Raw genomic sequence first — 115,343 nt, 5'->3', positions numbered from 1 at the left:
GCCTGACGCGAGGAAGGCGGACGGAGGGTGATGATGGAAGTGCGTCAGCGAGCCGTGCCAGCAACCAATGGATATTTTTCCGGGTGAACGATGCGATCCAGGTCCAAGTCCACATCGAGATCCGGCCAGTAGAGATGATCGCCGTGCGACAGTTCAACGTTGAACAACTGATCCAGCGTGGCCTTGCGAAACCACGGGAAGTCGTCGTGCCCGAGAAAATACTCGCGGTCAGCCACCATCAGCCAGAAGCCGTGCGGCGAGACGTTCAGCACTTCAACGCCCGAAGTGGCGCTGCCAATGTTCGCGGATTTCATTTTCCCGTTCCTCAACAATTTTCTGCAACTCGTTCAGTTCGGTCGAGCCAAGGCCCTTGTTCAAGGCCAGCTCAATCGCCGGCTCCAACCAGAACTTGGCCTCGCCGTCCGGCGAAATTACATGCACGTGCAGACGCGGCTCCTCGCGTGAGAAGAAATAAAACCGGTAATTACGATACCGGAAAATTGTCGGACTCACCTTGGCAGGCTAACAGCCCTGTGTTGGTCATTCAAACACGGAAATCGGCCGCACCTTGGGGCCATTCTCCAGCCTCTATTCTCAATCCTCGTCTTTAACCAAGATGGTCACCCTTTCCGAAGTCTCCAAATCCTACGGCGAGAAGATGCTCTACACCGGGGCGACGCTCACGCTGACGCGCGGCGACCGCGTGGGGCTCGTCGGGCCGAACGGCGCAGGCAAAACCACGTTGTTTAATCTCATCCTTGGGCGCGAGGAAGCCGACGAGGGCAAGGTCATCGTCGAGCGCAACACGCGCATCGGCTATTTGCCGCAGGAAAGCGCGCCCGTCGGCGACGAGGCCGTGATTGAACTCGCCACCGCCGTCTCCGAGGAATACGTCCGCCTGCGCAAGCAGGTCATCGCCATCGAAGCTGGTCACCACGACCACGTGGATTGGAACGACGACGTGCACAGCCGCTTCAACGACCTTGGCGGCTTCCAGCTCGAAGCCAAGGCCAAGCAGATCCTCAAGGGCCTCGGCTTTCGCGACAAGGATTTCGACCGGCCCGCGCGCCAGCTCAGCGGCGGCTGGGTGATGCGCGCGCACCTCGCCCGCCTGCTCGTCTGGGAGCCCGACGTGCTCATGCTCGACGAGCCCACGAACCATCTCGACCTCGAGACCGTCCTCTGGTTTCAGGAATACCTTTACCATTATCCCGGTGCGATCCTCGTCATCTCGCATGATCGCGAGTTCCTGAACTTCCTCGTGGACAGTATTGTCGAGCTGCGCATGAGCCGCCTGTTCCGTTACCGCGGCAACTACGATTCGTTCCTCGAACAACGCGAAGCCAACGAAGCGCAACTGCTTGCCGCCTACAAGAACCAGCAGCGTGAGATCGCGCGATTGCAGGAGTTTGCCGACCGCTTCCGCGCCAAGAACAGCAAGGCCTCACAGGCGCAGGCCAAGTTGAAGCAGATTGAGCGCATGGACAAAATCGAGGCGCCGACCGGCCCCGAGGCGACCGTGGATTTCAGCTTCCCGCAGCCCGAGCGCAGCGGGCAGAAGGTTGCAGTAATGAAGGGCATTCACCACGCCTACGGTGAGAACGTGATTTATCGCGGCGTGGATTTCCAGGCGGAACGCGGCCAGCGCATCGTGTTCGTCGGGCCGAACGGCGCGGGCAAGAGCACGTTGCTGAAGCTCATCGCCGGCGTGCTGCCCGTGCAACAGGGCGAACGCGATCCGGGCTACAACGTGAAGGTGGGTTACTTCTCACAATATCGTGGCGATACGCTGCGCGGCGATCTGACCGTGCTCGAAGAGGCGCTCGATACGCCGCAACGTGTCACCGAGACGTTCGTCCGCAGCGTGCTCGGCTGCTTCCTGTTCCGCGGCGATGATGTCTTCAAGAAGGTCAGCGTGTTGAGCGGTGGCGAAAAAAGCCGCCTCGCGCTCGTGAAGCTGCTGCTCGATCCACCGAACCTACTGCTCCTTGACGAGCCGACCACGCATCTCGATCTGTCGAGCGTGGACGCCTTGCTCGGTGCGCTGGAGGAATATACCGGCACGATCATCTTCATCAGCCACGATGTGTATTTCATCAAGCAGCTCGCGAATCACGTCGTCCATGTGAACGCCGGCACGCTGACTCATTACGGCGGTGGTTACCAATACTACCTCGACAAGACGGCGGCCACGGACGCCCGCGTTGCACTGACCGCTGGAGCATCGCCTTCGCGGACGACCAGCAGTGCTCGTGAAGTTCGGCCCGCCTCCGAACCCGCGCTGGATCGCAAAGCCCAAAAGCGTCTCGAAGCCGAGCAACGCAACGCCCGTTCCCGCGAGCGCAAAGCCCAGCAACAGATTGTTCACCACTTGGAGAAGCAGATTCAGGAGCTGGAGAAACGTCAGGCTGAAATCACCGCCGAGTTGGAAAAGCCCGAGACCTACGAGAAAGGCGGTTCCGCCACGCAGCTCAATCGCGAGATGAGCCATAATGAGGAAGAGTTGCTACGCCTCAATTCCGAATGGGAAGCCGCCGCCAGCAAATTGACTGAGCTGGAAGCGTGATTGGTCAGGCTGTCCGGCTGCGGTTTCGGGCGGGTCTTCCGTGCGCATTAGGCTTTGCCGAACGGCTGCGCATCCTTTAAAAGTGGACGGGCCGGCAATCGTCAGCGGCATTTGGGGCAAAATGAAATTCCTTGGTTCACGAGGCAAAGCGCTGTTCGTCAAACCGCGGGTCCGCGGGTGGGCGCTGTCCCTGCTGCTGCTGTTAGGTGTGGGCGCCGACACGCCCGCGGGCGCGCAGGGGATCGGGCTTTCGGTTGGCGTTTCTGCCATTTCGGCCACGGTCAATGATGCGGTGACCTTCACCATCAATGTGACCAATCTGACCGGGGTGATCCTGCAAAACGTTTACGTGACCAATGCGTTTGCCGGCAGCGCGGCGGTTCAATTTGTGAACGCCACCAACAACTGGAGCGGCGGCACGATTTTCACCAACGCGACCAGCGTGCTGTTTGGGATCAACCAGTTTGGCAATGGCGCGGCGACGCGAATGAGCGTGACCATGCGGCCCACCACGGGCGGCGTCTTTACCAACGCGGTTACTTTCAGCACGACCACTTTGACCAACTCCGTCGCGACCAACGTCGTCGTGGCCGTGGCTTATCCCGCGGCGGATCTGGCGTTGACCCTGGCACCACCCGCAGCGCCGATCGTTGTGAATGACTGGGTGACGTATGGACTGACGGTGACCAATCTGGGGACCAACACCGTCGCGAATGTGCTGGTGACGAACACCGGCTTTGCGGCGATGCGTCTGCTCAGTCTCTCGCCCGCAAACCAGGCTTACACGCTGACCAATGGCGCGCTGGTCTTCAACGCCGGCACGCTGGCCGGCCATGCGGGCCGCAGCTTTCAAGTCGCGGTGCAGCCCACCAACGCCGGGCTGCTGGCGTTGTCGGCCACGGTTTCGGCCACGAATATTTCGGAGGTCAACCTCACCAACAACACCGCCAGCACCAATCTCAGCGTGGTGGCCTTTGACGCGACGCCGCTGATCGCCACCAACGCGTCGGCTATGACTTACGATCCGCAAACCGGGTTGATGGAACAACACGTGCAGTTGGTGAATGTAGGAACCAACTCCGTGGCGGCGGCACGCGTGATTGTGGCCGGCCTGACCAACCAGCTTTACAACGCGGTCGGAACCAACGACGGCAACCCGTATGTGGTTTATGCGGCGTCGCTGGACGCGGGGCAATCGGTGGGCTTGGTCCTCGAATACTTTGTTCCGACCCGGCTGCCCATCAACGTGCCCGATTCTGCTTACACCGCGGTGGGTGTCCCGGCGGTGGACTGGTCGGCTCCGTCCGTGGTGGCCCCTGATATTACGGTGATCAGCAATCTGGGGCCGGCGGGAATCCTGATTGAATTCGCGGCGCTCACCAACCGCAGCTATACGATTTACTACAGCGCCGACAGCACGTTCACGAATGCCCAGGCGGCCCAGCCATCCGTCGTGGCACCGGCCAACCGTGTGCAGTGGATTGACGACGGGCCGCCAAAGACGGTCAGCCATCCGACCAATGTCATGTCGCGTTTCTATCGCGTGCGGCTGAACCCTTGACGCCTCATGAAAGCACGAACCTCCTCCTTCCGTTCCACGCCGGGCGTGATGCCGCGCGCGGTTGTGATCGGTCTTTTGGGGCTGGTGGCGCTGGTGGATTCGACGCAGGCGCAGTTCAATCCTGACTGGACCCGGCACTTTCGCGTGGGCGCGCTGACTGGCTTCAACATCAAGGGCGATTTCAAGATGGATGGGATGTTTAGCGTGTCCGGCAACAACGCGGGCGCGACCGGTGTGAGCGGGGTGAACCATCGCTACGACGACGGTTACGTTCTGGTGGACGACACGGGCAACGCGCAGCAATGGACTTCCTACTGGGGTTACGACAGCGCCTCCCAATACGATGCGGCAACCCATCAGCTGTTCATGCACAGCTCGTCCTCGTTTTCGGCGACGGGTTCCGGCAGCGCGCAGGACGACGTGGCGTTGGGCGTGGAACTGGCTTACGGCGGTGAATTGAAGCGTTGGGGACGGACCTCGCTCGGCTGGGAACTGGGATTCGGCTTTCTGCCCATTGGCCTCAAGGATCACGGCGCCATGCCTGCCACCGTGAACCGCTCCACTTATGCCTTTGACACGGGCGGCATCGTCCTGCCCACGGCCCCTTATCAGGGCGGTCCCGGCGGCGTCGGGCCAACCATTCACGACGTGGCAACGCTCGTGGGCAGCGACACGGTCTCGGGCACGCTGACCGGCTCCCGCAAACTCGACGTCACGCTCTACTCCCTGCGGCTGGGGCCGACGTTGTCCGTCAATTTGAGCCCGCGCTTCAGCGTGGCTGGCGGACTCGGACCCGCCGTGGGGCTGGCCACGGAGACTTACAAATACGACGAGGCCATTGCCTTTACCGATGGCACATCGGCCCACAATCGCGGGTCATTCGATGCCACGGATGTGGTTTACGGCGGTTACGTGAACGTTACGGCCGTTTATCATGCCGAGGAAAACGGCGATATTTTTCTGGGTGTGCAATACATGCCCATGAGTGCTTCCACCATCACCGGACCGGGGCGCTCGGCCAGGCTGGACCTGCAAGGGCAGGTTTACGTGACGCTGGGCGTCAACTGGCCGTTTTAGAGCCGCGGTTGGCGCGCGGCATCGTTCCGCCCGCCGGGTGGCCGATTCGCCGGAACATGTGCTTGCCCCGGCCGACCGCCTCCGGAAGATTACGTGCCATGAAAGCGGCAGCACAGCGCATCGGCATCATTGGCGGCACGGGCCTTTACCAAATTGACGGCTTCACCCAGCAGAAGTGGGTGAAGGTCAAAACGCCATTTGGCCCGCCCTCGGACGACCTGCTGACCGGGAAAATCGCCGGACGCGACGTGGTGTTTCTCGCGCGTCATGCCCGCGGTCATCGCATTCTGCCCAGCGAGCTGAATCACCGCGCCAACATCTGGGCGATGAAGAGCCTCGGTGTCTCGTGGATCATCAGCGTCAGCGCCGTCGGTTCGCTCCAGGCAAAACTCAAGCCCGGCGACGTCGTGCTCGTGGACCAATTCCTCGACCGCACCAAGCGCAGTTTCGAGCACACGTTCTTCGGGCGCGGCATCGTAGCGCACATCGCGTTTGCGCACCCGGTTTGCGAAGGGTTACGAGCGCTGCTCCTCAAGTCTGCCCGTGCCTGCAAGGCGCGCGTCCACGATGGCGGCACCTATGTGAACATGGAAGGTCCGGCCTTCAGCACCCGCGCCGAATCGCTCGCCAACCATGAAGCCGGTCACAGCGTCATCGGCATGACGAATCTCGGCGAAGCCAAGTGCGCCCGCGAGGCGGAGATTTCCTACGCCACCATGGCGATGGTGACGGACTATGATTGCTGGAACGCGGCGCACGATCACGTCACCGTGGAAATGGTCATCGACTGCCTGCACAAGAACGCCGCGACCGCCAAGCGGATCCTCCTCGACGCCATCCCGCGCATTCCCACGGAACCCAATTTCAAAAACCACCGCGCCTTGAAGAACGCCATCATGACCGACCGCAAGCTGTGGCCGGCGCGGACCGTGGCTGAACTGCGGCCGCTGTTGGCAAAGTATCTGTGAAGCGGCACCTGCCTTTTGCCCTGACCACGTTGCGCCTGCTGCTGGGGCCGGTTGCCCTCACTTGCGCGCTGACCGGCGTGGACCGGCGGGTGTTTGTTCCGCTCCTCCTTGCCGGCACGCTTTCGGACATTTTCGACGGCGTCCTCGCGCGTCGTTTTGGCGTGGCCACGCCGGCGTTGCGCCGCTACGACAGCATCACCGACGTCATCTATTATCTCTTCATCCTGGCCTGTCTTTGGCTGCGTTGCCGGCCGGTCGTGCTGGATAATGTGGCGGCGATCGCGGCGATCCTGCTTTCCGAAATCGCCGTCATCGCGGTCTGCGTCGTGAAGTTTGGCAAGTATCCGGCCACGCATTCATGGCTGGCAAAATTCTACGGGCTGTGCCTGCTTGGCGCCCTGATGGCCTTGCTGGCGTTTGCCGCCGGGCGCTGGGCGGTGCTGGGCTTGATGACCGTGGCGCTGGTCACCAACCTGGAAATCATCGTCATGCATCTGCTCGCCCGGCAACCTCCGGTGGATGTGAAGAGCATCTTCTGCCTGCGGCGCATGCCTGCCGTCCCGCCGGCCGTGCGTTCACGACAGGTGCCGCAGCATCGTCCGCCTTGACCGCTCCCGGCAAAGCCGCAAGACTCCCGGCCCAACATGGCAACCAAATCCATCATCAAACCCGCGAAATCACCGGCTGCGGTCGGTCCTTACAATCACGCCGTGCGCACCGGCGACCTGCTGTTCAGTGCCGGGCAGATTCCCCTCGATCCGGCCACGGGCGAACTCGTGCCGGGCGACATCAAGGTGCAGACCGAACGGGTGTTGCAGAACGTGAAGGCGATTTTGGAGGATCAGAAGCTCACGTTTGCCAACGTGGTGAAGAGCACGGTGTTTCTCACCAACCTCGCCGACTTTGCCGGGATGAACGAAATCTACGCGAAGTATTTCACCAGCGATTTCCCGGCGCGCTCCACCATCCAGGTGGCGGCATTGCCCAAGGGCGCCAGCGTGGAGATCGAGATCATCGCGCATTTTTAAGCGCGACATTGGGGACTTCGATTCGAGCGGGGGCAGGTCAGGAATCCGATCGGCATGTGCTCATGCCGTGGCAGCCCGGATTCCTGACCACGAGTTTGCAGCGACTTTTATTTGGGCGCTGGAACCACCATTACCATGGTGGCTGCCGACTTGCCGTCGGCGGTTAGCTTGGCCAGCCCGTGGACTTGATCGCCCACGGCGATTTCGCCCAGGGTGATTGTCTTGCCGGTTTTGGTCAGCTTCGTGTTCGCGGAGATGCTGTAGGCTTTGCCGCCCACCGTGAGCGTGTTGGCCGTGGTGTCCACCGCTTCGACTTTCCCGCGGAACGGTTTGACCTCGGCTGTCTTTTCCGACACCGGAACAGGCGAATGTAATGCCGCGGCAAACGCCGGCGTGTAAAGCCAGCCAACCGTCACCGCACTCAGAGCTATCACTGCAATTTTGTTCAGTTTCATAATTTGCCTTTCAGGGTTTGAGGCTCCACATCTGCCGTGCAGAAGGCATGCCAGCCGGTGCAATCACGGGCACGCGCGTAAAATGGCGTGTTTCTGGTGAAAAGTCGGGATATAGCCGTGCAAAGCTCTCGCACGTTGCAACGGGCAAACTGCATTTGCCGCAAATTGCAAAGCGACCTTGCGTTGTTGTAACCCGGGGACGCTTGCTACTGTCCGTCACTTAATCCGGACAAATGCGGCTGAACTGGCGGCGCTCCACCCAGCCCCGTCCGTAAGGTGTTTGAATCAGGGCATACTGGCCATGCGTGCGTTCCCAGCGCGCCGGCACGCCTGGCGGCAGCGAGGAGAGCTGCTGTGCATCGGCGGTGGGGGTCAATCGCAGCGGGGTGTCCTTTTCCAGCACGAACCCGATGCGCGCCCGGGTGTGGATGCCGGCCAGTGCGGGCAGGCACAGCAGAAATATTGCGAAACCGCCGGCCGCCAGCGCTTGATGCCAGCCAGTCCGCCGCCAGCGAAAGATGCGGGGCAGCATCACCATGGCCACGGCGAACCAGAAACTGCCGGCCGCGAGCGCGGACCAGACATTCACCGGCAGCCATTCGGACGCTGCCTCATACCACGTCAATTCCGGCGCTTCGAGCTGCGCGGTCTTGCGGGCGAAGCGCAGGTTCGCACGGGCGGCATCATTGAAGGGGTCCACCCAAAGCGAGCGCTCCCACGCAAGAATGGCCCGCCCGCGCCGTCCGCTTTGCCACTCGGCCAGCCCGAGATTTTGCAGCGTGCCTGCAGCGGGAATCTGCCCGGCTGCGGCGGCGAAGGCGGTGGCGGCGGTGGCGTAGTCACCCAGGGCGTAGGCGTTGGTGCCCTGCTGAAAGGCGTCCGGTCCGGCATGACCCGATTGAGGCGCGGCCAGCAGCAACAACAGCAGTGCCACACGGGTCGCGCTCCGCCCCGGACCTGTGCGGGTTGTCGTCGGCTTCAAATTGGCGGCCACGGGTTTCATTGCAATTTCTCCTCCAGCCACGCGAGCACGGTTTCCAGGTCGGTGCGCAGGCTCAACAGGTCCTTTGCGGGAGCGGTTTGCGCGGCGAAACGCTCCGCATCAGCGGCGGCGAACAAATGGCGCACCACGGCACCGAGTTCCGCCGCGCGTTGGTTTTCCACAAGCAACGGCAGCACGTCGCTGCTGACCAGCGCGCGCGGTTCGGCCGGGTAATGTGGTGCGCACGCCACCCGCAGGGCGTTGACGGCGCAGGCGGTAAAGCGTGGGGTGTCGCCGTGGCTGGCGGCTTTGCGCAGCGCCGTTCGTTCGCGGCGCAACGCCCGGCGGGCGCGCCGGCGCAGGAGAATTTCCGGGTGCGCGGCGAAGAGTCGTCGCCGCCGATCCCACCACCAAAGACCGCCCAAAACGAGCGCGGGCAGGGTCTGCGCCAGGAGAAACCCGCCCCGATTTTGCCACGACACCAGCCCGGTCATCGTGCGGCCCGGCGTGGGTGCGAGCGCGCCGAGCGTCGGTTCGCGCTCGCGTGTTGCGGGCGTCGAAGCCGTCGATCCCAGTGCGGTCAGGTCCACCGGCGCAGTTCCGGGGGCAACGTGCACCGGCACGGCTGGAATGCTCAGATTGACGAATTTGGCCTTGTCTGGATCAAAGTAGCTGAACGGAATGACCGGTGTCGCTTCCGTGGTGGTGATGGGAATCAGCGTGTAAGTGAAGGTGGTGAAACCCCGCGCTTGAATGAGCTGGGCCGGGGCCTTGTCCGGTTCGCCGGCAAACACCCGCCAGCCCCTGGCGGCGGGCGGTGGCGGCGGCACCAGCCGGGCCAGATTGCCTTCACCGCGGACGTTGACGGTGAGCGTCAACGGATCGCCGACGTGCAATTGCCGGGCCGTCAGCACCGGTGTGTCGAGCTGGAACTGGCCGATGGCTCCGTTGTAGCCGGGCAACTCGCCCTCCCGTGGCACGGGGCGCACCTGCAACGTTACGGGCGGTGTGTCGAGCAGAACGTAGCGGGGCACCCCGCCGGGAATCACCGCCTGTCCGGTGATGACGATCGGCCCGGAGAACCGGTTGCCGGCGGTGAATCCCTGGGCCGACAACTCAATGCGACCGGCCTGGATGGGCGTGATGGTGGTTTCGTAAATGAACGTCGTGACGTTGCTGCCGCCCTGATTCAACGGCTTGACCATTTGCCGCGCCGACAACGGATCGCTCATGAAGCCTGCGCCGTTCAGCGTGACCATGCTCAGCGCCTGCACAATGCCGCCGGGCCCGGCAGGCAGGGTGATGCGCACGTTGACGGGCTGGCCAATGAACGGATGGGTGGCGTCCGTTTCCAGATGCAGTTGGAGCGCCGCGGGGACCGGCGTGGCGGGATTGGTGACCACGGTCAACTGCGCCGCCGGCACGGTGACGGGCTTGCCGTAGACATAAACCAGGAAGCGCGGCGCGGTGAAGGTGCCCGCCGCGCCGGCGGTTGTCCGGTAATTGAACGTAGTGAAGGGCCGGATTTGTCCGCCCAGGCTGGAAAAAATCTGGCCGCGCGCGCTGGCTCGCAAAGTCAGTGCGTCGGGCGCGATGACGTCCTCCGGCCATTTGATTGAGTCCTGCAGGGCGTTAAACGTGACACGGTAGGTTGCCGTTCCGCCGGGCCGGATGACGGGCGGATCGAATTCCGCCGTGGCTTCCACGGGCGAGGTGGTGTCGATCTGCGGTTGCGACGTCAACAACGCCACCGCGGGATCGGGGGCCGGTGGCGGTGCAGTTTGGGCCGGACTCGTGGCGCTCCAACCAACGACGAGCAACAACCCGGCGAACCGGGTCAGTGCGGGGTGATTTATCAATGTCTCGGGACGGCGCATGATATCACCACGTGGGGCGGTTTGGATCGAGCGGCTTGCCTTGTTGATCCTGACCCATGGGCAGGCGGCGATCGCCATCAAGCCGGTAGCCATTCAAGATCTGACTCGCCTCTTCGGGGCTGAGCTTCATTTCCTTGCCCGTCTTGCCGGCGCCTTCCTGCATGCCCGGTTGCGGGCCCTCGGGCATGTCCTCGTCCTCGTCATCCTCGCCCGGTGCACCCGGCGGCATCCGCGAATCGGGAATCTTGCCGCGCATCTGCTTCATCTTCTCCTTCAACTGCTGCCGGGCTTGCGCCGCGGCGGCCATCGCCTGTTGCATTTCGCGGATCTGGTCGATCAGGCGCGCGATCTGCCGTTCCACGACCTCCGCGTTCTGGCGGGCGTTCGCGTCGTGCGGGTTCAACTCGGCGGCACTTTTGAAATCATCGGCCGCGCGCTGCCAGCGTTGGAGCACGCCGCCATAAGCCTCGAGCGCCTGCCGCACGGCCTTCATCGCGCCGCTCAATTCATGGCGGGCGCCGGCGCCCTGCAGATAGGCGGCGACCAGGCGGTCCACGTCCTGGCCGGCCAGCGCGTTGTCAGCGGATCGAATGGCCGCCTCGCCCTGCCACGCGGCATTACGCGCGCGCGCCGCGGCCTGCCGTCCATCAGGCGCCTTCTTGAGTTCTTCAACCCCCTGGGCAAAACGGACGTGCCCGAGATTGTAGAGCGCCGCCGGCTGTAATGCCGGATCCTGCCTGCCAATCGCCGTTTGCAAATACGATTCGGCCTCGCGCAGCCTGCCCGCGCGCAGCAGCCGCGTGCCGGCGTTGAAGTATTCCCGCGGCGTGACCGGTGCGGCATCGGCCACGGTGTTGGTCGCGCCGTCGGCCGCTTGGGCGAAGCCTTTGCCCAGGCCGAAGAACAGCGCCAAGGTCAGCCCGAGGCCGCCCATCGCACGAACGAAAGGTCGGGCAAAGCCGGAGCGCAGCCCGCTCCTGGCGTCGCAGACCGCATTCGGCATTTGGATGTCGTGGTTCATGTTCGGCGGCGTGTGCCCATCAAGGATTCCGCGACGACCAGCAATAATACCGCAGCGATGGGCAGATGAAAACGGTCCACGCCGTGTTTCCGCAGGGCGGTGGCTTCACCGGCGACAATGCGGTTCTCCAGCGCGGCGCGCACGCGCGCCAGGTCTTCACCGAGCGGCCCCAGAGGATGATACGCGCCGTGCGTGGCATTCGCGATGGCCCGCAACGTGGCCTCATCCAGCCGGCTGCGCACCACGTTGCCCTGCGGATCGCGGAGCAGGGTGGGCTGGCCCCGGTCGTTCAGCACTTGAATCTCCGCGCCGGCCGGAGTGCCCACGCCGATGGTAAACACCAGCACGCCCTTTTTGGCGAGGTCTTCGGCCATTTTCACGCCGCTCTTTTCCAGGTCCTCGCCGTCCGTGATGAGGATGACGAGCTTGCTGCGGTCCTCCTTGTCCATCGCGCGGAACGCCTCGTCCAGGGCGCGCCCCACGTCCGTGCCCGCGACGGGAATGGTTCTGTCGTCCATGGCCATCAAAGCGTCGCGAAACGCATCGTAGTCCAGCGTCAGCGGACATTGCAAAAACGCCTGTCCGGCGAACGCCACGAGGCCAACGCGGCCCTGGCCGCGCTGCTGGACAAAATCCAGAATCGCGAGCTTGGCGCGCTGCAACCGGTTGGGCGCCACGTCCGCCGCCAGCATGCTGCGCGAGCAATCGAGGACGAAGACCACATCGTCGCCAAGCAGCTGGGTTTCGCCAAGGTGTGCCTCGCCCCATTGGGGCCGGGACAGCGCGAGGCCGATGCCGCCCACGGCGAGGGCGAGCATGATGTCCTTCAGGCGCCGCCGGCCCGGACTGTGCGAACGCGTGAGCGCGGCAACCAGTTCCGGCGCGGCCATGCGGGCCAGTTGCTGCTGCCGGGCGCGCGCTGCGTAACGCTGCAACACCACGACCAGTGCGGGACCGAGCACTGCGAGCCAGAGCCAGGCCGGTTCGGCGAAATGGGGATCGGCAAAGTTCACGGCACCCTCCGATAACGTGTGTTGATCAGCACCAGTTCCAGCGCCAGCAGCCCGAGTGCGGCCAGCAACGGCCACTGGAACAACGGCGTGTAGGTCGTGAAACGGCGCAGCTTCACCTCGGTTTTCTCCAGCCGGTCAATGTCATTGTAGATGCTCTGCAACTCACGGCGGTTCGTGGCGCGGTAAAACCGCGCGCCCGACAGCGCCGCCATTTTGCCGAGCACGTCGTAATTCGCCGGCTGGATGGTCATGGTCGGCACGACGTTGCCCGCCGGGTCGAGCAGCAGCTTGCCGGTGTTTGGGTCGAACCGCGGCAGCTGGCACGGCTGATCGATGCCGATGCCGATGGTGTAAACCTTCGCGCCCAGCGCGGCGGCCAGCTGCGCGGCGGGCACGGGATCAATCTCGCCGCGATTGTTGTCGCCGTCGGTCAGTAGAATGATGATGCGGCTCTTGGCCTCCTTCTGCGCCTGCAGCCGTTTTGCCGCGGCCGCCGTCGCGTCGCCGATGGCGGTGCCCAGCTCCTTGATGGTGCCGACGTGCAGGCGTTGCAGGTTCTCGACCAGCCAGTCGTGATTCAACGTGAGCGGACTGGCGAGATACGGCACGGCGGAAAAGGCGATGAGCCCAATGCGGTCATTCGGCCGCTTGCGGATGAAGTCCTCCATGACCTGCGATGCAATGTCGAACCGCGAGATCCGCTCCACGGGCTTGCCCATGTCCAGCGCAATCATGGACCACGAGAGGTCGAGCACGAGCATGATGTCCACGCCGCTGGTGTGCGTCTCGGTGCGGTCATTGGCAAAGCGCGGACCGGCCAGGGCGACTATGAGCAGCGCTGCGGTAAGCAGCCGCAGGAACAGAAACAGCCGTCCGACGGCCGCCCGTGCCGTGGCCCCGGCGGCGCGGGCGATGTCCGCACTCGAAAACACCAGAGCGGACAGCTTGCCAGCGCGCCCCCGCAGAAACGCATAAACCGGCAGGAGCGCGAGGAGCGCCAGCACCCAGGGAAATTGAAACTGGAAGCTGGTGTTCATGCGGATTGGGCCGGGCCGGCTGCGGCGCGCAACCGGGCGCGCCGGGCTTCAGCCTGTTCCACCAGCGCAAGCGCCCGGTTCGCGGCGCGGCAAGGTTCCCCGCCCGCGGCCGGCGCAAATTTCCGTTCGTCGCAGGCCCGCAGGAAGTCGCCCAGCGCGGCGGCGAGTTCGGGGCCGATGCGTTCGCTCGCGTTCAACCGGGCGCAAAACTCGGTCGTCGTTGACTCATCGGGCCGGAGCCAGAAGGCCGTGGTCAGATAATTCCGCAACGCCCGTGAGATCTGGCTCAACACGGCGCCGTCCTCGGGCTGACCTTGCAGCGCCATCAGCGTGACGCGGGCTTGCACCGCGGGCGCCACGAGCACCGGCGGCTTGCCGGGACGCAACCACCACCACACGGTGAACGCAAGGGCCAGGAGGAGCAGGGGAATCGCAATCCACAGCGTCCAACCGAACCGCTCCCACAGAGTGGGCGGAATTTCGCGGAGCGGCGGCGCCAGCGGCGGGATGTCGTCAGCCGGGTTTGATGCTGGTTGGGCAAAGACGGTTGTCCCCACCACCAGCAGAATGGCCGACGCCAAGCGCCAATTCCCCATCATCAAGGGCCGCTTCACCCGCGCCTCCTTCCGCGTCGGGTTTCAAAGAAGCGCTGCAGCGTGGGCGCAAAGTCCGTGGCCGTGGTGAAGCGCAGCGTTTCGACGCCGGCGCGATTCAAGGCCCGGTCGAGTTCCGCCAGACGCCCGGAGTTGACCTGGACAAACTTTTCCCGCACGGCCGCACGGCTGGAATCGAGTTCGAGCAGCTCGCCAGTTTCCGCATCTTCAATCGTCAGCAGACCCGCGCCCGGCAGCGTGCTCTCGCGCGGATCATGCAGATGCAGGCAGACGAGATCGTGACGGGCATTGGTCAGGCCGAGTTCTTGGAGGACGTCGCGGTTGGCAGCCGTGGGAAACCCATCCCTGACCCCTCCCAGGAGGGGAACTCCGAAAGTGGCCGCGCTCGGTGAACTGCTCCCCTCCCTGGAGGGGCCGGGGGTGGGTTCGTTTGAGTGACTCTTCGCTCTCGCCGAATCGGAGTTCGGCGCTCCGAAGCTGTGCAGAAAATCCGTCATCAGAAAAACAATCGAGCGGCGCTTGATGACGTGGTTCACGAAATTCAGCGCGGCGGGGATGTTTGTTCCCTTGCGCTTCGGTTCGAACGCGAGCATTTCGCGGAGCACGCGCAGGATGTGACGACGACCTTTGCGCGGCGGGAGGTAAAGTTCGACTTCATCGGTGAACAGCAGCAACGCCACCTTGTCGCTGCTGCGCGAGGCGGAGAGGGCGAGCGTGGCGGCAATTTCGGTGGCGAATTCGCGCTTCGTCCGGCGCAGCGAGCCGAAGGCGGATGATGCCGAGATGTCCACGGCGAGCACGACGGCGAGTTCGCGTTCCTCGCGGTAGCGCTTCACGAACGGGCGGCCCATGCGGTAGGTGACGTTCCAATCAATGTCCCGCACGTCGTCGCCGGGAATGTATTCGCGGAGCTCCTCGAAGTCCATGCCGCGGCCCTTGAAATGGCTGAGGTAGGCGCCGACCATCGTGTCGTTCACGAGCCGGTTCGTGCGCACTTCAACGCGGCGGACAGTGGCGAGGAGTTCAGAGAGGTTCATGGGATTTACGATTTATGAATTACGATTTATGAGGCCCATGAAATCTCGAGCGATCGGCGAGATGCGATTGGGATTCTAATCCCCTCGAATTCGATGGGTTTACAATCGCGGGTAAATTCGACGCGTTCTCCCTCACCCTTGATCCCTCTCCCGCTGGGAGAGGGAGACAGCGAGCGGAGGATCACGTTTCTTCGGATGACCGTCCGGCGAACCCAGTCGCAGGTTGTCGCGCGAGACGGCGAGGGATTCTCCCTCTCCCAGCGGGAGAGGGCCGGGGTGAGGGAGAAAACGTCAGATGCGCGGCCAGGCAATAGTGGCGCGGGCGTCTCGCCCGTGTGTTGATGCTGCAGGGAGATGGCGGAGCAACAGGAACCAGAGAATGACCTCACGGGCGAGACGCCCGTGCCACTACCAACGCGTAAATCGCAAATCGTAAATCGTAAATGCATCGTCACTTGGTGACCAAACCATCGCCCACGTAAACCTTGTAGTCCTTGATCCGCCCGCCGCCCTGACCTTGGCGCGGGGTGTAGCGGAACCCGGCGACTTCGCGGGATTGGCCGAGGTCGAGGATGAGGCGGTGAGGGTGGTTCGGCTTTTTGTTGCTCCATTCGGTGTGCCAGAAGTTGGCGGTCTGACCGTCAATTGCGTTTTCGGCGGTGCCATCTTCCTTCGCCCGCTCCTCGCTGTCCACATAGGCGACGGTCCAGCCTTCGTGGCTCAACGGTTTGCCGTCGGCATCGAGCAATTCGAGTTCAGCGATGGCGGCGTAGGGCTGGCCGTCTTGCGCGCTCAGGGTTTCAAGGCAGAAGAAACGGCCCTTGGCGGACGCGGCGAATTTCACGTCCTGCTGCGCGGCTCCGGCAGCGAACGCGGCGGCGTGGACGGGCTTCGCGCTTTCGAGATGCAGCTTCACCTCGGCGCGCCGCACGCGGGCGAAATCTTTCTCCGGGTGCAGCTCGTCGAGGATCGGGTGATCGAGCGCGGCGATGACGGGCTTCTCCGGTCCGAGCAGGTCGAGGATGATGATTTCGTTCGCACCTTTCTTGAGCCAGCAGCCGGGGACATACATCGTCTGCTGCGGGCCGATGTTCCAATAGCGCCCGAGGTTGTGGCCGTTGACCCACGCGTAACCTTTGCCCCATGGACGCATGTCGAGCCAGGTGTCGCCGGATTTTTCAACGTTCACAGTGGCTCGGTAGAAGGCCGGACCAGGCGGTTTGGCGGAATAAAATTTCAAATCGCCAAGCATCGTACCATCGAGTGGAAGCTTGAAGATCGCCCAATTCGTCAACTCTTTCCCGCCGAGTGTCACAGGCCCGTGAATCCCTTTGCGGTCATGTACCTCAACACCAAAATTTACCCGCCCCATTGCTTCAACAATCAATGTCAGCGCGCCAGCCTCTTTGCGGTCGGGCAATTGAACTTTGTAATGGTTGCTTCGGCGATCCATAAAGCCAATGCGCTTTCCATTCAGAAGCACCTGCGCGTTGTCGTGAACGGCCTTTGCTTCTAATGTCGCTGCTGACCCGGAGGGGACAATCGTGTGGTAAACGATGCAGCCAAAGCCTTGATCATACTGTTCAAAGTTGTGTGGTTGTTCATCGGAAACGGGCTCAAAGCCATTTGAAACGATCGGCGCAAACTCCTTCACCTCTACCGGGGGAACCGAAATCACCGGATTCTTCGCCGGCGGTTCGGGAATGGTTTCGCCCGGGAGCAGATGCTTCGCGAACAGCTCGCGTGTTTTGTAGAATTTATCCGTCGGCCAACCAGCTTCGCTGATGGGCGCGTCGTAATCGTAGCTCGATGTGTCAGGCTTGAAGGGCCGGTCCGCGCCGCTCCAAAAGCCGAAGCTCGTCCCGCCATGCGCCATGTAGATGCTGAACGACGCGCCTTCCTTCAGCATGGTTTCGAGGTCCTTCAGATATTGATCGGTCTTGCCGAGGTGATGCGGCGAACCCCAGGTATCGAACCAGCCGGGATAGAATTCGCCGCACATGAGCGGGCCTTGCGGGAGGATTTCGCGGAGCGCCTTGAAGCCGGCGGCGGGATCGGAGCCAAAGTTGACGACGGGGAACAGGTCTTTGCGATAGCCATTCTTGAGCGCATAAGGCGGATTGCACGCGAAGAGCGGCACGTCGAACCCGGCGTCAATCATCGCCTGGCGGAGTTCGCCCATGTATTCGGCGTCCTTGCCGTAGAAGCCGTATTCGTTCTCGACCTGCACCATGAGGATGGGACCGCCCTTGGTGACTTGCAGCGGGCCGAGCACGCGGCCGACTTCCTTGAGGTAACGCTTGGCGGCGTCGAGATAGCGCGGATCGCGGGTGCGGAGCTTGATGTCGTCGTATTTGAGCAGCCACCAGGGCAGGCCGCCCATTTCCCATTCGGCGCAGGCGTAGGGGCCGGGCCGCAGGATGACCCACAAACCCTCCGCCTGCGCGAGGCGACAGAATTCGGCGATGTCGGCCTGCCCGGACCAGTCGAATTCGCCGGGGCGCGGCTCCACCATGTTCCAGAAGAGGTAGGCGCAAACGGTGTTCAAGCCCATCGCCCTGGCCATCTGCAAACGGTGCCGCCAATATTCCCGGGGCACGCGCGCGGCATGAATTTCGCCACAACGAATCTGAAACCGCTGGCCGTCGAGCAGGAAATCATTTGTGCCGATGGCGAATGTGTGCGCGGCCTTCGCGGGCGTGGGCCGGACGGGTTGTGCTATGCAGGCGTTGCATGAGGCTAGAGCGAGCGTGGCGAGGAGGGCTTGGAGCTTCATGAGATTGAAAATCTTTTTGGCGATGTAATCTAAAGCGTGGTTTATGGCTACTGCCCAGATAACTCCGGAAACTCGGAAAGCATTCTCCACTCCTTATCTCCCTCACGCACAACTAAAGTATCGTCGGCAATTGTTCCAGAATGCCGAAACGCTAACATTTGTCCCAAGGAATGCGGGCCGGAATCAGTGCCATCGACAGAATAGAAGTATGAATAGGTATGCGTTGCCTTGGGCTTGAGTGTCTTAGCCGGGGCATGTGCAGTATCGCTGGGAGGATAATACTGTTGCATAAGCATCTGCCCTCGTGGCGTATCTACTGGAATCATCTTGCCAGCGCAACGATCGCAAACCTCTTCTTGTGATGACCGTCGCCATATTGAGTAAAAAAGACCGGGAACGAAGAAAAAGAGCCAAAGTAAAATCTCAAGTCCCAAACTCCCTTTGGTTCGTGTCGTGGTATGGCCAATGGTTCCACATTCCTGACAAATCTGGATGGTTTCGTTTGCCATTTCTGTTTCTCCTCACGGCACCGGCACGGCGTTGAAAATCTTCTTGATGATGGCGTCCGTCGTCACCGCCTGCGCCTCGGCTTCGTAGGTCAGGATGATGCGGTGGCGGAGCACGTCAGGGCCGATGCTCTTCACGTCCTCGGGTGTGACGTAGGCGCGGCCTTGCAGGAGCGCCCAGGCCTTTGCCGCAACCGTCAGGTAAATCGTCGCTCGTGGCGAGGCGCCGAATTGGATGAAGTTCTTCACGTCCAGCTTGTATTTCTCCGGCTGCCGCGTGGCGAACACGACGTGGACGATGTAATCGCGCACCTTGTCGTCCACGTGAATCTGGTCCACCAGCTGGCGCGTCTTGCGGATTTCATCGAGCGCAATGACCGGCTTCACCACCGTCTCCGGCGCGGTGAAGGCCATCCGGTCGAGAATTTTTCGCTCCTCCTCAAACGAAGGGTAGTCGAGCAGCACCTTGAACATGAACCGGTCCACCTGCGCCTCGGGCAGCGGATAGGTGCCTTCCTGGTCGATCGGGTTTTCCGTGGCCAGCACGAGGAACGGCGAGGGCAATGGCATGGTTTCGCCACCGAGCGTGACCTGGCGTTCCTGCATGGCTTCGAGCAAGGCGGATTGAACCTTGGCCGGGGCGCGGTTGATTTCGTCGGCGAGGACGAAGTTGGCGAAGACCGGGCCGCGCGTGGCGTGGTATTTGCCGTCCTGCGGATTGTAAATCAGCGTGCCGACGATGTCGGCGGGCAGCAGGTCGGGCGTGAACTGGATGCGATGAAACGTGGCGTGAATCGCTGCGGCCAGCGTGCGGACGGACAGGGTTTTGGCCAGCCCGGGCACGCCTTCCAGCAAGACGTGGCCATTGGCGAGCAGGCCGACGAGCAGGCGATCCACGAGTTGTTCCTGGCCGACGATGACGTGGGCGATTTCCTCGCGCAATTGCTTGATCCAACGGGCAGTTGCCTGCACCTGCTCATTCAACGGTGTGCTCATTCCCGGCAATCTAGGTAACGAGTGAAGCCGACTCAAGTTATCTGGGCGAGCCGCACGTCGTGATCGTCAAAGTCCCGGGGACAATCGGTGGCGTCAATGTTGGAACGGCGGTTAAAACCGCGCTTCGGTTTGCCCGGCTTCAATTGGCGACCTGCTTGGCAAGACAACCGCGGGACAATGGATCGGGCAACCGGCGATTTGGGCCAGCCCCTCGGAGCAATTAAAGGATGAGGCCTCAACCTTTAATTGTGAGGGGCCAAATTAAAGGATGCGTTAATTGCCTTCGGCCCTGCGACGAACTGGATTGCTGCGAAACCTGGCGCAACGTCCGCCAAGGCCGCAAAGGCAAAAGGAACCGATGGGTCGTATCCAACAGCCAGATTTGCAAACCATCGGCCGATGCGGGTATGAGTGGTTCGGCAGACTGCTTGGTTTGCGGCCTTCGCGCTCGTTGTGTGAAGTTGGAGCCTGCGGGAAAGTGGCGGGAGTGGCGGGGCTCGAACCCGTAACCTCTGCCGTGACAGGGCAGCGCTCTAACCAATTGAGCTACACCCCCGCAATGGGGCGCAAACAGTAGTCGGCCGCCGGCGAAGCGTCAAGCCTCACGGCGGCCAAAACTGCGTTCGGGTGGCAGACGCCAAGGAGGTGGGGGTGGGGAACCCCGCTGAAGAAACGTGCTGCCACCCGAACTGTTTTCAACTTATGTTTCCCCACCGCCCCCTGTCAACTGGTTCGTCGGGGGACAGAAAATGGGACAGCCAAATCGTGCTCCGGCGTTGCCAAGCCGGTCGGCCCCGGCATAGCATCCACCGTCCCGCGTTTACCGGTTGGGGCGTCATGGCTGAATACAAAGTCCAGTTCGAGGTCTTCGAAGGTCCGCTCGACCTCCTTCTTTATCTCATTAAGAAGGAGGAGGTTGACATTTATGAAGTCAATTTGACCCAGCTCGCCACCAAGTTCATCGAATACATCGAGACGATGCGGATGCTCGATTTGGAAATCGCCGGCGAATTCGTCGTCATGGCCGCGACCCTCATGTATATCAAGAGCCGTGAACTGCTGCCGAAGGAGCAGCAGGTCGAAACCGAAGGCGAGGAGGACGGCGATGATCCGCGCTGGGAACTGATCCGGCAGCTCGTCGAATACAAGAAATTCAAGGACGCCGCCGCCCGGTTGCAGGAAATGGAAATCCGTCAGGGGGCCATCTTCCCGCGCCTCCCGCCCAAGCTCGAATTTGACCGGGATGCGCCGGCCAACAAGGCCGAAGCCTCGATTTTCGACCTGGTCAATGCCGTCAGCACGATCCTCAAGCGATTCAGCGAGAAGAAGGAGGATCTGCGAGAAATCTTTGAGGACAAATGGTCGGTGAGCGAAAAGATTGATTTGTTGCGCCGCTCCATTTCCACCCAGTCGCGCCTGAAGTTCTCCGAATTGTTTGCGAACGCCACGAGCCGCACCGAGGTGGTGGTCACCTTTCTGGCCATGCTGGAGTTGATCCGCCTCAAAGTGCTGGTGGCCCTGCAATCCGAGGCATTTGGCGACATCGAAATTGGCCGAGGCCCGCAGGCCGAGCCCGCGCCCAGCCTGAGTCCTGCCCCGGAAACCAACGCTTGGGAGCTGGACCAGGCCAACACCCAGACCGCTTAAGATGGAGTTGAAATTCATTCTGGAGGCGCTGCTGTTTGCCGCGCAAAAGCCGCTGACCACCCGCGAATTGCGTGACGTGTTCGCCAGCGCCGTCGAGCATGCGGAAAACGACGAGGTCGTCCGGGGATTCCGCAAGGTGAAGGAAGCCGAACTGGAGTCCGCCCTGCAGCAGCTCGCGGTGGAGCACGAACAGGCCGCCCGCAGCTACCGGCTGGCGTGCGTGGCCGGCGCGTGGCAGTTCGTGACGCAACCCGACTACGCGCCGTGGCTCAAGGCATTGGTCGGCCACAAGGCTCGTCCGCCGCGGTTGTCGCAGCCGGCCCTCGAAACCCTGGCCATCGTGGCCTATCGCCAGCCGCTGACGCGTTCGGAGATTGAACAAGTCCGTGGCGTGAGCGTGGACGGCGTGATGCAGACCCTGTTGGAACGCGGACTCATCGAGCAGGTCGGGCGTGCGGAAGCCGCCGGCCGGCCCGTGACTTACGGGACGACGCCGGTGTTCCTCGAATATTTCGGGCTGCGGGCGCTGGATGATTTGCCGGCGGCTGATGAACTGCGGCGCATTCCGGTTGAGAAACCGCCGCTGGCAACGGCCGAGCCCGGCCTGGCCACCGTGCCGCCGGAGCCGCTGGCGGCCACGCCGGTTGAGCCGGCGAATTCCCCGGAAGCCGCCGAGGCCCCGCCTGCGCCGGAACCGCCGGCCGATGTGCCGCCGACGGCTTGAATTGATCAAGGAGGCTGCCGTGAACATTTCCGAACATCGCAAAGCCATCGACGCGCTCGACGCACAGATTGTCCGGCTGCTCAACGAGCGCACCAAGCACGTGCTCGAAATCGGCCATCTCAAGCGCAAGGACGGCGAGGAAATCTACGCACCGCACCGCGAACTGGCCGTGTTCAACCGCGTGTGCAAGCTCAACGAAGGACCGATCACGGACGACTCCATCCGGGCCATCTATCGCGAGATCATGTCGAGTTCACTGTCCGTGGAAAAGTCCATGACCATTGCGTATCTCGGGCCGGAAGCGACGTTCACGCATCAGGCGGCCATCAAGAAATTCGGCGCCAGCCTCAGTTACGCGCCGCAAAAAACCATCACCGACGTTTTCCGTGAAGTCAGCCGCGGTCGGGCCGAATACGGCGTGGTGCCCGTCGAGAATTCCACCGAAGGCGTGGTGACGCACACGCTCGACATGTTCGTGGACAGCGACCTGAAGATTGTCGCGCAAATCATCCTGCCGATTCAGCAATGCCTCATGAGCCGGGTGGCGCGGTCGCGCATCCAGAAGCTTTACGTCCACCCGCAATCGCTCGCGCAATGCCGCGGCTGGATCGCCCGGAAATTTCCCCAGGCGGAAATCATTGAAACCTCATCCAACGCCCGCTCCGCCGAACTCGCGGCCAAGGATCCCAAGGCCGGCGCCATTGGCGGTGCCTTGGCGGCCGGGCAATACGGTCTGACCGTGCTGGAAAAGGACATCCAGGACAACACGGCCAACGCGACGCGCTTTCTCGTGCTCGGGCGCAAGTGCCCGCCCGCCACGGGCAATGACCGCACCAGCCTCATGTTCAGCGTGGTGGACGCCGTGGGCGCCCTGCATCGCGCGCTGGCGCCGTTTCGCCGTTACCGCATCAACATGACGAAAATCGAATCGCGCCCGAGCAAGCGGAAGGCGTGGGAGTATTTCTTCTTTGTGGATTGCGACGGCCATCAGGCCGACCGCCGCGTGGCGAAATCAATCGAGCAGCTCACGCAGCACTGCAGCTTCGTGAAAGTGCTCGGGTCGTATCCCAACGTGGAATAATCCGGGCCCTGTCCGGGCCGGCGGGCTCACTTCTTGCCGGACTCGCTCTTCGCGTAGTCATCCAGCTTTTTGGCGAGGTTCGTCGCGGCTTCGCTGGGCTTCACCTTTTGAGCGAACAAGATGTCGCGCATCGTCAACGCCTGGTGATAGTAGGCAACGTTTGCCTTTTCATCCGGCCCGATCGCGCCGCCTTTGATGGCCGCGGCGCCAAACACGCCCGTGCGGTCCGCATAAATTTGCACCGCGGGTTCCGCCGTGAAGTTTGCCTCCTTGCCTTCCGATCGGTTGCCGCCCGTGCCCCGCGCTTCCCCGCCGAAATCAATGGTCGAATCGGTCAGCGATTTGGTTGCGTTCGTGCTCATCAGCAGGATGACGTAGAAATTTTGTTCGCCGCCTATTTGCAGGCCGAGGCTGGCTTCGTTGGCGCTGACAAACGCCACGGGGCTCCAGTGGCCGCTGGCGTCTTTGACCATGGCCACGCCGCCGCCGCCCTGGTAGGCAAAGATGAAGCCCGCCTTGGTGCGGTCGAGCAGGATGACCCCTTTGGCCTTGGCCAGCGTGCCGGCGGGGATGCGTTTGTCCGGCTTGTCCTGCAAGGCATCAAGCTTGTCCGCCAGTTTGGCAATGCGGGCGTCCAGCTCCTGGGGCGTGATGGCCAGGGCGGACGCGACACAACCCAGCATCAGGAAACCGAGCAGCAGTGTTTTCATCGGCTGCCAATCTGCCGCATCCCGCGCGTCAACGCAACTGGCCCCGGCGCCGACCGCTGCGGGAATCCTGTTTGAAATCGGCGGTCCGGCCTTTGTATGCTCCGCCAATGAGTCATCTGGCCAGAGCGCGGGAAGTCTTCGACATCGAACTCGCGGCCGTGCGGGCCGTGCGGGCCGAGTTGGACGGACAATTCACCCGCGCCGTGGAACTCATCGTGGCCGCGCTCCGCAACCGCGCCAAACTCATCATCGTCGGCATCGGCAAGTCCGGCGCCGTCGGCCGGAAGATTTCCGCCACCCTCACCAGCACCGGTTCCACCAGCGTCGTGCTCGACAGCGTGGACGCGCTGCACGGCGACCTGGGCATCATCAACGACGGCGACGTGGTGCTGGCCCTGAGTTATTCGGGCGAGTCCGAGGAGCTGCTCAACCTGCTGCCCGCAATGAAGCGGTTCAACGTCAAAATCATTGCGCTCACCGGCGGCGTAAAGTCCTCGCTCGCGAAGCACAGTGACGTGGTCCTGAACGTCCGCGTGCCCAAGGAAGCCTGCCCGTTCAACCTGGCCCCCACGGCCAGCACCACCGCGACGCTTGTCATGGGTGACGCGCTGGCGATGGCGGTTTTGCAGGCGCGCGGCTTCAAGCAAAGCGATTACGCCCGCTACCATCCGTCGGGTGCCATTGGCCGGGCGATGCTCCTGCGCGTCGGCGAAATCATGCGGGCGGGCGAGCGCAACGCCGTGGCCGGCGAGACGCTCACCGTGAAGGAGGCGCTGCTGGTCATGACGCGCGCCAAATCCGGCAGCCTGGCCGTGGTCAACGCCCGGGGCAAATTGACGGGCGTGTTCACCGATGGCGACTTTCGCCGGCACATGTCCACCGATGCCGGGCTGCTGGCGCGCTTGCTCAAATCGGTGATGACGCCCAATCCCATCACCGTCCGCGACACGGCCCTGGCGGTCGAGGCGCTGAAGATTTTCAACGAACGCAACATCGACGACCTGATCGTCGTGAACGCGAAGCACGAGCCCGTCGGCCTGGTGGATTCGCAGGATTTGCCGAAGTTGAAGATGATGTAGGTGCGATTGCAACCGTTACGACCATGAAAAAGCTCTTCTGTCTCCTGACGCTCGCCGCCCTGTTTGCGGTGGGGGCGCGTGCGCAAACTTCGCTGAAGCCCTCCATGCATCCCAACACTCTTTCCGGCGTTGTGACCAACGCCTTTGAACTGCATTATTTGATGTATCTCCCGCCGGATTATGAGGCCCGGCCCGACCAGCGCTGGCCGTTGATGCTGTTTTTGCACGGCGCGGGCGAGCGGGGCGGCGACCTCCAGCGCGTGGCGATACACGGCCCGCTCAAGCTCGTGCAGGCCGGGACGAATTTCCCATTCATCATCGTCGCGCCGCAATGCCCGGCCAATGAACGCTGGGCGGTGGAACCGCTCGTCCGCCTGCTGGATCACGTGGAGGCCACCTGCCGGGTGGATACCAACCGCGTTTACCTCACGGGCTTGAGCATGGGCGGCTTCGGCACGTGGAGCCTCGGATTGAAATACCCGCAGCGCTTCGCGGCCCTCGTGCCCATTTGCGGCGGGGGCAATTACATCGAAGCGTTGCTGGGCAGCCCGACCGACGCCGAGGCGCTGCGGACGCTGCCGATTTGGGCCTTCCACGGCGGCAAGGATCCGGTGGTGCCGATGGAGGAATCCGAGCGCATGGTCAAAGCGGCGCGCGACCGCGCGGGCAACCAGCACGTGAAGCTCACGATTTATCCCGAAGCGCTCCACGATTCGTGGACGGAAACCTACAACAACCCGCAGCTTTACGAGTGGTTGCTCGCGCAGAAACGGCGCTAGGCCGCGGCAGCGAGCGCGGGTTCAGTGGAAGTTCACACCAGCCCGCTGGCCTGACGGGCGCGGTCCAGCACTGTTCGGGCCAGCGCGCGGGCGCGGGTGGCGCCGTCCTGCAACACCTGGTGGACGTAATCCAGATTGGCCACCAGCTCGGCGCGTTTGGCCCGCGCCGGCGCGAAGTGCTCCCAGTAGGCGTCGAACAGTTTCTTCTTCAAATCCCCGTAGCCCAGGCCGCCGGCGCGGAGCTTTTCCTCGTATTCCCTGCCTGCTGCAGAATCGATCACCTTTAGCAGTTGAATGGCAAGATTCTGATCCGCATCCGGCTTGGGCTCGGCGGGCGTGCGGCTGTCCATCTTGATGGCCATGACCTTTTTGCGGAGCGCTTTTTCATCGCCGAAAATCTCAATGGTGTTGCCGTAGCTCTTGCTCATCTTCTCGCCGTCGAGCCCCGGCACCTTGGCCACGTCGTCACGGATTTTCGGTTCGGGAATGATGAACGTCTGGCCATATTGCTCGTTGAACTTGATGGCGATGTCGCGCGTCATTTCGACGTGTTGCTTCTGATCCTGGCCGACCGGCACCACATTGGAATCGTAAATCAAAATGTCCGCCGCCATCAGCACGGGATAGGCAAAGAGGCCGTGGTTCACCGGAATGCCCTTGGCCGATTTGTCCTTGAACGAGTGGGCGCGCTCCAGCAGGCCCATCGGCGTGAGCGTGGAGAGCATCCAGGCCAGCTCGCAGACTTCCGGCACGTCGGACTGTTTGAAGAACACGGCGCGTTTCGGGTCGAGGCCGCACGCGAGAAAATCGAGCGCCACGCCCAGCGTGTTCTGCCGCCGTGCCCCGGCGTCGAACAGCGACGTCATCGAGTGATAATCGGCGATGAAATAGAGCGCCTCGCCCTGGTCCTGCAGCTCGATGGCCGGCTTCATCATGCCGAAATAATTCCCGAGATGCAGCGTGCCCGAAGGCTGGATGCCTGACAAAATTCGCATGGGCGCGATTAAATAAGGAAAGCGCGGGAGCTGAAAGCTGAATTTGAAATTGAGGGTCGAATCTAAGGTTTTTCCGCCGCTTCGGCGGTGGGGATTGACTCGTAAATTGCCCGGGATAACACATCGAATGCGGCGCTGCCAAACTCCTTGTCGTCCATGTAACGGGTGACGATCTTGTCGTTGTCCGCCATACGCTCGACCATGAGATTTTCAATCAACTGCTTCAATCCAAGCTGGAATTTGTCGAACGGGTTCGCGCGACGGAGCTTGATGACCTGTTCGTTGGTTGTGGCCTTCTCGCGGATTTGCTCGAAGAAAAACCGGTCCTCATCGGTGAAATTTGTCCCAAACCGTTCATTCAGCACCTGGATGATTTGCGACAAGGGCACTTTTTCATCCTTCGCCTTGCCGGTGCCCACATCGGTCGGACTTTTCACGCCTTCCGGTTCGCCTTCGCGCAGTGAAATCTCCCCGGCGTAAATGCGTTGCAGCCGGTAGTATTGCAGGCCGACCTCGTCGCTGATTTTCACCCGCTCCGTGTCACGGTCGTGCGGCAGATGCGGCAGGAGAAAGCGCCCAAAGCTGTAGAGCATTTCCAACGTCGGATCGCACCACGGCATGATCTGGCTCATGAACGAATAGACGTTCACATAGCCGCTCAACTTCTCGCGGAACTCGCTCCGCTTCGCGTCATCGGTCATCGCCTTGAAGCGATCCACGGCAGGCTGGAGATGCAATTGCATTCCCGCGTGATCCTGCGCGCTCTGCCGGGCGACTGGTTTGTAGAACACTTTCGCAAACGCCTCCACTTCGCTCCAGAAATAGACCTGCGCCGCATCCAGTTCGTGCTTCAACGCCTCCAGCTTCTGCGGGTCGGACGCCTCCTGCAAACTGGTCGCGTCATAATACGGCTTGAAGGCGCGGTAGATGTCCTCCGCCTCGTTTACGAAATCGAGCACGAATGGCGTCTCCTTGCCGGGAATCATGCGATTGAGCCGCGACAACGTCTGCACGGCCTGCACGCCATCGAGCCGCTTGTCCACATACATGGCGCAAAGCAACGGTTGGTCGAATCCCGTCTGATACTTGTTCGCGACCAGCAACACCTGGTAATCCGGCGAAGCGAACCGCTCGGGCAAACGCTTCTCGCTGATGGATTCGCCCGTGACATAATCCTTGTTCATCCCCGGCTCGGTGTATTCCAAACCGGTCTCCGGGTCTTTGACCGTGCCGCTGAACGCCACCAGCGGACGCACATCGTGAATCTGATTCTCCGTGATGTAACGCTGGAACGCCTGCATGTAGCGCACGGCGTGCAGCCGCGAGGACGTGACGACCATCGCCTTGGCGCGACCGCCCAGATGCGACCGCACCTTCTGCCGGAAGTGTTCCACCATCACCTCGGTCTTCTGCTCGATATTGTGCGGGTGCAGGCTCATGAACTTGGCCAGCGCCCGCGCCGCCTTCTTCTTCGGGAGATTCGGATCGTCCTCGATTGCTTTCACCAACCGGTAATAGGTGGCGTAGGTGGTGTAGTTCTTCACCACATCGAGGATGAACCTCTCCTCGATGGCCTGCCGCATGGAATACAGATGAAACGCCTCGGGCAACCCGTTCGCGCCCTTGCGTCCGAACAACTCCAACGTCTTGCCCTTGGGTGTGGCGGTGAAGGCGAAGAAACTGAGGTTCGGCTGTTTGCCGCGCGATTGCATGACCTGATTGAGGCGGTCTTCCCAATCAGGCATTTCTTCGTCAGTCTCGCCCTTGGCCTCCGAGCCGAGAATGGCTTTCAATTCCCGCGCCGTCTCGCCGCTCTGGCTGGAATGCGCCTCGTCCACGATGATGGCGTAGCGGCGCTTGGCAATCTCCGCCTCCCACTTCGCCGCCTCGGCCTTTTGCTCGGCGGTTGCTTCGTCCTGCTTCTCCGCCCCGGCGGCATGAAGCAAGCCGCGCAACACAAAGGGAAACTTCTGCAAGGTGGTGATGACAATCTTCGTCCCGTCGATCAATGCCGCCGCGAGTTGCTTTGAATCCTGGTCTATCGCTTTCACCACGCCTTGCGCGTGTTCAATCTGGTAAATCGCATCCTGCAATTGCCGGTCGAGCACCTGCCGGTCGGTGATGACGACGACGCAATCGAATACCTTCGCGTCTTTCGCATCATGCAAACTGGCGAGCCGGTGCGAGAGCCACGAAATGCTGTTGGTCTTACCACTGCCGGCAGAATGTTGGATGAGATAATTGCGCCCCGGCCCTTCGGTTCGCGCGGCGGCAATCAGCTTGCGGACGCCGTCCATCTGATGAAATCGCGGGAACACCATCGTCTCCTTCACGACGATGCGATGCCCGCCGCGACCGTCGTCCTGCTTCTCCTCCTTCTTTTCGAGGAACAGGAAGTGGCCGACGATGTCGAGAAAGCTCTCGAACTGGAGCACGTCCTCCCAAAAGTAACCGGTGCGATAGCCGGACTCGTGCTGCGGATTGCCCGCGCCGCAGATGATCTGGCCGGGATGGCTGCCGCGATTGAACGGCAGGAAATGCGTCTTCTCACCCGCCAGCCGGGTGGTCATGTGGACCTCGTCCGGGTCGTCAGCGAAATGCACCAACGCGCGCTTCTTGAACTCGAACAAGGGCGCGCGCGGGTCGCGGTCCTCTTTGTATTGGCGAACCGCGTTGCGCCAGTTCTGGCCCGTGCCGGGATTCTTCAGCTCAATCGTCGCCACGGGCAGACCGTTGACCGCGAGCACCATGTCGAGCGTGCGGTTGTCGCCGGGATGACACGGCACTTGGCGCGTGACGGTAAGGCGGTTCTTGCCGAACTGCTCCAGCACCTCGAAGTTCGCGCCGTGCGCGGGCTTGAAGTAGGCGAGGCGAAAGGTCTTCCCGTAAAACTTGAACCCATGCCGCAGCACATGAAGCGAGCCTTTGGCATCCAACTCCTTGATCAAGGTGGTGAGCAGCAACGACTCCAAGCCGGTGGCGTGCAGCATTTTCATCTCAGCCCACAGCTTGGCTTGCGTGTCTTGGAGGAACGCGAATACTTGCGCCGGGAATAATGCCCGCTCCTTGTCCCATTCCGCATTGCTGCCGGACTTCCAGCCGCCGCGCGTCAGGAGAATCTCCTCAACGTAGCTTTCAAAAGCGCGTTCGGTGGTTTGGCCGGGCATATCACGCAGGCTCGTGTTCGATCAAATAGAGCGTGCGTTGTTCGCGGCCTGTCCCTTCAACCTCTTCAATTTCCTCCACGCACGCGAACCGGTAACGTGCTCCGACCTTCAATCCGTCCAGGCTTGGTCCGCCGTCACGCACTTTACCGGATACCAGGCCGTCTTCCGTCAGCAATCCCCACGCGCCCGTTCCCCGGTTCACTTTCTCAAACTCGCCAACCAGCGTCAGCGATTCCCCGCCCAAGTTGGACACTCCGGAAAGAACATCTACCAACGGCCCGGCTTCCGCTTCGGCAACCGCCCGCTGATTTGGCGTGGTGAAACCCGGTTCAGCCCATGAATAACGCAGCCCCGTCTTGTGCTGCACCAGGAAGCGCAGCAACCGAAGGTAAGCTCCGGCCAGATGGCCGCGATGCGCCTTCACCGTGGCCAGCGCCTTTTGTGGATCACTTGCGTTCTCAAACAATACATCCACGCGCTGGAGTGCCCGTGCGAGTTCACTGTGTCCGACCAGGTTCGGCTTCTGCGCCGCCTCCAAAACCACGCGAAACGACCCCGCTCCCGCCGGAATCACCACGTCCATGAGATGAGCATCCGTCTTGTCGATTGCGCGGCGATTGTCAGGCGAGAGTTCACGCACTGCCGCGCCATAGGCGTGCTTGACCATCGTCTGCACGTGTCCCAGCAGGCCGATGAGCGTGTTGACGCGAATGCGGTGCTCTGCCGCCGCTTCGGGAGGATCAGCGGCAACTTCGAGCACGAGATTGTTTCGCTGGCGCGCCTCCTTCAGCGCGACTTCCTCCGTCGGGCGATCATGCAGGACGAATCCGGGGTCTGGAAGAAACTCACTGTTCGCGAGGCTGCCGGCGGCCGGTTGCAGAACCAGCGGCTCATCTAATCCCGAGGGCGCAAGAGCCAGAAACCAATCTTCGACCGCCCGCTCCGCCAGCAGACTTCTGAGGTCAACCCATCCAGCGCGAAATTGCCGCAACCGTTCTGGTTCAACACCCGCAACCAGATACCGGTCCTGCCCGTTCTGAGGCTCGACCATCACGGCAACATAGTGACCGCCGATGGCATCGCGAGCCTCGAAGACCTGCGGGCCGTCGTAGTAGAACAGCGTGGTGGTGTGGCGGACGGTCTTCATGCGTTCTCCATTCCACAATGCGCCAAAATATCGAAGGTCGCCAGCGGCCACCAAGTATGATGACTGGGTTGGAACGTCTGTTGAATCCGCCCCGCTCCCGCCTGAAGCGTGACCCGGCAGACCAAACAACCGCGAAACCGGGGCAACTTGAGCGCCTTCGCCTCGGCATCCCGACGGTCGGCAAAGACCGAAAGCCCGCGCGCCTGGCACTCCGACACCTGAAAAACTGCCTGCGGTTTCTCGGCGCGCTGCGAGCGGAAATCATCCAACGCCGGCGGGTTGTTTCGAACCAGACGAAAAACCTCCCTGGACGCGACAATTTCCTCCGCCGCTTCGGGCGGGCATCCGTCGGGCAATGGCTCTCGGTAGCTCATGGGCTGGCAGAGGTTACTGGCTTTGGCCGGTGAGTGGCAACACTGCCGCGCAGGTCAACCTTGACGGCCACAGCGGTCGCAATGGGGGGCTGGTTCGTCTTCATTGCGCTGCGGCGGCGATTTGGTTTGGTTCGAGGTCGAAGCCGGCTTCTTTCAAACGCTGGCAGAGCTTCGGGATGATTTCCTTCACATGGTCGTTGTAGGCGAGATGGATGATTCCCTGGAGGTCGGACGGCATTTCCAGATGACCTTTGACGATGATCGCCATCCGCACCCGCGTCAGCGAGGCAAGCAGCATCCCAGCCTCAAGGATGACGTTCTGTCGGGCACGCGGTTCGACTTTCTTGTCGCCGTCTTTCTTGGCGTAGCCGAAATCATCAGGCGTCATCAGCACGATGCCAAAGTCGGATGTGTAATCGCGGCCAATCTGGCCCTCCAGTGCTTCGATGATGGTTTTCCCGCCGCCACTGCTGTTCATCAAGATGAACGGCTTCAGGCCAAGCCGGTGCAACGCGAGTTCAAGTTGGTCGCGAGCATCAGAATCGTGCCCGTGAACGATGAAGATGTGCTTCGGTTGCTGTTTCCCTGCTGCTGCCGGTTGCGTCTCTTGGCCCGTCGTTAACTCCGCGCCTCCGGCAATCGCCTTTTCCAGTTTTTGCTTTGCCTTGTCTTGGCCTTGCAACTGGACCGTTCCTCGCGATGTCCACCAGTTAAGAACGCCACCGTCGCTGCTGCGGAAGGTGTGCTTGCCTTGGCCGTCATCTTCCCATTTGCCTTTGATGCCGGCTGCTTTGACCAGTGCCTGCAATTCTTCGATTGTGCCTTCGAATTTGTTAGCCATGTGATTCCTTTCTCACATCAATCTTGCCGGTGACGGCGGCGGTGATGAGGGCGGTGCGGTATTCCTGCAACCGCTCCACCGCCGCCTCCACCTTCCCCACCAGCGCGTCCAGCTTCGCCGTCTCCTCGTCCAGATACGCGGCGATCGCGGCTTGCTCTTCGGGCGGTGGAAGGGGGACGCGAAACTTGTCCAAGTCGTCGAAACGGAGCGAGGGCTGCATGATTAAGGAGATGCTTCGACGTTCGTAATCAAAGAGGCGACGAAGAACTGCTTCGTAGTATCGTGGATTCGCGTTCTTGCTCCGTGGAATGATGAGAGCGCAGTTTTGGGAAAGGCTGAACTTGCACGAAACAATTCGCGTGCTCATGGCTCGTGCGCCGACGGTCGTGACGAAAATGACTGGGCTAGCGAAGTTGAACTCGTGCCAGTCGATCATCCCCATCAGCCCTTCGTTTTCAGTTTGGCCACTGAAGACTGGAAAATCGCCTGCGTTGTCCGCGACGTATTCCTTCGTCAGCATGGCGGCGCTTGGCCCTTTGGCGTAACGGAAGAGCCAACTGAGTTTCTTCACTTCCCAATGCGCCGGGATGTCGCCGAGCCAGTCGAGGGCGGAGGGTTTGAGGGGCGGGTTGGCGGGGAGGCCGGCGGCGCGGGCGGCGGCGGGCGGCAGGCCGCGGGTGACGGTGTGGGAGATGAGCGCGGTGCGCTTCTCCTTCAGTCGCTCGATCAACTCCCGCTTCTTCGCCACCAACCGGTCTACCCGCCCCGTCTCCCGGTCCAGAAACGCCGCGATGGATCGTTGCTCGGCGACGTCCGGGAATCCCGCAACGATTGAGCCGACCGTGTCCGTGTTGAGGTTCAGTTGTGTCCCCAGTTTTCCGAGGCCGCGATATGGTTCACCGCTGGCAAAAAGGTAATATAGAAACTTCGCGTCGCCCTTGAAACGCGGGAAGTAAACGAAGCCGTCGTGAATGCAGCATTTGATTTGGGTGATGCACGGCTTTCCGACCGAACCAGCTATGCTGAGAAACAGTGCGCCGGGCTTCAGTTTCACGCTCAGGGAGCTGCCGAGCCGGGAGAGCTTCTGCTCTGTGCTGCTTAGATATGTGCCTGCCGAGGTAACGTCTGAGATTCTCACCCACGAATACTCGCCGTCGTCGTCATCGAAGTAGATGGGGTCGTCAATGGGTCGCGGCGATGCGCCGCGCAGAACCGGCGTCTCCCACTTAATTGCCTTTACGCTCCAATGCTCCGGCACGTCGCCGAGCCATTCGACGCCGCTGGGTTTGGTGCGCGGGTAGGCCGGGAGCTTCATAAGGAGAAATCCGCAGATTTACGCAGATTGGCGCAGATTTCTTTTTGGGAGAAAACGAGCCGTTTGTATTGGAGCGAGGGCGTCCCGAAGTTGAGCAACACCGCCCGTTCAAGGCCGGTAATCCTCAGATAATTGATCACCTGTGCATCCTCGACTCCCCCCATTTGCGAGAGGGCTTTGCACTCCACGATCACACCTCCAAAGCAGACAAAATCGGCTTTGTAAAAGCTGTTCAAAACCTGGCCCTTGTAGAGGACGCGCAACAACTTTTCTCTCTCGAACACGATTCCACGCAACCGGAACTCCATTTCCAAGGCGTCCTGATAAACCGCCTCCAGCATCCCATGCTTCAATTCCCGATGCACTTCCATGGCTGCACCGATGATGGCAAACGTCTCGGGATCGCGTTTCTCTTTGTCTGGAAAATCTGCGTTCATCTGCGTCAATCTGCGGATAAAGCGGTTACCTCCCGAAGCATTTTCACGATGTCGTCTTCGAGGCGCTTGAGGTCGGTCTCGATGACTTCCAGCGGACGCGGCGGCTCGTAGCGGTAGAAGTGGCGGTTGAGCGGAATTTCGTAGCCGACCTTGGTCTTGGTGGTGTCAATCCACGCATCGGGCACGTGGGGCAGCACCTCGCGTTTGAAGTAGGCCTCGATGCTTTCCTTGAGCGGCACGGTCTCGGTGTCGCGCAGGTCGGCGTCGGGCTCGGGCTGGCCGTCGCGGTCGCGGCAGATTTCGGCGGTGTCGTCGCGTTCGCCGAGGGCGGCGAGCACGGCCTTGAGTTCCGGGGCGCTCAGGCGCACGCCGCGCGCGCGGTCGAGGTCGCGCAGTTCGGTGAGGAACGCCGTGCGGTCTTTGAAAAGCTTTTCCTTGGTCGCCTTGCCGAAGGCGCGGAGCAGTTCGCGGATTTCTTCCTGCCGCTCTTTGCCGGCTGCGATTTCCTTTTCGCGGATGGCGGGGTCTTTCTTGGCGCTGGTGGCGAGGTTCTTGAAGCCGCTCTCGTCGTCGAGCCGGGCGAGGCGTTCGGCACTGGCCTGAAAGTTCAGCCGCAGCGGGCGCTCGACGGTGATCTTGTGGTAGCCGAAGTCTTCGTTGTCGAAAATCTTGCTGACGACAAATTCGCGCTCCACGTCCTGATGTGTGATGGGGTCTTCGACGGTGAACTTGCGCTTCTGGCCGTCGCGGAAGCTGCCGAAGATTTTGGTGAGTTCGCCGATGTGGTCGGGGTCTTTCTCCTTGTCGGAGGGGTCGCCGATGCGGCGGCGTTTGTTGCCGAGGCTTTTTTCCATCTGCACCCAGAACTGGCGGGCATCAATGAGCTGCACCTTGCCCTTGCGGGGCTTTTCCTTCCGGTTCGTGAGCACCCAGAGGTAGGTGGAGATGCCGGTGTTGTAGAAGAGCTGCTCGGGCAGGGCGACGATGGCCTCCAGCCAGTCGTTCTCGATGATCCAGCGGCGGATTTCGCTTTCGCCGCCGCCGGCATCGCCGGTGAAGAGGGGCGAGCCGTTGAAGACGATGGCGAGGCGGCTGCCGCCATCCTGCGGGGCGCGCATCTTGGCCAGCATGTGCTGGAGGAAGAGGAGCGCACCGTCATTCACACGGGGCGTGCCCGCACCGAAGCGTCCGCTGAACCCGAGGGTGTCACGCTCGTTCTCGATGTATTTCTGTTGCTGCTTCCACTCCACGCCGAAGGGCGGGTTGGCGAGCATGTAATCGAAAGTCCATTTCTTGCCGTCAGCGGTGCGGTCAAAGCCGTCCTTGGTGAAGGTGTCGCCGAGGATGACGGCGTCGGCGTCCTCGCCCTTGATGAGCATGTCGGACTTGCAGACGGCCCAGGCTTCGTCGTTCCAGTCCTGCCCGAAGAGCTTGGGCTGGGCGTCGGCGTTGAGATCGCGGATGTATTTCTCGGCAACGGACAACATGCCGCCCGTGCCGCACGCGGGGTCGTAGATGGTCTTGACGACGTGGCTGCGGGCGAGGTCTTTCTCCGGCGAGAGGAGGAGATTGACCATGAGTTTGATCACTTCGCGCGGGGTGAAGTGTTCCCCGGCTTCCTCGTTGGATTGTTCCGCGCCGATCCGGATGAGTTCCTCAAAGACGTAGCCCATCTGGACGTTGTCCACGCGGTCGGGCGAGAGGTCGATGGCGGCGAACTGCTTGATGACGAGGTAGAGCAGGTCTTTCTCGGCCATGTAGGCGATCTGCTCGGGGAACTTGAAGCGCTCGATGATGGCGCGGACGTTGGGCGAGAAGCCGTTGATGTAGCTATTGAGATTGGGCGCGAGGTGGTTCGGGTCGTCGAGCAAGCCATTGAGTCCGCTGCCTTCGGCGGGCTTGGCCATCGTGAACTTGGAAAGATTGAAGAACGGCACGCCGGTGATCTGCGAGAGACGATGGCGGATGATGTTTTCCCCCTTGGCCTTGATGGCGGCGTGCTCCTTCAGCACTTTCGCCCTGGTCGGCGCGAGGATGCAGTCGAAGCGGCGCAAAACGGTGAGCGGCAAGATGACTTTGCGGTATTCGTTCCGTTTATACGGCCCGCGGAGCAGGTTGCAGATGCTCCAGATGAAGCTGGCGATTTGGGAGTGGGTTTCAGCGGGCATGGATGTGTGTTACGTGGAAAGAAGGCGGAAGGAGCGCGTTGCCAAGAGGTTCCTGTGTTGACGGATTCGCTTCATGACTCTGAGCCGCAGAGTATTTCAAACGGAATCGGTGGCAATGTTTGAGTTCTCATCGAATCACTGCTTTCAGGCAATGGACAACATCCCCTCACGAACCTCCCACCGCTGCAGCTCCAGCCCCAGTTCGCGGGGCCAGTTCTCCTCCGTGCAGGTCATGAAGACCTGGCCGCGCGAGCGGTGCGCCTGTTCCAGCAAGGGCAGGAAGCCACTGCGGCGTTTCACGTCCAGTTCGCCCATGACGTCGTCGATCAGCAGCAGCGGCGCGGCACCATGCAGGCCGGTGAGATATTCCGCCTGCGCCATCTTGAGCGCGATGGCGACGGAACGTTTCTGGCCTTCGCTGCCGAACTGGGCGGCGGCGCGCACGTTCAGGTCGAGCTGCAACTCGTCGCGATGCGGGCCGACGAGGGTCAGGCGCTGGCCGCGTTCGCGGGCGCGGCTGGCGGCCAGTTCGACCGCGAAATCCCTTTTTACGCTCGGCAGGTATTCAATGCGCAGTTCCTCGGCGTCGTTGGAGATGCGGCGATACGCGAGCCGGGCCAGCGGCGAAATGCGGGGCACGAGTTCGTGGCGCTGGCGCGTGATCTCGGTGCCGACGGCGACCAGCTCCCGCGAAAAACCTTCGAGCGCCGCCTCGTCCACCACGCGCTGCTTGAGCAGGGCGTTGCGCGACCGGAGCGCGTGGGCGTAACGCTGGAGCAACGGCAGGTAACCCGGCTGCGTTTGCGACAGCAGCAGGTCGAGGAAGCGTCGCCGCACGCGGCCCGTGCCCTTGATGAGTTGCAAATCCTCGGTGCAGAACACGACCGTGCGCAACGTGCCAAGATAATCGCTGAGCTTCTTCACCGGGCGGCCGTTCAAGCCCAGACTGCGTTCGGCGGCGGACCAATACATTTTAATCTCAGCCTGGCCCTGGCCGACGACCGTGCCGCCGACGAAATAACCTTTCGCGCCCTGCCGGACCATTTGCGCGCTGCCCACCCCGCGAAACGAACGCAGCGTGGCCATCAGGTAAATGGCTTCGAGGATGTTGGTTTTGCCCTGGGCGTTGTCACCCAGCAACAGGTGGAAACCGGGGGCAAAATCAACATCCAGACGCGCGTAATTGCGGAAGTCCCGCAGTCGCAGGTGAGCCAGATGCACGCGCAGAAGATGCGGAGCGCAGCCCGGGGCGGCGAGAATTTTCGAGTTGTGCGATGGCGGCTGGCGCGTGAGATAATGCCGCCCGTGGACGAAGCGCCGAAATCCAATCCCAAACTCGTCTGGCCGTGGTTTGTGCTGGCCGCGTTCGTGGTAGCCGTGCTGCTCGCAATTCTCTGGGTGAGTGCCGAGGTTCGCCGGGTGGAGCGGTTTCGCTACATCGGCACGCCCCCGGCGACCCGGCCGGTGACCAATGCGCTCGCGCCTTACCGCGACCTGCTGGCCGGCGGCGATGCCGGGGCCGGCCGCAAGGTGTTCTTCGAGAAACCCGAGGCCAATTGCGGCAAATGCCACCAGGTCGGCGGCTCGGGTGGCGACGTGGGGCCGCCGCTGGACGGCCTTGGCGCCCGCCAGACTCGCGAGCAAATTTTGGAGTCGATCATCTTTCCCAACGCCCAGACGTCCGAGGGGTATCAGTCGGTGATTCTGCTGCTCAAGAATGGCGACGCCGCGTCCGGCGTGCTCCGACGGGAGTCGGCCACCGAACTGGTGGTGAATTCGGCGGATGAAGGCGTGCGCACGGTCAAGGTTGCGGACGTGCAATCGCGGCGCAATGCCGTGTCGCCGATGCCGGAGGGATTGTGGCTGGTGCTGTCCCGGCCGGAATTGCGCGACTTGGTCGCCTATCTGGCTGCGCTCAAATAAGCCGCGTCAAATCGCCTGCAAAAGTCGCCGGATTTCCTTCAACCGGGCTTCGGGAACCTTCTTCGTCAGGCGGGGAAATTTTCCGCCGACCTGCACAAAATCGCCGTGGCGGGTGAGCATGAGCTTGTCGTCGCGCACTTCAACCGCCGTGATGCCGCGTTCGGCCGCGAGCAGTTTGAGTTCGCCAAGCAACAACAGCATGGCCACCGGCGGCGGCAACGGGCCGAAACGGTCGCGCACTTCCTTCTGCAACCCGGCCAGGGCGGCGCGGTCGGCGGCCTGTGCCAGTTTGCGATAAATCTCGATGCGCTGCTGCGGCTCGGGAATGTAGGTGTGCGGGAGCGTGGCCTGGTGGGAAGCGCGTTCCCTTGAGTCGGGCGTTTCGCCGGATGGAAACGGCTCGTCGACGGCGCCCACAACCAGGAAATCCAGCCGCACCTCGACGGCGACGCGCGGCTTCACCTTTTCGCCCTTCAACGCCGCGATGCTGTGTTTCAGCAGGTCGCAATACAGTTCAAACCCGACCGCCGTGATGTGGCCGCTTTGCTCGGCGCCCAGCAGGTTGCCCGCGCCGCGGATTTCGAGGTCGCGCATGGCGATCTTGAAGCCGCTGCCAAGCGTGGCGTATTGCTTCATCGCGCTGATGCGTTTGCGGGCGTCCGACAACAAACCCGCGTGCCGCGGGATCAGCAAATACGCGTAAGCCTGGTGCTTGTAGCGCCCCACGCGGCCGCGAAGCTGGTAAAGATCGCTCAGGCCAAAGCGGTCCGCGCGGTCGATGATGATGGTGTTCGCGTTCGGAATATCGAGGCCGCTTTCAATGATCGTGGTTGAGAGCAGCACGTCGGCCTCGCCGTTGATGAACGCGGTCATCACCTCCTCCAAATCGTCCGCGTGCATCTGGCCGTGCCCCACAATGATCCGTGCCTGCGGCACGAGGGCGCGCAGCTTGGCGGCCATCGTTTCAATGGTCATCACGCGGTTGTGCAGGAAGAACACCTGTCCGCCGCGGTTCAATTCCCGCAGAATCGCATCGCGGATGAGCCGTTCGTCGTAGGCCGTGACGATGGTTTCCACCGGCAACCGGTCCTGCGGCGGCGTCTGGATGGTGCTCATGTCACGCGCGCCGGTCAGCGCGAGATACAGCGTCCGCGGAATCGGCGTGGCGCTCAGCGTGAGCACGTCCACGAGCGTGCGGAGCCGCTTGAACTTCTCCTTGTGCAACACGCCGAAGCGCTGTTCCTCGTCAATCACCACCAGCCCGAGGTCTTTGAACACCACGTCGGATTGCACGAGCCGGTGCGTGCCGATGACGATGTCCACCGCGCCTGTGGCGAGGTCCTCGATGACTTTCTGCTGGGCGCGCCGGGAACGGAAGCGCGAAAGCAGCTCGACCCGCACCGGGTAATCCGCCATGCGCTCGCGGAACGTGTTGAAATGCTGCTGCGCCAGAACGGTGGTCGGCACCAGCACGGCGACCTGCTTGCCGGTCATCACCGCCTTGAACGCGGCGCGGATGGCCACCTCGGTTTTGCCGAAGCCGACGTCGCCGCAGATCAGGCGGTCCATCGGTTTTGGCCGTTCCATGTCGGTTTTGGTTTCTTGAATCGCGCGCCATTGGTCGGGCGTTTCCTCGAAGACAAACGCCGCCTCGAACTCGCGTTGCCACGACGTGTCCGGGCCAAAGGAAAATCCCGCCTGCGATTCGCGCGCGGCCTGGATGCGCAACAACTCCGCCGCCACGTCGCGCACGGCGCGTTCGGCCTGCTCCTTCGCCTTCTGCCAGCGCGTGCCGCCGAGCGTGTTGAGCGGCGGGCGCACCTTGCCAACGCCGACGTATTTGCTGACGAGATGAGCCTCCGTCACCGGCACATAAAGCCGCGGCGCTGGTTGTTCCGGTGAAGCGGGCGCGTATTCGATGACGAGGCATTCTTCGGATTTTTGTGGCGCGCTTTCGGATTTGCGGGCGCCCACGGTGGCGGGCGGCTCCTTCAACCCGAGAAAACGCCCGATGCCGTGTTGCAGGTGCACGACGAGATCGCCTTCTTCAAGGTCGGTGAAATCAATGTCGAGCGCGGAGCGGGCGGCCTGCGCGTGGGCGGATTTCAAACGCCGCGGCTGCTGACGCTTGTAACGCCCGAAAATTTCCGCGTCGGTCACGACGACGAGCCGGGCGTCGTCGCAGATGAAACCGCGGGCGAGCGAGCCAAGGTGCAGGGTGGGGCCGGCGTTCGGCTCATCCAGTTCTGTTTCCTGCCAGATTTCCGTGAAGCGCTGACGCTCGCCGTCGTTGTTGCAGAACACGTGGACGGCATAATCCTGCCGCAGCCAGCGGTGCAGTTGATGGAAAAACTCGCGCCGCTGCGCCTCGGCCACATGCGGCTCGGGCAGCTTGTCGGTGAGCGGCCGGAACGCATCAAGCGAAGGCAGGCGTAGTGGAATCGTCTCCGGCGTGCCGGCGTCCTGTGCCGCCGCGACTTCCAAGGGTTCGGCCTCGCCCAGTTCCACCAACGTCAGGCCGCGTTGCGCGGCTTGGCGACGCCATTCGGCCCACGGCACGAAGAACGGGTCGCCAGCGGGGACTTGCGACGCGTAAATGGCCGCGTGCTCCTCCAGTGCTTCGGGCTCGGCGAGCAGAACGACTGTGTCGTTCGGCAGATAATCGAGCAACGTGGCGAACGCGTTGCCGGTGGCGGAGTCCGTTCCGGCGATGTTCCCGAGTGTTTGCTTCAGAATGCCGAGTTCGCCCGCCGGCGGCAGAGTAACCGCGGCGATTTCATCCCGGGAAATCTGCGTCAAGGGATCAAACTCGCGGAGGGATTCCAGTTCGTCGCCGAAGAATTCCAGCCGCACCGGCCACGGGCTGGTGGGCGGAAAAACGTCGAGGATGCCGCCGCGCAAGGCGAGTTCGCCCTTCGCAGTGACTTGCGCTTCGGGTTCGTAGCCTTGCTCCTCCAGCCATTCGACCAGGTCGAGCGGTTCGGTGCGGTCGCCGCGTCGCAACGCGCGGGTGCGGCGGGCCAGTTCAGCCGACGGAAAGGTGCGCTGGAGCAGGGCGGTCACGTTGGTGACCACGAGCGGGTGCGGCGCGCTGCCGCGGGTGGCAGGGCCGGCCAGGGCGATCAGGGTTTCCAGACGCTCGCTGATGACGTCAGCGTGCGGGAGCTTCGCTTCGTGGGGCAAAATTTCCCAGGCCGGATAGAACAAAGTCGGCAAAGGGGGATGCAGGTTGGGGGACGGCGACGCAGAAATCTGCAACCACGTGGTGACATCCTGTTGAAACCATTCCTGCGTTTTCAGGCTGTCGGCGACAATGACGAGCGGGTGTGGCGACCGGTCTTGCTGCAGCAGTGCGGCGAGGCAAGGCTGGGCGGGTGCGCTGATGCCGGCGGCGCGCAAAGCTCCGCCCCGCTCCAGGCGCCGGACAAGGGATTGCACAGCGGGAGCCTGCGCGAGGCGGTCGAACAAGCTGCTTGCCGCCGCGACCTGGGGTGGTTGCGCCAAGCGGGCGAACAGTCGCAGCGGATGGGCGCAGCGTCAAGCGGCGCGGCGCCGGCGATGGTTATTTGGCGTGGCCGAAATGAAACGGCACGTTGACGTAGCCGCCCACCCAGAATTTGCCGTCGGTGTTGGCGCCGTCGAGGACATCGCGCAGGTAGAATCCCCACTCGATGTGCTTGTGGGGCGTGGTGTAGCGGAAGCCCGCCTCGAGGGAATCGTTGATTTCGCGGACTTCGCGCGGATAACTGATGATGCGCGTGGTGGGATCGAACTGGATGCTGTCGCCGGAAACCGTTCCCAAGCGGCGGTAGCCCACGTTCAATTCCCAGTCCCGGATCTCCTGGAGGAATCCGGTCGAAACGATGTAATGGTCATTGTGCGTGGTGCGGTTCCAGCGGAAGAGCGCATCGGCATACATGCCGAAGCCCGTCCAGCCGAAGTGTTTTTTGGCGAGCAATTCCGGCTCGATGGCGGCGGAGCGGTCGCCGGGGGCGAAGGGGAAATCCTTGTTGTAACCACCCGGCAAAACGGCGCCCGCGCGAAACGTGAGCGTCGGGCACCAGGCGCACGGCGCGTTGGTTTCGTTCCAGAACTGGTAACGCACGCCCAGGCCCACATCCATGAAACCCGTGGTTGATTTGGCGGTGCCGTGCGTGTTGCCGCCGTTGGCGAAATCACGCCAGGCTGCCGTGGTGTAGCCGATGGACAGGTCGGCCGCCCATTTTTCGGTCAGGCCATATTGCAGGGCAACATAGCCTTGGTTGATGTCGATGCCGTAGGTTTCCCCGTTCTTGTGCCAGGTGACATCATGATATGTGTTGTCGGCCCAGATGTGATACGCCTCGGATTCCTCGTAGAAGACACCGGCGCGGAATTCGCCTCTGGCCGGCAGATCAGCCCACTGCGCGAACGGCGCGTGCGGAACGTTTTCGCTGGCCAGGGTGCGGCCGGCGGCCGACAGGCTGGCGACCATGAGCGCCACGCGAAAGATTGAGAGTGTTCGGTAATTCATAACCCATCAATGGGCTTCGTTTGGCGGTGGGGATGTGGCAATCCTGCGCGGGAGAAACTTGCGTGGTGGATGCTACGAACCGGCAACCGAAGACCACGCCAGTATTAGCGGAACACCCCCGTCGTCAGCAATCGCAAACCCCGCATGAATGCTGCCCGGCCGCCACCAACCTACGCCGTGGCCTCCTTGACCGCCGTGGCGACTTGTATAAACGCCTTGCCGGGAGCGCTTTCTGGTGCCGTGGCGGCCACGGGTTCGCCGCGGTCGCCGCCGATGCGGATTTCCGTGAAGAGCGGCACTTCGCCGAGAAAGCGAATGCCTTGACGCGCCGCTTCGGCTTTGCCGCCGCCGTGCCCGAAGATTTCCACGCGGTCACCGGCGGGCGTCACGAAGTAGCTCATGTTCTCCACGATGCCGAGGATGGGAACGTTGACCTTTTCAAACATGGCGATGCCTTTGCGCACCACACCCAGCGAGGCCTCCTGTGGTGTCGTGACCACCACACCGCCGTCCAGTGGCACCGTCTGGCAAAGTGAAAGCTGGGCGTCGCCGGTGCCGGGCGGGAGATCCACCAGCAAATAGTCGAGCTCGCCCCAATCGACCGAATGAATGAACTGCTGGATGGTTTTTTGAATCATCGGTCCGCGCCAGATCACCGGTTGATCGTCCTCCAGCAGGAAGCCCATGCTCATCAACTTCACGCCATGGGCGGCGGGCGGGATCAACTTGTTGTCGTCACTGACGGTCGGCCGTTCCCGGGCGCCCATCATCAGCGGAATGCTGGGGCCATAAATGTCGCAATCCAGCAACCCCACCCGGGCGCCGAGATGTTGGAGCGCGCAGGCGAGGTTCACGCTGACCGTGGACTTGCCCACGCCGCCCTTGCCGCTGGCCACGGCGATGACGCGTTTGAGGCCGGGCACGCGATTCTGACTGGCCCATGGACTTTGCGCGTGCGCCGGGTTGGTGGGTGCGGCGCCGCTTTGTTTGACTTCCACGAAAACCTTGTCCACGCCCGGCAGCGTGCCCAGCACCTGTTCGCACTCCGCCTTGATTTGCCGGGCCGTCTCGGGTTGCGGCGTGGTCAACACAATCGCCACGCTGACGGCGCCGTGGTTGACGGCGACGTCCTTGACGAGGCCAAACGAAACAATGTCGCGGCTGTAACCGGGATACTTCACGGCCTTCAGCGCTTCGCGGATGGAATCGGGCGTTTGCATAAAAACGAAGGAAGAAAGTCGCGAATAAAGCCGGTGGGCGCAAGCCGGCGTTGCGGGGGGCGCCCTGCGGCAAAACCGCGGCCGCGCTTCAACGCAGCAGGATCCTGGGCGGCAAAAGCCAGCGCAGCCGGGCGCAACGTCCGGCGCGCAGGGTTTCCGCCTCGAGCAGGCACAGGCCGCCTTTCTTCAATTCCAACGCCGCACCGTCGGCCGCGCCGGTGATCAGCCAGGAGGCCAGCTGGCTCAGGTCCGGTTCGTGGCCAACCAGCATGACGGATTCGGCGTCCCCGTGCTGTCGGTTGATGGCGGCAATCAATTGTTTCGGGTCGCCGCCGCCGGCCAGCGGGGCGCAGAGGTGCAGTTGCTTTTTCCGGCGCAGTGTGACGGCGATGATTTCCGCCGTTTGATGCGCGCGCACATAAGGACTGGTGAGGATGACCTCGGGCCGCAGTTTCAGTTGGGCGAGAGCCCGGGCGATCTGCCGGGTCTTGCGGCGGCCTTCCGGCGTCAGGGGCCGTTCGCTGTCGCGTGCATAGCCGGGGGTGCCGGGTTCGACGGCGATGCCGTGACGGAGCAGCAGCAGTTGCATGCGGTAATGTGGTCGTATTCCGGCCGGGCGGCAACCGCGTTGGCCGGGCGGGGCGCTATTCCAAGTCGTCGCTCAGGTCGTCAAAGCCGTCGAAGAAATAGGCGTCGTGGAAATCGTATTTGACGGAGACGCAATGGTGGGAATGCAGTGTGATACTGCATTAACTGGCTTCCGCGTGGCGGAATTGTAGGACCAAGTTCGAGTTGGTTCCCGACCGTTCACCAGCAGAAAGCAGAACACGACCGCGAGGAAGAACGCGCCGCCATGAACGGCGAGCAGGCCCAGCGTGGCCAGCGCGCCGGGCGGTTTGGCGTTCAAGGTTTCGTAAACCGCGAGCGTCTGCTGGGCCAGCATCTTGTTGGACATGCCCTTGGGCTGCTCCGCCTTCAGCGAGGTGATGATGGCCTGGGCCGTTTCGGGCGGGATTCGGTCGGAGTCCAGTTGCGGTGGCGGCAGGGCGGTTTTGCGCATCTGATCCACCACCTTGCTTTGCTTGAATGCGAGCGGCAGGCCCAGTCCCAGCGCCACGGCAATGTAAATCAGAAATCGTCCCAGCCCGGCCAGCCCCAGCAGAAACAACCCGAGAATGGCCGCGCAGCGAAAGCCGATGTCGAGCCAGCGATTCCGGCAGAAGAGCGTGGCGTGCAGCACATGTCCGCCATCCAACGGGAGCACGGGCAGCAGGTTGAATCCATTCAAAATGAGCAGAATGAACGTGCCCTCGCTCAGCCACGGCTTTTGCACGATGAGCGCGACCACGGCGAGCACCGCGCCCACGAGGATGCCCGGCACCGGTCCGGCCAGCGAAACGATGGCCTTTTTCCAGCCGGGCACGTTCCAATGCCGGCCGGTCACGGCCGCGCCGAAGAGCGGAATGAAAAACATCCGCAGATTGCGATAGCGAAAAATCCGCATGGCGAGCCAGTGGCCCGCTTCGTGAAAAAGCAGCACGGGAATGAGCCAGAGCGTGAATTTCCAGTTCCAGCGCGCGGCGCCCAGCGCAACGAACGCGACGATGGACAGCAGCAGAATCCAGATCGCGTTGCCCCAGCTGGCCTTGTTCGCCTGGAGCCGCTCCAGTTCAGCGAGCACTTCCGGATGTTGAAAGCCGCTGGCCTGGGCCTGGGCCATGGCCGCTCCGTAGTTTTCCGCCTGGGTTTGTTCGACCGTTGTGCGGGGCCGAAACACGCCCCGGGTGAGATTGAAATCGCGCAGCAATACGTGGTGACGTTCCGTCGCGGCCAGCGCCTCCTCGGGCGTGGCGATGCGGGCGGGCATTTTTTTGGCGCTCTCCGCTTCCACGAGCTGTTGGTGCGCTGCCCAGAGGGTGGCGCAAGGCGAGCCGGGCATCCGGTTCATGCGGACCGTTGCCGGCGTGGCCAGGTCCGGCTTGCCGGCAGATGAGACCAGAAAGGTGCCGTCCGTGAACTCCGTGAAAAACATCGGGAACAGGCCGCGGTCGGAACGTTGGGCCTGCCCCCAGAGGCGCTGGTGCAGCCGCGCAAAATGGACGCCCGACTCGTGCAGAAACGTTGCCCAGTAAATCGTGGTCTGGGTGCCCGGGTCGTGGAAGCAGTGATACGCCACGTCGTAAAAGCCAAGCGCCGCCAGTTCGTTGGCCAGCGGTTGAAACCGGGTCATCACCTCGGCGGGCAGCGCCTCGACCTGACCGGGCAGGGTGGACGTGCAGTTGGGATCGTCGGTTGAACTCGGAATCCGCAGGCGCAGCCACTTGGCGATCCAACCTACAATGACCAGCGGTGATTTGGTGCCCCACCAGTATTCCCGATGGCTTACCCGCGCGGAATCGATCGCGTAGAAGTCGTTCATGGCCCCTCTGAGACGGGGCGAGTTAGACAGGGTTTGGCGGACAACGCGAGCCGGAAAAGTGCGCCTGCCCAACGCCGTGAGGCGGCGCTGTTACCGGCCGAAGCTTTCTGCCATCGCCACGGCCTTGAGCATGGCCTTGGATTTGTTCACCGTTTCCTGGAATTCATTCTCCGGCACGGAATCGTTCACCCAGCCGCCGCCGGCCTGCACGTAGGCGTTGCCGTCCTTGATGAGCGCGGTGCGGATGGTGATGCAGCAGTCGAGCGTGCCGCTGAAACTGAAATAGCCGACGCAGCCGCCATAGGGCCCGCGCGCCGTGCCTTCGAGTTCGGAAATGATCTGCATGGCGCGAATCTTCGGCGCGCCGCTGAGCGTGCCGGCCGGGAACGTGGCCCGCATCAAATCGTAGGGCGTGCGGCCCGCCGCCAGCTGGCCTTCCACGTGGGATACGATGTGCATCACGTGGCTGTAACGCTCGATGATCATCAGATCCTTGACCTGCACCGAGCCGTATTCGCACACGCGGCCGAGGTCGTTGCGGGCCAGGTCCACCAACATGACGTGTTCGGCGCGTTCCTTGGGATCGGCCAGCAGTTCCCGGGCGTTTTCGTTGTCCAGGTCCGGCGTCTTGCCGCGCGGGCGCGTGCCGGCAATCGGCCGGATGGAGGCGTGGCCGGCTTCGGCGCGCACGTGGATTTCCGGCGAAGCGCCAACCAGCGAGAAGCCTTCGAGCTCCAACAGGAACATGTAGGGCGACGGATTGATGGTGCGTGCGGCGCGGTAAACGTCCAGCGGAGTAGCCGTCACGGGCGTGGAAAAGCGTTGCGAGCCGACCACCTGAATGATGTCGCCCGACGTGATGTAACGTTTCGCGGCCACCACGTTTTCGAGAAATTTTTCCTTGGGCACGTTTGATTCAAACGGCATGTAGGGCACGTCCGTCGGGACGGGCAGGGGATGCTGTTCGGTCGGCTGCTCCAGCAGCGACAACAGCCGGCCCAGCTCGTCGCAGGCGTCTTCATACGCTTCCTGCGGATCGCGGCCGGCGGTGGAGGCGTTGACCATCACGGTGATGGTCTGCGCCACGCGGTCGAACACCAGCACTTCATCGGCAATGAGGAAATAGAGGACCGGGGTGCCCAGTTCATCGCGCGGCGGACGCGGCACGACGGGTTCGATGTCGTGGATGAATTCGTAGCCCAGAAACCCGACGGCGCCGCCCGTGAAGCGCGGCAGCCCCGGCAGCGTGACGGGTTTGAAGCGTTGCATGACCCGTTCCACCACGACGAGGCCATCGCGCACGTCTGTTTCGGCGCCGGGTTGCGGCGTGACGCGATACGTTTCCGTCACGCGGCCTTCTTCGATGACTTCCACCTGGTCGCCGGTCTGGCGGATGATGGCGCGCGGATTGCACCCGACGAACGAGTAACGTCCCAGGGTGTCGCCGCCCTCGATGGATTCGAGCAGGAACGATTCGCCCTGGCCGCGGAGCTTGCGGTAGGCCGAGAGCGGGGTTTCAAAATCAGCCAGAATCCGGCACACAACGGGGACCAGGTTGCCCTGCTGTGCCAGACTCACGAACTCTTCCAGCTTTGGTGTAAACATGGCCGTCTTTTCCCGGCCCTCTGGTGGCGAGCCGCGACGGGAAGGTTAGGCACATGGGCGGCAGAGTAAACAGCAAACGCAGGCGGAGGGAGATGGAACGCAGGGAAGATTGGCGGAGAGGGGGGGATTCGAACCCCCGATACGGCTTTTGACCGTATAACGGTTTAGCAAACCATCGCCTTCAGCCACTCGGCCACCTCTCCAACCGTTGATCTGTCGTGAATCCAGAGTAGGCGAGCTTTCGCGGAGGCGTCAAGGTTGGAAGCCGGGCCGTTCGGGCGCGGACCGGCGTCCGGTCAGGGCTGCAAAAGAGCTTCGATTTCCGCGTAGGAGCGGACGACGCACGTGGCGTCCAGCAAGTCCTCGGCGCCGTGGGTGTTGGTAATGGCGATGACCTGCATGCCCGCCGCCAAACCAGCCGCCACGCCGGGCCTGGAGTCTTCAATCACCACGCATTCGTGCGGGGCGACGCCGAGCAGTTCCGCCGTGCGGAGGAATATGTCCGGGGCTGGCTTGCCGTGTTTCACCTCCGCTGCGCTCACCACCGCGGCGAAGAACTGGCGCAGCCCGCGCAGGTCGAGAACCGTTTGGATGACCGCCGGCTCGGACCCGGACGCCACGGCCAGCGGATGGCGGCGGGCCAGCTTTTCCACCAGTTCCGGCAGCCCGGCAAAGATGGGCTGGACGGTGCGCAGCACTTCAATCACCCGCTCGCGTTTGCGGGAAAGCAGTTCATCCAGCGGTTGGGGCGGTTGATGGCGCGCGATGAAGTCCACCCACAGTTCGCGATCCGAGCGCCCGACATAATCGGCAAACCGCAGCCCGCCGAGGTCCGGGTAGCCGAGTTCTGCCAGCACCTCGCGGAAGGCGCGTTCGTGGTGCGGTTCGCTGTCCACGATGACGCCATCCATGTCAAAAATCACCGCGCGAAAAGGCTGCATGCGGCGAACAGGGTGACGTCGAGTGGGCGCGTCAGGAAAGCGGAAATTCCGCGCCGTTGCCCGGTCATCGCGGTTGGCGGCAGCGTGAAGTGAGGCTCGTTCAGGCCGGGCAGGTCAGGCGGAACTTGCCGGATTGTGCCGGCAGCAAGGTGTCCACGACCTCAATTTGCAGCGGCTCGCTCAAGCCCAGCAGCGCTTCCAGCCGGCGGGCCACAGGTTGCAGATCGGGCAGGGGACGTTCGCGGTCTTCCGGCAGACAGCGCAGCGAGCAGGAGCCGTTTTCGGCCTGTCGCAACTGGTAATGCACGACGTTGGTGACGCCGTGAAAACATTGATCGACATCCCACGTGGTGACGCGCTGGCCATTCGCGTTGCGCAAGGCGTCGCGCGTCCGGCCGTGAACGCGGTAAGTTGTGCGGTAGGGTTGCCGTTGCACTTCGACCAGATCGCCGATGCGATAACGCACCAGCGGCATGCGATCGTTCGACAGCGAGGTGACGACCAGCTGGCCGATGCCGCGGACGTCTGGCTCAATCACTTCGAGGAACGCCGTTTCCCGGCTGGGCAACATTACCCCATCCGCGCCTTCCATCAGCAAATGGCCGGTCTCGGTGGCGCCGTAGAGGTTCCACACCGGCACGCCGAACACGCGTTCGATGATCCGTCGGTGCACGACGCTCACAAATTCATAGCTGCACAGGATGAAGCGCAGCGACGGGAAACGCAGCCCTTGCCGCTCGCAATACAGGGCGAACCACGCGCCATGCACGGGATCGAGGTCCAGCAGTTGCGGCTGCCAGTCAGCGATTTCGGCGGCCATTTGCGCGAGTTCCGTGTCCGTCAGCAGCCAGGGGAGGCGGGCGTGGTTGACGAACAGCGTGCGGCCGATGGTTCGTTGGGCACGGGTCAGCCACTTGGACGGGCAGGACTGGCCGTTGCACACGGGGGTGGTCAGCGTGGCGCGGCGTGGCGCGGGATGCTGGTCCAGCATCGCGGCGACCTGGTGATTTAACCGCAGGGCGCGCTCCTCCTGGGCGTCCCACCAGCCTTGCGGCAACAGCACCGGCACCCGGTCTTCGGACGTGCCTGACGTGTATTCCAATTCAACGGCCCTGGCTTCGAGCAACGCGTCCAACGACTCCGCGGGCGTCAGAAAATTTTGGGGAAAATTCTCGCGCAGATCCTGCTTGGTGACCAATGGCAGCCGGTCCAGTCCCGCGGCGTTGAGGGTGGCCACGCCTCGCGCCCGATAAAGGGGCCGCGTGAACCACTGGGGCAGGGCCTGTTCCAGGCGGTTCCACTGCTCGGTTTCCTGAATGATTTCGGGTGTTGCCAGCATCGTGCCAAATCGTTCGTGTTCCAGCTTGATTGTGAAGCTGCGCCGAATTTCGGGGCGAACGCGCGGATTGTCAAAGCGCCAAACCGCTTGCCGCGACTTTTTGCCGTGGCATAGACTGCGCTTGTTGGCCGGCGGCTCCCGTAGCTCAAATGGATAGAGCGGCGGTTTCCTAAACCGTTGATCCCTGTTCAATTCAGGGCGGGAGCGCCAGCCGCGCCTCTGGCTTTCGCCTGCCCGAACCGTGCCCGGGTGTCGCCAATTTCCCATTCTGGCCACTTGCGTGCGGGCGCCGGGCATGGAAAAGTGTCGCGCTTTTTCGTGAACCGAAACTTTTGAAAATGGCAAATCAGGAAGTTCAGAACACCGCCGCCTTGTTGCAGCAACTGGCCCCCAGCCAAACCGCCGCCCAGCCCGCGTGGCTTGCGCCCATCCGGAAAGCGGGTGCCGCGCATTTTGCGGCGCAGGGGTTCCCCACCACCGCGCAGGAAGACTGGCGTTTCACCAACGTGGCGCCCCTCACCAAACTGGCGCTCAAACCCGCCGGCCCGGGCTCGGCTCCCGATGCCGAGGTGGTGAAGCGGTGCACGTTCGGCGCCCTGGCCGCCCACCGGCTGGTGTTTGTGAACGGCCGCTTCGCGCCCGATTTGTCCCAGGTCGGCACATTGCCCGCCGGCGTCGTGGTCAAGAACCTGGCTGCCGCCTTGACCGAAAACAGCGCCCTGATCGAACCGCACCTCGCCCGGCAGGCCAATGGCGAAGGCAACGGCTTCACGGCCCTCAACAGCGCCGCTTTCACGGACGGGGGATTCGTTCACGTTCCCGCCGGCAAGGTGCTCGAGCAGCCGGTCCATCTGCTTTACCTCTCGACCGCGAACGAGGCCGGGGCGACCGCCCAGGCCCGCAACTTGTTGATCGTGGAAGCCAACGCCCAGGCCACCGTGCTGGAAAGTTACGCGAGCACGGCCGACGCCGCGTATTTCAACAACGTGGTGACCGAGGTTGTCGCGGGCGACCATGCGGTGCTGGAGCATTGCAAGTATCAAGACGAAAGCCTGGCTGCCTTCCACGTGGCGGCGCTGCACGCGAAGCTGGGGCGGACGAGCCAGTTCGTCAGCCACTCGTTTGCGCTCGGGGCGCGGTTGTCCCGGAACAACATTCGCACGAACCTGGCGGGCGAAGGCCTGGAGGCAGTGCTCAATGGACTTTACCTGACCAAGGGCGACCAGCTGGCGGACCATCACATGGTGGTTGAGCACGCGCAGCCGAACTGCGCCAGCCACGAGTATTTCAACGGCATTCTCGATGGCAAATCCAAGGGCGTTTTTCACGGGCGCATCTACGTGCATCCCGTGGCGCAGAAAACGGACGCAAAGCAGACGAACAAGAACCTGCTGCTGAGCGAGGACGCGACGGCGGACACGAAGCCGCAACTGGAGATCTATGCCGACGATGTGAAGTGCACGCACGGCGCGACGATTGGCCAGCTCAACGACGAATCCATTTTCTACCTCCGCTCCCGCGGCCTCGGCCCGGACACCGCGCGGCGCATGCTGATTCACGCCTTCGCCGGTGAAATCATCGAACGCGTGCGCCACGAAGCGGTCCGGCAGGAGCTGGACCAGCTCGTCTGGGAGCGGCTGGAGGCGAATCCGCTGGTGGCAGGGAAGTAAGCACCGCCTCGCCCGCTAGCCCGATAAGGCACGCAGAAAATCCCACCCGGCACTGCTCGAAACCTTTTGAATCACAGGTTTGGTAAAACCAGGGTTTAACAATTTCATTGTTGCCGAATACTTGTCGATCCTAGCTCTCAGAACTGATTCGTATTGTTCGCTTACGAAAAGCGAACTTGGAAGATTGTCGTAGTTTTTGAAGCTGAGACCTTCGGCATTTCTGACGCAAATTAGGATGATGTTCTCTATCGCCGTCCTGCTGCTCGGGTCGAAAGAAAGGCCAGCCTCTAGAGCAGCAACGATGGTTTCACACCGGTCCAAATATTCTACCCAAGCACCCTCTACTCCCGCGAACTCCAGCACATGATTTCGAGCGAGGGAAAAGCAGGCCATCGCAACCGTGTTGACCGTGTTCGAGCAACGCTCGCACATTAACGACTGAGATTCATCGTCCGCGTAGCTGATCGCATTGTTGAGTCCTGCAAGCATCTCCGTCAGTCTGAAATTGCCCAAAGTTGACATCCACCCAGCCGCCTCGCCCTTGCCTGCCCACGCAGAAGGATTTTTAGGATCGTGCTCTAAAACTTTGGTGAAGTAGTCGTATGCCTCTTTGGGATTGTTTGCATCCAGAGCGGCTCTAGCCAGTTCCATCAAATTATCCAAATTCACGGCGGAGGAAACCAACTGGATTGCTTGGCGAATGATTACTGCGCCGCCGCAATACATGCACTTAACTTGCTCACGATTGTCAGGAACTTGCAAATCTCCGCCGCAACTTGGGCATTTGGCGGCAACAAAATGAGGAGGAGCTGAAGATTGACGTGAAGTGCTCCCGGTCGCTGGCTGAATAACTGGTGTTACCGGTGGGGGAGGTGGCGCAGGCTTGTTGGGAATATGGAGTTCGCACTTACACTCGGGGCACTCCGCCTTGATACCTGCGAGTTCTTCTGGCGCCTCGATTTTCTGTTCGCAGTATGGGCAGTTGAAAGTGATGTCAGCCATACCTTTCCTTTCCACCGAGGGTTTTAGCAGTGGCAGTCCTTTTGGCAACGAGATTAGTGGGATCCTCTGCTCAAACTGTTAATATTGCTACATATCGCCTCCGGCGTCGCGGGTGAGCGCAGTTCCACCAGCTTGCCCACCGCGCCAATGCCGCCAACTTGCCAAGCCCGCCACCCCGCGATACTCTCACACCATGTCAACGACCGTGGATGCCATCTACGAAAACGGGAAACTTCTCCTCCCGGAGCCGTTGTCATTGCCCGAGCACGCGCGGGTGCGCGTCACCATCGAGAGCCGGGATGGCGAGCGGGAAGCCTGGCTAAAGCTTTCCGAGGAGTCGCTGACCAAGGTGTGGGCCAACGACGCGGATGACGTCTTCAATGAACTGCTACAGAAATGACGTCGTCCTGCTTCCAATTCCTTTCACGGATTTGACCAGCCGCAAAGTTCGTCCGGTAGTCGTCGTCGGGCGCAACGGGGCGGATCTGTTCCTGGTTCCGATCTCTTCCGTCCTCGCCAACACCGATTTGCCGCTCCGAGATTGGGGTGCGGCCGGACTAAATGTTCCGTCCGGCATCAAGTCGCAGCTGGCCACCGTGGAGGAGCATCTCGTCCTCAAAGTGGTGGGAACCATCTCCATCGCCGACCAACAGGCGTTGAATGAGCGGCTGCGAAAGTGGTTACACCTGTAATTGCGCTTTACCCATTCGGTCAAAGTTGCCCTCCTGAAGTTTTGCGAAACCTTCGGCGTGACGTCGGGCCGAAATCGGTTAGATTGTCGCCCATGTTCGACGACATCGCCGATCTTTATCAGCAGGTGATTCTGGACCACTGCAAGAATCCGCGGAATTTCCGCGAGCTGCCGCAGTGCACCTGCTCGGCGCAGGGCCAGAATCCGCTGTGCGGCGACCAGTTGAAGCTGTTCCTCAACCTCGAGGGCGACACCATCAAGGAAGCCACGTTCGTCGGCTCGGGCTGCTGCATTTCCAAGGCCTCGGCCTCGCTGCTGACCGAGGCGGTGAAGGGCAAGACGCGCGTCGAGGCCACCCAGATGTTTGAATTGGTGCGCGAACTGGTCACGAAAGGCCGGGCGGAAGGTGAAGTTGGCAAGCTTGCGGTGTTCGCGGGTGTGCACAAGTTTCCCGCGCGCGTGAAATGCGCTATCCTGTCCTGGCACGCGTTGGTGGCCGCGCTTAAAGGCAAAGGCCAGCCGGTCTCAACCGAAGACGAACACAACTGAAGTTTTTCCATGAGTGCAAACGAACCAGTCACACTGACCCGCGATGTCGAGGCGTCCATCGTGCCGGCGGGCACGAAGGTCACGCTGCTCAAGGGCGAACAGGCCTACGTCACCCAGTCGCTCGGCGGCAGCTACACCGTCATTGTCAACGGCAACATGTTCCGCATTGACGGCCAAAGCGCCGACGCACTTGGGTTCGAGGTGGCGGCCAAAGCCGCCGCGTCGGCGGGCGGTCCGCTGACGCAGGAGCAGGTGGAGAAGCAGGTTTGGGAACTGCTCAAGACCTGTTTTGACCCGGAAATCCCGGTGAACATTGTGGACTTGGGATTGATTTACGACTGTGCCGTCGAGCCCATGGGCAGCAACGAATACAAGGTCAGCGTCAAGATGACGTTGACTGCGCCGGGTTGCGGGATGGGGCCGGTGCTGCAGCAGGACGTGCAGAACAAGCTGCTGGGCATTGATCCGGTGCAGGACGTGCAGGTGGAACTCGTCTGGGATCCGCCGTGGAATCAGGGCATGCTCACCGAGGCGGCGAAGTTGCAGTTGGGCCTGATGTGATTCTTTACCGCGGGGACGCGGAGAGACAACTCTTCTCTGTGCCCCCGCGCCGCTGCGGTTTAATTCCAATGAGCGATTCACAGCAAGTTGATTGGTCGGCCTTACGGAAGGATTTTCCGGTCCTGGATCAGCAGGTTCATGGACAGCCGTTGGTTTACTTCGACAACGCCGCCACGTCGCAGAAGCCGCGACAGGTGGTGCAGGCGCTGGTCAACTATTACGAGCGCGACAACGCCAACGTGCACCGTGGCATTCACGAACTCAGCATGCGCGCGACGAATCACTTCGAAGCCGCCCGCGAACGCGCCGCGAAGTTCATTCACGCCCGCAGCCCTGACGAGATCATCTGGACACGCGGCACCACCGAGGGCATCAACCTCGTCGCCACGGCCTGGGGCAACCAGTTCATCAAGGCGGGCGACGTCATCCTGCTCACGGAGATGGAGCATCACAGCAACATCGTGCCGTGGCAGTTGCTCGCGCAGCGGACCGGCGCGGAACTGCGCTTCCTGCCCATCACCGGCGATATTGGCCTGCTCGACCTGAACCGGCTGGATGAATTTTTGACCGACCGCGTGAAGCTTTTCTCGATGGTTCACATTTCGAACTCGCTCGGCACCATCAATCCCGTCATCGAATTGTGCGCCCGCGCGCGCAAGAAGGGCATCACCACGCTGGTGGATGCGGCGCAGAGCGCGGGGCATCGTCCGCTGGACGTGCAGGAGATCGGCTGCGACTTCCTCGCCGTGTCCGGCCACAAGATGTGCGGCCCGACGGGCATTGGTTTTCTCTACGGCCGCGGTGAAATCCTGGAGCAGATGCCGCCCTACCACGGCGGCGGCGAAATGATTCTCACGGCCGAATACCAGAAGAGCACCTACAAGCCCGCGCCGCACAAGTTCGAGGCCGGCACCCCGGACATCTCCGGTCCCATCGGGCTGCACGCCGCGATGGACTACCTCGATGCCCTCGGCCGCGACAAAATCGCGGAGCACGACATGGCAATGGGCGCGTATGCGTTCGAGAGGCTGACCGCGCTGAAGAACATCCGCATCTTCGGTCCGCACATCGGTCGCGCGGGTCTGGTGAGCTTCCTCCTGGACGACATCCATGCGCACGACGTGACCGAGCTGGCGAACCAGAAAGGCGTCGCGTTGCGCGGCGGCCATCACTGCACGCAACCGCTGATGCGCAAGCTCGGTGTGGAATCCACGAGCCGCGCGAGCTTTTACTTCTACAACACGACCGCGGAAATCGACCGGCTCGTCACGGTGCTCGCGGACATTCAAAAATTCTTCGGCGCATGAATCCCGGCATCACTGGACAATCCCCGATGAGCGAAGTGCTCGCCGCGTATCCCGGCGCGCAACGGGCGTTGTTCCGGCGCTATCACATCGGCGGGTGCAGCAGTTGCGGCTTCCAACCGACCGAAACGCTCGCGGGCGTCTGTGAACGCAATGGTAATCTCGATGTGCCCGAAGTGCTCGCGCACATTCAAAGCAGCCACGAGCAGGATGAGAAGATTTTGATCGGTGCGAAGGAACTCGCGGACTGGCGCCAACAAGACCCGGCGCTACGTCTGGTGGATGTCCGTTCACGCGAGGAGTTCGAGGCGGTCCACATCGAGGGCTCGATTCTCCTTTCGCAACCGGTGATGCAGCAAATCATGGCCGAGGGCACCAACGTGCGGCCGCTTGTCGTCGTAGATCACCAGGGCAAGAATGGGCTTGATGCCGCGGCGTATTTTCTGGGCCACGGCTTGCAGAATGTGCGTTGCCTGCGTGGCGGCATCGACGCGTGGTCGCAGGAAGTGGATTCGTCCGTCCGGCGATACAAATTGGGATGAACCGCGGAGGCGCCGAGACGCAGAGTTGGAAATGTTCGATCCATAGAGGATGCAGATTTTAGAAACAAAAACTCCTGAAAGCTCCTTCCTGCTTTCCAAACATAATTCTCCGCATCTCCGCGTCTCTGCGGTAAATTTCAATCATGAATGAAGATTTGGAGAAACGAATCCGCGCGGCGCTGGCCAATCCGCAGAACGTTGGCGAGATGACGAACGCCGATGCCGTGGGCACGGTGGGCAACTCCGATTGCGGCGAGATGCTGCGGATGTGGGTGAAGTTCCGTGAGGAAGGCGGGCGCAAGGTCATCGACCAGGCAACCTTCCAATCCTTCGGCTGTGAAACCGCCATTGCCGTGGCGAGCCTGGCCACGGAGTTGATTCGCGGCAAAACCGCCGAGGAGGCGCTGGCCCTCAAGACGGAAGAACTCGCCGGCGAACTGGGGCCGTTGCCGCCGATGAAGATCCACTGCGCACAACTCGTGGAGGGCGCCCTGCGTTCGGCGCTGACACCGGCGGCCCCCGCGCCGGCCCCGGCATCCCCTGTGGCTCCCACCCTCATGGACAGCCTGTCCAGCAGCAAGTCTTCCGGTCGCAAGATCATTATGCTGGATGCCGAAAAGCCCGGTAGTTCGACATCCGTTCCGGACTGATTTTAGCCTTCAATATAAGCGGATCGGATGCCCTGAGAAGGGGCGCCCATTTGATTTTTAGCATCTTGGGCTTAACCTAAAGGCAGATTCGAACAGGGCTGGCGCAACGGGTGTTGTGTCTCTTTCGTTCGAACCCCAGTTCATCGGAAGAATGGAAGCGTTTTCTTTTTCCTCACCCCCCAGCGCGCCGTCATTTGCTGCGGATGGGGGGTAGAGAGTCGCAGGGTATGTATCAGCAAGGGGAAAACGCGGCGCCTTCTTTCAGAGGCTGGGCCGCGGAGCGAAAACAACAAACCAAATGGAGACAGGAATGAAAACCACCATCAAAAACATTGGAACCGGTCTGCTTGCGGCCGTGCTGGTCGCATGGCCAGCAGCGCGCATGCAGGCTCAAAGTGCGGGGGGCGACGAGTGGACGGATCAATATCGGAACAATTACGAAATCCCGCTGGGGAACTACACGGGCAAGTCTCCCTTCATGCGTAGCTCGGCGAAACCCGCTCCGCCGGCCGCCAAGCCGGCCCCGGTGCCCGTAACAACAAAACCAGCGCCGGCCCCTGCGCCGGCCCCTCGTGAAGGTTACAGCACAGCGACGACCGATTGCGGTCTGGTGAAACTGACCAAGTCGGCTCCGTCCGTCGCGGCGCTCGGCGAAAACATTACCTACACCCTGACCGCTGTGGCCCAGTGCGACGTCGCGGACGTGGTCATCTCCGACATGATCCCGGCGGGTTCCAGCTACGTCTCCAGTGATCCGGCGGCGGCGGTGGATGGCAAGACGCTCGTCTGGAAAGTCGCCAGCCTGAACCGGGGCGAATCCCGCACCATGAAAGTGACCGTGAAGGCGGATTCGGAAGGTGAACTGGTCAACTGCGCCACGGTTACTGCGGTGCCGAAGGTTTGCATCTCCACGCTCGTGGGTAAACCCGATCTGGCGATTACCAAGACCGGTCCGGCCACGGCGCTCATCAATTCTGACGTGACCTATACGGTGACGGTCATGAACAAGGGCAACATCACGGCCAAGAACGTCGTCGTCACCGACGCCGTGCCGAAAGGCATGAGCGGCAACCCGGTCACCGTCAACGTAGGCGACCTCGGCCCGAACCAGTCCAAGACAATGCCCGTCACCTTCAAGGCCACGCAACGCGGCAAGGTGTGCAACGTGGCCGAAGCTGCGTCCAGCAATGCCGGCAAGGTGAACGCCGAAGCCTGCACGGTAATCGAGCAGCCCGGTGTGAAGATCACCAAGGAAGGTCCGAAGGAGCAGTTCCTCGGCCGGCGCGCCAGCTACAACATCGTCGTTTCCAACACGGGTGACACCAAACTCACTGGCGTGGTCGTGACCGACACGGCTCCGGCGGCGACCACCGTCGTGGACGCCGGCGGCGGCTCCGTGAATGGCAAGAACATCACGTGGAACGTGGGCGAACTCGCCGCGGGCGCCACGAAGTCCTTCACCGTGGTGCTGACCACGGAGACGGTCGGCACGCATTGCAACAACGTTGCCGTCAACACCGCCAATGGTCTCCGTGACTCGGCGGAAGCCTGCACGGTGTGGAAGGGCATCTCGGCCCTGCTGCTTGAGAAGGGCGACAATCCCGACCCGATCCAGGTGGGCGAAGAGACGACCTACTACGTGCGCGTGACCAATCAAGGCACGGCCGCAGACACCAACGTCAAAGTGGTGGTTGAGTTCCCGAAGGAACTCACGCCGGTCAGCGCGGACAACGGTGGCACGATTGCGGGCAGGACCGTGACGTTCCCGGCCTTCCCGCGCCTCGCGCCGAAGCAATCCTTCGAATATCACGTGAAGGCCAAGGGCGCCCAGGCGGGCGATGCCCGTGTGACGTTCATCCGCACGTCCACGGACATTCCGGCGCCAACCTCGGCGGAAGAATCCACTCGCGTTTATTGAGCGCGAAGGGTATTTGACGACGTAGCAACCGGCTGGCAGGCCCGTTCGGCCTGCCAGCCTTCAGTTAAGGAAAAACCATGAAAACAACAAAGACCATCCTGGCCCTCGGCACCTGCTGCGCAGTCGCACTCCTGGCGGGGTGCGAAAAGAAATCCGAAACCACCGGCACGTCAACTGATCAGGGGACGTCCGCCGCACAGGCCACCGGCGACACAATGAAGAAGGCCGCGGACGCGGTCGCCACCGAGGCCAACCAAGCGGTTGATGCCGCCAAACCGATGGTGGAAAAGACTGCCACTGAGGTCAAGTCGGCCGCCACCGCCGCCGTTTCAACGGTCAGTGCCGCCGTGCAGCCGGCGACCAGCACAGCTTCCGCGGACGTGAATGCCAAGGTGAATCAGTTGATTGACCAGGCGAAAACGCTGTTGGGGCAGAGCAAATACTCCGATGCACTGAACACCCTCCAGCAAGTGAACAATTTCAAGCTGTCACCGGAACAGCAACAGCTCGTGACCAGCTTGAAGGAACAGATCCAAAAGGCCATGGCCGCGGCCGGCGCCACCAACGCGGCCGGCGCGGTGGGCAATCTGTTGAACAAGTAACCCTCACCCCCAAACACAATCCGGAAGCTGCCGGTGCTGCCTTACGACCGGCCCCGTCGGGGGCGATTTGCGCGCACGGCGGCCAACCGGCAGCCTGAAAACCTCGCAATAAAAAAACAACACATGACCCTCAAACACAAAATCGCACTTGCCTGCGGGCTGGTCGCCATGACGACCGCCGGTTTCGCGCAAAGCGCGCCGACTGCCACCGAAACCAACCTGTGGAAAACCTCCGCTGCGGCGGGCCTGACGCTGACGCGTGGCAATTCGGACTCCACAACGTTCACCGCCAACCTCCTTGCCTCGCGCAAATGGACCGCCAATGAACTGGACCTGGGCGTGGATGGCACTTACGGCAAGGCCAACGGCGTCAAGAACGCGGAAAGCTTGCACGGTTTCAGCCAATACAACCGGCTGTTTTCCGAACGGTTCTTCGGATTGATGCGCGTGGATGCCCTGCACGATGCCGTGGCGGATCTGGATTACCGCCTGACGCTCAGCCCGGGCGTGGGTTACTACTTTATCAAGAACAAGACCACCTTCCTGCGCGGCGAAGTGGGCCCGGGGTTTGTCTATGAAAAACTCGGCGGCGAAACGGACGGTTACGCCACCCTGCGTGTGGCGGAGCGGTTCGAGCACACATTCACCGAACACGCCAAGATGTGGCAATCGCTCGAATGGCTGCCCCAGATGGATGATTTCAACAATTACGTGATCAACGCCGAAGTCGGTCTCGACACGGCCATCACCAAGAAGCTCAGCTTGCGCACCTTTTTACAGGACACCTTCGACAACGAGCCGGCACCGGGTCGGAAGAAAAACGACCTGAAACTCGTCAGTGCCCTGGCCTACACATTCTGAGGCCGTTTGAATTGGACCCGGGCGGATGCGACCATCCGCCCGGGTTTTTTTATGGTCCGACTGTGGCGGCGGGCTTGCCAGCGAGCCGGAAAATGGACTATTGGTGAGATTGCGGCCCCGTTCCACCCATGAATTCCGCCTACCAGCCGAAAGCCAGCGCCCCCGAACAGGAGCAGCAGGACATGCTGCGCACGTTGCTGAGCCGGTTCGGATTCGGTTCCCGCCTGGCTTGGGGGCTGTTGATTCTGGGGCTGGCCGGCACCGCCTTGTTATGGAACGAGGCGCGGCATCATTACCGCAATCAGGAGCAGATCCAGTTCAACAACCGGTGCGACCGCGTGCGCGGCGACCTCCTGGATTCCTTGCGCAACGGCGAGCGGGCGTTGCGCGGTGCGGCCGCCCTGGTGCCGCCGGATGCCGCCACGGACATCAAGACGTGGCGCGCCTACCTCGACCAGCTGGCCGTCTCCAAACTCTACCCGGAAATTTCCACCATCGGTTACGCCGCCCGCATTCCGGAGTGGCAAAAATACTCCTTCGTCCGTGAAGCCAGCCGGACCATTCTGCCCGACTATCAAATCTGGCCGGAAACCACCAACCGGACGGAATACTTTCCCATCAAATACATCGCGCCCATGCCGGAGGAGTCATCCTGGCTGGGATTCGACATCGCCAGCGATTCCAATCAACTGGCCGCCGCCAGCGCCGCGTGCGACCTCGGCGAGGCCACGCTCACGTCCAAATCGGACGTCGGCAAGGGCCGCCGCCGCCAGGACATCATCAGCATGTATCTGGCCGTGTATGTGGACAACATCCCGCTGACCAGCGTGGAGAATCGCCGGGCGGCCTTGCGCGGCTGGGTGTTTGCCCGGTTCCCGCTGCGCGCGCTCCTCGACCGCATTTTCGAGGCCGGCGAAACGGACATTGATTTCGAGGTGTTCGATGGTCCCGTGCTCACGCGCGACACGCTCATCTATGACTACGACGGGCAGCTGCATGTCGCGGGTGACAACGTTCGCCGTCCGTTCATGCTGACGAACACCCTGGCCTTCGGCGACCGCACATGGACGATTTTTTATTCGGCCTCGGCCGATTTTCGCGCCGCCCGAGCCTCGAGCCAGCCGCTGGTTGTGCTGGTCTGCGGGCTGGCGCTGACCGCGCTTGGTTTTGGGGTCGTGTTCATGCAGGTCAGCGCGCGGCGGCAGGCGTATGACATCGCCGCGGGCATGACGGCGCGGTTGCGCCTGCAGGAGCGTGCCATCACTTCGGCCAGCAACGGCATCATCATCACGGACCCCAACCAGCCGGACAACCCGGTCATTTACGCGAACCCCGCCTGGGCGCGCATCACCGGTTACAGCGTGGCCGAGCTGATCGGTCGCAACTGCCGCATTTTGCAGGGCACGGACCGTGACCAGTCCGGGGTGGAGGAACTGCGGGACGCCGTGCGGCAGGGGCGTTCGTGCCACGTCGTTCTGCGCAATTTCCGCAAGGACGGGCAGTTGTTCTGGAACGAAGTGACGATCTCTCCGGTGCGTGATGACCAGGGAAGATTGATCAACTTTATCGGCGTTTCGGAGGATGTCACCGAACGGAAGAAGGCCGAGGAACGCCTAGCGCAACAGTTCAAGCGGCAGGCCGCGCTGGCGGAAATCGAGCTTTCCATCAACGAGCAACGGGAGCTGCAGGCCGTGCTCGAACGCATCACCCTGGCCACCAAAAACCTCCTGCCGGCGGCGGAGGCGAGCGTGGTGTTGTGGGACGCCCGCAAACAGGCCTTCACCCTCAGCACGTCCACCGAGGCCGGCCACGAGCGGCAGTATGCGGCCGAACATGTGCGGCGCGAGGGGGGCGCGAGCCGTTGGATCGTGGAGAACCGCCAGCCGCACATTGTCAGCGACATGCGGGAGGACACGCTGAATACCAACCCCATCCTGGGAGCCTCCGGGTTGTCTGCCTACGCGGGCTTTCCCCTGCTGGCGGAAGGGGAAGCGCTTGGGGTGCTTTATGCCCTGGAAACAAAGCCGCGCCAGTTTTCCCAGGACGACCTGGACTTCCTTTCGACGCTCGCGCACCGCGCGGCCGCGGCCATCATGCGCGTGCGGCTTTATGAACGTTTGCGTGAAGCCAAGGAGTCCGCCGAAGCCGCCAACCGGGCCAAGAGCGAGTTTCTCGCCAACATGAGCCACGAAATCCGCACGCCCATGAACGGCATCATTGGCATGACGGAACTGGCCTTGGAGACGCCGCTCTCGGCCGAGCAGCGCGGCTATCTCGGCACCGTGCGCAATTCCGCCAACGACCTGCTCCGCCTGATCAACGATATTCTGGACTTTTCAAAAATCGAGGCCGGCAAACTCGAACTGCACCTGGAACGCTTCAACCTGCGCAACGCGCTCAACGAGACTCTCAAATCGCTCGGCTTGCGGGCCCACGAGAAGGGGTTGGAGCTGACGTTTCACGTGTTGCCCAACGTGCCGAACATCCTGGAAGGCGACCTGGTTCGCATCCGGCAGGTCATCATCAATCTCGTGGGCAACGCCATCAAGTTCACCGAGCATGGACACGTGGGCGTCGAGGTGCGCCGGGCCGGCAGTGATACGGTTCATCTGGCCCAGCGCCGCGGGCAGTTGCCTGAAAAAAAGGCCGAGGAAAGCGACCTGCATTTCATTGTCTTCGATACCGGGCCGGGCATTCCCGAGGAAAAGCTGCTGCACGTGTTCGAGCCGTTTACGCAGGCCGACGGAACCATTTCCCGCAAATTTGGCGGCAGCGGCCTCGGTCTGGCCATCTGCTCCAACCTCGTGCGCATGCTGGGCGGCCAAATCTGGGTGGAAAGCCGGGTGGGCAAGGGCAGCCGTTTTCATTTCACCGCGCGTCTCCGCGTGCAAACCGATCCACAGGCGGACGGGCCGCACGTTCCCGAGCGGCTCGCCGCGCAACGCGTGCTGGTTGTGGATGATGACGAAACCAACCGGGGCATTCTCTGCGAAATGGTGACAGGGTGGGGGATGCAGCCCACTTCCGTGGCCAACGGCCGGGCGGCCCTGGCCGAACTCAAGGCCGCCGCCGAAGCGCAGCACCCCTATTCTCTCGTGCTTCTGGACGACGAAATGCCCGAGATGGACGGGTTCGCCCTGAATCGCGAGCTGCGCAAACAACTAATGCCGTCCGCCACGGTCGTCATGATGTTGTCGTCCGCCGAACCGGCCCGCGAAACGGCCCGCTGCCGGGAGGAAGGCATCCATTACGCGCTGACCAAGCCGGTCGGACAGTCCGAACTGCTCGACACCATTCTGACCGTGCTGCAACCGGAAGGCGTCCGGCTGGTGGTGCAGACCACGGCTCCAGCAACAGGCGAGCGCCTGCGCGTTTTGCTGGTTGAGGACAACGAGGTGAACCTCGAACTTGCCATGCATTTGCTCACGCGCATGGGGCATTCCGTGTTCACCGTTCGCAATGGCCGGCAGGCCGTGCAGGCGGTGGAACGCGACCGGTTTGACCTCATCTTCATGGACCTGCAAATGCCCGAAATGGACGGCATGGAGGCCACCCAACGCATCCGGGCCATGGAGGCCGCCGGGACACCTCACACGCCGATCATCGCGCTGACCGCGCACGCCATCAAAGGCAGCCGCGAACGTTATCTCGGGGCCGGCATGGACGATTACGTCACCAAGCCGGTGCGGCGGCAGGATTTGGCGGACGCCATCGATCGCGTGATGCAGCGTCTCGGCCGGTGGGCGGCGCGCACCCCGAGTTACGATCATCAGCAATGCCTCGCCAACATCGAGGGCGATGCGGAAATGTTCCGCACGCTGGTCACGCTCTTTGCCGAAACCACGCCCGGGCTGCTGACCAAACTGCGCGCCGAGGTCGAGGCCGGCGATGCGGCAACTGCAGCCCGGACCGCCCACAAACTTAAGGGCTCGGCGCTGCAATTCAACGCCCAGCCCGCGGTGGACCTGACCTTGCGCATCGAAGAGGCCGCCAAGCGCGGCGACCTCGGGGTGGCGACCGCCCTGCTGCCCGAGTTGCGGGAGGCGTTTGCCCGCCTCGAACGCGACCTGCAAAGTGCACTCAACGTGGCCTGATCCGTTCCGTCGGACTATTCGCGCCCGGCGGCGGCAATGAACGGTCGCAGCTCTTCCATCAACCGGCCGAAACCGTCCAACGTGAGTTGTTGGGCGCCGTCGCTCCACGCCTCCGCCGGATTGGGGTGCACTTCGATAAGCAATCCGTCGGCACCCATGGCCACGGCGCCCTTGCACATCGCGGCCACCAGATCGGCGCGGCCCGCGCCCTGGCTGGGATCGATGACAATGGGCGCGTGAGACTCCCGTTTGATGATGGGAATGGCGGAAAGATCCAGCGTGTTACGCGTGTAGGTCTCGAACGTGCGAATGCCGCGCTCGCAGAAGATTAAATTCGGATTTTCGTTGGCGAGGATGTATTCGCCGGCCAGCAGCCATTCCTCAATTTTCATCGACAGGCCACGCTTGAGCAGCACGGGCTTGCCGGTTTTGGCCGCGGCGATCAACAGCTGGAAGTTCTGCGCGTTGCGGGTGCCGATTTGCAGGATGTCCGCGTATTCCGCCACCAGTTCGGCGTGATTCTCCGACAACAATTCCGTGATGACCGGCAAACCGGTTTCGCGGCGTGCCTTGGCCAGCAGCTTCAAGCCTTTTTCGCCGAGCCCCTGGAATTCATAGGGCGACGTGCGCGGCTTGAAGGCCCCGCCGCGGAGGATGGTGGCGCCAGCCTTTTTAACCGCGGCGGCGGTGCTGAGCAGCTGCTTCTCGTTTTCCACCGAGCAGGGGCCGGCCATGACCTGGAACTTTTTGCCACCGAGCAGGGTTTCCCGGCGCACGGTGACGGTGGAGTTTTGCGGGTGGGCTTCGCGGCTGACGAGCTTGTAACGCTTCTGCACGGGCATGACGCTCTCGACCTGCGGCCAGGTGGCCAGCGTCTCGAGCGATTTGTGGGTCCGTTCGTCGCCAATGGCGCCAATGACCACGCGGGCGACGCCCCGCATGACGTGAGGCGTGTAGCCGAGCTTGCGGATTTCCTGCAACACGTCGCGTTCCTGGGTGCGCGTGATTTTGGGTTTGAGCACAATGATCATGATGGTTTGTGGGGTTGGCCGGAGATCGTCACAAAAAAACCGCAGGCGTGGCGACCTGCGGCATCGGGTTCAACGAATGTTTGCTTCAAGGCAGCCGCAAGCCCGTCCCGTCCGGCCAGTAAAACCGGAACGCAAACACGCGGCTAAAATAACGGCTGCCCTTCACGCTCGGCAGCCTAACAGAGCCGCCGCGTCCGTCAAGCCGTCCGCCGGTGCGGCGCTTGACCCCCCGGGGGGCATTGTTAGTATCCACTTATGGTTCGGATGAAATCGTTGCGCGTTGTTTTGCTTCCGTTGTTGGTGGTGCTGCTGGCGGGTAAAACCCGGGCCGAACTGGCCAGCGGCATCAACGCCATCGTCCACGATTCGGTCATCACCTACCAGGAGGTGGATTTGTTCGCGGCCCCCGCGGTCAACGTCGCGCTCCGCCAGCTCCGCAACGATCGGGCGGCGTTCATGAACAAGGTCAGCGAACTGCGCAGTAACAGCCTCGATGAGCTCGTGCAACGGCAGTTGATTCTTCATGACTATCAGGCCTCCGGCTACAACCTGCCCGAAAGCATCATCGACGAGGCGATTCAGGACCGCATCCGCGAGAAGTATGGCGACCGGAAAACGCTGACCCAGACACTGCAGGCCGAGGGTCAGACCTACGAAAAATTCCGCCAGCAGATGCGCGATCAAATCATCGTGGATGCGCTGCGCAGCAAAAACATTTCGGCCGAGCTGATCATCTCGCCGCACAAAATCGAGGAGTATTACCAGCACCACCAGCAGGACTATCAGGTCGAAGACCAGGTCAAGCTGCGCATGATCGTCCTCAACAAATCCGGCGAAACCGACACGAACACCGTCAACCTCGCCCACGACATCGCGCAAAAGATCAAGGAGGGCGCCTCCTTTCAGGAAATGGCCACGGTTTATTCGCAGGGCTCACAACGCGGTCAGGGTGGCGACTGGGGGTGGGGTGACCGCTCCACGCTGCGCAAGGAACTGGCGGACGTCGCCTTCAAGCTCAACCCCGGCGAAGTCAGCCCCGTAATCGACACGCCCGGCGCGTGCTTCATCATGCTCGTCGAAGATCGCAAGCCGGCGCACATCCGGCCGCTGAGCGAAGTGCGCGACGAGATTGAAAAGACGCTCGTCGTCGAGGAGCGGGCGCGCCTGGCCAAACAATACATCGACAAGCTCAAGAAGAAGACCTTCGTCCGGTATTTTTGAGCGCGGCCACGGCAAGGCTCGGCGGGTCGCGGCGGTCCAGCGAACCGGCGGCAGCGCAACGCATCATGCCTCTCCGCATCGGCATCACTTTGGGGGACGTCACCGGCATCGGTCCGGAGGTGGCGCTGAAGGCCGTTGGGGCCGTGGCGGGCGAGGACGAAACGCGCTACGTCCTGATCGGAGACGCCGATTGCATCCAACGCTGGAACGTCCAGTTGGGGTTGAACCTGGCCTTCACGCCTGCCAACGGGTCGCTCGGGGCGGACCGGTTCACGGTGCTCGATTCCCGTTCACAACCACTTTCCAGTTCCCTCTCCCACGGTGCTCCCGAAGCCGCCCGCGCGGCGGTGGACTGGTTGGGTGAAGCGGCCGACCTCTGTTTGTGCGGTGAGCTGCACGCAGTTGTCACGGCGCCCGTGAACAAGGAGGCAATCAATCGCGCGGGCATTCCTTTTGTGGGGCAGACCGAATTCTTTTCCGCGCGCGCCCGGGCGGACCGCACGGTCATGATGCTGCTCGGCCACGATGAGCGCGGCCGCTGGCTGCGCGTGGCGTTGGCGACGGTGCACATCGCGCTGCGCGACGTGCCGGTGAAGCTGACGGCAGAGAAGATCCAGTTCGCCGTCGAACGCGCGGCGGAGGCGTGCCGCAATCTTGGGCTGGCGCGTCAACGTGTGGCTGTCTGCGGGCTGAATCCGCACTGCGGTGAAGGCGGCGCGTTTGGCGACGAGGAGCCGCGCTTGATCGAGCCGGCTCTGGCGGCGTTGCGCCAACGCGGACTGGAGGTGGCCGGTCCGCTCAGCGGCGACACGGTTTTTCACCATGCGCTGGCCGGTGAGTTTGACGCGGTCGTGGCGATGTATCACGACCAGGGGCTGGCGCCGCTCAAGACGGTGGCGTTCGACACGGGCATCAATTGGACGCTCGGCCTGCCGTTCATCCGCACTTCGCCCGACCACGGCACCGCCTACAACATCGCGGGGCAGGGCATCGCCAGTCCGTCGAGCATGATTTCCGCCCTTCGCCTGGCCAAACAGCTGGCCGGGCGCGCGGCTTAAGCGCGGCTATTTGCCCGCCATTTGTCCCCGCGTCACCCCGAGCTGGTGGTGCAGCTTGAGTTCGCGCCACAACTGTGCGCCGGTGATTTCACCGCGCAACAACTGACGATACTTGGCCAGCGTGGTGGCGACCTCCGCCGACGTTTCATTCAAAAACTCAACCCGGAAATGCCGCACGCCCAGCGCGAGCAGGCGTTCCACGTATTCCGCGCCGGTCTGTGCCTGGGAGTTGAACACCGTGTTGCGGCAGCCCACGTCCGCCTTGAGCGGATGCTCCGCGCCCACGCGGTCGCGCAGCCGCACTTCGTGTTTGTCGCAGGGGCGGCCGCAGTTGGTGTAATCCGTGCCGGCGGAAAGAAACGCGCAGAACACGCAATGCTCCATGTGAAACATTGGCATGTGCTGATGGATCGTGACCTCGAACCACTCCGGCGGCGCGCCGTGCAGCAGCGCCTCCAGTTGGTCGAAGTTCAAGTCGTAGCTCGCCGTCACGCGCTCCAGGCCGAACTGGTGCTTGAAGTAATCCGCCGCCAGATGGTTGGCGACGTTCAGGGAAAAATCGCCGACGCGCCGGTCCGCCGCAAAAAACTGCAGATGATCGTAATTGCGGATGAGGTAGCCATCCGCATGGCTCGAGCGCACCTGTTCGAGCGTCCATTCCTCGCCGGGTTTGAAAATCCGCGGCGGGGCCACGAAGATGCCGGGTTGCAGGTTGAGCGTCGCGGGTTGGGAGACCAGGCAGCCGCGCGCGGTGTGGAACATCGTCACCGCCTCGCGATATTTTTTGGGGTTTTCAAAGTCGCAATAGACCGTGGTGACGCCGCACTTCAAGGCCGCCTCCAGTTGCGGCAGCGAACGGACGAGGACGATCAAATGCGGGTCGATGAGCGCGGCGCCAGGAACCGCAGGTGCGCGGGCAACGCCGGCCCCGAGCTCCGCACTTTGCGAGCCCCGGTCGAGGAGGCTCCAGCGTTTGGGCTGGGCGCGCTGCCGCTCCAGTTCGGCGGCCACCTCGCGGCGCAGCCGGTTCAATTCGCTCACGGGAAGCATGACGGCGTCCGCGAGCTGGTTCAACAAATCGCCGAGATGGAATGGCGTGCCGCCGAGCCGCCCCAGCTGGTCGCGCAGGCGCGCCGTGCTGAGCGGCTGCTTCTCGGCAACGGCGAGCGGCATGGCGGAAGCCGCCTGTGCCACGTGCCCCAGTTCATCGCGGGCGATCAGGGTCAGTGGTTGTCCGGGCAGGCCGTGGACTTCAAAGAAAATGGGTCGCGTGAACCTGGGCGCGTCGCCTTCGAAGCTCTGCCGCCAGCGCTTTTCCAGTTCCGGATCGCTCGTTTTCCACAGCTTGTTGCCCTCGTTGATGCGCGAGAAATCTACCGCGCCGCGACCGAAGGTGAGGAGGACGCGTTGCGAGCCGGGCGCTCCGTCAGGTTTGTTTCGCGTTCCGTGCGCCGCGTTCCGCACTTCATAGACCCGTCCACCTTCTTCCTTTTCCTCCGGCCGGCCGGCGTCAAACACCACGCCATCGCCGGGCTTGAGCGCGGATTCCAGCTGCACCTCGACGGCGTCGCGAAACACCCGGGTCACTTCACCGAGATGCACGCCACGCTTTTTCCCGAAGCGGGCGTGCACCAATTCCTGATTGTTGATGCCGCCAAACCAGCCAGTGTGGAGGCCGCGCGAAAAGGCCATCTCCATCTCATAACGCGGGGCGGGAAGGGGGGGGTGCGGAATGGCGGCTTCCGTTCCAGGCTCCACGCTTCTCGTGCCGAGTCCATCGAGCGCGTTCCGGTAAACGCGCGTGATGTTGGCCACGTATTCCGGCGCTTTGAGCCGGCCTTCGATTTTCAGCGAAGCCACGCCCGCGGCCACCAGTTGGGGCAGCACGTCGAGGCCGGCGAGGTCCTGGGGGCTGAGCAGATAGCGGCGGTCCCCGAGCGGAACGGGCTTGCCGTCGGAAATCAAATCGTAGGGCATGCGGCACGCCTGTGCGCATTCGCCGCGATTGGCCGAGCGGCCGCCGAGCGATTCGCTGGTCAGGCACTGCCCCGAATACGCCACGCACAGCGCGCCGTGGACGAAAACTTCCAACGGCAGTGGATGGTTGATGGTTGATGATTGATGGATGGCACTTGCCTGCGCGGCTTGAATCTTCCCGATTTCCTTGATCGAGAGTTCGCGCGCGAGGACAACGAGATCGCAGCCCAGCGCGCGCGCAAACGCGACGCCCGCCGCGCTGGTGATGGTCATTTGCGTCGAGGCGTGAATCGGAAAATCCGGCGACAGCGCGCGGATGAGCCGGCAGATGCCCACGTCCTGCACGATGGCGGCGTCCACGCCGGCGGCGATCACCGAGCGCAGGTAGTGTTCGGCGTTGGCGAGCTCGTTTTCAAAGACCAGCGTGTTGAACGTCAGGTAGCCGCGCACGCCGCGCCGGTGCAGGAATTCCATCAGCCGCGGCAGGTCCGCCTCGGTGAAATTGTGCGCGCGCATCCGGGCGTTGAACTTGTCGAGCCCGAAGTAAATGGCGTCCGCGCCGTTTTCGACGGCGGCCTTCGCGCATTCCCAATCGCCGGCGGGCGCCAGCAATTCCGGCAAACGCGGAATGGGGAACGCGGAACGCGGAACGGAATCCGTGCCGGTGGGCTGGGTTTGAACTGTGAAGGTGTCGGCCACTGCGGAGAAAGTAACGCGCGACCGCGTGGAAACAAAGGCTCTTTGCGCTTGGGTTGGAGCGCCGGTCTGTGACCGGCTTGGGGGGTTCGCGTGTCCAAAAGCCGGCTGCAAGCCGGCGCTCCCATCCGCCTTTGCGTTCCCGGCGGCTCTGCGTTTAACTCCCGCCATGCGCGTGTTGATCATTGGGCCTGGCTACGTTGGATTAGAATTGGGGCGGCAGCTCATCGGCCTCGGGCACACGGTGTCCGGGTTGCGACGGGGTGGCGATGCCGCGGGCGAACTGCGCACCAACGGAATCGTTCCGCTCACCGGGGACATCACCCAGCCTGCGACGTTGAGTGGATTGCCCGCAGCCTATGACTGGGTCGTCAACTGCGTCTCGTCGTCGCATGGCGGGGCGGAGGATTACCGGCGCGTGTATTTGCAGGGCGCGCGGAACCTGATTGACTGGCTCGCCAAGTCGCCGCCCGCGAAGTTCGTTTACACCAGCAGCACGGGCGTTTATGGCCAGAATGATGGCGCGTGGGTGGACGAAACCGCACCGGCCGAACCGCCCACCGAAACCGGCCGCGTGCTCGTCGAAACGGAGCGGGTGTTTCTCGAGGCGGCGCGCGAACGGGTTTTTCCCGCCGTGGTGCTGCGCGTGGCGGGCATCTACGGGCCGGGGCGCGGCTGGTGGTTCAAACAATTCCTCGCGGGCGAGGCGCGAATTGAAGGCGAGGGCCGTCGCGCCTTGAACATGATCCACCGCGCCGACGTGGCGGGCTGCATCATGGCGGCGTTGGAACGAGGCCGCCCCGGGGAGATTTACAACGCCGTGGATGACGAGCCGGTGACGCAACGTGATTTCTTCGCGTGGCTCGCCGCGAAACTGAGCCGGCCGCTGCCACCGTCCGCGCCCGAAGATGTTGAGGTTTCCCGCAAACGCGGCGTGACGAACAAGCGGATCAGCAATCGGAAGCTGAAGGCGGAACTGGGCTACGTGTTTCGCTACCCGACGTATCGCGAGGGCTATGGCGCCGAAATCAAACTGCTCAACCAGTGAAGCGCCGTGCGGGAATTTACGCTGCTTTGCAGCCTATCCTTGTTCACGATTTTACGTGGGCGCGACGCAAAATGTTGTCCAGCCTGATTTTGGCGGCGATATGAGGTGTGATTCGTTTTTTGGAAAGGCGGCAAACACGCCGGATAGTTGGAGCGCCGGCTTCCAGCTGGCTTTAACGCGGACCAGCCACCATCCGCGTCCGTCTGCTGAACAAGGGATCATGCTTCCGGCCCGCTTGGCTTAAGCCAACGAAACGTCGGCGCTCCGACTTGCTCACTCTCCTTGCGTCGTCACCATCAGCGCATCGTGCAGACGCTGGCGCAATTGGGCGCGATCCTCATCGCTGGCATCGCGGGGGACGTGAATGGGCTCTCCGAAGAACATTTCGCACCGGGCAAAGGGCAGGGGAATTTGAAAACGATCCCAGCTTTTCACGCGAATCTTCCAGTTGAGCCGATACGAGAAGGGAACGACGGGGAGCCCGGTGACTTGCGCGAGGGTCATTACGCCGGGCTGAATGGTGTAGCATGGCCCGCGCGGTCCGTCGGGCGTGACGGCCAGGTCGTAGCCGCGTTCGGCCCAGGAGCTGAGTTCCAGCAACGCCTGCGCGCCACGCCGGCTGGACGAGCCCCGCACCGGTTGCACGCCGAAGTTCTCCAGAATGGCGGCGAGGAACGCGCCGTCCTTGCTGGCGCTGATCAAGGCCGCCAAATGCTCGGTGGCGTGCTGCGGGCGGACGAAGCTGTGATAGGCCTTCATGCACAGGCCGAGCCGGTTGTGCCACAGCGCAAATATGACCGGCGTTTTGGGCAGTTTGGCCGGTCCGTGGCCACCATCCACCCGGTAACGCAAGGTGGCGGCCAGCAGACGCATCAAGGTGGCCACCAGCCAGGCGAGTGCGCGCTGTCCGCGCGTGGGCCGATGCGGCACCACCACGCCGCTGACGCGTTTGCGCGGCGCGGGCTCCGGAGCGGCGGTGGCGGGAACGTCAGCCATCACGAGCCTTTCTTCAGACAGGCGCGCACCAGTTCTTCGACGGTGGCCGTGTCGCCGAGCACGGCCAGCGCGGCGCGGACGGCGTCGTGCGCTTCGGGCTGCTTGAAACCCAGGGCCATCAGGGCCAGCACGGCGTCGTTCACCTTCTGCTCGGCCGAGCCCGGCGTGCGTCGGTCGCTGGCGGCTTCCCACGCGCCGGCCGCGCCGATCTTGTCCTTGAGTTCAACCACGATGCGCTCGGCGGTCTTGCGGCCGACGCCGGAGATTTGCGACAGCGCCTTGACATCGCCGCCCGCCACGGCCCCGCGAAACGCGGTGACGTTCATGCCGCTGAGCACGTTGAGCGCGATCTTGGGGCCGATCCCGCTGACGGTGTTGATGAGCAGGCGGAACAGGTCGCGCTCCGCCGTGGTCATGAACCCGTAAAGCACATGGGCATCTTCGCGCACGGCGAGATGCGTCAACAGCAGCACGTCGCCACCCGGCGCCGGCAGCTTGTCGAATGATGACAACGGAATGAGCACTTCATAACCGACGCCGTGAACGTCCACGATCGCCTGCGTGGGCAGGGCCTCGACGAGTTTGCCTTTGAGAAAGGTGATCATGGGTCGGTTAAATGAGCGAAGGAGTTAACTTAGTAATTTGAACCGTTCTTTGTGGGCGGGCTTGTTGATCTCGCATGTTGCTTGTTTAACCATTTAACCCACGCTGGCTCGGCCGTCCTAAATCTGCTTCGGCGCATTCAAACTGAACCGGCCGTGCTCCTGCGCGTGCGCCAGCGCCAGCGCCAGCGCATCGGCGGCATCGGGTGCGGGGAGTTCAGCGAGCTGCAACAGGCGCTGCACCATTTTCGCGACGGCCAGCTTCTGCGCGGCGCCGTAGCCGACGATGGCCTGCTTCACCTTGCGTGGCGCGATTTCGTAAATCTCCAGTCCCGCTTCGGCGACCACGGCGAGCGCCGCGCCGCGGGCTTCACCCATGATGAGGGCGGTCTGCAAATTCTGCGCGTAGAACAGCCCTTCCACGGCACACATCGTGGGCGCGTGCCGGCGCACCACGTCGCGCAGCGTCTGCGAAATTTGCGCGAGGCACCGCGAACGTTGCCAGCCGGCCGGACAGGCAATCGTGCCGCACGCGAGCATCTGCGGCTGGGTTTTGGCGAAACGAATCACGCCGAAGCCCGTGCCGCGGAGCGAGGGGTCAAGGCCCAGGATGATGCCACGGGCCGCGGCGGCCTTGGGCGGCGCGGCCGCAAGAACGGGCGCGGCAGCGCGCCGCGGCGCCGCCACGCGGGCCTTCATCTGCTCGAATTGCTGGAGCGAAATGCCCATTGGCACGCATGGTGCCAACGGGCCAAAACCGGCAAAAGGAGAAAAGGTGCGCCGCGCGGGGCGGTCTTTGTCGCGCGGACAATCCTTTTCCCGTTACCACACGCGCACCAAGGCCGCGCCGTGACGCCGGACGCTGACTTTGTAGCTGCTGGCGAAGGTGCCCAGATCCTGCTGGCGCCAGAGATCGCGGACTTTATGCGTGCCGTTCAGGCCGAGGTCGCTCCAATTCACGGTGACTTCCGTTTCGACCGGGCCGCGATTGAAGAGGCCCACGGCATACGAGCCGTCCTCCATCTTTTTGGCCCAGACTTCGGTCTGGCCGTTTTGCGCGATGCGGCCAGCGGCCTGCCCGAGCGGATCCTGGTTCACGGCGATGACTTCGTCGTTCTCCAGCAGGTTCAGCGTGAACGCGTCCAGTTGTGTCATGTCGCAGCCGATGAGCAACGGCGCGCAGAGCAGGCTCCAGAGGGTGATGTGGGTGTATTGCTCGCTGGGGGTGAGCTTCGTCGGGTGCAGCGCGGGGCCCCAGCCCACCTTGCCGACGACGAGCATGTCGGGATCGTTCCAGTTGCCGGGCTTGGCGAATTTCTCGTGGCCGTTCTGTTTGAAACCAATGCCCGACATGCTGCTCCAACTGTCGTTGATGTCGCCGGTGGTGCGCCAGCAGTTGCCGCCGACCTGGCCGCCCCATTCCCAGACGTCGCCCATGCCGTATTGGCAGAGGCTATAAACGATGTCGCGATCCACCTTGTCGAGCGCCGCGCGCATGACGGCATACGGCCGCATCAACTCAGCCAGCTTCTTCTCCTTGGGTTCGCCCCAGTAATGTTTCATGCCCGAGAAGTCCGGCTTGGTGCCGCGTTGGGTCTCCATCTCCGGCTTGTAGGAGCACCAGTCGTATTTCAGGTAATCAATGCCCCATGCCGCGTAACTCTGCGCATCGAGCGCCTCATGATCGAAGCTGCCCAGGCAGCCGCCGCAGGTGAACGGTCCGGGCGACGAATAGATGCCGATCTTCAAGCCCTTGCCATGCACGTAATCGGCCAGCCCTTTCATGTCGGGAAAGCGCGGGTTCGGCACCATGCGGCCTTCCGCATCGCGGCCTGGACCGCCGAGCGTGGGGTCCTTGGGTGCGGCGGCGGGATTCTTTTCCCAGAAATCATCGATGTTGATGTAGGTCCAGCCGTGCTGAATAAGTCCGCTGTTGACCATGGCATCGGCGGCGGCCTTGACCTTTTCGGCCGTGACGGCGCCGGCGAAGCAATTCCAACTGTTCCAGCCCATCGGCGGCGTGAGCGCGATTTGATCGCCACAGACGATCTTCAATTCGCGCGTGGCGCGGCCGCGCGCGTTCTGCGCCGTCAGCGTGACTTTGTATTCTCCGCGCGCGGCCACCTTGCCGGTGATGAGGCCGGTTTGCGCGTCGAGTTCCAGACCCGCCGGCAGTCCTTGCGCCGTGAAGGTCATGGGACGCTCGCCGGTGGCGGGCACCATGAACAGAAATGGATGATTCGGCCGGCAGCCGACGACCTGGGCGCCGTTGATGCGCGGGGTGGCGGGCGCCTTGGGCGTGAGAATGTAGGGTTCCTCCGGCTCGGCGCCCAAGGCCACCGGCTTCGCGCTGCAACCTTCAAACTGCGCGTCCGCCCAGTCGGCGTGATCCGAATCAATGCCGTCGCCGCCATCGGTGACCTGCAAGGTGACCCGCTGAACACCGGCGAGTTTGACGTCCACGGGCTTGCTCTGCCCGCCGCGGAGGACGCCGCTGGTCCAGAGGGTTTTGCCGTCGCCCAGCACCTTGAATTCGACTGAGGCATCGCTGGCCTTCTTTTCGTCATCCACGCCCACGACGGCGGTGAAGCGTTCCGCACCACCCTTCAATTCCAGTTCAAGCGAGCTGGCGGCGTGGGTGCCCAGTCCGTGGGTGAACGTCTTTCCACCCAGCTTCAAGGGATTGCCGTCGATGGAGAGGTTGCGGCGCGGCTGGCCCCAGTCCTGTTCGGTTTTGCTGATGTCGAGCTGATCGAGGCGAAAGGTTTCGGCGGCGGCCGCCGTGCCGGCAGCCAGCACGAGCGACGAGGCGAGCGCGAGGAGTTGAATCGAGTGAGCGAATGTTTTCATGGCATGATGGTTTCGAGGTGACGCGAGATTAACGCAGTTACGGGCCGCGGCAAGATTCGTGTGTGAAGCGAACTGTCCGTCGGGTGGCGCAGCAGGCTGGCTCCAAACCTGAATGCACTGCGCCATCTTTCACGATCGTGATGTGGGTTGCGAAGGTGCGTCATGCGATCTGTTGTTGAACATTGCGCGCGGCCTCACTAGTGTGGCGCGCGAAGAACGCGATGCGACTGGCAGGTTCAGACAACTTTGGCGAACGGCGCGGGACGAACAGGCAGCACCTGTGCGCCGCGCGTGAAGAGTTCGCCGGAAGTTTTTTTGAATTTTGCTCTGGTCACGTTACGTGTCTTGCGGTAAGTGATGCACATTAACCCGCAAACAACGGATCGGAGGTGAGAATCCATGGCCGCAAAGAAGAAAGCTGCGAAGAAGAAAGTTGCGAAGAAGAAGGGCGCGAAGAAGAAGTAGCCCCTTAGCAAGGTCACCAGGATGGCAGGCTTGATCCTCACGATCGGTTTCCCATCCTGGTTCTTTTTTTAGTCATGGCCACCCTTGTCTTCGACATTGAAACTTCCGCGCTGCCGGTGGAGACGTTCGACGAGACGCAGCAGGAATATCTCTTCCGCGAACTCCAGAAAATTCCCGACGAAGCGGCGCGCGAGGCGCGGCGGGTGGAGATCCAACGGCAATTCAGTCTGTGGCCGCTGACGGCGCAGGTCGTTTGCGTCGCCATGTTGAACACCGAAACCCTGCGCGGTCAGGTGTTGTTCACGGCGGATGACTTCGAGGACGACGCCGGTGAAGCCGGACCGGTGGAGTTCGTGCCGTTTGCGGATGAGACCGAGATGCTCACCGCCTTTTGGGATGTTGCGCGGCATTACGATGCCGTGGTGACGTTCAACGGACGGGGTTTCGATGTGCCGTTCCTCTACCTGCGTTCCGCTTTATTGAACGTGTCCATCACCCGCAAGGACTGGCTCGGTTATCGCTACGCCGTTGATCCGCATTGTGATCTGGCGGAACAACTTACGTTCTACGGCGTGAGCGGCCGGGAAGGCGCCGCCAAGCGCTTCAACCTCGATTTCTACTGCAAGGCGTTCGGCATCGAATCGCCCAAGAGCCATGGTGTGACCGGCATGGACGTGGGGCATCTGCTCGCCGAGGGCCGCTATCGCGAGATTGCCGAATACTGCCTGCGCGACGTGCGCGCCACCGTCGAGCTTTATCGCATCTGGAAGGAACGGCTCGCGGGCATCAAATGAACGCGGAACGCGGCATGGGGAACGCGGCACCGGCGCGTGGTGGCAGGGTGCTCGTCTGTTTCGCGGTGCGCGAGGAGGCCCGGCACTTTCAACCGCCACTCAATTGCGCCTGTCAGGTTGTGATTTCCGGAATCGGCGCGTCGAACGCGAAGCGCGCCTTGCTGGGTGCGCTGGCCTCGTTCGCTCCCGAACTCGTGCTCACGTGCGGCTATGCCGGCGGATTGGGTCCTGACCTGCCCGTGGGCAAGGTGATCTTCGACGCCGACGAATCCACGGAGCTCAAGTCTCACCTGATCGAACTCGGCGCGGCGCCGGTCCAATTTTTTTGTGCGGATCGCATTGCTGTGACCGTGGCCCAGAAACACGCCCTGCGTCATCAGACTGGCGCGGACGCGGTTGAAATGGAATCGGGCGTGGTTCGCGCCGCGTGCCGTGAGCGCGGCATTCCCGCAGCGACCATCCGGGTCATTTCCGACGATGCGCACACGGACCTGCCGCTGGATTTCAACCAGCTCGCCAAAGCCGACGGCAACATCAGCTACGGACGCCTCGCCGTCGCGCTGGTCAAATCCCCCGGACTGGTGCCGAAGCTGATGCGTTTCCAGCGTGAACTGGCCGGGTGTTCGCAGCGGCTCGGGGGCACCTTGCGTGAATTATTGATTCGCCGGGCGGGTTGATGCCGCGGGCGCAACGGCCTGTTGCCGCTCCTTCATTTTCTCGCTCCAGGTGATGACGCCGGCGCCGATGACGATGAGAATCACGCCGCACCAGCGCACCCAGGACACTTCTTCCTTCAACACAAGCTTGGCGGCGAACGCCGTGATGACGAAGCCCAGCGAGGTCAGCGGCCAGATCAAACTGACGTCGCGTTGCGAGAGCAGATACAGCAGCGTGCCAAAAAAAATGGCCTCGAACAGCACGCCGACGAGCACGTTCTTGTTGGTGGCGCCCCGGCCGATGATGCGGGCAATTTCCGCCGCGGTGACGTGCTGCACCTCGCCGATCTGTTTCAAACCCGCGCTTAAATAAACGACGCCCACGGCCTCCAGCACGAGGGCAATCAGCAAAATGATGACGATTTTGGCCATTACAGGTCTTGGTAACGAATGAGTTGAATCCGCTCCGCTGCGACCAGCGCCCGGATGCGCGGGCTGATCAGCGCGTCGAATTCGTGCTTAAACTCGTCGAGCGACGGATGCGAGTAAAGTTCCGAGTCGCCCGGGGGCAGCAGGGGCAGGAGCCGGGCGACGTAGGCTTCGTTCACCCGCGCGTTCTGCAGCAGGCCGAACACGTGCCGCGTGTGCCGGATGCCCTTCAATCTCAGCCGGGCGCGGGCCGAACGGGAGAGTGCGAGGTAAATCAGCGCGTGCGACGCCCGATACAGGCGCTGGCCCCGGGCGAGCGGCGCATCCAGCCAGAACGGCTCGCGCGTCAGGCGCAGGTGGGTGATGCCCAGTTCCGCCGCGTCCTCCATCAGGAGCCGGAACACGACGGGATGCAGGTGCAGGTGCAGGTGACCGTTCACGTGGTCGAGCGGGAGTCCGGTGGCGCGGAACCGTGCGAACTGCGCGTGAATCTCGGTGCGCAGCTGGGCGCGCAGCTCGCGGCGAAAAAAGTAACGCAGGCCCGTGCCCGTCGGATGGTTGCTGAACTCGCCGCGCGCGTTGACCAATCCGGGAATTTGTGCGGGCGGGAGGGCTGCGTGGCCCATCAGCAGGGTGAGATGCAGGCCGACGCCGAGGCGCGGATGAGCTTTGGCCAGTTGCACCGCCTCCGCGCAGCCGGATTCGTTCACCATCAGGCTGGCCGTGGTCAGGATGCCCTCGCGATGAGCGCGGATGACCGCGGCGTTGACGGAGGCGGAGAGCCCAAAGTCGTCGGCGTTGATGATGAGGCGGCGATGGGGGGCGGGCGGGCTCAAGGCGTGCCGTAATTGGGGGTCTTGGACCGCAGCGCGAACTTGCACCACGACCGGACGATGAGCGCGAGCTTGTGCGGTTTGCTCAGGCGCAATGGCTGCGGTCGCAGCACCTGGAACTGTTGCTGCTCCAGTTTGAGGAGCAGCCGCCAATAGACGGAGCCCATCAATTCGGCGGCGACCATCCGGGGCCGGTCTTCAGCGGCGAGGCTTTGTCGGGCGGTGAGGTAAAAGCCGCGGGCGCGCTGTGCGAAACTCCCGGCCAGTGCACGGAAACGCTCCGAATATTCGCCACGCAGGATTTCCTCGGGCTTCACCTTGAAGCGCTCGAGCTCGGTTTGCGGCAGGTAAATGCGCCCGCGCTGGGCATCATTGCCGACGTCACGAAGGATGTTGGTAAACTGGAGCGCCTTGCCCAGCGCGACCGCGTAGTCGCGGCAGGCGGCATTTTGGTAGCCGAAGATTTCAATGCTCAACAGGCCCACGACCGAGGCGACGCGGTAGCAATACAACTCCAGGTCGGCGTAGGTCGCGTAGCTCGTCGTGTCGAGGTCCATCTCGCAACCGCGGATCAATTCATCCAACAACGGGAAGGGCAGGTGGAACCGTTGAATGATGGGTTGGAACTCGCGGTTCGTGGGCATCATGGGCGGGTCGCCGGCGCAGGCGCGCTGGATGTCCGCGCGCCATTCGGCCAGCGCGGCGCGGCGTTGTTCGACTGAATGCGATTCCTCGTCCGCCACGTCGTCCACTGCGCGGCAGAACGCATAGAGCGCCGACATGGCGTCGCGCTTTTCACGCGGCAACATGATGAAGGCGAGCGCAAGGTTTGAGGCGCTGCGCTGCGTGATCGTCCGGCTTTGTTCCATGGGTCAGGCGGGCGGGGCCGGTGGTTCCGGCGGCTGGGGCCGAACGGGCGGCAGGCCGCGGGTTTCCGCCAGGGTGGGATTGCGCGGCAAATCCCGGGCGTGCTTCCGGCGGTGCCGGTGGCGCTCGCGTTTGCCATCGTTGGCCGGCTGTTCCCACGTCGCGGAGTGATGCCGGTGATGGTGATGCCGGCGGCGGCCGGGGTCGCGCACAAAGGCCGCCCAGATGAAGACGGCCAGGACAATCAGGGCAAGCAGCAGCAGTGTGATCAGCACGTAGCCGGTTTCGCCCTGCATGTTCAGCCAGAACTTGACCGTGGCGATGGGACCGGAAATCAGGAGGGTGAGGGTGGCGCTGCTCATACGGGTTCAGACTGTCCGGCCGGTGTGATTTCGTCCTCGGCGTCGGTGGCGGAGAGGTTGAGGCGTTGCATCCGGTAACGCAGGGCGTGCCGGCTGAGTTTCAACTGCTCGGCCGTCCGGGTGATGCTGCGCTGATTTCGTTCGAGCATGCTGGCGATGAGTTCGCGTTCGTAGTTGGCAAGGATTTCGTCGAGGGATTCGCCGGCGGGCCGGGGGGCTTCGTTGCGTTGCAGCCGGGCCTCGAGCTGGAAATCGGGGAGGCTCGACGGCTGCACCTCGGCGGACGCCTCCAGAATCAGCGCGCGTTCGATGACATTGCGCAGCTCGCGGACGTTGCCGGGCCAGGCGTGTGCCATCAGTTTCTGTCTCGCGGCGCGGGAGAGCAGACGCACCGAGCGGTTCATGCTGGTGGCGAATTGCAGCAGGAAATGCTCGGCCAGCAGCAGCACATCGTCGCCCCGCTCGCGCAACGGCGGGAGCCGGAACTGGACGACGTTGAGCCGGTGGAACAAATCCTCGCGGAAATCGCCCTTGTGAATCGCCTCGACAATGTTGCGGTTGGTGGCGGCGACGAGCCGCACGTTGACGCGCAATTCCTGGGTTCCCCCCACGCGGGTGAAGCTGCCGTCCTCGAGGAACCGCAGCAGCTTGGCCTGCAAGGGGCGGCTCATGTCCGCAATCTCATCGAGGAAGATCGTGCCGCCGTCAGCCTCCTCCACGCGGCCGCGCTTCTGTTTGAGCGCGCCGGTGAACGCCCCCCTTTCGTGGCCGAACAACTCGCTCTCGAGGAGCGTTTCGGGAATGGCGGCGCAGTTGATGCGAACGTAGTTCCGGTCGCGCCGCTCGCTCAGGCTGTGCAGGGCGCCGGCCACGAGTTCCTTGCCGGTCCCGCTTTCGCCGAGCACCAGCACGCGGGCGTCGGTCTTCGCGACCGTTTGAATCAACTGCCGCAGCTCGCGCATCTTCGGGCATTCGCCGACGATCTGGTCCAGGCGGTAAACCTCGGAGGCGCGTGCGCGCAGCGAGGCGTTCTCCTTCAGCAAACGATGCCGCTCGGCGCAGCGTCCGACGGCGTGGAGCAGTTCCTCCGGAGCGAACGGTTTGGGCAGGTAATCAATGGCGCCCGCCTGAATGGCCTCCACCGCGTGCTTGGGCGTGGCGTAGGCGGTGATCATCAGCGTGGGCAGATTCGGCCACTGGGCGCGGAGCTTGGCGAGCAGTTCGTAACCCGTCATCCCACCGAGCCGGGCGTCGGTGATGACCATGAACACCTCCTCGTGTTCCAGCAGCCGGAGCGCGGCTTCTGCGGATTCCACCGTTCGCACGGAATAATCATCGTCCTCCAGCATGTTCGTCAGCGTCTGACGCATGTTCTTCTCGTCATCGACGATCAGGATGGGAGGCAGGGCGTTGCTCATGAACCGAATTTGACGGATGCTTTCGCGGGGAATACTAGGACGAAGCGGGTGCCTTTTCCAAGCTCCGACTCCGCGCGCACCGTGCCGCCGTAAAGTTCGACGTTGTTTTTGACGATGGCCAGCCCCAGGCCGGTGCCCCGCTCCTTGGTGGTGAAATACGCCTCGAAAATGCGGGCCAGTTGCTCGGCGGCGATGCCCGGACCATTGTCGGCCACGATGATTTCCACCGACTGGTCGCGGCGCACGCGGGTGGAGACGGTGATGGCGCCGCGCAACCCCAGCGCTTCGCGGGCGTTTTGCAGCAGGTTCAGCAGAATCTCGGAAAAATGCCGCCGCTGCATCAGCAACGGCGGAAAGGGCGGCTGCAAATCGAGCGTCACGGAAATGCCCAACGTCAGTCCCGGCGGAAACATCTGGGACACGGCCCCGCGGATCTCCGCTTCGAGATCGAGTTTTTCCACGCGGCCTTCCGTGAGCTGCGAGTAGCCCATCACCTGCGTGATGATGCGGTCGGCGCGGTCCACCTCCTCCCGGATGATGCGCAAATGCTGCTGCGGATTGCCCTTGCCGGTTTTCAAGCCGCGTTCGAGCGAAAAGACCGCGTTGTTGACGATGGCCAGCGGGTTTTTGATCTGGTGAGCGAACTCGGCGGCCAGCCGGCCCGCGGAACGCAATTGGTTTTCCCGCGCGGCGAACTCGCGCGCCTCCTCCGAGGCGAGCCGTTGTTTTTCCAGCAGCACCTGGATGGCGTAAAACCACACGCTGGTCAGCAGGAGCACGATGACGCGGATGATGACCGGCTCGGTGGCGCCTTCACTGTCATCCTCAGCCGACAGAAATGTCTCCGGACTGGTGGTCTCGACCGGGCTGATGTGGCCCGGTTGACCGGCTTCGTGCGCGAGGCTGCGGCGCGTGTGCGGCACCGGCGTGCCGTAGAGTTCCTCGGCGATTTGTGCGTTGAGCGAGAAGGTCAGCGAGCAGGCCGTGGCAAAGCAGGCGCAGATGCAGACGTTCAGGGCGAGTTGCGACCACACGGGCGGGTGGCTGGCGGCGTTGCGGATGATCAACACTGCAAACAGCCAGAACAACGGACTGTCGAAGCCCCCGCTGACGATGGTCAGTGCCCCGACAAAAATGCCGTCCGAAAGGCTGAGGGCAAACACGGACCATTGCACCAGCGGGAAGGGCAGGCGCCGGGCCAGCAGCAAAATGGCTGCGCCGACCACGTTGAGGGCGATGTAGGCCGCAAAAATCGCATTGACGGTCGTCACCGTGATGTCCAGCGAGCCCAGCGGAATGCCGAACCATGGCGACTGATGGAGAAAATAAAGGATGATGCCGATCGCAAAGACTTTGAGCGGCAGGACCAGGTTGCGCTCGACCGATTCAACCCGCCGCAGCCGCCGGGGAATTTCCGGAGCGGGAATCTCCAGGGAGCGGAGCAGTTGACTGAGCCATCGGGCCTGGGTGGTCATGACAAAACGGCCGGGCCGGCGCGCGTCAGCCCGGGAGCAGTTGCTTCACACGGTCGGCAATGCCTTCCACCGGCCAGAGCCGGCCAATGCCCTCGTAGCCGCACGAAAGCAGACCTTCCTCCGGACCAATGAATTCCACCCCGCGGGCCTTGAGCCTGCCGACGTTCAACTGGGTGGCGGGGTGCAGCCACATTTTTCCGTTCATGGCCGGGGCCACCAGCACGCGCGCCTTGGGATTCAGCGCCAGCGCAATGCAGCTCAGCGCGTCGTCCGCGATGCCGTGGGCCAGCTTGGCGATGAGGTTGGCCGTGGCCGGGGCAATCAGCAGCAGGTCGGCGGCGTCGGCGAGTTCGATGTGCTGCGGCTTCCAGCCCTCGGCTTCATCGTAGAGGTCCGTGACGACCGGGTGGCGCGAAAGCGTTTTGAATGGCAGCGGGGTGATGAAGCGCTGCGCGTCGGCGGTCATGACCACGTGCACCGCGTAACCGTCCTTCGTCAGGCGGCTGGTCAGGTCCGCGGCCCGGTGGGCGGCGATGCTGCCGGTCACTCCCAGAACAATTGTCTTGGCGGCGTTCATGTTCGATCTCAGATGGCGGGCGCCGGGCTGCGGAGGCACCGCATTTTTTCCGACTCGATGATGGCCAGCGCGTGCTGCCGGTCCAGTTCCACGGTATTCGTGATGATGAGATAGTCAAAGTGGCGCCAGGCCTTGATTTCCCGTTTGGCGGCGCGCAACCGGCGGGCGATGACCTTTTCGGAATCCGTGCCTCGTTTGCGCAGCCGCTGGGCAAGCAGTGCGAGCGAGGGCGGCGACAGAAAGATGGTGACCAGCGAGCGCTGGACCTCGGGATCCCGGGCCGCGATGCCGCGGATGGTGGCGGCGCCCTGCACGTCCACGTTGACGAGCACGTCCGTCCCCGCCCGGAGTTTCTTGATCACCTCCGCGCGCAGCAGACCGTAATCATAACCATACACCCGGGCGTGTTCGATGAATTTGCCGGCGGCAAGCAGCCGGGCGAAGCGCTCGGGGGTGAGGAAATAATAATCCACGCCGTCCTGTTCGTCCGGCCGCGGGGGGCGCGTGGTGCAGGTGACGGCGCGCTGCATGTCGGGGCGCGCCGCCAGCACTTCGCGGACCAGCGTGGTCTTCCCGGCGCCGGACGCGGCGGAAACCAGCACGAGCAGCGGAATTTTTTTGCGCGCCATGGTTATTCAACATTCATGGCCTGTTCGCGGAATTTTTCGAGTTCCGCCTTCAACGTGACCACCGCGCGCGAAATCAGCGCGTCGTTGGCCTTCGAGCCGATCGTGTTGATCTCGCGGTTGATTTCCTGGGCCAGGAAATCCAGCGTGCGGCCGACGGGCTCCTTGGCGCGCGTGAGTTCGTCGAATTGTTGAAAATGGCTCTGCAGGCGCGTCAACTCCTCGGAAATGTCCGACCGGTCGGCAAACAGCACCACCTCCTTGAGCAGTCGTTCGTCGTCGGTGTTGATGTTTTCCAGCCCTGCGGCGCGAATGCGTTCGAGCAGGGCGGTGCGGTAGCGTTCCGCCACCTGCGGCGCGTTTTGCCGCACTTCCTCCACCGCGGCGCGCATGACCGTGATGCGGTGGGTGAGGTCCTTGGCGAGGTGCGTGCCTTCGCGGGCGCGCATCTTCAGCAGGGCGGCCAGTGCCTTGTTCAGCGCGGTTTCCACGGCTGGCCAGAAATCCTCCTCCCCGGCCAGTTCTTCATCCGTCTGAAAAACGCCCGGCGCGCGCACGAGCTGGTCCAGCGTGACCTCGTCCTTCAGTTTCAACTGCCGGGCCAGGGCGGAGAGTTCCTTGGCGTAGGCGCGGGCGAGTTCGGGATTGAGGTGCATGCGGGCCGAGTTCCGGCCCCGGGCGGTGTGAATGCTCACGCGCACGTTCACCCGGCCGCGGGCAACGGCGTGGTTGATGGTGTCGCGTATGCGGCCTTCAAGCACCTCAAGTTCGCGGGGCAGGTTCAGGGAAATCTCCGCCTGCTTGCGGTTTACGGAACTCAATTCCACCGTGATTTTGAAGCCGTCCTGAGAGCACTCGCCGCGCCCATAACCCGTCATTGAATTCATGCGGTGCCATAGTGGGGAAACCCACGCTGGCAGGCGAACCATTTTTACATCCGGCCGCGGCCCGTCCGGCGGGCCGCGCGCCCGGCGTTGGCAACGAATTGAAGTTAAGCGGGAACGGCTTCCGCCGGGGCGGCTGCAAGCTGCAGAAAGCGTTCATAGGCGGGTGCCCAGATGGCGGCCGGGTGGGGGAGCACGCTCGGCCACTTGAACGATTGCTGCACCAACTGGCGCGCTTCGTAGAGGGAATGGATGCGGCCCATGGCGAGCGCCTGCACGACCACGTTGCCAATGGCCGCCGTTTCAGCGGGCGCCACGACGACGGGGAGCTGCAACGCATTGGCGATGAAATGGTGCAACATGCTGTTGTTGGAGTCGCTCAACAATTGCACCTGCGTGAACTCACGGCCGGTGAGTTGCACAAGCGAGTCCAGTGCGCGGCGCTGGGCCAGGGCAAGGCTCTCCATCAGACAGCGGACGATGGGACCCGGTTTGCGCGGCACCGTCTGGCCGGTGTCCCGGCAGAACCCCTGAATCTTGGCGAGCAGATCGTTGCTGGTGGCAAAGCGCGGGTCGGCTGGGTTGATCAACGACTCCAAGGGCGGTGCGGAGGCCGCCAGATAGGCCAGCGCACCGTCATCCAGCCCGGGATCGGTTTCCGCCAGGATCCGCCGGCACTCCTCCAGCAGCGCGAGTCCGGCGGTTTCGAGGTGACCATACACGGCGCCGCCATGACCGAGCGTATGGCTGAAGCGGGCTTCGCAACTGGCTTCATTGATGAAGGGCGCCCCGAGTTCGGTGCCGAGGACCGCTTCCCGGCCCAGGCGCAGGAAGGCCCACGATTCCCCCTCCGGCACCGGCAGGCCGACCAGCGACGCCGCCAGCGCGTTGGAGCAGGAGGCGACCACCTGGGTGTCCTCCAGCCGCGTGGCCTGGACGAGTTCCGGCCGCAGCGGCTTCAAGCGCGTTCCCGCCGCGAGCAGCGAGGGCAGCAACTTGGCGCGCACGCCGACGAGATTCAGCAGACGGTCCGACCAGTCGCGGGTGGTTGGATTGTAAAGCTGACTCGCCGCCGCCGATGAAATTTCCACGCCCGGCACGCCGCCGAGCAGATAGTTGAACCCATCCGCGACGGGCATCAAATGGTCTGCGCGTTTGAGCGTCTTGGGCTTTTCGGCGGCCAGTTGATAAAGCGTGCTTCGGCTGGAATCCCGGAGGCCGGTCTCGGCGTAGAGGGATTCCCACGACAGCTTCTTCAGCACCTCGCGGCGGCCTTCCGCGGTGCGCGGATCGCCGTGGTGATGCGTGGGCGGAATGAACGACGCGTCGGCGTGAAACAACAAATAGTCGCCCGTCCAGCTGTGACAGCTGATGGCATCCACCGGCTCTTCGTAGGCGCCAATCTCGCGCAGGCCGACCAGCGTCTCCTGATACATCTGCGCGATGTCCCACAGCACGGCGTCCTTCTCGCGGAGCGGCACGTTGGCGAAGCGGTGCACTTCGCTGATGTTCAGCCGGTCCTTGTGCAACGTGCCCAGCATGACACGGCCGCGTTCCTCTCCGAAGTCACAAGCAATAAAAAGACGACTCATAATGAACTTCGCATGTGCAGAAGTTGTGCCTGAATCCTTCGGACGCAGGAGAATCCAAAGAATGAGAAACGGCGGGGCTGGCGCGGTCATGCGCCGCCCGGCAATCCGGGCCCGCCGCCGTCACCACCGCCGGCGTGTCTCAAAAGAAAACAAACCGTGTGCCGTTCTTGGGAGCCGCGCCGTTCTGGCGAGGGGGAGCCGCCGTTGGGGCGGTTAATGCCGCACTTGGCGGCGGCTCCGTGGCTTGATTCGAGTCACGCGCCGGTCGGGTTGGCACGCCGGCCGGGCCGCGTGTTGCGTGGAGGTTATTTGATGTGGTCGAGCGCCTTGAGCACTTCGGCCGGGCTGGAGCGGTCGCCGTGCGAGTGGCTGATCCGCGCGAACCGCACCTTGCCGGCGGTGTCGAGGATGAAGGTGGCGGGATAGGCGGTTTCGGCGGGTGCGTTCCACCGCAATCCGTAAGCCTTCGTGAAGGCGTAATCCGGGTCCGTCACGAAGAGAAACTCCTTCGGCCATTGTTTGTCATGCAGGAATTCCTCGGCGTGTTCCTTGAGTTTGTCGGCGGGACCGGGATAGACCATCAGCACCTGGGCTTTGCCGGTGAAACCCGCGGCCTCGGTGACGTATTGGTGCACCTGCTTGGTGCAGATGGGGCATTGATACCCGGGCCAGCCGCGCAAAAGGACCAGCACCACCGGCTGTTTGGCCGTCAACGCCGCCAAGGCCACCGGCTGGCCCGTGAGCGTCTTGAGGGTGAACGTCGGTGCCGGGTCGCCCACCTTGGGCGGCGTTGCGGGCGTCTCTGCGGCCAACCGAACGGCCGGGAGCAGGCACGAGACGGAAAGCAAAGCAAACCAGCGGGCGGATGTTTTTGTGATCATGAATTTGACAGTATGGTTCAACGCTCCTTGGTCGGGCCCGCCGGTCAAACCTTACACGGGAATTCACGCGCCACGGCTGGCTTCACCTTGAATGGGCGGTCACCGGCCGACGTCGGTTCAGATGATGCCGAATGCGATTGACCATCGGTCAAACGTGCGTCGCTTGCCGCCCGGGTTTCCCTTCGTTCCCGGAGCCGGACAGGGGAGCCGCCGGCGGAAGTGGGGCATGCAAATCAACCGGCAACCTGTTATGAAAACATGCAAACTGATCCTCATTCTGACGGGGGGTGGTCTGTTGACGTCGGGGGCGGAGGCGCAAACCGTCATGACCAACCTCTACTTCCCGCCGCCGGCCACCAGGCTGGAAGCGGTGGAAGCCACGGTGGGCAACATCGTCATCAAAGGCCGGACCGAAGTGGGCAGCGTCACCGCGGGGCCGGCCGTGATTACGGTCTTCTGCAAGGAGGACATCGTAGGCGACAGCAAAGAGCATGGGCTGCTCGTCAGCGTCAAAACCAGCGAGCCAGCGGAGACGAGGGCGCTGGTGGACTACGACGAACTGGAATCCTTGACGCACGCACTCGACTACCTGAGCCGGATTGACTGGTCGGTGACGTCGATGGGGAGCTTCGACGCCAGCTACACGACGAAGGCCGGTTTGCGGGTGGATTCCTTCAGCAGCCGGCGCTCAGGCAAAATCGAGTTTGCGTTGCGCACCGGCCAGATGACCCGCGGGATTGTCTTGGCGCCCGAGCAACTGGCCCAAATTCGCTCATTGGTCGAGCAGGCCAAACGCAAGCTGGACGATTTGCGGAAGACGTGATGCCGCTCAGCGCAGCAACGCGCTGGCCGTCCAGAGCATGGGCGCCTGGCCGTGCAAGTCGCCGGTCGTGCGCGGGCGGTCGAGATAGTATTGCTCGCTCTGTCCCTTGTTCGTGCCGACGCACACGTCCCGGATTTTGGCGTTCGCGTCGAGATACCCCACCAGCGTAATCCACGATTTGCGCGCGGCCGGGCCGTAGGTTTTCGCGTCCAGCCAGCCGTTCTTCACGCCGGTCACCAGGGCGAAGGTGAACATCGCCGAGCCGGACGTTTCCGGCCACGACCCGGGTTTGTCGATCAATTGGTGCCACATGCCGTTCGGGTCCTGGTTGGCGAGCAACGCGGCCATCATCTTGCGGTAGCCGGCGAGAATGCGGGCACGGTGTGGATGGTTCGCCGGGAGTGAGCGCAGCAGTTCCGCCGAGCCGGCGGCCATCCAGCCGTTGCCGCGGCCCCAGTAAAACGGCGCGTTGGTGCCGTGGAAGAACAGTCCGTTCGGCTGCTGAAGCTTGTCGAAGTAGGCCGCCATCGCAAGCGCGGCGCGGTCGAGGTATTTGGTGTCGCCGGTCGCGCGGAAGGCCTGCACTTGCACGGCCGGGATCATATACATGTCATCGATCCAATACCGTGCCTCGGCCGTGATGCCGTCTGGCGTGGTCTTCGCCCATTGCGCGTCGGCCAGTTTCAGCCCGATGTCCAGATACCGCCGGTCCTTGGTCTGCTGGTAAATCTCCAGCGGCACGATGCCAAACACGCGGTAATCCACGTGCGCCACGGGGTTGATGTGCTGGGCGCCGTCGGGCGTCAGGATGAAATCAAACTTTCGGACCAGCTCCGCCTGGAGATTGGTATCGCCGGTAAGCTGCGCAACCGTTAGCGCGCCGTAACCCGCGCAGGCCTCAGGATAGATGATGAACTGGCGTTTCGGGTTGGTCTCAAAGTCGAACTTGCGGGCGAGGAAGTTTTCCGCCACGCGGCGCCCGACGACGGCGGGCGCGGTGCCGTCCGGCCAGTGTGAGAAATATGTCTGCGCCCCGGGCCGGGTCGCGGCACAACCCGTGATCAACCCAGCCGCAGCCGGAACGGCCAGCCAAAGAGATTTCATCCGGCGGACGATGCCGGGCGAGCGGGCGGGGATCAATGGGATTTTTGCCAGCCGGACGATTGTGTTCACGCGATCCTCGACACGGCGCGTTCCGGTGAATAATTTTCCGCCAGAAATTGCTTGGCAATTTCCGGGAATGAGGCATAGAAAGTCCCGGGATTATTTTTGGGGTGGCCGATAGTTATTTTTGCCGAAACCGCCTGGGCGCTTCCTTCCTCACGACCAAGCTGTAGGTGTATCCCTTTTGCATGGAATGAACGCGCTATTCTTTTTTGCTGCCGCTGGCAGCGGGTCCGGACAGCTGGAGCTGGTCTATGTTTGGGACCAGGCCCGCCCCGAGGCCAAGGCCATCATTGTCTGCCTCGCCATCTTCTCGGTGATGGCGTGGTCGGTGATGATCCGCAAAGCCATCCAAATGCGCCGCGCCAAACGGCTCAACAACCTGTTCACCAACGAATTTCGCAACCAGCCGCACGTGCTGGATTTGTTTGACCGCCGGCTGCAAGTCGATGCCTGCCCGTTGTTTGTGGTTTATCAGTCGGGCAGCCGCGAACTGGATGCCCGGTTGCGCAGCGGCGCCCCTGAAGCCCGCAAAACCGCCGTTTCCCTCAAGAGCGCGGAGCACGTAAAGCGCTCGCTCGAAAACGCCGTGGCGCAGGAATCCCTCAAGCTCGAATCCGGCCTGATCCTCCTCGCCATTGCCGTCAGCGGCGGGCCGTTCCTCGGTCTGCTCGGCACGGTGTGGGGCGTCATGAGCACCTTCGCGGGCATTGCGCAGTCCGGCAGCGCCACGCTTACGGCCATGGCACCGGGCGTTTCGGCGGCGCTGGTCACGACCGTGGCCGGCCTGCTCGTCGCCATTCCCTCGATGTTTGCCTATAACTATCTCGTTCACAACCTGCGCGTCCTGACGGTCGAACTGGACAACTTTGCGCAGGAACTCATCTCCAAGATGGAAACGGAGTATCTGGCCGATGAGTAATGCCCGGCGCCAGGTGTCCGGTGTGCGGCGCGCCCTGCTCGGGTGGGCGGCCGTTCATGCCGCCCTTCGCGTGCCGCGCTCCGCATTTTAGTCATGCGCCGCTTCTCCCAACGCAGTCATCTGGTGACGTTGAACGAAATCAACATCACGCCGCTGCTCGACCTGGCGTTCGTGTTGTTGATCATCTTCGTCATCACCACGCCGTTGCTGGAGCAGGGGTTGGATCTCAAACTGGCCAAGGGTGGCACGCCGAGCAAGCCCATCACCCCGAACGATATTCGGACCGTCGAAATTGCGCCCAACGGCGCCCTCATGCTGGACCGCCGGCCGATGAACCTCGATCTGATGGAGAAATGGCTGGTGTATTACTCGAAGGTGAACCCCAACACCGTTGTTTACATCCGCGCGGATGAAAACGGCCGCAACAAGGATTTGTATGCGGTCATTGACCGCTGTCAGCGCAACGGCATCACGCGCTTCTCGTTGCGCACCGAACCGGAGGGCCGCCGCTGATGGATCGCCTCGCCAAAAAATGCGTCCTCGCATCCGGCCTCCTGCACGGCACGCTGGTGCTCGTGTTGCTGGTGGGGCCGGCTTTCCTGCGCTCCAACGAAACCGTGGAGACCAAGCAGGTCATTGATTTTATTCCGTTCAAGACGCTGCAACAGGATATTACCGGCGGCGGTAATCCCAATGTGGCGCAGGTGATTCCGCCGCCGGCCGCTCAAGCCCGTCCGGAAGCACGGCCACAGCCGCAGCCCGCAAAACCTGAGCCGCAGCCGGAGCGTCGGCCCGATCCGGCCCCCGTAAAACCCAAGCCGGTGCCGGAAGCCAGGCCGGAACCGAAGGCGGAACCGCGCAACGACAAACCCGATCCGGATTCGTTGGAAGCCACGCCCAAGCGCCACAAGCCGGTGGTGAATTTGAAACCAGTGGTTCGCAAGTCGGACAGCTCGACGTCAGCCGCTGAGGCGGCCGCCCAACGTGCTCAGGAACGCGCCCAAGAACGCGCCGCGGCTGAGCGGTTGAGCCGCACGTTGGACAATGCGATCAGCAGCATTCGTGAAGGAGCCTCTGGGAGCGTGCAGATCAGCGATTTGCCCGGTCCCGGTGGCGGCGGCATCCCTTACGCCGGTTTCAATCAGGCCTTGATCAGCGCCTACATGCGGGCGTGGCTGGTGCCGGCGGACGTGGCCAAACTGAATGTCAAAGTGGTGGCGGTCATCACGCTCCGGCGTGACGGCACGGTCATCTCGTCGCGTATTGAACGCGCGTCCGGCAATTCCGATCTGAACGAGTCGGTGCGACAGGCGCTGGACAAGGTTTCCTACGTCGCGCCGTTTCCGGACAACGTCAAGGACACGCAAAAGACCTTCTGGCTCGAATTCGATCCCCGAGCCCGGGCCATGATGGGATAAATTTGAAATCTATGATGAAAAAACTTCTCGCACTGTTTGTAACCCTGGCCGTGGCTGGCGCGGTTGGCCGGGCTCAGGATGCCGTGGTCATTCACCCGGGCGGGTTCAAGGCGCCGGGCACCACGCCGCCGATCAAGATCAACATCGCCGGCTTCAACAGCGAAGTCAGTTCGGTGTTGAATTTCGACCTCTACGTGATGGGCTTCATCAACGTGGCGGCGGATCAGGCGCAGTATCTGATTTCCGGCACCGCCAGTCCGAACGTCCAGGGCACGGCGACCGACCGCTTCAACAAGCAGGTGCTCCTCAACAAGGCCTACACCGGCGGCACGCTGCGGCGACAGGCCCACGCGCTGGCCGACGACCTCGCCTTCGCCCTGAGCGGCAGCAAGGGCATCGCGCTGACCAAGATCGCCTTCAAGGTGGACACCGGCGCAGACAGCGAGATTTATATGGCCGACTTCGACGGCCACAACGCCCAGCAGGTTACGCGCGACAACAGCATCGTCGCCGCGCCCACGTGGGTTCCGGGCAAGCTGGAACTGTGCTATACGAGCTACCGGCTCGGCAATCCCGACATCTTCCGGCACGACCTGCTCACCGGCACCCGCGCCACCATTGCGCGCTACTCCGGCTTGAACACGGCCGCTGCCGTGTCGCCCGACGGCCGCCGCGTCGCGATGATCCTCAGCAAAAGCGGCAGTCCAGACGTTTATGTCTGCAATCTCGACGGCAGCGGGCTGAAGCAGTTGACGCACACCCGGGAGGACGAGTCCTCGCCGTGCTGGTCGCCGGACGGCCGGTGGATTTGCTACGCCTCCAAGCACAATGGCATTCGCGGGCTCTACAAGATTTCGGCCGACGGCGGCTCGCCCGAGCGCATCATCACCCGCGGGGTCTCCAGTCCGAGCGAACCGGACTGGTCGCCGGACGGCAAGTGGATCGTCTTTACCTCGCAAATGGGTGACTTCCAGATCTGCGTGGTCCCCGCCGAAGGCGGGCAGACGACGGTGCTCGTTTCGGGCGAGGATCCGTCCTGGGCGCCCAACTCGCGCACGGTGGTCTTCGCCCGGCGCGGCGGCGGTGCGCGCCACCTGTCTTTGCTTGACGTGCCTACGAAACAAGTCAAGGATGCCGCCCGAATTTCGGGCAACAACTCACAACCCAGTTGGGCCAAATAACGGCCCTGCCCAAAGGAAAGTCTGATACCATGAAGCTCATTAAATTGTCCGCCCTGCTGGTGCTCGCACTGGCCATGACCGTTGCCGCCACCGGGTGCAAAAAACACCCGGGCCAGGTGACACCGCTCCCGGGTCAACGCACCGGCCTGCCCGGCAACGAAGGGCCGGTTGTCGATAACACCACCGGCCTCAAGCCCAACGGCTCGGATGTCAGCAGCACGACGGGAAACAATGGGGAGATTCCGACGAGCGCGACTTGGAACCCGGAGGACATGAACCAGGATCGCACCATATTTGAGGCTGACACGGTTTATTTTGCCTTTGACAGCTCGGCGGTCCGCTCGGGCGAGGAAAGCAAGGTGAGCGCAGTGGCTTCAGCGCTCCAAAGCACCCCGTCGCTCTATCTGCTCATCGAAGGTCACTGCGACGAACGTGGCACCGAGGAATACAACCGCTCGCTGGGTGAGCGCCGCGCCCTTTCGCTGCGTGAAGACCTGGTCAAGGCCGGCATCAGTCCGGAACGCATCCGCACCATCAGCTACGGTGAGGATCGGCCGGCGGTTCAGGGTCACAACGAAGCGGCGTGGAGCAAGAACCGGCGCGGCGTGTTCGTCGCCTGCACGCCCAAGTAAGTTTCGCCTTTCCTTTGCAGCGCGCTTCCGCCCGGAAGCGCGCTGTTTTTTTGCCCGCTCCCGGTTCGCGCGGCTGCCGCTCTTGCATGGGTGCGCCGGCCCCTGGCCGGCTTGGCTTGTGCGCGCAGGGAGGTCTGATCAGATGCCGCCGCCCCAACGGGTCCGGTTTCAAATGCTTTCGACGCTACGCCACTTCCAAAATTTCGGTGGCCAAGGTGCGCTGGTTTACCCCGGTTCCATGAATCGGAGTGCGGCTGTCCCAGCCGCAGCACGCCCGCTGGCCCGCACGAGTCCTCGAAAATTTGGACCGCCTTGGTGCCTGCCCCCGCTGCGGCTGAGGACAGCCGCGCGCCGCCCTAATTGGGTTGGGCGACGTCGGCATCTTTCTTTGGCTTGCCCTCGAACTCCGCGCAGCACGAACCGCACACGGAATAACAATCCTCGCAGAGCCAGCGCTCGTTGACCCGCAAGGCGCCAAACCGTCCGCACTGGTCGCACACGGCATCATCCACGGGCCGGAACGCGCTGTCGTCGGTTTGAACGGGCGTCGTCATGCTGCAAAGTCACCGCAAAGTGCGGTCCGGGCAAATGCTCATTCGTTCTCGCCACCGTTGGCCGGCTTGCGCTCCCACACGCGGCGCTGCCGTTCGGGCAGGCTGGTGTCCACCTTGGCGTAATAGGTGTCCTCGCCGAGCAGGGCGTCAGCGGCTTGCTGGAGAGCGAGCGACGGCGTCACTGAGTAACGCTCGTTCGTATCCACGAAGATGACGCCGCCGGTTGGGCGCATGAAGCACAGCAACAGCGGGCATTTGCCCGGATGTGCGGCCACCAGTTCCTTGAGTTGCTCCATGTGCACGGGTGCTAGGTGCGCCATCTGGAGCCGGAAGTGGACCTGTTTGGTGAACTTCTTCGGCGCGTCTTCCAACGGCAGGATTTCCTGCGGGAAAATCTTCGGCTTGTCCTCGGTGGTGTTCACCTCGCCGATGACGAGCAACGCCTTGTTCTGCACGAGCAGCTCGCGGTATTTGTCGTAGTTCTCGTTCATGCAGAGGAACTGCACGGAGCCCTCGAGATCCTCCAGCGTCACCAGCGCGTAGGGCTTGTTGGTTTTCTTCGAGAAGCCGCTTTGCACCGCGCCCACCATGCCGCCGATGCGCGTCATCGAGCGGTTCGGCAGGCCCGCGAGTCCCACGGTCGTATGCAGCGAATATTTTTCCAGAATCGGTGCGAGCGGCGACAGCGGATGGCCCGTGACGTAGAAGCCGAGCAATTCCTTCTCTGCCGCGAGCAATTCGTGCTGCGGCCATTCGTCGAGCTTGATGAGTTGGAGTTCCGGTTTGCTCCCGGCGTCCTCCAGCATGTCGAACATCGAGGCCTGTCCACGTTGGCGGTCGGCGATGATTCCTGCCGCGCGGGTCAACGCCATGTCAATGCTCGCGAACAGCGTGGCGCGGGTTTCGCCGAAGCAGTCGCACGCACCGGACTTGATGAGCGCTTCCAACGCCTTGCGGTTCACCGTGCGTCCGTCCACGCGTTCGCACAAATCGCCGAGCGACTTGAACGGACCCGCTTCCGTGCGCGCCTTGATGAGGGATTCCACGGCGATTTCACCGATGCCCTTCACAGCCACGAGACCGAAGCGAATGGCCATTCCCGGAGCGCGGCTGTCCCCAGCCGCAGCAGCCCCGCCGGTCGGGTGACTTTCGGATTTTCCCGATGCTTTGGTTGCGGTTGAAGGTGCTGTGGGTGGGATAGCCGCGCTCCCCGGCGCCGGACCGAAATGCATCTGGCTCTCGTTCACGTCCGGCGGCAGCACTTCGATGCCCATCGTGCGCGCCTCGGCGATGTATTGACTGAGCTTCGCGGTGTCGCCCATGTCGTTCGTCATCATCGCGCTCAGGAACTCGCCCGGGTAGTTCGCCTTCAGATACGCGGTTTGATACGCAACGATGGCATACGCGGCGGCGTGCGATTTGTTGAAGCCGTAACCCGCAAACTTTTCCAGCAGGTCGAAGATCTGGTTCGCCTTGGCCTCGGGAATCTTGTTCACCTCCTTGCAGCCCTTCACGAACGTGCCGCGCTGCTTGTCCATCTCCTCCTTCTTCTTCTTGCCCATAGCGCGCCGCAGCAAATCCGCGCCGCCGAGCGAGTAGCCTGCCAGCACCTGCGCTGCCTGCATCACCTGCTCCTGATAAATCAGGATGCCATAGGTCTCCTTGGAAATGCTTTCCAGCAACGGATGCTCGTATTCGACCTTCACCTCGCCGTGGCGGCGCTTGATGAATTCCGGAATGAGGTCCATCGGGCCCGGCCGATACAGCGCCACGAGCGCGGTGATGTGTTCGACGGAGGTGATCTGGAACTTTTTGCAAAGGTCGCGCATGCCGCCGGATTCCAACTGGAACACCCCCAGCGTCTCCGCCCGGTTCAGCAGGTCGTAGGTCTTCTGGTCGTCGAGCGGCAAGGTGTCCATGTCGAGCGTGACGCCCTTGGTTTTCTTCACCATCTCGCAGGTGTTGCGGATGACCGTAAGCGTCTTCAGCCCGAGGAAATCCATCTTCAACAGGCCGAGGTCGCCGACGGGGCCCATGGCGTATTGGGTGACGATGGTGCCATCCTCGTCCTGCTTGAGCGGGAGCAAATTGATGAGCGGCTCGGGCCCGATCACGACGCCGGCCGCGTGCACGCCCGCGTTGCGTGCGAGGTCTTCGAGCACGAGCGCGGTGTCGATGAGTTCGCGCGTCACTTCCTCGGTTTCGTAAGCCTGCTTGAATTCGGGCGATTGTTTGAGCGCCTTTTCGAGCGTCATCTTCAAGTCGGCGGGCACCATCTTCGCCAGCCGGTCACACTCGCCGTAGGTCAGGCCCATGACGCGGCCAACGTCGCGGATGACGGACTTCGCGCCCATCGTGCCGAACGTGATGATCTGCGCGACGGAATCGCGGCCGTATTTCTGGCGCACGTATTCGATGACGTCCGCGCGCCGGTCGTCGGCGAAATCAATGTCAATGTCGGGCGGATTGACACGTTCGGGATTCAGGAAGCGCTCGAACAGCAACGCGTAGCGGATCGGGTCCACGTTCGCGATGTCGAGCAGATAGGTGACGATGGAGCCGGCGGCGGAACCGCGCGCCACGCACGCCACGCCCATGTCACGGCCCTTGCGCACGAAATCACCGACGATGAGGAAGTAGCTGATGAACCCGGTCTTTTCGATCACGCCCATTTCCAGTTGCAGGCGGTCGAGCACAGTCTTGATGGCCACGGCGACTTCAGGGTGCGCGTGCAGTGGCGCATCTGGTTTCCCTGCACCCGGCCCATCGGCCACCCTCTCCCCATCGGACGGGGTGGGGGGCCGGCTAACAACATACGTCGGCAGGCGCTTTGGGTCCGTGATGCCGTCCACCACGAAATCTTTTCCGTCCACGTGCGTCTTGAGCGTGTAGCGCCGCTCCAAACCGTCGGCGAGCAGTTCGCGCAAGTAACCATCGCGTGTTTTGCCGGCGGGCGGCTCGAACACCGGATAATGCAGCTCCCCGAACTTGATCTCGAGGTTGCACATGTCGGCGACTTCGAGTGTGTTCTTCACTGCCTCGGGCACTTCGGCAAAGCGCGCCTTCATCTCCTCGGCCGAGCGCAGGTAAAATTGCTCCTGCGCGTAACGCATGCGCTTCGTGTCGCTCAATTGCGCCTGTGTGCCGATGCAGATGAGACAGTCGTGCGCCTTCCAGTGTTCCTTTTCGACATAGTGCACGTCGTTCGTCGCGACGAGCTTGAGGCCGAACTCCTTCGCCCACGGAATGAGGTGTTTGTTGACCTTGGCCTGCTCGGCGATGCCGTGGTTCTGGAGTTCGAGGAAAAAATTCTCCGCGCCGAGCGTTTGCTTGAACCAGTCAATGGTCGCGCGCGCCTTGTCGAACTGATCCTTCATGATCAGGTCGGGAATCTCGCTGGCGAGGCAACCGGACAGCGCAACCAAGCCCCGGCCGTATTGCGCGAGGAGTTCCTTGTCGATGCGCGGCTTGTAGTAATAGCCCTCCGTGTGCGCCAGCGTGGCGAGGCGGATGAGGTTTTTGTAGCCGGTCTCGTCCTTCGCAAGCAGACCGAGATGATGATAAACATCACGGCCGCCGCTGCCGGTTTTCTTTTCCAGCCGGCTGCCGGGCGCGACATACATTTCGCAGCCGATGATGGGCTTGATGCCCTTTTCCCGCGCGGCGCGGTAGAAATCGATCGCGCCGTAGAGCACGCCGTGGTCGGTGCAGGCGAGCGAGGAAAACTTCAGTTCGTGGGCGCGCTCCATGAGCCGGTCGAGCCGGCAGGCGCCGTCCAGCAGCGAATACTCGGTGTGGACATGGAGATGAACGAAGTCCGCGTGCGACATGCACGGCAACTTACCTGCCGCGAGCGGCGCGGGGCAAGCAGGGGTTGCTCACAGAAGAAAACAAACCGGAGCCGGGCAACGTGACGGTGTCTGAGCGGCCGCGTCACGGACGGGAGCGCGCGGCTTAATCGTCTTGGTCCTGCGTGTCGATGTCCTCGATGCCGTGGATGTGTTCCGGCTTTGACGTGAGCACGCGCCAGACGCACCAGACGAACAGCACGACGACGAAGCCCACGGAGAGGCTCATGGTAATCCAACCGCCTGTGGTCATGGCTGCGCCTCCTTTCCTTCCACGGCCGCCCGGTCCCAACGCCGTCCGGCCGCCGCGGTCAAAATGCAGATGAACACGATGCAAATCAGGAGGAACGCAATGCTCAGCCGGGCTGCCGTGCTGGCGTGGCTGCCCACTAGATCCTTGATGTAGCCCGCCGGTTCCAGCCGGCCGGTTTGAGGATTGGTGGCGAAGACGTTGAACCGCACCCAGAAGCCAAAGATGGTGAGCAGATACAGCGGGCACAGATATTTGACGATGAACTTGTAAAATCCGGGAATGCGCATCGCCGCGCCGCGATGGGCCTCCTGCCAGCCGCGACGAATTCCCATCCCCCAGCCGAAAACGATGATCAACACCGTGGCGAGCACGAAAATGAGGAAGGTGCCCACCCAGAAATCCAGCGTGTCGAGCGCCTTCAAGTCCTCGCTGAAATAAACCACGAACAACGTGCCCAAGGCGGTCAGCAAGCCCAGCAGCGAAACCGATTGTTTGCGATTCAGGCCCAGCCCCTCCTCCAGAAACGCGATGCCCGGCTGAAGCATCGAGAGCGAACTGGTGATGGCGGCGAGGAACAACAGGAAAAACCAGGCGCCGCCGAAGAACCACGAGAAGGGCATTTTGGAAAACACCAGCGGCAGGACCTTGAAGCCGAGGCCGAAGGTGCCCTGACCGACAATGCCGGCGGCACCCAGGAACATGAACGCCGCGGGCACCGTGATCAGGCCGCCGAGGGCGACCTCGCAAAATTCGTTGGCGCTGGTGGCCGTCAGGCCGCTGAGCACGACGTCGTCCTTGTTGGTCAGGTAGCTGGCGTAGGTGATGATCACGCCGAAACCCACCGAGAGGGAGAAGAAGATTTGTCCGGCCGCGGCCAGCCAGAGTTGTGGATTCGCGAGCTGGCTGAGCACCGAGACGCCGTCGCCGCGGTCCGGGTTCCACATGTAGCCCAGCCCGTTGAGGAGGCTCTGGTCCGGTTTGGCCGGATCGGGCGTGCCCAACGTCAGCACGCGCGCGAGCACGATCAGCGCGAGCACGATCAACGCCGGCATGCCCCACTTGCAGAACGTTTCGATGCCCTTGGAAATGCCGCGGTAGATGATGATGAAATTCAGAATGAAGACGATCAGCAGAAAGATGAGAACGTGATTGTGCTCGCGCGTGATGGTCAGCCCGTTCTCCGTGGCGCCGACAAACTTGGCCCAGAAATCGCCGTAGGCCGTCACATCGTTGCCGAGGCTCAGTTTTCCGGTCACGGCGTAATAGGAATACCCCAGGCACCACGCTTCGATGTAAACGTAATACATGTAGATGACCACCGGAATGATCACCCCGATGACGCCGACGTATTTGCCGATGGGATGCTTGATCAGCGCGTAGAAGATGCCGGGGCTGGAGTGAAAGCCGCGTTGCCCCGCGTAACGGCCCAGGGTCCATTCGGCCCAACAAATCGGGATGCCGAGGATCAGCAGCGAAATGAAGTAGGCGATCATGAAGGCACCGCTGCCGTATTGCGCGGCCAGGCCGGGGAACCGCAGGAAGTTGCCCAAGCCCACGGCACTGCCGGCCACGGCCATGATGACGCCCAGGCGCGAGCTCCAAGACTCCTTCCCTAATGCAGAGGACATGGGCCTCTTCTACTCGCCGGCTTCATCGGGCGCGAGCAGAAATTTGTGGGACCGGCATTCCACCGGTCTGGCGAGGTGCGCGCGTCCGACGGCCTTTCCCATGCGACGACCCGTCAGACAGGCTGGCCGCACGGCCCCGCGCCAGACGCCGCGCAATTCCCCGTTGACGCGCCCCGCTTCTGCGGCAGAATCGCGGGTCCCGGAGGACTGCTGGCCGCTGGCCCCGCGGAAACCGAACATTGCTTTGAACATGAAACTCGACGAACTCTACTCTGAACTGACACTCAAAACCGGCGCCAAAGTCGCCCTCGTGGTGATGGATGGCTTGGGCGACCTGGCCACGCCGGAGCAAGGCTTCATGACCCCGCTGGAGGCCGCGCACACGCCCAATCTCGACGCCCTCGTCCGCGCGGGCTGTGCCCAAGGCCGGATGACCCCGGTGGCGCCCGGCATTACGCCTGGCAGCGGACCGGGCCACCTCGCGCTGTTCGGTTACGATCCGGTCGAGTATCAGGTCGGCCGTGGTGTGATTGAAGCGCTCGGCCTCGGCGTGGAACTCAAGGCCGGCGACGTTTGCGCCCGCGCCAACTTTGCCACGCTCGACGCGAAGGGCATTGTCACCGACCGTCGTGCCGGCCGCATCCCGACCGAGACCTGCGAAAAGCTCTGCGCCATGCTGTCCGCCAAGATCAAGAAGATTGGCGACACGCAGGTGATCATCAAAGCCGGCAAGGAACACCGCTTCGTCGTCGTCTTCCGCGGCAAGGGGCTTGAAGGGCCGTTGACCGATGCGGATCCGAACCGTGAAGGCTTTGCCATTCCGACTGTCAAGCCGCGCGATGCAAAGAACGCGAAGCAAAAGAAGATGGCGAAGTTGATCGCCGATTTCTACAAGCTCGCGCTGCCCATCATCGCGAAGGAGAAGCCCGCGAACGGTTTCCTCATGCGCGGCATCGCGCATCAGCCGGACATCCCGACGTTTGAGGAGCGCTACAAGATGAAGCCCGCGTGCCTCGCGGTGTATCCCATGTATAAGGGCCTCGCGCAGCTTGTCGGCATGACCAAGATCGAAGGCCCCGCCACGATTCGCGAGCAGTTCGAGCGTTATGTGAAGGAATACGCCAACTATGATTTCTTCTTCATCCACTTCAAATACACCGACAAGGCCGGCGAGGACGGCAACTTCGAGGCGAAGAAGAAATACATCGAGGAGTTCGACGCCGCGCTGCCCATCCTGCTCGGCAAGAAACCCGACGTGCTGGCCATCACGGGCGATCATTCAACGCCGTGCGCGATGAAGGGCCACTCGTGGCATCCGCAGCCGGTGTTGCTGCACTCGAAGCTCAGCGGCTCGGACAAGCTGGAGCGCTTCACGGAAACCGGCGCGAACCTTGGTTCGTTGGGCGTGTTCGAGGCGAAGTATCTCCTCCGCCTCATGCAGGCGAATGCGAAGGCGTTTGACAAATACGGTGCCTGAGCAATTGCGGCTTTACGAGGCGTCTGCCAGCAATGGCAGGCGCCTTTTTCCTGCACCAATGCACCGCGTCGCCGCGCCAAAAAATGCCGCGAATCCGCATAAAGTTCTCGCATCAGCGGCCGGGACTGTGTTTGTGTGGGCGTTGAACATAGTGATGCGGAATGAACAATGCAGTTGTATGAAGCTGGAAAATCGATGCGGACGCTCCTTGCGGGCGTGATGCTGGCCGCGCTGCTGGCGCCGGCCGCCTGGGCCCGGGAAACCACCTACGTCGTCCGGCGGAACGACACGCTCTACGGCATCGCGGACGAGCACGGCATCTCCGTGGCGCGGCTCGCCGAGCGCAACGGCCTCAGCAAAAACTACCACGTCCTCGCCGGTCAACGGCTGATCATTCCCGGCACGGGCTCGGACGATAAGCCGGCACCGGCTGCCGCCGGCTCCTCCTTCACCATTACCGTCCAGCGCAACGACACGCTTTACGGCCTGGCCGACAAATACGGCGTTTCTGTTGACGTGCTCGCCGCACGGAACGGGTTCAGCAAAAATTACCAGCTCAAGGTGGGCGAGCGGCTCGTCATTCCCGCCGCGCGGTCCACGTCAGGGTCCGTCGCGTCCGACGATGGTCTGCCGGATTCAATCCGCCGCGCGATTCAGAATGCGGATGTGCGCGCGGGGCGGTGGAAATACATCGTCATTCATCACAGCGGCGTGGACGAGGGCACGGTCAAGGGGATGGACCGTTACCATCGCGAAGTGCGGCACATGGAAAACGGCCTGGCCTACCATTTCGTCATTGGCAACGGGCACGGCATGGGCGACGGGGAAATCGCCGTGGGCCATCGTTGGCGCGAACAACTGGACGGCGGGCACCTGCGCAGTGAAGCTCAGAACAAAATCGCCATCGGAATCTGCCTCGTGGGCAACTTCGACAAACATGCGCCCAGCGCCCGCCAGTTGCGGAGCCTGCATGCGCTGGTCGAGGCCCTGATGCACCGGTGCGACCTGACGTATCGAGCCGTCAAAACCCATCAACAGATCAACATCATCGGCACGCGCTGCCCGGGGCGGCATTTCCCGGCGAAGTCCTTTGTGGCCGGGCTGAAATGAGCCGCCAGCTCAGACGTTGAACTTGAACAGCAGCACGTCACCGTCTTTGACGACGTATTCCTTGCCTTCCATGCGGTAAAGCCCCTTGTCACGCGCCGCGGCGACCGAGCCGCACGCCACGAGGTCCTGGTAGGCGACCGTTTCCGCCTTGATGAAGCCGCGCTCGAAGTCTGAGTGAATCACGCCCGCCGCCTTGGGCGCGGTGTCGCCCACGTGAATGGTCCACGCGCGCACCTCCTTTTCGCCGGCGGTGAAATACGTCCGCAGGCCGAGCAGATGGTAGGTGGCGCGAATCAACGCGCCGACGCCGGATTCCTTCACGCCGAGCTCGGCGAGGAACGCCTTTGCCTCGTCCTCGGACAAATCAATCAAATCGCTCTCAATCTGCGCGCTGATGACGACCGCTTCACAGGCGAGGTGGGTCTTTACATACTCGTTCACCTTTTGCACGAACGGGTTCTGGTTCGCCGTGGCGAGGTCGCCTTCCTTGACGTTGCACGCAAAAATCGTCGGCTTGTCCGTGAGCAGGTAGAAGCCGCGCGCGATGGCTTTTTCCTCGGGATGCAACTCGACTGTGAGCGCCAGTTTGCCGGCGTTCAGCGCGGTCTGGAATTTCTTCAACACCGCCTCCTCCGCGACCGCCACCTTGTCGCCGCGCTTGGCGTCCTTGGTGACTTTCTCCAGGCGCTTGGTCACGTTGTCGAGGTCGGCGAGGATGAGTTCCGTGTTGATGATTTCGATGTCGCGCACCGGATCCACGGTGCCGGAGACGTGATGAATATCCGCGTCTTCAAAGCAGCGCACCACCTGCACGATGGCGTCCACCTCGCGGATGTGGCTGAGGAACTTGTTGCCGAGCCCTTCGCCCGCGCTCGCACCCTTCACGAGGCCCGCGATGTCCACGAATTCAATCGCCGCCGGGATGACGACGTTTGTCTTGGCGATGTCCTTGAGGACATGGAGCCGTTCGTCCGGCACGGTGACGACGCCGACGTTGGGGTCGATGGTGCAAAACGGGTAATTGGCCGCCTCCGCCTTGCGTGTGCGGGTGACGGCGTTGAACAGGGTGGACTTGCCCACGTTGGGCAAGCCGACGATGCCAGCCTTAAGCATCCGCGCAGTCTAGGGATGGCGCGGTGGGTTGCAAGTTGTGCCTTGCATGAGCGCCGGCCGGGCGGTCGCTTGCAATGTTCAATCCGTCACTTGCACCAGCAAACGCCCGCGCACCCTGCCCGCCAGCAGGGCGGCGGTGGCCGGGATCGCTTCGTCCAGCCGGATCGTCTGCGTCACCTGCGCAAGCTTGGCCGGGTCCACCAACGTGGCCAGCCGTTGCCACGCGGCTGCGCGTTCGGCCCGCGGCGCCCGCACGCTGTCGATGCCCAGCAGGCTCACGCTGCGCAGGATGAACGGCGCCACCGTCGCCGGGAAATCCATGCCCTGTGCCAGGCCGCAGGCGGCCACCCAGCCGCGATACCGGGTGCCCGCGCAGACGTTCGCGAGCGTGTGGCTGCCGACGCTGTCAATGGCCGCCACCCAGCGCTCCTTTTGCAGCGGTTTGCCGGGGGCCGACAGCGTCTGGCGCTCCAGAATTTCCGCCGCACCCAGCGACCGCAAATAATCGGCTTCAGCCACGCGGCCCGTCGAGGCCAGGACGTGGTAGCCCAGCCGGGCCAGCAGGCAGATGGCCAGGCTGCCTACGCCGCCGGCGGCGCCCGTGACGAGCACGTTGCCCTGGCCGGGTTGCAGCCCCGCGCGTTCCAGGGCGTTCACGCACAACGCCGCGGTGTAGCCCGCCGTGCCGATGGACATGGCGGTGGCGGGCGACATGCCGGCGGGCAGGGGCAGGGGGAAATCACCCGGCACGCGGCACCATTGCGCCAGCCCGCCCCAGCGCGATTCGCCCAGGCCCCAGCCATTGACGAGCACGGCGTCGCCCGGCCGCCACCGTGCATCGCTGCTGCTCTCCACGACGCCCGCCAGGTCGATGCCCGCGACCATCGGAAAGTGCTGCACGATGGGCGCGCGATTCTGGATGGCCAGCGCGTCCTTGTAGTTGAGCGTTGAATGCGAAACGCGGATGAGCACCTCGCCCGGCGGCAGATCCGCCTCGTTCAACGCGGCCACCCGGGCGGAAAAATTGCCCGCCGAATTTTCCAGCAACAAGCCGTTGAATGCCATGTCCGGAGCGTAACCCCGTGCCAGATCGGGGGCGAATGAAAGTTCAACGCGCCGGATTTCCGCGCTTTCGGCTCGCCCACGCCGGCGGGGCGCCGCACCATTCGCCGGTCATGGCCAGCGCGCATCCGGTTGAAGATTTCATCCGCCACACGGTGACAAGCATCACGGACAACACGTTTGTCCGGCTCGTTTTTTCCGGCGGCAGTGGCGACGCATCCGCGCCCAAACGCATGCTCGCCCGGCTCATCAAGCTGCGCGGCGCGCCGCACCTTTCGCTCACGCTCCGCCACGCCACCCGCGACGTGACGCAAAATCTGCCCGTGGGCGAGGTGGCGGGGTGGTTGCGGCTGCAACTCACCGGCCATTTTCGGAGCGCCCTGCTTGGCACCACGGTGCGGGAGTGGCAGCTCAATTTTCCGCCCGACAAGGAGCCCTGGCTGATCAGTCACAAACCGCATACCAGGACAGCTCCCGCCCGCGACCATGATGAAGCCCGGCAAACGTGGCTCGACGCGTCCGCCCGCGACTGGTTGCACGGCCTCGGCGTTTGCGATGCGCATGGCCGTGTCAATCCGAGCATGGCGGACAAGCACCGGCAAATGCAGCGTTACCTCGACATTCTTTCGCACCTGGCGAGGGATTGCGGCTGGGCGCCTGATGCCGCCAAGGGCGTTCCCGAAGCCCAGCCCGTGCGGCGGGTGTGGGTTGAAGGCGAAGCGCCCGCGGAAACCGGGCCGGCGGTGACGCCAGCCCATCTGCCTGACGTTCCTGTTGCCGCGGAACTCACCCTGGCCGACATGGGCTGCGGCAAGGGCTACCTCACCTTCGGCGCGTGGCATTTGTTCCGGCGCCGCTGGCGGATTCCCGTGCGGGTGGTGGGCGTCGAGGCACGTCCCGATTTGGTCAAGACCACCAGTCAGCTCGCCCGTAAAATTGACGCACCCGGTCTGGAGTTCGTTGGGGGCGACATCGCCACGGCTGAACTGCCGCGTGTGGATGCGCTCATCGCCTTGCACGCGTGCAACACCGCGACGGACGATGCCATCCGCCGCGGACTCGAACTGGGCGCAAAGCTCATTGTTGTGGCGCCGTGCTGCCACAAGGAGGTGCGGCCGCAACTGGGCCGGCCCGCGCCGCTCGCCCCGGTGCTGGAACACGGCATCATGGCCGAACGCATGGCCGAATGGGTTACGGACGGCCTGCGCGCGCTGTTCCTCGAATGGGCCGGTTATCGCACGAAGCTCATGGAATTTGTCGCCTCCGAGCACACGCCGAAGAATTTGATGCTCGCCGCGATGCGCGAACGCGCGCCGTTTACCAATCCCGCCGCCCGCGAACAAATTGTGGCCCTGAAGAAATTCTTCGGCATTGAACGACACGCGCTGGATCCTTTGCTGGAAAAAACTCCCGGCGCGGAGGGGCCGAAATGAATCGTCGCCCGGCATGAATTGGGAAGCCATTGACTGGAAGGCGCTCGAACGCTTGCGGGCGGCGTTTCTCGACGGCACGGCTGGACACGCCGATTACTGGCGCAGCGAATCGGATCTGGCCAGTTATGACGCCACGTTCGCCCAGCGCATCGGCTGGAAATGGGATTACGTGCTGGCCGAATTGCTGCGGCGCGGCTGGACGCCCGCACCCGGGACGTTGCTGGACTGGGGTTGCGGCAGTGGCATCGCGCACCGCGCGTTTTTGGATCATTTCGGCATGGCAACGGTGGGTGAACTGCAACTGTGGGATCGTTCGCCGCTCGCGGTGCGCTTTGCCGAACGGCGGGCGAGGGGAAAATATGCGGGCTTGAAGGTGATCACCGACGCCTCGGTTCAGGGAGAGCATCGGCCTCCGAGAACGGATGCACACCCGGGCCATGAACCGGACGAAAACCCCTCACCCGGCAAGACGCCACCCTCTCCCCATCCGATGGGGAGAGGGCAGGGTGAGGGGAAGTCTAACACCACCCTCCTCATCAGCCACGTGCTGACCGAACTCCCCCCGGCACAAGTCGAGGCGCTGGCAGATTTCGCGGCCGGTGCCACCAGCGTGATCTGGGTGGAACCTGGCACCTTCGAGGCCAGTCTTACGCTCATCGCCGTGCGGGAACGGTTGCGCGGGAAGCTCAACGTCATCGCGCCCTGCACGCATCCGGTGCCATGCGGCATCCTGGCGCCGGGCAACGAAAACCATTGGTGCCATCACTTCGCGGCGCCGCCGCCCGAAGTGTTCACGGATGGAAACTGGGCGCGGTTCGGCGAGCTGGCCGGGGTGGATTTGCGCAGCCTGCCGCTCAGTTTTCTGGTGTTGGACCGCCGGCCCGCACCCGCGCTGCCGGCTGGTGCCGTGCGTTTCCTGGGCCGGCCGCGCATTTACAAGCCGCACGTCGTGGTGCTGGGCTGCGACGCGACGGGAGTCGCGGAAAAGCGCGTCACCAAACGACAACTGCCCGACGCTTTTCGCGCGTTGAAACGTGGAGAAGCCGGCGCGTTGCACGTCTGGCATTGTGCCGGCGATGAAGTGGCCGAGCTGCGGCCGCTTGAACCCGAGGCGGCGTCTTGAAGCGACCGGGCACGTAACCATCGACCGCGCCGCGTCACCGGCCTACACTGCGGCCATGATGTTTCGCCTGTTTGTGCGTGTTGCCGGGCTCATGAGTGTTTTGGTGGCGACTGCTGCTTTCCCCGCCGATGTCGCTTCGACCAACGCCTCCGCCCGGGCGCTGCACGAATTGCACGCGTGGTTGCAGCAGCCCGCGACGGCGCGTCCGGCCCTGACACAACAGTCTTTCGCCACGCCACCCTTGACCCGCGCGGATGCGGACGCTGCCCTGTCCGCCCTATGGCGGGATCGCCTGGCGCAGCTCCGCGAATCGCGGGCGGCGGAAATGCGCGCCAAGGTGATCGAGCTCGATGGCCAATCGATGAAATTCGACTGGCTGAGCTTCGGCGACAGCAACGCGATTCCGCCGGCCGGCCGGAGCCTGTTCCTGTCGCTGCACGGTGGCGGCGGGACGACCCGGGCGGTGAACGACGCGCAATGGACCAACCAAATCCGCCTCGGCGAGGCGTATCGTCCGCGCGAGGGCATCTACGTTGCGCCACGGGCGCCGACCGATGCGTGGGACCTGTGGCATCAGGCGCCGATTGACGATTTCTTCGCGCGGCTCATCGAGGATTTTGTCGTGTTCGAGCACGTGAATCCGAACCGCGTTTACGTGCTGGGTTATTCGGCCGGCGGCGACGGCGTTTATCAGGTGACACCGCGCACGGCGGATCGCTGGGCGGCCGCCGCCATGATGGCGGGCCATCCTAACGACGCGTCACCGCTGGGCCTGCGCAACGTGCCATTCGCGATTCAAGTGGGCGCCCGGGACGCGGCGTATCAGCGCAACGCGGTGGCGGCCGCGTGGGGGAAAAGGCTCGATGCCCTGCAGCAGGCGGACCCGGCGGGCTACGTGCATTTCACCGAACTGCACGCGGGCAAGGCGCATTGGATGGACCTGGAAGATCGCAAGGCCATTCCGTGGATGGAGCAATTCACGCGTCAGCCATGCCCGCCGAAGGTGGTGTGGTATCAGGATGACGTGACACACGCGGAGCTTTACTGGCTCGCCCGCCCCAAGAGCGAGGTCAAGGCCGGGCAACTGCTCACGGCGGAACGCGCGGGGCAAACCATCACCCTAAGCTCGACGAATACCAGCACGGTGACCGTGGAATTGAACGATGCGTCGCTGGATCTGGATCTTCCGGTCATTGTCCGGGCGGAGGGGCAAACATTGTTCTCGAATGTCGCCGCCCGGACCGTCGCGACGCTGGCGCAAACGTTGGCGGCACGTGGCGACACCAACCTCGCGTTCAGCGCCGCCGTCACGGTGAAGCTGCCGGCGCCGCTCGACGCTGCCGGCGACAATCGCTAACGTGACGCGCGATGGATGCAAACCTCGTGATTGACGGTGTGCTGTTGTGGATTGGCCTGGTGATTTTGCTGACCTTCCACGAATTCGGGCATGCCTGGGTGGCGATGAAGTGCGGCGACGACACGGCCAGGGACCGGGGCCGCGTGTCCCTGAACCCCATCGTTCACATGGACGTCCTCGGCACGGTGATTCTGCCGCTGGCGATGATTTTCCTCTCGATGACCGGTTCCGGTGCGGCGCGGTTTCTGGTTGGCTGGGCCCGGCCGGTGCCGGTGAATCCGCACAACCTGCGCCATCCGAAGCGGGACGACCTCCTCGTCACACTGGCCGGGCCGGGGATGAATCTGCTGCTCGCCGTGGGGCTGATGGGGCTGGCGAAACTTGGCCTGCTGCTTCACTCGGAACAAATGGCGGAATTCTGCCTGCGCCTGTCGTCGCTGAGCCTGTTGCTGTGCTTTTTCAATTTGATCCCGATTCCGCCGCTTGATGGTTCGCAGGTGCTGCGGGTTGCCACCAACATGAGCTACGAAACGTTTGTGCGCCTCGCCCAATGGGGCTTCGTGGCTTTGATTCTCGTCCTGCAAATTCCCTTCGTGCGGCTGGCGCTGGCGGTGATGACGGACACGTCGTTCCGCATTATCGCAGGATGGTTCCGGGTGCCGTTGCTGTAACCCGGGCCGGCCGGCCGCGACGAATTGTCCGGGAGCATTTTCCCGGGCGCCCCGTCCAATGGGGCATGAAACGCTGGATCTTCCTCGGGTTGTTGGGCGCGCTGCTGGCCGCCGTTGTGCCCGCGCGCGGCGTTGGTTTGATCATCGTGGACGAAGCGCACTGGCGGCCCGCGCCGCCGGAAGTGATTCCTCCGCCGTGGCCGCCGCCGCATCCGCCCATTCCTCCGCGCCCGATTCCGCCGCCGCCGTTCTGGCGCCCGCATGTCTTTGCGCCGCTGGAGATAAATTCCTGCCAGGTGACCGCCCAAATCGAGGATCAGGTCGCGGTCACCACCATTGACGAGGCGTTTTACAATCCGAACGCCGCCCGGCTTGAGGGCACGTTTCTGTTTCCGGTGCCCAAGGGCGCGCAGCTCGACCGGTTCGCGATGGAGATTGACGGCAAAAAGGTCGAAGCCGAGCTGCTCGCCGCCGACAAGGCCCGCACGATTTACGAGGACATTGTGCGCCGGGCCAAGGATCCCGCGTTGCTGGAGTATTCGGGACGCGACGTCTTCAAAGTGCGCATTTTCCCGATTGAGCCGCACGCCACCAAGCGCGTCACGGTGCGCTACACGCAGTTGCTCAAGCTCGACAACGGTTTGGTGGATTACACCGTGCCGCTCAACACGGCGAAGTATTCCAGCAAGCCCATCCCGTCGGTCAGTGTGAAGCTCGATCTCGCGACGAAGCGCCCGTTGAAATCCATTTACTCGCCGAGCCACGACGTCGAGATCAAGCGGGACGGCGACCGCCGGGCCACCGTCGGCTACGAAGGCCGGGACGTGGTGCCCGACACCGATCTGGCGTTGTATTTCGCACCGGAAAAGGATGATCTCGGGGTGAATCTGCTGACCCATCGGGTGGCCGGGGAGGATGGGTATTTCCTGCTGCTGGCGTCGCCGGGCGTGGATGTGCAGGAGAACCGGCTGGTGAAGAAGGACGTGGTGTTCGTGCTCGACACGTCCGGCTCAATGGCGGGCAAAAAACTCGAACAGGCGAAAAAGGCGCTCTTGTTCTGCGTGGAGAATCTCAACGAAGGCGATCGCTTCGAACTGGTCCGCTTCTCCACCGAAGTGGAGCCGCTGTTTGACCAGTTGGTGCCGGCCGATGACGGCCACCGGGCAAAGGCGGATGCCTTCATTCGCGGCCTCAAACCCATCGGGGGCACGGCGATTGACGATGCGTTGAAAAAGGCGCTGGCCCTGAAGCCCGGGCGCGAAGGCCGGCCGTTCTTCGTCATCTTTTTGACCGACGGTTTGCCCACGATCGGCACGACTGACGAGGACCAAATCCTCGCCGACGTCAAGCAGGCCACCGGCGGCAATGTGCGCGTGTTTTGTTTTGGCATTGGCAACGACGTGAATACGCACCTGCTCGACAACATCACTGAACAGACCCGCGCGGTCAGCCAATACGTCCTGCCGGAGGAAGACCTCGAAGTGAAGCTCTCGAATTTCTACGCCAAGATTAAAGAGCCGGTGCTCGCGAATCCCACGCTGAAATTCACCAGCCAGGTGCGCGTGACGAAGTTGTATCCGGCGCCGCTGCCCGACTTGTTCAAGGGCGAACAACTCGTGCTTGTCGGGCGGTATTCCGGCGACGGCCCTTCGGCGGCCATCATCGGGGGCACGGTAAATGACGCGCAGAAAAAATTCACGGCCGACGTGGACTTTGCCGCGGAATCCGCCGGCAATGATTTCATCCCGCGTCTGTGGGCGACGCGCCGCGTGGGCTACCTGCTGGATGAAATCCGGCTGCACGGCGAAAGCGCCGAACTCAAGTCCGAGGTGACCGAACTGGCACGCCAATACGGCCTCGTCACGCCCTACACGGCCTATTTGATTCTCGAAGACGAGGCGCGGCGCGGTGTGCCGCTTGCGCTCCAGTCGGTGCCGCAGTTGCGCACGGATGCCGTCGCCATGGAAGGCCTGGCGAAGCTGGCGGACAGCTACGGCAAGGACCGTTCCGGCGGGCTGGCCGTAAATAGCGCCCGCGCCAACTACGCATTCAAGTCGGCGGAGAATTTTGGGCAGACGGCAGCAGGTTACGCGGATGCGAATCGCGCCTATTCGTTCGCCGCTCCAGCCGCGCCGGGCAGTGCTGCGAGCACAGTCGCCGTCAACGGCGCCAGCGGCGGTGGAAACCCGCAACTGGTGCAGAACTCGCAGTTTGTGAATGGGCGGAACTTTTATCAGAACGGCAAGCAATGGGTGGATTCCGAAGTGCAGAAGCAGCAGATCAATCGGCGCATCCGGCTGCAGTTCAATTCGCCTGAATATTTCGCCTTTGCCGCCACCAACGCCGCCGCGCGCCCGTGGCTCGCGCTCGGTCAGAATGTGCAGTTCGTCATCAAGGACACGCTTTACGAGATTTACGAATAACCCAAACCCAGGAAGCCCATGAAAACATTTTCCCGCACTCTCGTCACCGGCCTGGCCGTGCTGGCAATGATCTGCCCGGCCTTCGCGAAGGACAAAACCATGGCGGAATCCGCCGAGCCGGCGAAGAAGCCGCTCGTGCAGCTGGCCGTGCTGCTCGACACCAGTGGCAGCATGGACGGTTTGATCGATCAGGCCAAAAGCCAGCTTTGGAAGATTGTGAACGAATTTCTCAAGGCGAGGCAGGATGGCCAGACACCCGAGGTGCAGGTGGCGTTGTATGAATACGGCAAGAGCAGTTTGTCGCCGCAATCGGGCTGGATTCGGCGCATTCAGCCGCTGACGACCGACCTCGACAAGCTGTCCGAGGACCTCTTCGCCCTGAAAACCAACGGGGGTGATGAATACTGCGGCTGGGTCATCAAGGATGCGGTGAACGAGCTGGCGTGGAGCGACGATCCAAAGGTGTATCGCGCGATTCTGATTGCGGGCAACGAGCCCTTCACACAGGGCCCGGTCAATTACGCGGACGCCTGCAAAGCCGCGATCGCGAAGGGCATCATTGTGAACACGATTCACTGCGGCAGCGAGGCGGAGGGCATCAATGGCAAATGGCAGGATGGCGCGTTGCTGGCCGACGGCAAATATCTGGTCATCGACCAGAACCGTGCCGTGGTTCACATCGAGGCGCCCCAGGATCAGGAACTCGCCCGGTTGAGCGCGGACTTGAACAAGACGTATCTCGCGTATGGCGACGCCGGCCGCGCGGCAGCGCAGCGGCAGGCGGCCCAGGATGCCAATGCCGCCACGCTGGCGCCGTCGTCGGGTGCCGTCGTGCAGCGCGCGTTGACCAAGGCATCGGTCAATTATTTCAACGGCAACTGGGATCTGGTTGATGCGACGAAGGACTCCAACTTCAAGCTGGAAGCGGTGAAGACAGCAGATCTGCCCGCGGAAATGCAGCAACTGAGCCCGGCGGAACGCCAGGAATATGTGCAGAAGAAAGCGGGCGAACGCTCCGGATTGCAGGCGAAAATCCAAACGTTGAACGCCGAACGCGAGAAATATCTCGCCGCGCAAATGAAGCAGCAGGCCGCCACCAACACGCTCGACGCCGTGGTCATTGCCGCCGTGCGGGAACAGGCCGCGAAGCGGGACTTCCGTTTCGAGTAATCAAGGTGATGGCGGCAGTGCGCTAAATTTCCGCCGGCCACCCCTTGCGCCGGGTGCGATCTGAGGCATGTTGCGAACTCGCCGCGGAATGGTTTCGCGGCGCAGCCGTTTAATTGTTTATGTCATTATCAGCACCTGATCTCACGAAACAACCACCGCGCAGCCCCCGGGTCCGGCTCGGCGGTTATGTCCTGCTGCCGCGCATGCTCGACAAGGGCCGCGCCACACTGGCCGGCAAGAATGGCGAATATCATTACGCCTGCCCGCAAGACCAGCGGTTCCTCGAGTTTGTCGGGGTGGACCCGGAAGCCTTGAAGGCCGAGCTGGCCCGGGGCGCGGGCGACAGCGAAATCCTCGCCTGGATTCAAAAGCACGCGCAACACAAGCGTAATGCATTGGAAATCGAGGCGTGGTCCGCCCTCATGGAACGTCGCGCGCCGGACAATCCTGAGAGCCGCGATTACTTCAATGCCGAGCACAAGCGGATCGCGCCGCAGCGCACCGACTTCGTCACGTGGTTCGATTACCTCGACGTGGACGATTTTGTCACGTTCGGCGGCAAGGCCTGATTGAAAGTGGGGGCTTCGGCAGCCGGGCAGCAAGCAGGCTGTTGAAACAATAAGGGCGCGGAGCCCGAACGGCTCCGCGCCTTTTTCTGGCAAAGTGGTTTAAGCCGCGGCCGACGGGGCTTCGGCGGTGGGTGCGCTTTCCACGGGCGGCGTCACCGTCTTGTTGTAAGCCTCGATGTTTTCGATGCGATGATGATGGCGGACGCCGTGCACTTCGTATTCCACGGATTCGCCCACCTTCTTGTTCATCAACGCCTGCGCCACCGGCGTGAGGTAGCTGATGATGCCCTTGTCGGCGTCGTCGTCCCAGGCGCCGAGAATGGTCAGGATTTCCGGCTTGTTCGCTTCGAGGTCGGTCAGGTGCACAATGGTGCCGATGCTGACCATGTCGGTGCTGACATTCGCAAAGTCGCTGCCGCGGGCCCGATCCAGGGCCACTTCGAGTTCGCCCTTGCGGCGCATGAGGACGGTTTGCATTTCCTTGGCCGCCTTGAACTCGTGGTTTTCGCTGAGGTCGCCGTAGCTGCGGGCCAGCGCAATTTCCTTCGAGTTCGCCGGAATCTTCTTCTCGACGAGCTCGTGGTATTCGTTCTTCGCGCGTTCGAGGCTCTCCCACGAGACGATCAGCGTCGTGTCCTGGCGCGTCTGCGTGCCGGAGATGAGCGGTTGAATGACCGGGAACGTCTTGACGATCCAGCCGAGCAGCAGGCGCTTTTCGAGGTCATCAAACACCGGTGAATACTGCAGTGCGCGCGTCATGTCCTTGATCAGTTCGATGTCCGCGGAGCTGATGAGTTCCACGACGAGCTGCTGGTCGGACAGAATGTAATCGCGCAGCTTGCTGGAGCGCTTTTCGTTGAACTGGTCGCGCTCCATGGCGGTGAGCATGGCGCGGAACACTTCCGGTCCGAGAATGTCCGCAAAGTCCTCGCTGCGTTCCTTGCCGAACCAGAGGAGCAGTTCGCTGCTGGCGGCGTGCTGCGTGATGAGGCGGCGCAGGGCCAGCTTGAGGTCCCCGATCTTGCCCTCGTGAATGAGCAGGCTGGCGAATTCCTTGCAGGTGCGGGTCGGGATGGTGTTGATGCTTTTGAGCAAAGTGTCCGCCCAGTCATTGGCCCGCGCGGCCTTGAAGGATTCCAGCGCCTTGCGGTGCCGCGTGGCGGGCATGCCTTCCATGACCTCGCTGAGGCTGGGTTCCTGCGCCCAGATCGCGTCGTCGGTCAGTTCACCGTCCTGCACGGGCGTGCCAGCGGCGGCGCGCAGTTCATTGCGGACAAAAATGGCCTCCAGTGCGACGCCTGGCTGGGTGCGTTGGTAGCTCGGGATCTCCGCGTTCAATGCGGGGATCACCTCGTTGGCGGCGGCAACCTTGTCCGTCAGGTCGGCGGCGTTCACGGCGATTTCATTGCCAACGACCACCTTGGCCTTCAGGCCGCGGGCTTTGCGGAAATCTTCGAGCAGCCGGTCCTGCATGGAAATTTCCTGCGCCTGATACACGATGGGCTCGCTCTTTTTTGCCGGCACCAGGAAATGGCCGCTCTTCTTCAACTCGCGCTTGGCGGCTTCCCACCATTTTTTCCAGTCGTCCTTGATGACGTCCGGCACGAGCGCCTGCTGGATTTGATCCTGTGTGGCCTTGCCGCCGTTGCTGAGCAGCACGAGTTTGACGAGGCCGAGATGGTCCTTGGCCGC

General features: G+C 62.7%; 102 protein-coding genes and 3 tRNA genes (1 of these 105 running past the window's edge). 46 read left to right on the top strand and 59 right to left on the bottom strand.

Going from position 1 to position 115,343, the window contains the following annotated elements:
• A protein-coding gene (obgE, locus tag VFV96_08575; GenBank protein ID HEU5070452.1) for a GTPase ObgE crosses the window boundary here: on the top strand, positions 1-6 show its end. It extends 1,167 nt beyond the left edge of the window; only the last 6 of its 1,173 coding nucleotides appear in the window; its start codon lies off the left edge, out of view; it ends in the stop codon at positions 4-6.
• Positions 7-44: 38 nt separating this feature from the next.
• Here obgE and VFV96_08570 read toward each other — a convergent pair whose 3' ends face one another.
• Together VFV96_08570 and VFV96_08565 are read right to left on the bottom strand one after the other, a co-directional pair.
• Positions 45-314: a DUF2442 domain-containing protein gene (locus VFV96_08570; GenBank protein HEU5070451.1), complete on the bottom strand. Its 270-nt coding sequence runs from the start codon at positions 312-314 to the stop codon at positions 45-47.
• Positions 274-513 (bottom strand): DUF4160 domain-containing protein, encoded by a 240-nt coding sequence (locus VFV96_08565; GenBank protein ID HEU5070450.1) that lies wholly within the window; start codon positions 511-513, stop codon positions 274-276. Before VFV96_08565 ends, VFV96_08570 begins: the two co-directional genes overlap by 41 nt.
• 103 nt (positions 514-616) lie before the next feature.
• On the opposite strand from VFV96_08565, the gene VFV96_08560 reads away from it, so the two are divergent.
• The 6 genes from VFV96_08560 to VFV96_08535 all read left to right on the top strand — a co-directional run bounded on the left by VFV96_08560 (position 617) and on the right by VFV96_08535 (position 7,200).
• Positions 617-2,566 (top strand): ABC-F family ATP-binding cassette domain-containing protein, encoded by a 1,950-nt coding sequence (locus VFV96_08560; protein HEU5070449.1) that lies wholly within the window; start codon positions 617-619, stop codon positions 2,564-2,566.
• A 121-nt stretch (positions 2,567-2,687) separates the two neighbouring features.
• Positions 2,688-4,127, top strand: coding sequence for a hypothetical protein (locus VFV96_08555; GenBank protein ID HEU5070448.1), 1,440 nt, complete (start codon positions 2,688-2,690; stop codon positions 4,125-4,127).
• A 6-nt stretch (positions 4,128-4,133) separates the two neighbouring features.
• The gene (locus VFV96_08550) at positions 4,134-5,204 is read left to right on the top strand and encodes a hypothetical protein (protein HEU5070447.1); all 1,071 of its coding nucleotides are present in this window, start codon (positions 4,134-4,136) and stop codon (positions 5,202-5,204) included.
• A gap of 98 nt (positions 5,205-5,302) precedes the next feature.
• The gene (gene mtnP, locus VFV96_08545) at positions 5,303-6,172 is read left to right on the top strand and encodes an S-methyl-5'-thioadenosine phosphorylase (protein HEU5070446.1); all 870 of its coding nucleotides are present in this window, start codon (positions 5,303-5,305) and stop codon (positions 6,170-6,172) included.
• Positions 6,169-6,780, top strand: a complete 612-nt coding sequence (locus VFV96_08540; protein HEU5070445.1) for a CDP-alcohol phosphatidyltransferase family protein — start codon at positions 6,169-6,171, stop codon at positions 6,778-6,780. The genes mtnP and VFV96_08540 overlap by 4 nt, the downstream gene beginning before the upstream one ends.
• Before the next feature lie 36 nt (positions 6,781-6,816).
• Complete coding sequence (locus VFV96_08535) at positions 6,817-7,200, top strand: RidA family protein (GenBank protein HEU5070444.1); 384 nt, start codon at positions 6,817-6,819, stop codon at positions 7,198-7,200.
• 107 nt (positions 7,201-7,307) lie between these two features.
• Here VFV96_08535 and VFV96_08530 read toward each other — a convergent pair whose 3' ends face one another.
• The 12 genes from VFV96_08530 to VFV96_08475 form a co-directional block, all read right to left on the bottom strand.
• A complete protein-coding gene (locus tag VFV96_08530; GenBank protein HEU5070443.1) occupies positions 7,308-7,655 on the bottom strand; it encodes a DUF5666 domain-containing protein in 348 nt (115 codons plus the stop codon).
• Between the two features lie 220 nt (positions 7,656-7,875).
• Positions 7,876-8,658 carry a hypothetical protein gene (locus VFV96_08525; GenBank protein ID HEU5070442.1) on the bottom strand — a complete coding sequence of 261 codons (783 nt, stop codon included), beginning with the start codon at positions 8,656-8,658 and terminating at the stop codon, positions 7,876-7,878.
• A complete protein-coding gene (locus VFV96_08520) occupies positions 8,655-10,514 on the bottom strand; it encodes a hypothetical protein (protein HEU5070441.1) in 1,860 nt (619 codons plus the stop codon). The genes VFV96_08525 and VFV96_08520 overlap by 4 nt, the downstream gene beginning before the upstream one ends.
• Positions 10,515-10,518: 4 nt before the next feature.
• On the bottom strand, positions 10,519-11,535 hold the full coding sequence (locus tag VFV96_08515; protein ID HEU5070440.1) for a hypothetical protein: 1,017 nt from the start codon (positions 11,533-11,535) through the stop codon (positions 10,519-10,521).
• On the bottom strand, positions 11,532-12,548 hold the full coding sequence (locus tag VFV96_08510) for a VWA domain-containing protein (protein HEU5070439.1): 1,017 nt from the start codon (positions 12,546-12,548) through the stop codon (positions 11,532-11,534). Before VFV96_08510 ends, VFV96_08515 begins: the two co-directional genes overlap by 4 nt.
• Positions 12,545-13,585: a VWA domain-containing protein gene (locus VFV96_08505; GenBank protein HEU5070438.1), complete on the bottom strand. Its 1,041-nt coding sequence runs from the start codon at positions 13,583-13,585 to the stop codon at positions 12,545-12,547. Before VFV96_08505 ends, VFV96_08510 begins: the two co-directional genes overlap by 4 nt.
• Positions 13,582-14,166, bottom strand: coding sequence for a hypothetical protein (locus VFV96_08500; protein ID HEU5070437.1), 585 nt, complete (start codon positions 14,164-14,166; stop codon positions 13,582-13,584). The genes VFV96_08505 and VFV96_08500 overlap by 4 nt, the downstream gene beginning before the upstream one ends.
• Positions 14,167-14,195: 29 nt before the next feature.
• Positions 14,196-15,236, bottom strand: coding sequence for a DUF58 domain-containing protein (locus tag VFV96_08495; GenBank protein HEU5070436.1), 1,041 nt, complete (start codon positions 15,234-15,236; stop codon positions 14,196-14,198).
• A gap of 451 nt (positions 15,237-15,687) precedes the next feature.
• Positions 15,688-18,012 carry a beta-galactosidase gene (locus VFV96_08490; GenBank protein ID HEU5070435.1) on the bottom strand — a complete coding sequence of 775 codons (2,325 nt, stop codon included), beginning with the start codon at positions 18,010-18,012 and terminating at the stop codon, positions 15,688-15,690.
• Between the two features lie 47 nt (positions 18,013-18,059).
• On the bottom strand, positions 18,060-18,521 hold the full coding sequence (locus VFV96_08485) for a DUF4339 domain-containing protein (protein HEU5070434.1): 462 nt from the start codon (positions 18,519-18,521) through the stop codon (positions 18,060-18,062).
• Between the two features lie 12 nt (positions 18,522-18,533).
• Positions 18,534-19,514 (bottom strand): MoxR family ATPase, encoded by a 981-nt coding sequence (locus tag VFV96_08480; protein HEU5070433.1) that lies wholly within the window; start codon positions 19,512-19,514, stop codon positions 18,534-18,536.
• A 479-nt stretch (positions 19,515-19,993) separates the two neighbouring features.
• Positions 19,994-20,070 (bottom strand) — tRNA-Asp (locus VFV96_08475).
• A 281-nt stretch (positions 20,071-20,351) separates the two neighbouring features.
• Between VFV96_08475 and VFV96_08470 the strand changes: the two genes are divergently transcribed.
• From VFV96_08470 to pheA, 3 genes are read left to right on the top strand one after another with little or no spacing between them, the layout of a single operon-like run.
• The gene (locus tag VFV96_08470; GenBank protein HEU5070432.1) at positions 20,352-21,161 is read left to right on the top strand and encodes a segregation/condensation protein A; all 810 of its coding nucleotides are present in this window, start codon (positions 20,352-20,354) and stop codon (positions 21,159-21,161) included.
• Between the two features lies 1 nt (position 21,162).
• Positions 21,163-21,885, top strand: coding sequence for an SMC-Scp complex subunit ScpB (gene scpB, locus VFV96_08465; GenBank protein HEU5070431.1), 723 nt, complete (start codon positions 21,163-21,165; stop codon positions 21,883-21,885).
• 19 nt (positions 21,886-21,904) lie between these two features.
• On the top strand, positions 21,905-22,966 hold the full coding sequence (gene pheA, locus VFV96_08460; GenBank protein ID HEU5070430.1) for a prephenate dehydratase: 1,062 nt from the start codon (positions 21,905-21,907) through the stop codon (positions 22,964-22,966).
• Between the two features lie 26 nt (positions 22,967-22,992).
• Here the strand turns inward: pheA and VFV96_08455 are convergent, their stop codons facing one another.
• Positions 22,993-23,676 (bottom strand): lipid-binding SYLF domain-containing protein, encoded by a 684-nt coding sequence (locus VFV96_08455; GenBank protein HEU5070429.1) that lies wholly within the window; start codon positions 23,674-23,676, stop codon positions 22,993-22,995.
• 107 nt (positions 23,677-23,783) lie between these two features.
• Here VFV96_08455 and VFV96_08450 point away from each other — a divergent pair, with 107 nt between their 5' ends.
• Entirely contained in the window at positions 23,784-24,755 is a 972-nt protein-coding gene (locus tag VFV96_08450; GenBank protein HEU5070428.1) for a KpsF/GutQ family sugar-phosphate isomerase, read from the top strand.
• A gap of 23 nt (positions 24,756-24,778) precedes the next feature.
• Positions 24,779-25,534, top strand: a complete 756-nt coding sequence (locus VFV96_08445) for an alpha/beta hydrolase (GenBank protein ID HEU5070427.1) — start codon at positions 24,779-24,781, stop codon at positions 25,532-25,534.
• A 32-nt stretch (positions 25,535-25,566) separates the two neighbouring features.
• Here VFV96_08445 and trpS read toward each other — a convergent pair whose 3' ends face one another.
• The 8 genes from trpS to recF form a co-directional block, all read right to left on the bottom strand.
• The gene (gene trpS, locus VFV96_08440) at positions 25,567-26,529 is read right to left on the bottom strand and encodes a tryptophan--tRNA ligase (protein ID HEU5070426.1); all 963 of its coding nucleotides are present in this window, start codon (positions 26,527-26,529) and stop codon (positions 25,567-25,569) included.
• 62 nt (positions 26,530-26,591) lie between these two features.
• A complete protein-coding gene (locus tag VFV96_08435; GenBank protein ID HEU5070425.1) occupies positions 26,592-29,696 on the bottom strand; it encodes a type I restriction endonuclease in 3,105 nt (1,034 codons plus the stop codon).
• 1 nt (position 29,697) lies between these two features.
• Positions 29,698-30,843 (bottom strand): DUF6575 domain-containing protein, encoded by a 1,146-nt coding sequence (locus VFV96_08430; protein HEU5070424.1) that lies wholly within the window; start codon positions 30,841-30,843, stop codon positions 29,698-29,700.
• A 474-nt stretch (positions 30,844-31,317) separates the two neighbouring features.
• Positions 31,318-32,058, bottom strand: coding sequence for a nucleotide-binding protein (locus VFV96_08425; GenBank protein ID HEU5070423.1), 741 nt, complete (start codon positions 32,056-32,058; stop codon positions 31,318-31,320).
• Entirely contained in the window at positions 32,051-33,316 is a 1,266-nt protein-coding gene (locus VFV96_08420) for a restriction endonuclease subunit S (protein HEU5070422.1), read from the bottom strand. The genes VFV96_08425 and VFV96_08420 overlap by 8 nt, the downstream gene beginning before the upstream one ends.
• A 53-nt stretch (positions 33,317-33,369) precedes the next feature.
• Positions 33,370-33,810, bottom strand: coding sequence for a GxxExxY protein (locus VFV96_08415; protein ID HEU5070421.1), 441 nt, complete (start codon positions 33,808-33,810; stop codon positions 33,370-33,372).
• Between the two features lie 5 nt (positions 33,811-33,815).
• Positions 33,816-35,978, bottom strand: coding sequence for a class I SAM-dependent DNA methyltransferase (locus VFV96_08410; protein ID HEU5070420.1), 2,163 nt, complete (start codon positions 35,976-35,978; stop codon positions 33,816-33,818).
• 144 nt (positions 35,979-36,122) lie between these two features.
• Entirely contained in the window at positions 36,123-37,199 is a 1,077-nt protein-coding gene (recF, locus tag VFV96_08405; GenBank protein HEU5070419.1) for a DNA replication/repair protein RecF, read from the bottom strand.
• A gap of 84 nt (positions 37,200-37,283) precedes the next feature.
• On the opposite strand from recF, the gene VFV96_08400 reads away from it, so the two are divergent.
• On the top strand, positions 37,284-37,901 hold the full coding sequence (locus VFV96_08400; GenBank protein HEU5070418.1) for a c-type cytochrome: 618 nt from the start codon (positions 37,284-37,286) through the stop codon (positions 37,899-37,901).
• Positions 37,902-37,907: 6 nt separating this feature from the next.
• Here the strand turns inward: VFV96_08400 and mfd are convergent, their stop codons facing one another.
• From mfd to VFV96_08355, 9 genes are all read right to left on the bottom strand, one after another.
• Positions 37,908-41,405 (bottom strand): transcription-repair coupling factor, encoded by a 3,498-nt coding sequence (gene mfd, locus VFV96_08395; GenBank protein ID HEU5070417.1) that lies wholly within the window; start codon positions 41,403-41,405, stop codon positions 37,908-37,910.
• Positions 41,406-41,463: 58 nt separating this feature from the next.
• Positions 41,464-42,414 carry a hypothetical protein gene (locus VFV96_08390; GenBank protein ID HEU5070416.1) on the bottom strand — a complete coding sequence of 317 codons (951 nt, stop codon included), beginning with the start codon at positions 42,412-42,414 and terminating at the stop codon, positions 41,464-41,466.
• A 170-nt stretch (positions 42,415-42,584) separates the two neighbouring features.
• A complete protein-coding gene (locus VFV96_08385; GenBank protein HEU5070415.1) occupies positions 42,585-43,634 on the bottom strand; it encodes an Mrp/NBP35 family ATP-binding protein in 1,050 nt (349 codons plus the stop codon).
• Between the two features lie 88 nt (positions 43,635-43,722).
• Complete coding sequence (gene sixA / locus VFV96_08380; protein ID HEU5070414.1) at positions 43,723-44,223, bottom strand: phosphohistidine phosphatase SixA; 501 nt, start codon at positions 44,221-44,223, stop codon at positions 43,723-43,725.
• Between the two features lie 72 nt (positions 44,224-44,295).
• Complete coding sequence (locus VFV96_08375) at positions 44,296-46,053, bottom strand: site-2 protease family protein (GenBank protein HEU5070413.1); 1,758 nt, start codon at positions 46,051-46,053, stop codon at positions 44,296-44,298.
• Between the two features lie 90 nt (positions 46,054-46,143).
• On the bottom strand, positions 46,144-47,658 hold the full coding sequence (trpE, locus tag VFV96_08370) for an anthranilate synthase component I (protein HEU5070412.1): 1,515 nt from the start codon (positions 47,656-47,658) through the stop codon (positions 46,144-46,146).
• Between the two features lie 110 nt (positions 47,659-47,768).
• A tRNA-Ser gene (locus VFV96_08365) sits at positions 47,769-47,861 on the bottom strand.
• 93 nt (positions 47,862-47,954) lie between these two features.
• The gene (locus VFV96_08360; protein HEU5070411.1) at positions 47,955-48,599 is read right to left on the bottom strand and encodes an HAD family phosphatase; all 645 of its coding nucleotides are present in this window, start codon (positions 48,597-48,599) and stop codon (positions 47,955-47,957) included.
• Between the two features lie 100 nt (positions 48,600-48,699).
• Complete coding sequence (locus tag VFV96_08355; GenBank protein ID HEU5070410.1) at positions 48,700-49,938, bottom strand: hypothetical protein; 1,239 nt, start codon at positions 49,936-49,938, stop codon at positions 48,700-48,702.
• A 134-nt stretch (positions 49,939-50,072) separates the two neighbouring features.
• On the opposite strand from VFV96_08355, the gene VFV96_08350 reads away from it, so the two are divergent.
• Together VFV96_08350 and sufD are read left to right on the top strand one after the other, a co-directional pair.
• Positions 50,073-50,148 (top strand) — tRNA-Arg (locus VFV96_08350).
• Between the two features lie 128 nt (positions 50,149-50,276).
• The gene (gene sufD, locus VFV96_08345) at positions 50,277-51,608 is read left to right on the top strand and encodes a Fe-S cluster assembly protein SufD (protein ID HEU5070409.1); all 1,332 of its coding nucleotides are present in this window, start codon (positions 50,277-50,279) and stop codon (positions 51,606-51,608) included.
• A gap of 15 nt (positions 51,609-51,623) precedes the next feature.
• Here sufD and VFV96_08340 read toward each other — a convergent pair whose 3' ends face one another.
• Positions 51,624-52,610, bottom strand: a complete 987-nt coding sequence (locus VFV96_08340) for a tetratricopeptide repeat protein (protein HEU5070408.1) — start codon at positions 52,608-52,610, stop codon at positions 51,624-51,626.
• A 193-nt stretch (positions 52,611-52,803) separates the two neighbouring features.
• On the opposite strand from VFV96_08340, the gene VFV96_08335 reads away from it, so the two are divergent.
• The 11 genes from VFV96_08335 to VFV96_08285 all read left to right on the top strand — a co-directional run bounded on the left by VFV96_08335 (position 52,804) and on the right by VFV96_08285 (position 64,382).
• Positions 52,804-53,010 (top strand): antitoxin AF2212-like protein, encoded by a 207-nt coding sequence (locus tag VFV96_08335; protein HEU5070407.1) that lies wholly within the window; start codon positions 52,804-52,806, stop codon positions 53,008-53,010.
• Positions 52,991-53,302, top strand: a complete 312-nt coding sequence (locus tag VFV96_08330; protein HEU5070406.1) for a type II toxin-antitoxin system PemK/MazF family toxin — start codon at positions 52,991-52,993, stop codon at positions 53,300-53,302. The genes VFV96_08335 and VFV96_08330 overlap by 20 nt, the downstream gene beginning before the upstream one ends.
• Before the next feature lie 92 nt (positions 53,303-53,394).
• Positions 53,395-53,850: an SUF system NifU family Fe-S cluster assembly protein gene (locus tag VFV96_08325; GenBank protein HEU5070405.1), complete on the top strand. Its 456-nt coding sequence runs from the start codon at positions 53,395-53,397 to the stop codon at positions 53,848-53,850.
• A 9-nt stretch (positions 53,851-53,859) separates the two neighbouring features.
• The gene (sufT, locus tag VFV96_08320) at positions 53,860-54,411 is read left to right on the top strand and encodes a putative Fe-S cluster assembly protein SufT (GenBank protein HEU5070404.1); all 552 of its coding nucleotides are present in this window, start codon (positions 53,860-53,862) and stop codon (positions 54,409-54,411) included.
• A gap of 68 nt (positions 54,412-54,479) precedes the next feature.
• Complete coding sequence (locus VFV96_08315) at positions 54,480-55,718, top strand: cysteine desulfurase (protein HEU5070403.1); 1,239 nt, start codon at positions 54,480-54,482, stop codon at positions 55,716-55,718.
• Positions 55,715-56,257, top strand: a complete 543-nt coding sequence (locus VFV96_08310) for a rhodanese-like domain-containing protein (GenBank protein HEU5070402.1) — start codon at positions 55,715-55,717, stop codon at positions 56,255-56,257. Before VFV96_08315 ends, VFV96_08310 begins: the two co-directional genes overlap by 4 nt.
• A 143-nt stretch (positions 56,258-56,400) precedes the next feature.
• Positions 56,401-56,907, top strand: a complete 507-nt coding sequence (locus tag VFV96_08305; GenBank protein HEU5070401.1) for an iron-sulfur cluster assembly scaffold protein — start codon at positions 56,401-56,403, stop codon at positions 56,905-56,907.
• Positions 56,908-57,217: 310 nt separating this feature from the next.
• Entirely contained in the window at positions 57,218-58,825 is a 1,608-nt protein-coding gene (locus VFV96_08300; protein HEU5070400.1) for an OmcB family cysteine-rich outer membrane protein, read from the top strand.
• A gap of 77 nt (positions 58,826-58,902) precedes the next feature.
• A complete protein-coding gene (locus VFV96_08295) occupies positions 58,903-59,427 on the top strand; it encodes a hypothetical protein (protein ID HEU5070399.1) in 525 nt (174 codons plus the stop codon).
• Positions 59,428-59,550: 123 nt separating this feature from the next.
• Positions 59,551-60,288: a DUF481 domain-containing protein gene (locus tag VFV96_08290; GenBank protein ID HEU5070398.1), complete on the top strand. Its 738-nt coding sequence runs from the start codon at positions 59,551-59,553 to the stop codon at positions 60,286-60,288.
• A gap of 128 nt (positions 60,289-60,416) precedes the next feature.
• Positions 60,417-64,382 (top strand): response regulator, encoded by a 3,966-nt coding sequence (locus VFV96_08285; protein HEU5070397.1) that lies wholly within the window; start codon positions 60,417-60,419, stop codon positions 64,380-64,382.
• 14 nt (positions 64,383-64,396) lie between these two features.
• On the opposite strand, the gene aroF is transcribed toward VFV96_08285, so the two are convergent.
• Positions 64,397-65,413, bottom strand: coding sequence for a 3-deoxy-7-phosphoheptulonate synthase (gene aroF / locus VFV96_08280; GenBank protein HEU5070396.1), 1,017 nt, complete (start codon positions 65,411-65,413; stop codon positions 64,397-64,399).
• A 264-nt stretch (positions 65,414-65,677) separates the two neighbouring features.
• On the opposite strand from aroF, the gene VFV96_08275 reads away from it, so the two are divergent.
• Both VFV96_08275 and pdxA read left to right on the top strand, forming a co-directional pair.
• Entirely contained in the window at positions 65,678-66,634 is a 957-nt protein-coding gene (locus VFV96_08275) for a peptidyl-prolyl cis-trans isomerase (protein HEU5070395.1), read from the top strand.
• Positions 66,635-66,699: 65 nt separating this feature from the next.
• Positions 66,700-67,692, top strand: a complete 993-nt coding sequence (gene pdxA, locus VFV96_08270) for a 4-hydroxythreonine-4-phosphate dehydrogenase PdxA (protein ID HEU5070394.1) — start codon at positions 66,700-66,702, stop codon at positions 67,690-67,692.
• Positions 67,693-67,698: 6 nt separating this feature from the next.
• Here pdxA and VFV96_08265 read toward each other — a convergent pair whose 3' ends face one another.
• Positions 67,699-70,368, bottom strand: coding sequence for a DUF3656 domain-containing protein (locus VFV96_08265; protein HEU5070393.1), 2,670 nt, complete (start codon positions 70,366-70,368; stop codon positions 67,699-67,701).
• A 166-nt stretch (positions 70,369-70,534) separates the two neighbouring features.
• Here VFV96_08265 and VFV96_08260 point away from each other — a divergent pair, with 166 nt between their 5' ends.
• Positions 70,535-71,413 carry an SDR family oxidoreductase gene (locus VFV96_08260; GenBank protein ID HEU5070392.1) on the top strand — a complete coding sequence of 293 codons (879 nt, stop codon included), beginning with the start codon at positions 70,535-70,537 and terminating at the stop codon, positions 71,411-71,413.
• 273 nt (positions 71,414-71,686) lie between these two features.
• Here the strand turns inward: VFV96_08260 and VFV96_08255 are convergent, their stop codons facing one another.
• The 5 genes from VFV96_08255 to VFV96_08235 all read right to left on the bottom strand — a co-directional run bounded on the left by VFV96_08255 (position 71,687) and on the right by VFV96_08235 (position 76,367).
• On the bottom strand, positions 71,687-72,409 hold the full coding sequence (locus VFV96_08255; GenBank protein HEU5070391.1) for a lysophospholipid acyltransferase family protein: 723 nt from the start codon (positions 72,407-72,409) through the stop codon (positions 71,687-71,689).
• Entirely contained in the window at positions 72,409-73,014 is a 606-nt protein-coding gene (gene ruvA, locus VFV96_08250) for a Holliday junction branch migration protein RuvA (GenBank protein ID HEU5070390.1), read from the bottom strand. The genes VFV96_08255 and ruvA overlap by 1 nt, the downstream gene beginning before the upstream one ends.
• Before the next feature lie 117 nt (positions 73,015-73,131).
• Positions 73,132-73,740 carry a crossover junction endodeoxyribonuclease RuvC gene (gene ruvC / locus VFV96_08245; GenBank protein ID HEU5070389.1) on the bottom strand — a complete coding sequence of 203 codons (609 nt, stop codon included), beginning with the start codon at positions 73,738-73,740 and terminating at the stop codon, positions 73,132-73,134.
• A 93-nt stretch (positions 73,741-73,833) separates the two neighbouring features.
• On the bottom strand, positions 73,834-75,861 hold the full coding sequence (locus VFV96_08240; protein HEU5070388.1) for an NPCBM/NEW2 domain-containing protein: 2,028 nt from the start codon (positions 75,859-75,861) through the stop codon (positions 73,834-73,836).
• Positions 75,862-76,097: 236 nt separating this feature from the next.
• Entirely contained in the window at positions 76,098-76,367 is a 270-nt protein-coding gene (locus VFV96_08235; GenBank protein HEU5070387.1) for a hypothetical protein, read from the bottom strand.
• A gap of 33 nt (positions 76,368-76,400) precedes the next feature.
• Between VFV96_08235 and VFV96_08230 the strand changes: the two genes are divergently transcribed.
• Together VFV96_08230 and VFV96_08225 are read left to right on the top strand one after the other, a co-directional pair.
• Complete coding sequence (locus VFV96_08230) at positions 76,401-77,120, top strand: ribonuclease H-like domain-containing protein (protein HEU5070386.1); 720 nt, start codon at positions 76,401-76,403, stop codon at positions 77,118-77,120.
• On the top strand, positions 77,117-77,797 hold the full coding sequence (locus tag VFV96_08225; protein ID HEU5070385.1) for a hypothetical protein: 681 nt from the start codon (positions 77,117-77,119) through the stop codon (positions 77,795-77,797). Before VFV96_08230 ends, VFV96_08225 begins: the two co-directional genes overlap by 4 nt.
• On the opposite strand, the gene VFV96_08220 is transcribed toward VFV96_08225, so the two are convergent.
• The 11 genes from VFV96_08220 to VFV96_08170 form a co-directional block, all read right to left on the bottom strand.
• Complete coding sequence (locus VFV96_08220) at positions 77,774-78,208, bottom strand: EamA family transporter (GenBank protein ID HEU5070384.1); 435 nt, start codon at positions 78,206-78,208, stop codon at positions 77,774-77,776. The genes VFV96_08225 and VFV96_08220 overlap by 24 nt on opposite strands.
• Complete coding sequence (gene hpnK, locus VFV96_08215) at positions 78,208-79,041, bottom strand: hopanoid biosynthesis-associated protein HpnK (protein ID HEU5070383.1); 834 nt, start codon at positions 79,039-79,041, stop codon at positions 78,208-78,210. The genes VFV96_08220 and hpnK overlap by 1 nt, the downstream gene beginning before the upstream one ends.
• A complete protein-coding gene (hpnD, locus tag VFV96_08210; GenBank protein HEU5070382.1) occupies positions 79,038-79,907 on the bottom strand; it encodes a presqualene diphosphate synthase HpnD in 870 nt (289 codons plus the stop codon). The genes hpnK and hpnD overlap by 4 nt, the downstream gene beginning before the upstream one ends.
• 3 nt (positions 79,908-79,910) lie before the next feature.
• Positions 79,911-80,267: a hypothetical protein gene (locus tag VFV96_08205; GenBank protein HEU5070381.1), complete on the bottom strand. Its 357-nt coding sequence runs from the start codon at positions 80,265-80,267 to the stop codon at positions 79,911-79,913.
• On the bottom strand, positions 80,264-81,685 hold the full coding sequence (locus VFV96_08200; GenBank protein ID HEU5070380.1) for a sigma-54 dependent transcriptional regulator: 1,422 nt from the start codon (positions 81,683-81,685) through the stop codon (positions 80,264-80,266). The genes VFV96_08205 and VFV96_08200 overlap by 4 nt, the downstream gene beginning before the upstream one ends.
• On the bottom strand, positions 81,682-83,160 hold the full coding sequence (locus tag VFV96_08195) for an ATP-binding protein (GenBank protein HEU5070379.1): 1,479 nt from the start codon (positions 83,158-83,160) through the stop codon (positions 81,682-81,684). Before VFV96_08195 ends, VFV96_08200 begins: the two co-directional genes overlap by 4 nt.
• 25 nt (positions 83,161-83,185) lie before the next feature.
• Complete coding sequence (locus VFV96_08190) at positions 83,186-83,737, bottom strand: flavoprotein (protein ID HEU5070378.1); 552 nt, start codon at positions 83,735-83,737, stop codon at positions 83,186-83,188.
• A gap of 8 nt (positions 83,738-83,745) precedes the next feature.
• Positions 83,746-84,366: a guanylate kinase gene (gene gmk / locus VFV96_08185; GenBank protein ID HEU5070377.1), complete on the bottom strand. Its 621-nt coding sequence runs from the start codon at positions 84,364-84,366 to the stop codon at positions 83,746-83,748.
• A 2-nt stretch (positions 84,367-84,368) separates the two neighbouring features.
• A complete protein-coding gene (locus tag VFV96_08180; protein HEU5070376.1) occupies positions 84,369-85,250 on the bottom strand; it encodes a YicC/YloC family endoribonuclease in 882 nt (293 codons plus the stop codon).
• Between the two features lie 104 nt (positions 85,251-85,354).
• Positions 85,355-86,839, bottom strand: a complete 1,485-nt coding sequence (locus VFV96_08175; GenBank protein HEU5070375.1) for an FGGY family carbohydrate kinase — start codon at positions 86,837-86,839, stop codon at positions 85,355-85,357.
• 305 nt (positions 86,840-87,144) lie between these two features.
• On the bottom strand, positions 87,145-87,720 hold the full coding sequence (locus VFV96_08170; protein HEU5070374.1) for a peroxiredoxin-like family protein: 576 nt from the start codon (positions 87,718-87,720) through the stop codon (positions 87,145-87,147).
• 250 nt (positions 87,721-87,970) lie between these two features.
• Here VFV96_08170 and VFV96_08165 point away from each other — a divergent pair, with 250 nt between their 5' ends.
• Entirely contained in the window at positions 87,971-88,543 is a 573-nt protein-coding gene (locus tag VFV96_08165) for a hypothetical protein (GenBank protein HEU5070373.1), read from the top strand.
• A 6-nt stretch (positions 88,544-88,549) separates the two neighbouring features.
• Here the strand turns inward: VFV96_08165 and VFV96_08160 are convergent, their stop codons facing one another.
• Entirely contained in the window at positions 88,550-89,716 is a 1,167-nt protein-coding gene (locus VFV96_08160; GenBank protein ID HEU5070372.1) for a glycoside hydrolase family 88 protein, read from the bottom strand.
• Between the two features lie 184 nt (positions 89,717-89,900).
• On the opposite strand from VFV96_08160, the gene VFV96_08155 reads away from it, so the two are divergent.
• From VFV96_08155 to VFV96_08135, 5 genes are all read left to right on the top strand, one after another.
• The gene (locus VFV96_08155) at positions 89,901-90,629 is read left to right on the top strand and encodes a MotA/TolQ/ExbB proton channel family protein (GenBank protein ID HEU5070371.1); all 729 of its coding nucleotides are present in this window, start codon (positions 89,901-89,903) and stop codon (positions 90,627-90,629) included.
• A 93-nt stretch (positions 90,630-90,722) separates the two neighbouring features.
• A complete protein-coding gene (locus VFV96_08150; protein HEU5070370.1) occupies positions 90,723-91,142 on the top strand; it encodes a biopolymer transporter ExbD in 420 nt (139 codons plus the stop codon).
• On the top strand, positions 91,142-92,047 hold the full coding sequence (locus tag VFV96_08145; GenBank protein HEU5070369.1) for a TonB family protein: 906 nt from the start codon (positions 91,142-91,144) through the stop codon (positions 92,045-92,047). Before VFV96_08150 ends, VFV96_08145 begins: the two co-directional genes overlap by 1 nt.
• An 11-nt stretch (positions 92,048-92,058) precedes the next feature.
• Positions 92,059-93,228, top strand: coding sequence for a biopolymer transporter Tol (locus VFV96_08140; GenBank protein ID HEU5070368.1), 1,170 nt, complete (start codon positions 92,059-92,061; stop codon positions 93,226-93,228).
• A 29-nt stretch (positions 93,229-93,257) separates the two neighbouring features.
• Complete coding sequence (locus tag VFV96_08135) at positions 93,258-93,860, top strand: OmpA family protein (protein HEU5070367.1); 603 nt, start codon at positions 93,258-93,260, stop codon at positions 93,858-93,860.
• A 356-nt stretch (positions 93,861-94,216) separates the two neighbouring features.
• On the opposite strand, the gene VFV96_08130 is transcribed toward VFV96_08135, so the two are convergent.
• The 4 genes from VFV96_08130 to VFV96_08115 all read right to left on the bottom strand — a co-directional run bounded on the left by VFV96_08130 (position 94,217) and on the right by VFV96_08115 (position 100,143).
• A complete protein-coding gene (locus VFV96_08130; protein HEU5070366.1) occupies positions 94,217-94,414 on the bottom strand; it encodes a hypothetical protein in 198 nt (65 codons plus the stop codon).
• Between the two features lie 38 nt (positions 94,415-94,452).
• A complete protein-coding gene (locus tag VFV96_08125) occupies positions 94,453-98,244 on the bottom strand; it encodes a DNA polymerase III subunit alpha (GenBank protein HEU5070365.1) in 3,792 nt (1,263 codons plus the stop codon).
• 124 nt (positions 98,245-98,368) lie between these two features.
• Complete coding sequence (locus tag VFV96_08120; protein ID HEU5070364.1) at positions 98,369-98,491, bottom strand: hypothetical protein; 123 nt, start codon at positions 98,489-98,491, stop codon at positions 98,369-98,371.
• 20 nt (positions 98,492-98,511) lie between these two features.
• Entirely contained in the window at positions 98,512-100,143 is a 1,632-nt protein-coding gene (locus tag VFV96_08115) for a sodium-dependent transporter (protein ID HEU5070363.1), read from the bottom strand.
• 250 nt (positions 100,144-100,393) lie between these two features.
• Between VFV96_08115 and VFV96_08110 the strand changes: the two genes are divergently transcribed.
• Entirely contained in the window at positions 100,394-101,620 is a 1,227-nt protein-coding gene (locus tag VFV96_08110) for a 2,3-bisphosphoglycerate-independent phosphoglycerate mutase (GenBank protein HEU5070362.1), read from the top strand.
• Positions 101,621-101,815: 195 nt separating this feature from the next.
• On the top strand, positions 101,816-102,730 hold the full coding sequence (locus tag VFV96_08105) for a LysM peptidoglycan-binding domain-containing protein (protein ID HEU5070361.1): 915 nt from the start codon (positions 101,816-101,818) through the stop codon (positions 102,728-102,730).
• A 9-nt stretch (positions 102,731-102,739) separates the two neighbouring features.
• Here the strand turns inward: VFV96_08105 and ychF are convergent, their stop codons facing one another.
• Together ychF and VFV96_08095 are read right to left on the bottom strand one after the other, a co-directional pair.
• Positions 102,740-103,843 (bottom strand): redox-regulated ATPase YchF, encoded by a 1,104-nt coding sequence (gene ychF / locus VFV96_08100; GenBank protein ID HEU5070360.1) that lies wholly within the window; start codon positions 103,841-103,843, stop codon positions 102,740-102,742.
• Positions 103,844-103,921: 78 nt separating this feature from the next.
• Entirely contained in the window at positions 103,922-104,908 is a 987-nt protein-coding gene (locus VFV96_08095; protein ID HEU5070359.1) for an MDR family oxidoreductase, read from the bottom strand.
• A 35-nt stretch (positions 104,909-104,943) separates the two neighbouring features.
• Between VFV96_08095 and VFV96_08090 the strand changes: the two genes are divergently transcribed.
• From VFV96_08090 to VFV96_08060, 7 genes are all read left to right on the top strand, one after another.
• Positions 104,944-106,338 (top strand): SAM-dependent methyltransferase, encoded by a 1,395-nt coding sequence (locus VFV96_08090; protein HEU5070358.1) that lies wholly within the window; start codon positions 104,944-104,946, stop codon positions 106,336-106,338.
• A gap of 13 nt (positions 106,339-106,351) precedes the next feature.
• Positions 106,352-107,461 carry a small ribosomal subunit Rsm22 family protein gene (locus VFV96_08085; protein ID HEU5070357.1) on the top strand — a complete coding sequence of 370 codons (1,110 nt, stop codon included), beginning with the start codon at positions 106,352-106,354 and terminating at the stop codon, positions 107,459-107,461.
• Positions 107,462-107,516: 55 nt separating this feature from the next.
• Positions 107,517-108,818: an alpha/beta hydrolase gene (locus VFV96_08080; GenBank protein HEU5070356.1), complete on the top strand. Its 1,302-nt coding sequence runs from the start codon at positions 107,517-107,519 to the stop codon at positions 108,816-108,818.
• Positions 108,819-108,829: 11 nt separating this feature from the next.
• Positions 108,830-109,489, top strand: a complete 660-nt coding sequence (locus tag VFV96_08075) for a site-2 protease family protein (GenBank protein HEU5070355.1) — start codon at positions 108,830-108,832, stop codon at positions 109,487-109,489.
• Between the two features lie 65 nt (positions 109,490-109,554).
• Positions 109,555-111,912, top strand: a complete 2,358-nt coding sequence (locus VFV96_08070; protein ID HEU5070354.1) for a VIT domain-containing protein — start codon at positions 109,555-109,557, stop codon at positions 111,910-111,912.
• A gap of 18 nt (positions 111,913-111,930) precedes the next feature.
• Positions 111,931-113,082 (top strand): vWA domain-containing protein, encoded by a 1,152-nt coding sequence (locus VFV96_08065; protein ID HEU5070353.1) that lies wholly within the window; start codon positions 111,931-111,933, stop codon positions 113,080-113,082.
• Between the two features lie 119 nt (positions 113,083-113,201).
• Entirely contained in the window at positions 113,202-113,651 is a 450-nt protein-coding gene (locus VFV96_08060; GenBank protein ID HEU5070352.1) for a DUF5069 domain-containing protein, read from the top strand.
• Between the two features lie 99 nt (positions 113,652-113,750).
• On the opposite strand, the gene VFV96_08055 is transcribed toward VFV96_08060, so the two are convergent.
• The coding region (locus VFV96_08055) for a GreA/GreB family elongation factor (protein HEU5070351.1) at positions 113,751-115,343 on the bottom strand (1,593 nt) is incomplete at its 5' end.

Source organism: Verrucomicrobiia bacterium (assembly GCA_035765895.1).
Taxonomy (GTDB): Bacteria; Verrucomicrobiota; Verrucomicrobiia; order Limisphaerales; family DSYF01; genus DSYF01.
The sequence above is the reverse complement of the archived record's forward strand: the minus strand, read 5'-3'. Positions and strand labels throughout refer to the sequence as shown.

Coding starts and splice junctions, on each gene's coding strand:
- VFV96_08570 (HEU5070451.1), bottom strand. CDS start 314: ATGAAATCCGCGAACATTGGCAGCGCCACTTCGGGCGTTGAAGTGCTG.
- VFV96_08560 (HEU5070449.1), top strand. CDS start 617: ATGGTCACCCTTTCCGAAGTCTCCAAATCCTACGGCGAGAAGATGCTC.
- VFV96_08555 (HEU5070448.1), top strand. CDS start 2,688: ATGAAATTCCTTGGTTCACGAGGCAAAGCGCTGTTCGTCAAACCGCGG.
- VFV96_08550 (HEU5070447.1), top strand. CDS start 4,134: ATGAAAGCACGAACCTCCTCCTTCCGTTCCACGCCGGGCGTGATGCCG.
- mtnP (HEU5070446.1), top strand. CDS start 5,303: ATGAAAGCGGCAGCACAGCGCATCGGCATCATTGGCGGCACGGGCCTT.
- VFV96_08535 (HEU5070444.1), top strand. CDS start 6,817: ATGGCAACCAAATCCATCATCAAACCCGCGAAATCACCGGCTGCGGTC.
- VFV96_08530 (HEU5070443.1), bottom strand. CDS start 7,655: ATGAAACTGAACAAAATTGCAGTGATAGCTCTGAGTGCGGTGACGGTT.
- VFV96_08525 (HEU5070442.1), bottom strand. CDS start 8,658: ATGAAACCCGTGGCCGCCAATTTGAAGCCGACGACAACCCGCACAGGT.
- VFV96_08520 (HEU5070441.1), bottom strand. CDS start 10,514: ATGCGCCGTCCCGAGACATTGATAAATCACCCCGCACTGACCCGGTTC.
- VFV96_08515 (HEU5070440.1), bottom strand. CDS start 11,535: ATGAACCACGACATCCAAATGCCGAATGCGGTCTGCGACGCCAGGAGC.
- VFV96_08505 (HEU5070438.1), bottom strand. CDS start 13,585: ATGAACACCAGCTTCCAGTTTCAATTTCCCTGGGTGCTGGCGCTCCTC.
- VFV96_08495 (HEU5070436.1), bottom strand. CDS start 15,236: ATGAACCTCTCTGAACTCCTCGCCACTGTCCGCCGCGTTGAAGTGCGC.
- VFV96_08490 (HEU5070435.1), bottom strand. CDS start 18,012: ATGAAGCTCCAAGCCCTCCTCGCCACGCTCGCTCTAGCCTCATGCAAC.
- VFV96_08485 (HEU5070434.1), bottom strand. CDS start 18,521: ATGGCAAACGAAACCATCCAGATTTGTCAGGAATGTGGAACCATTGGC.
- VFV96_08480 (HEU5070433.1), bottom strand. CDS start 19,514: ATGAGCACACCGTTGAATGAGCAGGTGCAGGCAACTGCCCGTTGGATC.
- VFV96_08470 (HEU5070432.1), top strand. CDS start 20,352: ATGGCTGAATACAAAGTCCAGTTCGAGGTCTTCGAAGGTCCGCTCGAC.
- scpB (HEU5070431.1), top strand. CDS start 21,163: ATGGAGTTGAAATTCATTCTGGAGGCGCTGCTGTTTGCCGCGCAAAAG.
- VFV96_08455 (HEU5070429.1), bottom strand. CDS start 23,676: ATGAAAACACTGCTGCTCGGTTTCCTGATGCTGGGTTGTGTCGCGTCC.
- VFV96_08450 (HEU5070428.1), top strand. CDS start 23,784: ATGAGTCATCTGGCCAGAGCGCGGGAAGTCTTCGACATCGAACTCGCG.
- VFV96_08445 (HEU5070427.1), top strand. CDS start 24,779: ATGAAAAAGCTCTTCTGTCTCCTGACGCTCGCCGCCCTGTTTGCGGTG.
- trpS (HEU5070426.1), bottom strand. CDS start 26,529: ATGCGAATTTTGTCAGGCATCCAGCCTTCGGGCACGCTGCATCTCGGG.
- VFV96_08435 (HEU5070425.1), bottom strand. CDS start 29,696: ATGCCCGGCCAAACCACCGAACGCGCTTTTGAAAGCTACGTTGAGGAG.
- VFV96_08430 (HEU5070424.1), bottom strand. CDS start 30,843: ATGAAGACCGTCCGCCACACCACCACGCTGTTCTACTACGACGGCCCG.
- VFV96_08425 (HEU5070423.1), bottom strand. CDS start 32,058: ATGGCTAACAAATTCGAAGGCACAATCGAAGAATTGCAGGCACTGGTC.
- VFV96_08415 (HEU5070421.1), bottom strand. CDS start 33,810: ATGAACGCAGATTTTCCAGACAAAGAGAAACGCGATCCCGAGACGTTT.
- VFV96_08410 (HEU5070420.1), bottom strand. CDS start 35,978: ATGCCCGCTGAAACCCACTCCCAAATCGCCAGCTTCATCTGGAGCATC.
- VFV96_08390 (HEU5070416.1), bottom strand. CDS start 42,414: ATGAATTACCGAACACTCTCAATCTTTCGCGTGGCGCTCATGGTCGCC.
- VFV96_08385 (HEU5070415.1), bottom strand. CDS start 43,634: ATGCAAACGCCCGATTCCATCCGCGAAGCGCTGAAGGCCGTGAAGTAT.
- sixA (HEU5070414.1), bottom strand. CDS start 44,223: ATGCAACTGCTGCTGCTCCGTCACGGCATCGCCGTCGAACCCGGCACC.
- VFV96_08375 (HEU5070413.1), bottom strand. CDS start 46,053: ATGAACGACTTCTACGCGATCGATTCCGCGCGGGTAAGCCATCGGGAA.
- trpE (HEU5070412.1), bottom strand. CDS start 47,658: ATGTTTACACCAAAGCTGGAAGAGTTCGTGAGTCTGGCACAGCAGGGC.
- VFV96_08360 (HEU5070411.1), bottom strand. CDS start 48,599: ATGCAGCCTTTTCGCGCGGTGATTTTTGACATGGATGGCGTCATCGTG.
- VFV96_08355 (HEU5070410.1), bottom strand. CDS start 49,938: ATGCTGGCAACACCCGAAATCATTCAGGAAACCGAGCAGTGGAACCGC.
- sufD (HEU5070409.1), top strand. CDS start 50,277: ATGGCAAATCAGGAAGTTCAGAACACCGCCGCCTTGTTGCAGCAACTG.
- VFV96_08340 (HEU5070408.1), bottom strand. CDS start 52,610: ATGGCTGACATCACTTTCAACTGCCCATACTGCGAACAGAAAATCGAG.
- VFV96_08335 (HEU5070407.1), top strand. CDS start 52,804: ATGTCAACGACCGTGGATGCCATCTACGAAAACGGGAAACTTCTCCTC.
- VFV96_08330 (HEU5070406.1), top strand. CDS start 52,991: ATGAACTGCTACAGAAATGACGTCGTCCTGCTTCCAATTCCTTTCACG.
- VFV96_08325 (HEU5070405.1), top strand. CDS start 53,395: ATGTTCGACGACATCGCCGATCTTTATCAGCAGGTGATTCTGGACCAC.
- sufT (HEU5070404.1), top strand. CDS start 53,860: ATGAGTGCAAACGAACCAGTCACACTGACCCGCGATGTCGAGGCGTCC.
- VFV96_08315 (HEU5070403.1), top strand. CDS start 54,480: ATGAGCGATTCACAGCAAGTTGATTGGTCGGCCTTACGGAAGGATTTT.
- VFV96_08310 (HEU5070402.1), top strand. CDS start 55,715: ATGAATCCCGGCATCACTGGACAATCCCCGATGAGCGAAGTGCTCGCC.
- VFV96_08305 (HEU5070401.1), top strand. CDS start 56,401: ATGAATGAAGATTTGGAGAAACGAATCCGCGCGGCGCTGGCCAATCCG.
- VFV96_08300 (HEU5070400.1), top strand. CDS start 57,218: ATGAAAACCACCATCAAAAACATTGGAACCGGTCTGCTTGCGGCCGTG.
- VFV96_08295 (HEU5070399.1), top strand. CDS start 58,903: ATGAAAACAACAAAGACCATCCTGGCCCTCGGCACCTGCTGCGCAGTC.
- VFV96_08290 (HEU5070398.1), top strand. CDS start 59,551: ATGACCCTCAAACACAAAATCGCACTTGCCTGCGGGCTGGTCGCCATG.
- VFV96_08285 (HEU5070397.1), top strand. CDS start 60,417: ATGAATTCCGCCTACCAGCCGAAAGCCAGCGCCCCCGAACAGGAGCAG.
- aroF (HEU5070396.1), bottom strand. CDS start 65,413: ATGATCATTGTGCTCAAACCCAAAATCACGCGCACCCAGGAACGCGAC.
- VFV96_08275 (HEU5070395.1), top strand. CDS start 65,678: ATGAAATCGTTGCGCGTTGTTTTGCTTCCGTTGTTGGTGGTGCTGCTG.
- pdxA (HEU5070394.1), top strand. CDS start 66,700: ATGCCTCTCCGCATCGGCATCACTTTGGGGGACGTCACCGGCATCGGT.
- VFV96_08260 (HEU5070392.1), top strand. CDS start 70,535: ATGCGCGTGTTGATCATTGGGCCTGGCTACGTTGGATTAGAATTGGGG.
- VFV96_08255 (HEU5070391.1), bottom strand. CDS start 72,409: ATGGCTGACGTTCCCGCCACCGCCGCTCCGGAGCCCGCGCCGCGCAAA.
- ruvA (HEU5070390.1), bottom strand. CDS start 73,014: ATGATCACCTTTCTCAAAGGCAAACTCGTCGAGGCCCTGCCCACGCAG.
- ruvC (HEU5070389.1), bottom strand. CDS start 73,740: ATGGGCATTTCGCTCCAGCAATTCGAGCAGATGAAGGCCCGCGTGGCG.
- VFV96_08240 (HEU5070388.1), bottom strand. CDS start 75,861: ATGAAAACATTCGCTCACTCGATTCAACTCCTCGCGCTCGCCTCGTCG.
- VFV96_08230 (HEU5070386.1), top strand. CDS start 76,401: ATGGCCACCCTTGTCTTCGACATTGAAACTTCCGCGCTGCCGGTGGAG.
- VFV96_08225 (HEU5070385.1), top strand. CDS start 77,117: ATGAACGCGGAACGCGGCATGGGGAACGCGGCACCGGCGCGTGGTGGC.
- VFV96_08220 (HEU5070384.1), bottom strand. CDS start 78,208: ATGGCCAAAATCGTCATCATTTTGCTGATTGCCCTCGTGCTGGAGGCC.
- hpnD (HEU5070382.1), bottom strand. CDS start 79,907: ATGGAACAAAGCCGGACGATCACGCAGCGCAGCGCCTCAAACCTTGCG.
- VFV96_08205 (HEU5070381.1), bottom strand. CDS start 80,267: ATGAGCAGCGCCACCCTCACCCTCCTGATTTCCGGTCCCATCGCCACG.
- VFV96_08200 (HEU5070380.1), bottom strand. CDS start 81,685: ATGAGCAACGCCCTGCCTCCCATCCTGATCGTCGATGACGAGAAGAAC.
- VFV96_08195 (HEU5070379.1), bottom strand. CDS start 83,160: ATGACCACCCAGGCCCGATGGCTCAGTCAACTGCTCCGCTCCCTGGAG.
- VFV96_08190 (HEU5070378.1), bottom strand. CDS start 83,737: ATGAACGCCGCCAAGACAATTGTTCTGGGAGTGACCGGCAGCATCGCC.
- gmk (HEU5070377.1), bottom strand. CDS start 84,366: ATGGCGCGCAAAAAAATTCCGCTGCTCGTGCTGGTTTCCGCCGCGTCC.
- VFV96_08180 (HEU5070376.1), bottom strand. CDS start 85,250: ATGAATTCAATGACGGGTTATGGGCGCGGCGAGTGCTCTCAGGACGGC.
- VFV96_08175 (HEU5070375.1), bottom strand. CDS start 86,839: ATGAGTCGTCTTTTTATTGCTTGTGACTTCGGAGAGGAACGCGGCCGT.
- VFV96_08170 (HEU5070374.1), bottom strand. CDS start 87,720: ATGATCACAAAAACATCCGCCCGCTGGTTTGCTTTGCTTTCCGTCTCG.
- VFV96_08165 (HEU5070373.1), top strand. CDS start 87,971: ATGAAAACATGCAAACTGATCCTCATTCTGACGGGGGGTGGTCTGTTG.
- VFV96_08155 (HEU5070371.1), top strand. CDS start 89,901: ATGAACGCGCTATTCTTTTTTGCTGCCGCTGGCAGCGGGTCCGGACAG.
- VFV96_08150 (HEU5070370.1), top strand. CDS start 90,723: ATGCGCCGCTTCTCCCAACGCAGTCATCTGGTGACGTTGAACGAAATC.
- VFV96_08145 (HEU5070369.1), top strand. CDS start 91,142: ATGGATCGCCTCGCCAAAAAATGCGTCCTCGCATCCGGCCTCCTGCAC.
- VFV96_08140 (HEU5070368.1), top strand. CDS start 92,059: ATGATGAAAAAACTTCTCGCACTGTTTGTAACCCTGGCCGTGGCTGGC.
- VFV96_08135 (HEU5070367.1), top strand. CDS start 93,258: ATGAAGCTCATTAAATTGTCCGCCCTGCTGGTGCTCGCACTGGCCATG.
- VFV96_08130 (HEU5070366.1), bottom strand. CDS start 94,414: ATGACGACGCCCGTTCAAACCGACGACAGCGCGTTCCGGCCCGTGGAT.
- VFV96_08125 (HEU5070365.1), bottom strand. CDS start 98,244: ATGTCGCACGCGGACTTCGTTCATCTCCATGTCCACACCGAGTATTCG.
- VFV96_08120 (HEU5070364.1), bottom strand. CDS start 98,491: ATGAGCCTCTCCGTGGGCTTCGTCGTCGTGCTGTTCGTCTGGTGCGTC.
- VFV96_08115 (HEU5070363.1), bottom strand. CDS start 100,143: ATGTCCTCTGCATTAGGGAAGGAGTCTTGGAGCTCGCGCCTGGGCGTC.
- VFV96_08110 (HEU5070362.1), top strand. CDS start 100,394: ATGAAACTCGACGAACTCTACTCTGAACTGACACTCAAAACCGGCGCC.
- VFV96_08105 (HEU5070361.1), top strand. CDS start 101,816: ATGCGGACGCTCCTTGCGGGCGTGATGCTGGCCGCGCTGCTGGCGCCG.
- ychF (HEU5070360.1), bottom strand. CDS start 103,843: ATGCTTAAGGCTGGCATCGTCGGCTTGCCCAACGTGGGCAAGTCCACC.
- VFV96_08095 (HEU5070359.1), bottom strand. CDS start 104,908: ATGGCATTCAACGGCTTGTTGCTGGAAAATTCGGCGGGCAATTTTTCC.
- VFV96_08090 (HEU5070358.1), top strand. CDS start 104,944: ATGAAAGTTCAACGCGCCGGATTTCCGCGCTTTCGGCTCGCCCACGCC.
- VFV96_08085 (HEU5070357.1), top strand. CDS start 106,352: ATGAATTGGGAAGCCATTGACTGGAAGGCGCTCGAACGCTTGCGGGCG.
- VFV96_08080 (HEU5070356.1), top strand. CDS start 107,517: ATGATGTTTCGCCTGTTTGTGCGTGTTGCCGGGCTCATGAGTGTTTTG.
- VFV96_08075 (HEU5070355.1), top strand. CDS start 108,830: ATGGATGCAAACCTCGTGATTGACGGTGTGCTGTTGTGGATTGGCCTG.
- VFV96_08070 (HEU5070354.1), top strand. CDS start 109,555: ATGAAACGCTGGATCTTCCTCGGGTTGTTGGGCGCGCTGCTGGCCGCC.
- VFV96_08065 (HEU5070353.1), top strand. CDS start 111,931: ATGAAAACATTTTCCCGCACTCTCGTCACCGGCCTGGCCGTGCTGGCA.
- VFV96_08060 (HEU5070352.1), top strand. CDS start 113,202: ATGTCATTATCAGCACCTGATCTCACGAAACAACCACCGCGCAGCCCC.